General features: G+C 67.0%; 72 protein-coding genes and 3 pseudogenes (1 of these 75 running past the window's edge). 52 read left to right on the top strand and 23 right to left on the bottom strand.

Features of this window, described 5'->3' with window-relative positions; all coding sequences use genetic code 11:
- From HBE63_RS09095 to HBE63_RS09125, 7 genes are all read right to left on the bottom strand, one after another.
- Positions 1–588: the 5' end (the start) of an NAD(P)/FAD-dependent oxidoreductase gene (locus HBE63_RS09095; RefSeq protein WP_166904459.1), read on the bottom strand. It extends 972 nt beyond the left edge of the window; 588 of the gene's 1,560 nt are visible here — the first part of the coding sequence; its start codon is at positions 586–588; its stop codon lies off the left edge, out of view.
- On the bottom strand, positions 585–1,175 hold the full coding sequence (locus HBE63_RS09100; RefSeq protein WP_166904460.1) for a TetR/AcrR family transcriptional regulator: 591 nt from the start codon (positions 1,173–1,175) through the stop codon (positions 585–587). Before HBE63_RS09100 ends, HBE63_RS09095 begins: the two co-directional genes overlap by 4 nt.
- A gap of 32 nt (positions 1,176–1,207) precedes the next feature.
- Entirely contained in the window at positions 1,208–1,654 is a 447-nt protein-coding gene (locus HBE63_RS09105) for an SRPBCC family protein (protein WP_166904461.1), read from the bottom strand.
- On the bottom strand, positions 1,654–2,535 hold the full coding sequence (locus tag HBE63_RS09110; RefSeq protein WP_166909571.1) for an RNA polymerase sigma-70 factor: 882 nt from the start codon (positions 2,533–2,535) through the stop codon (positions 1,654–1,656). The genes HBE63_RS09105 and HBE63_RS09110 overlap by 1 nt, the downstream gene beginning before the upstream one ends.
- Before the next feature lie 82 nt (positions 2,536–2,617).
- Positions 2,618–3,142: a DinB family protein gene (locus tag HBE63_RS09115; protein ID WP_166904462.1), complete on the bottom strand. Its 525-nt coding sequence runs from the start codon at positions 3,140–3,142 to the stop codon at positions 2,618–2,620.
- Positions 3,143–3,162: 20 nt separating this feature from the next.
- Positions 3,163–4,797, bottom strand: coding sequence for a DUF885 domain-containing protein (locus HBE63_RS09120; RefSeq protein WP_166904463.1), 1,635 nt, complete (start codon positions 4,795–4,797; stop codon positions 3,163–3,165).
- Complete coding sequence (locus tag HBE63_RS09125) at positions 4,790–5,683, bottom strand: neutral zinc metallopeptidase (protein WP_166904464.1); 894 nt, start codon at positions 5,681–5,683, stop codon at positions 4,790–4,792. Before HBE63_RS09125 ends, HBE63_RS09120 begins: the two co-directional genes overlap by 8 nt.
- A 74-nt stretch (positions 5,684–5,757) precedes the next feature.
- Between HBE63_RS09125 and HBE63_RS09130 the strand changes: the two genes are divergently transcribed.
- A complete protein-coding gene (locus HBE63_RS09130) occupies positions 5,758–7,233 on the top strand; it encodes a carboxylesterase/lipase family protein (protein WP_166904465.1) in 1,476 nt (491 codons plus the stop codon).
- Here the strand turns inward: HBE63_RS09130 and HBE63_RS09135 are convergent.
- Positions 7,230–7,733 (bottom strand): SRPBCC family protein, encoded by a 504-nt coding sequence (locus HBE63_RS09135; protein ID WP_166904466.1) that lies wholly within the window; start codon positions 7,731–7,733, stop codon positions 7,230–7,232. The genes HBE63_RS09130 and HBE63_RS09135 overlap by 4 nt on opposite strands.
- Before the next feature lie 36 nt (positions 7,734–7,769).
- The gene (locus HBE63_RS09140; protein ID WP_166909572.1) at positions 7,770–8,666 is read right to left on the bottom strand and encodes an oxidoreductase; all 897 of its coding nucleotides are present in this window, start codon (positions 8,664–8,666) and stop codon (positions 7,770–7,772) included.
- Positions 8,667–8,772: 106 nt separating this feature from the next.
- On the opposite strand from HBE63_RS09140, the gene aspS reads away from it, so the two are divergent.
- Together aspS and HBE63_RS09150 are read left to right on the top strand one after the other, a co-directional pair.
- Entirely contained in the window at positions 8,773–10,596 is a 1,824-nt protein-coding gene (gene aspS, locus HBE63_RS09145; RefSeq protein ID WP_166904467.1) for an aspartate--tRNA ligase, read from the top strand.
- Between the two features lie 84 nt (positions 10,597–10,680).
- On the top strand, positions 10,681–11,142 hold the full coding sequence (locus HBE63_RS09150) for a nitroreductase family deazaflavin-dependent oxidoreductase (RefSeq protein ID WP_166904468.1): 462 nt from the start codon (positions 10,681–10,683) through the stop codon (positions 11,140–11,142).
- A 1,206-nt stretch (positions 11,143–12,348) separates the two neighbouring features.
- Here HBE63_RS09150 and HBE63_RS09155 read toward each other — a convergent pair.
- Positions 12,349–12,510, bottom strand: a pseudogene (locus HBE63_RS09155) (steroid 3-ketoacyl-CoA thiolase); the annotation flags it as partial.
- Positions 12,511–12,520: 10 nt separating this feature from the next.
- Here HBE63_RS09155 and HBE63_RS09160 point away from each other — a divergent pair.
- Positions 12,521–12,874 carry a hypothetical protein gene (locus tag HBE63_RS09160; RefSeq protein WP_166904469.1) on the top strand — a complete coding sequence of 118 codons (354 nt, stop codon included), beginning with the start codon at positions 12,521–12,523 and terminating at the stop codon, positions 12,872–12,874.
- Positions 12,875–13,122: 248 nt separating this feature from the next.
- Complete coding sequence (locus HBE63_RS09165; RefSeq protein WP_166904470.1) at positions 13,123–14,235, top strand: hypothetical protein; 1,113 nt, start codon at positions 13,123–13,125, stop codon at positions 14,233–14,235.
- 304 nt (positions 14,236–14,539) lie between these two features.
- Here HBE63_RS09165 and HBE63_RS09170 read toward each other — a convergent pair whose 3' ends face one another.
- A complete protein-coding gene (locus HBE63_RS09170) occupies positions 14,540–15,727 on the bottom strand; it encodes a thiolase family protein (protein ID WP_166909574.1) in 1,188 nt (395 codons plus the stop codon).
- A gap of 81 nt (positions 15,728–15,808) precedes the next feature.
- Between HBE63_RS09170 and HBE63_RS09175 the strand changes: the two genes are divergently transcribed.
- Entirely contained in the window at positions 15,809–16,297 is a 489-nt protein-coding gene (locus tag HBE63_RS09175; protein ID WP_243858578.1) for a helix-turn-helix domain-containing protein, read from the top strand.
- Positions 16,298–16,389: 92 nt separating this feature from the next.
- Positions 16,390–17,301 carry a DUF389 domain-containing protein gene (locus HBE63_RS09180; RefSeq protein WP_166904471.1) on the top strand — a complete coding sequence of 304 codons (912 nt, stop codon included), beginning with the start codon at positions 16,390–16,392 and terminating at the stop codon, positions 17,299–17,301.
- 13 nt (positions 17,302–17,314) lie between these two features.
- Here the strand turns inward: HBE63_RS09180 and HBE63_RS09185 are convergent, their stop codons facing one another.
- Complete coding sequence (locus tag HBE63_RS09185) at positions 17,315–17,998, bottom strand: GAP family protein (RefSeq protein WP_243858579.1); 684 nt, start codon at positions 17,996–17,998, stop codon at positions 17,315–17,317.
- Positions 17,999–18,155: 157 nt separating this feature from the next.
- On the opposite strand from HBE63_RS09185, the gene HBE63_RS09190 reads away from it, so the two are divergent.
- The 5 genes from HBE63_RS09190 to HBE63_RS09210 all read left to right on the top strand — a co-directional run bounded on the left by HBE63_RS09190 (position 18,156) and on the right by HBE63_RS09210 (position 25,093).
- A complete protein-coding gene (locus tag HBE63_RS09190) occupies positions 18,156–20,867 on the top strand; it encodes a circularly permuted type 2 ATP-grasp protein (RefSeq protein WP_166904472.1) in 2,712 nt (903 codons plus the stop codon).
- Positions 20,864–21,793 (top strand): transglutaminase family protein, encoded by a 930-nt coding sequence (locus HBE63_RS09195; RefSeq protein WP_166904473.1) that lies wholly within the window; start codon positions 20,864–20,866, stop codon positions 21,791–21,793. The genes HBE63_RS09190 and HBE63_RS09195 overlap by 4 nt, the downstream gene beginning before the upstream one ends.
- Positions 21,786–22,811 carry a putative zinc-binding metallopeptidase gene (locus HBE63_RS09200; RefSeq protein WP_166904474.1) on the top strand — a complete coding sequence of 342 codons (1,026 nt, stop codon included), beginning with the start codon at positions 21,786–21,788 and terminating at the stop codon, positions 22,809–22,811. Before HBE63_RS09195 ends, HBE63_RS09200 begins: the two co-directional genes overlap by 8 nt.
- Before the next feature lie 68 nt (positions 22,812–22,879).
- The gene (locus tag HBE63_RS09205; RefSeq protein WP_166904475.1) at positions 22,880–23,713 is read left to right on the top strand and encodes a DUF3097 domain-containing protein; all 834 of its coding nucleotides are present in this window, start codon (positions 22,880–22,882) and stop codon (positions 23,711–23,713) included.
- Positions 23,714–23,743: 30 nt separating this feature from the next.
- Entirely contained in the window at positions 23,744–25,093 is a 1,350-nt protein-coding gene (locus HBE63_RS09210) for a replication-associated recombination protein A (protein WP_166904476.1), read from the top strand.
- A gap of 60 nt (positions 25,094–25,153) precedes the next feature.
- Here HBE63_RS09210 and HBE63_RS09215 read toward each other — a convergent pair whose 3' ends face one another.
- Positions 25,154–25,462, bottom strand: coding sequence for a GlsB/YeaQ/YmgE family stress response membrane protein (locus HBE63_RS09215; RefSeq protein ID WP_166904477.1), 309 nt, complete (start codon positions 25,460–25,462; stop codon positions 25,154–25,156).
- Between the two features lie 88 nt (positions 25,463–25,550).
- A complete protein-coding gene (locus HBE63_RS09220) occupies positions 25,551–26,171 on the bottom strand; it encodes an antibiotic biosynthesis monooxygenase (RefSeq protein ID WP_166904478.1) in 621 nt (206 codons plus the stop codon).
- A 127-nt stretch (positions 26,172–26,298) separates the two neighbouring features.
- Here HBE63_RS09220 and HBE63_RS09225 point away from each other — a divergent pair, with 127 nt between their 5' ends.
- The 9 genes and pseudogenes from HBE63_RS09225 to aroB all read left to right on the top strand — a co-directional run bounded on the left by HBE63_RS09225 (position 26,299) and on the right by aroB (position 35,682).
- Positions 26,299–26,688: a secondary thiamine-phosphate synthase enzyme YjbQ gene (locus tag HBE63_RS09225; protein ID WP_208301425.1), complete on the top strand. Its 390-nt coding sequence runs from the start codon at positions 26,299–26,301 to the stop codon at positions 26,686–26,688.
- Positions 26,689–26,817: 129 nt separating this feature from the next.
- Complete coding sequence (alaS, locus tag HBE63_RS09230) at positions 26,818–29,508, top strand: alanine--tRNA ligase (RefSeq protein WP_166904480.1); 2,691 nt, start codon at positions 26,818–26,820, stop codon at positions 29,506–29,508.
- 4 nt (positions 29,509–29,512) lie between these two features.
- Positions 29,513–30,031: a Holliday junction resolvase RuvX gene (gene ruvX, locus HBE63_RS09235; RefSeq protein WP_166904481.1), complete on the top strand. Its 519-nt coding sequence runs from the start codon at positions 29,513–29,515 to the stop codon at positions 30,029–30,031.
- Positions 30,024–31,268: an endolytic transglycosylase MltG gene (gene mltG, locus HBE63_RS09240; protein WP_166904482.1), complete on the top strand. Its 1,245-nt coding sequence runs from the start codon at positions 30,024–30,026 to the stop codon at positions 31,266–31,268. The genes ruvX and mltG overlap by 8 nt, the downstream gene beginning before the upstream one ends.
- The gene (locus HBE63_RS09245) at positions 31,258–32,085 is read left to right on the top strand and encodes a shikimate dehydrogenase (protein WP_166904483.1); all 828 of its coding nucleotides are present in this window, start codon (positions 31,258–31,260) and stop codon (positions 32,083–32,085) included. The genes mltG and HBE63_RS09245 overlap by 11 nt, the downstream gene beginning before the upstream one ends.
- Before the next feature lie 146 nt (positions 32,086–32,231).
- Positions 32,232–32,657, top strand: coding sequence for an A24 family peptidase (locus tag HBE63_RS09250; RefSeq protein WP_166904484.1), 426 nt, complete (start codon positions 32,232–32,234; stop codon positions 32,655–32,657).
- A 49-nt stretch (positions 32,658–32,706) separates the two neighbouring features.
- Positions 32,707–33,906: a chorismate synthase gene (gene aroC, locus HBE63_RS09255; RefSeq protein WP_166909580.1), complete on the top strand. Its 1,200-nt coding sequence runs from the start codon at positions 32,707–32,709 to the stop codon at positions 33,904–33,906.
- Positions 33,906–34,412 (top strand): annotated as a pseudogene (locus HBE63_RS09260) (shikimate kinase); the annotation flags it as partial. The gene aroC and the pseudogene HBE63_RS09260, both read left to right, overlap by 1 nt.
- A gap of 190 nt (positions 34,413–34,602) precedes the next feature.
- The gene (aroB, locus tag HBE63_RS09265) at positions 34,603–35,682 is read left to right on the top strand and encodes a 3-dehydroquinate synthase (RefSeq protein WP_166904486.1); all 1,080 of its coding nucleotides are present in this window, start codon (positions 34,603–34,605) and stop codon (positions 35,680–35,682) included.
- Between the two features lie 54 nt (positions 35,683–35,736).
- Here the strand turns inward: aroB and HBE63_RS09270 are convergent, their stop codons facing one another.
- Positions 35,737–36,306, bottom strand: coding sequence for a B-4DMT family transporter (locus HBE63_RS09270; protein ID WP_166904487.1), 570 nt, complete (start codon positions 36,304–36,306; stop codon positions 35,737–35,739).
- A gap of 33 nt (positions 36,307–36,339) precedes the next feature.
- Between HBE63_RS09270 and HBE63_RS09275 the strand changes: the two genes are divergently transcribed.
- Genes HBE63_RS09275 through nusB form a run of 3 tightly spaced genes read left to right on the top strand, consistent with a single transcriptional unit; the run spans position 36,340 to position 38,504 of the window.
- Positions 36,340–37,425 carry an aminopeptidase P family protein gene (locus tag HBE63_RS09275; RefSeq protein WP_166904488.1) on the top strand — a complete coding sequence of 362 codons (1,086 nt, stop codon included), beginning with the start codon at positions 36,340–36,342 and terminating at the stop codon, positions 37,423–37,425.
- Positions 37,426–37,449: 24 nt separating this feature from the next.
- Positions 37,450–38,013 carry an elongation factor P gene (efp, locus tag HBE63_RS09280; protein WP_166904489.1) on the top strand — a complete coding sequence of 188 codons (564 nt, stop codon included), beginning with the start codon at positions 37,450–37,452 and terminating at the stop codon, positions 38,011–38,013.
- Between the two features lie 2 nt (positions 38,014–38,015).
- Positions 38,016–38,504 carry a transcription antitermination factor NusB gene (gene nusB / locus HBE63_RS09285; protein ID WP_166904490.1) on the top strand — a complete coding sequence of 163 codons (489 nt, stop codon included), beginning with the start codon at positions 38,016–38,018 and terminating at the stop codon, positions 38,502–38,504.
- A gap of 219 nt (positions 38,505–38,723) precedes the next feature.
- Here the strand turns inward: nusB and HBE63_RS09290 are convergent, their stop codons facing one another.
- Positions 38,724–40,211: an HNH endonuclease signature motif containing protein gene (locus tag HBE63_RS09290; RefSeq protein WP_166904491.1), complete on the bottom strand. Its 1,488-nt coding sequence runs from the start codon at positions 40,209–40,211 to the stop codon at positions 38,724–38,726.
- 268 nt (positions 40,212–40,479) lie between these two features.
- Between HBE63_RS09290 and HBE63_RS09295 the strand changes: the two genes are divergently transcribed.
- From HBE63_RS09295 to HBE63_RS09320, 6 genes are read left to right on the top strand one after another with little or no spacing between them, the layout of a single operon-like run.
- Positions 40,480–41,238 (top strand): GntR family transcriptional regulator, encoded by a 759-nt coding sequence (locus tag HBE63_RS09295; RefSeq protein WP_243858580.1) that lies wholly within the window; start codon positions 40,480–40,482, stop codon positions 41,236–41,238.
- A complete protein-coding gene (locus tag HBE63_RS09300; RefSeq protein ID WP_003880761.1) occupies positions 41,235–41,462 on the top strand; it encodes a ferredoxin family protein in 228 nt (75 codons plus the stop codon). The genes HBE63_RS09295 and HBE63_RS09300 overlap by 4 nt, the downstream gene beginning before the upstream one ends.
- 9 nt (positions 41,463–41,471) lie before the next feature.
- On the top strand, positions 41,472–42,902 hold the full coding sequence (locus HBE63_RS09305; RefSeq protein WP_166904492.1) for an ABC transporter substrate-binding protein: 1,431 nt from the start codon (positions 41,472–41,474) through the stop codon (positions 42,900–42,902).
- A gap of 56 nt (positions 42,903–42,958) precedes the next feature.
- Entirely contained in the window at positions 42,959–43,759 is an 801-nt protein-coding gene (locus HBE63_RS09310; protein WP_371815018.1) for an ABC transporter permease, read from the top strand.
- Complete coding sequence (locus HBE63_RS09315; RefSeq protein WP_166904494.1) at positions 43,756–44,505, top strand: ABC transporter ATP-binding protein; 750 nt, start codon at positions 43,756–43,758, stop codon at positions 44,503–44,505. Before HBE63_RS09310 ends, HBE63_RS09315 begins: the two co-directional genes overlap by 4 nt.
- Positions 44,502–47,189, top strand: a complete 2,688-nt coding sequence (locus tag HBE63_RS09320; protein WP_208301331.1) for a fumarate reductase/succinate dehydrogenase flavoprotein subunit — start codon at positions 44,502–44,504, stop codon at positions 47,187–47,189. The genes HBE63_RS09315 and HBE63_RS09320 overlap by 4 nt, the downstream gene beginning before the upstream one ends.
- A gap of 15 nt (positions 47,190–47,204) precedes the next feature.
- Here HBE63_RS09320 and HBE63_RS09325 read toward each other — a convergent pair whose 3' ends face one another.
- Positions 47,205–48,611: an aldehyde dehydrogenase family protein gene (locus tag HBE63_RS09325; protein WP_166904495.1), complete on the bottom strand. Its 1,407-nt coding sequence runs from the start codon at positions 48,609–48,611 to the stop codon at positions 47,205–47,207.
- A 197-nt stretch (positions 48,612–48,808) separates the two neighbouring features.
- Here HBE63_RS09325 and HBE63_RS09330 point away from each other — a divergent pair, with 197 nt between their 5' ends.
- Both HBE63_RS09330 and HBE63_RS09335 read left to right on the top strand, forming a co-directional pair.
- Positions 48,809–51,418, top strand: a complete 2,610-nt coding sequence (locus tag HBE63_RS09330; RefSeq protein ID WP_166904496.1) for a LuxR family transcriptional regulator — start codon at positions 48,809–48,811, stop codon at positions 51,416–51,418.
- A 54-nt stretch (positions 51,419–51,472) separates the two neighbouring features.
- Positions 51,473–51,676, top strand: a complete 204-nt coding sequence (locus tag HBE63_RS09335; protein WP_166904497.1) for a hypothetical protein — start codon at positions 51,473–51,475, stop codon at positions 51,674–51,676.
- Between the two features lie 27 nt (positions 51,677–51,703).
- Here HBE63_RS09335 and HBE63_RS09340 read toward each other — a convergent pair whose 3' ends face one another.
- Together HBE63_RS09340 and HBE63_RS09345 are read right to left on the bottom strand one after the other, a co-directional pair.
- Positions 51,704–52,906: a serine hydrolase gene (locus tag HBE63_RS09340; protein WP_166904498.1), complete on the bottom strand. Its 1,203-nt coding sequence runs from the start codon at positions 52,904–52,906 to the stop codon at positions 51,704–51,706.
- Between the two features lie 51 nt (positions 52,907–52,957).
- Positions 52,958–54,046: an AraC family transcriptional regulator gene (locus HBE63_RS09345; protein ID WP_166904499.1), complete on the bottom strand. Its 1,089-nt coding sequence runs from the start codon at positions 54,044–54,046 to the stop codon at positions 52,958–52,960.
- 188 nt (positions 54,047–54,234) lie between these two features.
- Here HBE63_RS09345 and HBE63_RS09350 point away from each other — a divergent pair, with 188 nt between their 5' ends.
- The 10 genes from HBE63_RS09350 to pyrF all read left to right on the top strand — a co-directional run bounded on the left by HBE63_RS09350 (position 54,235) and on the right by pyrF (position 67,048).
- Positions 54,235–55,362, top strand: a complete 1,128-nt coding sequence (locus HBE63_RS09350) for an NDMA-dependent alcohol dehydrogenase (RefSeq protein WP_166904500.1) — start codon at positions 54,235–54,237, stop codon at positions 55,360–55,362.
- A gap of 19 nt (positions 55,363–55,381) precedes the next feature.
- Positions 55,382–56,794 (top strand): aldehyde dehydrogenase family protein, encoded by a 1,413-nt coding sequence (locus HBE63_RS09355; RefSeq protein WP_166904501.1) that lies wholly within the window; start codon positions 55,382–55,384, stop codon positions 56,792–56,794.
- A 158-nt stretch (positions 56,795–56,952) separates the two neighbouring features.
- Positions 56,953–58,236: an MFS transporter gene (locus HBE63_RS09360; protein WP_208301426.1), complete on the top strand. Its 1,284-nt coding sequence runs from the start codon at positions 56,953–56,955 to the stop codon at positions 58,234–58,236.
- A 101-nt stretch (positions 58,237–58,337) separates the two neighbouring features.
- A complete protein-coding gene (pyrR, locus tag HBE63_RS09365; RefSeq protein ID WP_166904503.1) occupies positions 58,338–58,895 on the top strand; it encodes a bifunctional pyr operon transcriptional regulator/uracil phosphoribosyltransferase PyrR in 558 nt (185 codons plus the stop codon).
- Between the two features lie 28 nt (positions 58,896–58,923).
- On the top strand, positions 58,924–59,880 hold the full coding sequence (locus HBE63_RS09370) for an aspartate carbamoyltransferase catalytic subunit (RefSeq protein ID WP_090425519.1): 957 nt from the start codon (positions 58,924–58,926) through the stop codon (positions 59,878–59,880).
- On the top strand, positions 59,877–61,238 hold the full coding sequence (locus HBE63_RS09375) for a dihydroorotase (RefSeq protein ID WP_166904504.1): 1,362 nt from the start codon (positions 59,877–59,879) through the stop codon (positions 61,236–61,238). The genes HBE63_RS09370 and HBE63_RS09375 overlap by 4 nt, the downstream gene beginning before the upstream one ends.
- A complete protein-coding gene (locus HBE63_RS09380; protein ID WP_166904505.1) occupies positions 61,235–61,735 on the top strand; it encodes a transporter in 501 nt (166 codons plus the stop codon). Before HBE63_RS09375 ends, HBE63_RS09380 begins: the two co-directional genes overlap by 4 nt.
- Positions 61,732–62,865 carry a glutamine-hydrolyzing carbamoyl-phosphate synthase small subunit gene (gene carA, locus HBE63_RS09385; RefSeq protein ID WP_166904506.1) on the top strand — a complete coding sequence of 378 codons (1,134 nt, stop codon included), beginning with the start codon at positions 61,732–61,734 and terminating at the stop codon, positions 62,863–62,865. The genes HBE63_RS09380 and carA overlap by 4 nt, the downstream gene beginning before the upstream one ends.
- The gene (gene carB / locus HBE63_RS09390) at positions 62,865–66,218 is read left to right on the top strand and encodes a carbamoyl-phosphate synthase large subunit (protein ID WP_166904507.1); all 3,354 of its coding nucleotides are present in this window, start codon (positions 62,865–62,867) and stop codon (positions 66,216–66,218) included. The genes carA and carB overlap by 1 nt, the downstream gene beginning before the upstream one ends.
- A gap of 2 nt (positions 66,219–66,220) precedes the next feature.
- Positions 66,221–67,048 (top strand): orotidine-5'-phosphate decarboxylase, encoded by an 828-nt coding sequence (gene pyrF, locus HBE63_RS09395; RefSeq protein WP_166904508.1) that lies wholly within the window; start codon positions 66,221–66,223, stop codon positions 67,046–67,048.
- A 227-nt stretch (positions 67,049–67,275) separates the two neighbouring features.
- Here the strand turns inward: pyrF and HBE63_RS09400 are convergent, their stop codons facing one another.
- Positions 67,276–67,794, bottom strand: a complete 519-nt coding sequence (locus HBE63_RS09400) for a hypothetical protein (RefSeq protein WP_243858581.1) — start codon at positions 67,792–67,794, stop codon at positions 67,276–67,278.
- A 503-nt stretch (positions 67,795–68,297) separates the two neighbouring features.
- Here HBE63_RS09400 and mihF point away from each other — a divergent pair.
- The 5 genes from mihF to metK all read left to right on the top strand — a co-directional run bounded on the left by mihF (position 68,298) and on the right by metK (position 72,251).
- Positions 68,298–68,612 (top strand): integration host factor, actinobacterial type, encoded by a 315-nt coding sequence (gene mihF, locus HBE63_RS09405; RefSeq protein WP_003880790.1) that lies wholly within the window; start codon positions 68,298–68,300, stop codon positions 68,610–68,612.
- 11 nt (positions 68,613–68,623) lie between these two features.
- Positions 68,624–69,217: a guanylate kinase gene (gene gmk / locus HBE63_RS09410; protein ID WP_166904510.1), complete on the top strand. Its 594-nt coding sequence runs from the start codon at positions 68,624–68,626 to the stop codon at positions 69,215–69,217.
- A 94-nt stretch (positions 69,218–69,311) separates the two neighbouring features.
- A complete protein-coding gene (rpoZ, locus tag HBE63_RS09415; RefSeq protein ID WP_044518192.1) occupies positions 69,312–69,632 on the top strand; it encodes a DNA-directed RNA polymerase subunit omega in 321 nt (106 codons plus the stop codon).
- A 19-nt stretch (positions 69,633–69,651) separates the two neighbouring features.
- Positions 69,652–70,908 carry a bifunctional phosphopantothenoylcysteine decarboxylase/phosphopantothenate--cysteine ligase CoaBC gene (gene coaBC / locus HBE63_RS09420; RefSeq protein WP_166904511.1) on the top strand — a complete coding sequence of 419 codons (1,257 nt, stop codon included), beginning with the start codon at positions 69,652–69,654 and terminating at the stop codon, positions 70,906–70,908.
- Positions 70,909–71,051: 143 nt separating this feature from the next.
- Entirely contained in the window at positions 71,052–72,251 is a 1,200-nt protein-coding gene (metK, locus tag HBE63_RS09425) for a methionine adenosyltransferase (protein WP_166904512.1), read from the top strand.
- A gap of 95 nt (positions 72,252–72,346) precedes the next feature.
- Here the strand turns inward: metK and HBE63_RS09430 are convergent, their stop codons facing one another.
- A complete protein-coding gene (locus tag HBE63_RS09430) occupies positions 72,347–73,819 on the bottom strand; it encodes an NAD(P)/FAD-dependent oxidoreductase (protein WP_166904513.1) in 1,473 nt (490 codons plus the stop codon).
- Positions 73,819–73,914 (bottom strand): annotated as a pseudogene (locus HBE63_RS31350) (hypothetical protein); the annotation flags it as partial. The pseudogene HBE63_RS31350 and the gene HBE63_RS09430, both read right to left, overlap by 1 nt.
- A gap of 96 nt (positions 73,915–74,010) precedes the next feature.
- On the opposite strand from HBE63_RS31350, the gene HBE63_RS09435 reads away from it, so the two are divergent.
- Both HBE63_RS09435 and HBE63_RS09440 read left to right on the top strand, forming a co-directional pair.
- Positions 74,011–75,090: a catalase family peroxidase gene (locus HBE63_RS09435; protein ID WP_243858582.1), complete on the top strand. Its 1,080-nt coding sequence runs from the start codon at positions 74,011–74,013 to the stop codon at positions 75,088–75,090.
- On the top strand, positions 75,087–75,653 hold the full coding sequence (locus tag HBE63_RS09440; RefSeq protein ID WP_166904514.1) for a cytochrome b: 567 nt from the start codon (positions 75,087–75,089) through the stop codon (positions 75,651–75,653). Before HBE63_RS09435 ends, HBE63_RS09440 begins: the two co-directional genes overlap by 4 nt.
- 5 nt (positions 75,654–75,658) lie before the next feature.
- On the opposite strand, the gene HBE63_RS09445 is transcribed toward HBE63_RS09440, so the two are convergent.
- Positions 75,659–76,603, bottom strand: a complete 945-nt coding sequence (locus tag HBE63_RS09445; protein ID WP_166904515.1) for an alpha/beta hydrolase — start codon at positions 76,601–76,603, stop codon at positions 75,659–75,661.
- Between HBE63_RS09445 and HBE63_RS09450 the strand changes: the two genes are divergently transcribed.
- The 3 genes from HBE63_RS09450 to HBE63_RS09460 form a co-directional block, all read left to right on the top strand.
- On the top strand, positions 76,566–77,324 hold the full coding sequence (locus HBE63_RS09450; protein WP_208301332.1) for a lysoplasmalogenase: 759 nt from the start codon (positions 76,566–76,568) through the stop codon (positions 77,322–77,324). The two genes, HBE63_RS09445 and HBE63_RS09450, sit on opposite strands and share 38 nt — an antisense overlap.
- A complete protein-coding gene (locus tag HBE63_RS09455; RefSeq protein ID WP_166904516.1) occupies positions 77,321–79,321 on the top strand; it encodes a primosomal protein N' in 2,001 nt (666 codons plus the stop codon). The genes HBE63_RS09450 and HBE63_RS09455 overlap by 4 nt, the downstream gene beginning before the upstream one ends.
- Positions 79,322–79,368: 47 nt before the next feature.
- A partial coding sequence (locus HBE63_RS09460; protein WP_166909589.1) for a DUF2207 domain-containing protein occupies positions 79,369–81,122 on the top strand: 1,754 nt, incomplete at its 3' end.

Consider the following 81,122-nt stretch of genomic DNA (forward strand, 5'->3'; position numbering starts at 1 on the left):
GTCTGCCTCCGCGGACAGCGCGGCGGTGATCTGGACGCCGGAGGATCCGGTGCCGATGACCGCGATGCGCTTCCCTCTGGTGTCGTAGCTGTCGTCCCAGGCGTTGGGGCGCAGGATCGTTCCGGTGAAGTCCTCGACGCCGTCGATGTCGACGGTGTTCTTGGCATTGACGTATCCGCCCACTGAACTGACCACGAAACGTGCCGTCACCGGTGCCCCGTCGCGGATCTGCAGTCGCCACAGTCCGTGTTCGTCGTCCCACTGCTGGCGGATCACCTCGGAGTTGGGACGCAGGTGCTCGTAGAGTCCGAGGCCGGCCGCCGTGTCCTGCAGGTAGCGATGGATCTCCGGGCCGGGCGCGAAGAACCTGGTCCAGTTCGGGTTGGGGGCGAACGACAGCTGATACCACAGGGTGGGGATGTCGACGGCGAGGCCGGGGTAGTGGTTGTCGCGCCAGGTCCCGCCGAAGTCACCGCCGCGTTCGACGATGATGAAGTCGTGAATACCCTTCTGGCGCAACAGGTGTGCTACTGCAATACCGCCGGGTCCGGCGCCGATGATCGCCACCTCGTAGGCTGGTTCTGTCATTGCTGCCTTCCGGTCAGGCCGACGACGATGTGGTCGGCCACGAATCGCTTCACCGCACGCGGACTGTCGAGGTTCACGCCGATCGGTGGGAGGAGTTCGAAGCTCAGCAACAGGCGCACGATCCATTCGCTCGCCCGTGCCGGCGCAATGCCGGGCCCGACCTCGCCGCGCTCCTGGGCTGCGCGGACGAACGGTTTCCACAGGTCGATCGAGCGCCGCATCAGGTCATCGCCGGTGTTGCGCAGCAGTAGCACCAAAATGCTCTCGTTGATGCCGCGCGGTGCCACGGAGTCCGACTGCTGGCGGTGCGCGCAGATGACGACGGCGGCGGCGGCCACCTGATCGGTCAGGCTGTCGTGGCGACCGGCCTCGGCCGCGATGGTCTCGATGAACGCGCCGGCCAGGTGGTCCAGCGCGATTCTGATGGCGTTGTCCCGACTGCCCAGGGCGTTGTGGACGGTACCTCGGGATACTCCGGCGTGTTCGGCCACCGCGGTGAGGCTGAATTGTCTTGGGCCCAAACGCCTGAGCGTCGCAGCGGCGGCGGCGAGCAGTGCGGGTGGCACCACTCGCTCCGCGTCGCGCATTTGAACACATTAGCGAAATATGTTCAATCTGGTCAGCGTTTCGCCAGATCTTCCGCGGCGGCATCCAGCACGTCGTTGAAGACCTTGGTCAGCATCGGTCGGCCCACCCAACGGGTCAGGGCCCCGCCGATGAATGGGAACTTCACCTGGAACGTCGTGGTCCAGGTGACGCGGGTGCCGCCGTCCACCGTGGTGAAGCCGACTCGACCGTGGCGGTGTTCCGAGGGTGGGAAACTGCGTTCGACTGAATAGTCGAAGGAATGCGGCGCGTCGTAGGCGGTGATGCGTTCCCGGAACCAGCCGATCACCCAGACCAGGATCCGCACCGCTCCTTGTCCATAGGGGGCCTGCCGGCCGGGTTCGGCCAGCCGCTGTCGAAGCACCAACGGCGAGCGCGTGAAATTGGCTGCGTTGCTCATGAACTCGAACACCTCATCCTGCGGTGCTCCGATGATCCGTTCGACGGTGATGGTCTGCATCAGTCCTCCTGCTGTCTGGTAAGGGTGCGGGTTGCGGCGGCGTCGCGGAGCTTGTCGGGGTTGCGCATCGCATAGAGCGCGGAGACGAGGCCGTCGGTCACCTCGATGAGCAAGACCGAGTCAAGCGCCCCGTCGTGGCGGAACAAGACGGCCGGCATCGAGTTGTAGCTGCCGAACGAGATGTCGAGTCCGGCCATGCCGCCCTGGGCGAGTCCCGCCATGAACTGCGCGACGCGCTGCGGTCCGACGACTGGGCGACGCGCAGCTGACACCTGTCCGCCGCCGTCGGACAATGCCACGACCTCGGGGGCCATCACCGCGACGAGGCCGTCGATGTCCCCGGTGTGCGCGGCCCGCAGGAACTTCGTGACGGTGGTACGTGCCAGTTGTCTGTCCGGTGTGAAGCGTCGCCGCCGGGCCTGCACGTGTTCGCGTGCGCGGTGGGCGATCTGGCGCACCGCGGTGTCGGACTTACCCACCACGAGCGCAATCTCGGGATGGCTGTAACCGAACACCTCGTGCAGGACGAACACCACGCGCTCGTCGGGGCCGAGTGTCTCCAGGATCAGCAGCATTGCCATCGACACCGATTCGGCGAGGACGGCGTCCTCGCTCACGTCCGACGCGGTCTGGATCGGTTCGGGAAGCCAATTGCCGACGTAGTCCTCGCGTCGGCGCTTGCTGGTCCGCAGCGCATTGAGGGCCTGCCGCGTGACGACCTGCACGAGGTACGCGTGCGGATGCGTCACGTCGCCTGCCGTGATCCAGCGCAGGTAGCTTTCCTGCACCACATCTTCTGCGTCGGCGGCGCTCCCCAGAATCTCGTAAGCCAGCGTGAAGAGCAGCGGGCGGTGCCCGGCGAATATCTCGGTCGCGTTCAGTTGATCCCCCTATGCCCTTGGCGTCACACTCTCAGACACCGCTCGGCACCCGAACCGTGACAGCCTTCGGCTGTGAACCGCGTCACATGGTGGCGACGTCGTGCGCATGGTGGACGATGTCGTGCAGGTGATAGACCGCGATCGTGGCCACGGTGAATTCGCTGCCGTTGCTGCGCAACCCGCGGCGCGACCAGGCGTCGGCCGGCACCCGGTCATAGGTGTTGGCGACAACCCCGGCCGCCTCGAACAGCTCGGTTGCGACAGTCCCCGGATCCTGCGACCCGTAGTCGTCGGCGATCGCGGTGGCGTCCTGATCCCAGTTCGGGAACTGAGGATCGTCCTCGGTCAACATCAACTGCACCCGGTGCTCGAAGATGCGGTGCACATCGCGGACGTGGCAGCCGTACTCCAGGATCGACCATCGGTCCGGGCGGGTCCTGACATTGACCGCGGTGCCGTGCAGCCGGGGCACCCACAGTGCGGCATCGTCCCGGATGAGGCCGGCCACCGCATTGCTCCGCACCGTCGTCGGGTCGAACCCGCACTCGGTGCAGGCGTGGGACAGCACCCAGGTCCAGTCCTTGGTGTCGGGGTCGAGGGGTTCCATGTCGCCAGTGTGGTCGCCGGTCAGTCGGCCGACAACGCCGATCGGAGCACATCGAGCGGCAGCCCGCCCAGATCGAGTGCGCGGCTGTGGAACTCTCGCAACGACGATCCCCGGCGCAGGGTCTGGTCGCGGAGTTCGTGCCAGATCCGTTGACCGATGGCGTACGACGGCGCCTGGCCCGGCCAGCCCAGATAGCGATCCAATTCGAAGCGCAGGTTCTCCTCGGCCATCGCCGAGTGCGAGGTCAGGAAGTTCCATGCCCGTTCGGCATCCCAGACCTCACCGTCGGGTGCGGTCAGGCCGCAGTGCACGCCGATGTCGATCACCACACGGGCCGCGCGGAACCGTTGTGCATCAAGCATTCCCATGCGGTCACCGGCATCGTCGAGCCAGCCCAGCTCGGCCATCAACCGCTCGGCGTACAGGGCCCAGCCCTCACCGTGGCCCGAAACCCAGCAGCCCAGCCGGCGCCACCGGTTGAGCTGGTCGGCCAGGGCCACCGCGCGGCCGATCTGCAAATGATGACCGGGGACACCTTCGTGGAACACCGTGGTGGTTTCCTGCCAGGTGTGGAACCGCTCGACGTCGGGCGGAACCGACCACCACATGCGTCCGGGCCGCGACCAGTCCTCGGACGGCCCGGTGTAGTAGATGCCGCCGGTCTGGGTCGGCGCGATCCGGCACTCCAGGGTGCGAAGCGGTCCGTCGATGTCGAAGTGGGTGCCGGCCAGCGCGTCCACCACGCGATCGGAAAGCTCCTGCATCCAGGCCTGCAGCGCATCGGTACCGCTGATGACGTATCGCGGCTCCTCGTCGAGCCGGCGCAGCGTCTCGGCCACGGTGGCACCCGGATAGAGCTGCTGGGCGATCGATTCCTGCTCGGCCACAACGGCATCGAGCAGACCCAGCCCCCAGTCGTAGGCCTCGTCGAGATCGACCGACGTGCCCAGGAACAACCGTGACATGAGCCCGTAGGCGTCGCGCCCGCAGGCGTCGGATTGACGCGCACGCGGGGCGATCTCCTCACGCAGCACATCGCCCAACTGCCGGTAAGCATCGGCCGCGGCTTCGGTGCGCTGCCGTAGCTGCGCCTGAAGCCGCCGGTTTCCAGGTGCCGCGCCGGTAGCCATCTCGGCGAACAACTGGGCGATCTGCCGGGCCTGGGTGACGCCGCGGGTCACCTGACGCAGGGCCGGGGCATGACTGCCGTGGGCCGCCGCACGTAGCGCATCCGCGTAGCCCGCGGCACGTTCGGGCACCTTCGCCAATCTCGCGGCGATCAGCGCCCAATCGTCCTCGGTGTCGGTGGCCATCAGGTCGAATACGTCGCGCATGGTTTGCAGCGGCGATGCGATGACGTTGATCTCACCCAGGTCCAGGCCGGCATCGTGCACGTCGACGGCCGCGCCGAGGCGTTCGCGCAACGCGGCCACGGTGACCACATCGACCTCGTCGGCGGGCTCGATCCCGTCGAGCTCCCGCAAGGTCGCGCGGGCCGCTTCGGCGCGGGCGGCCACCCCCTGCGGGGAGTAGTCAGTCACCTCATCGTCGTGGCCGGTGATGCCCAGTTCTGTTGCGGCGCACGGATCCAGCCGTGCATAGGTGTCGAGGTAGCGCTCGGCTACCGCGTCGACGGCAGTGGCGGCCCTAGCCAAGGTTGTTCGCGGCGAAGGTGTCGCACTTGTTCGGATCACCGGTCTGGTAACCGATGGTGAACCACTTCTGCCGCTGCTCGGAGGAACCGTGGGTCCAGGCTTCCGGGTTGACCCGGCCGGTGGCCTGCTTCTGGATGCGATCATCGCCCACCGAGGAGGCCGCCGACAGGGCGTCGGTGATGTCCTTGTCGCTCAGTGGTTCCAGGAACGGCACGTCGGTACCCTCTTGCCGGGTGATCGACGCGTAATGCGCCCAGACACCGGCGTAGCAGTCGGCCTGCAGTTCGGTGCGGACGCCCGCGCCGGTGGCGCCCTCAGGGTCGCGCTGGGCCCGGCCTAGGACACCCAGCAGGTCCTGCACGTGGTGGCCGAACTCGTGAGCGACGACGTACTCCTGTGCGAGGGGGCCTCCGCTGGAACCGAACTGGTCGACGAGCACCTGGAAGAAGTCGGTGTCGAAGTACGCCGTCTTGTCCACGGGGCAGTAGAACGGGCCGACGTCACTGGTGGCCGGACCGCATCCGGTCTGAACCTGCCCCTTGAACAGTCGTACCTGCGGACGTTTGTATCCCTTGAGCAGCTGCTGCCACACGCCGTCGACCGAGTTGCCGGTGGCGACCACTCGGCATTCGACCTTGCTGTTGGCGTCGGCGCCGGTCTTGCACTGGCTCAGGTCGAAACCCTCGCCCCCGGCCCCGCTGGTGTCTATTTGCTGCTGCTGTTGAGGCATCACGGTGCCGGGGTCGACACCCAGGAACATCGCGAGCACCACGATCAACAGACCGCCGAGACCTCCGCCGATCGCGATGCCACGGCCGGGGCCGCGGCCACCGCCGGAACTGGAGGTGGTGCTCGTGTCGATCTGCATACCCTCGTTGAAGGTCATCCCGTCACTCCATCGCATTCGCTGGTAGGTGCGTGCTCAACAGCCCGTTAAGCTTTTCACACTACGATTCAGACGTGTCCGTCCTTGCGGAACATTCGACCATCGCCCACACCTCGCTGGGGCGGTTACGCGGCACCCGTGAAGGCGGGGTCAGCGTTTGGCGGGGTGTCGAGTACGCCCAGCAGCCCATCGGCGCATTGCGCTTCCTGGCGCCGCAGCCCGTGGTGCCCTGGTCCGGGGTCCGCGACGCCGTGGAGCACGGCCCCTTGCCGCCGCAAGGCCGTTCCTTCGTCGGGGGAGGCCGCGACGACCCCAAGGTCCGCGACGAGGCTTGCCTGACCGTCACCGTCTGGTCTCCGGATACGAGCGGGTCGCTGCCGGTGATGGTGTGGATCCCCGGCGGCGCCTTCGTCTACGGTGCCGGCCAGTTGCAGCTCTACAACGGCTCGCGGCTGGCGGAGAACGGCAACGTGGTGGTGGTGAACGTCACCTACCGGCTCGGCGTGTTCGGCGGATTCGAACTCGGTGACCTCGGCGAGGGATTCGACGACAACCTGTGTCTGCGAGACCAGATTGCCGCGCTGCAGTGGGTGCGCGACAACATCGCCGCATTCGGCGGCGATCCCGAGCAGGTGACGGTCTTCGGTGAATCAGCCGGTGCCACATCGGTATTGGCTCTGCTGGCCAGCCCCGCGGCCGACGGGCTGTTCGCCCGGGGCATCGCGCAGAGTCCGGCGTTGCCGCTGATCGCCGACCGGGAAGACCGGGCCCGTCAGTCGCGCCGCTTCATGCAACTGCTCGGGGTGGGGGCCGAGCAACTCAAAGTGCTGCCGCAGCGGCAGTTGCGCCGCGCCGCCGGGCAGCTGCAACTGGAAAGTGCACAGCAGACACCAACATTGGCCTACGGGCTGACCTACGGCGTCGATCTGCTGCCGTTGCACCCGGTCGCGGCGGCACACGCGGGTGCGGTGTCCGCGGTGCCGTTGATCATCGGCACGAACAGCCACGAGGCGTCGATGTTCGCCTGGGGCAAGCCGCCGATGTTGCCGACCACGTTGGCCGGCGTCGAGGACTATCTCCGCCGCCACGACCCGCAGGCCAGGGATCGGGTGCTGGCCGCCTATCCCGATTTCCCGCGCCGACGGGCACTGATCGCGTTCGGCTCCGACGTCATGTTCGGCGCACCGACCTGGGCGTTCGCCGACGCCTACAGCGCGCACGCGCCGACCCACGTGTACCGGTTCGACCACACCACCTGGACGCTCAAGATGCTGGGGTTGGGCGCCACGCACGGCAGCGAGATCGTGCACATCCAGCACAGCTACGGGTCGTATCTGGGACGCAAGCTGCACCCGTTGGGCCGCCGGGTGCAGCCGTCGGTCGGTCGGCGGATGCAACGTACCTGGCTCGATTTCGCCCGGGCCGAGGTTGCCGATTGGCCGGAGTACGACGTCGACCGGCGGCTGACCCGGGTGATCCGGTCCACGCGTGACGAGACCGTGGCCGATCCCGACGCGGTGCGACGCCGGGTGTGGGAAGGGCTCGGCTAGTTGCCGTAACGCTCGTCGGTGTACCGGCGCAGGTTGTGCAGGAACCGCTGGAACAGCCACGCCATCACCGGCTGGCCCATGGTCATCCCGAGTCGGCCGGCCAGTCCGCTGGGCTTCATGGCCATCACCCAGGTCAGGTGGCAACCGTCGGCCGTCTCCACCACGCGGTAGTCCTCGGCGAAGGCCGAGATCGCGTTCGAGGTGCTGGTGTTGAACCGGAAAGCCATGTGGGAGAAGGGTTCCCAGGCCAGGAATTCCTCCTCGCCGGTGATGTGCCCGCGCATCGTGACGGTGCGGGTGGTGCCGACCCCTCGGGGTTCGGGACTGGTCCACTCCACGTTGGTGATGACCGTCGCCCAGTGTGGCCAGCTGGTCTCGTCGCTGAGCACCTCGAACAACTGCTCGGGTGTAATGGCGAGGTCGACGGTGCTGACGAAGCGGAACGGCGCACGGTCGATGAAGTCCAACTCGACGCGTTCGCACGGGTAGGTCCGGGCCATGGGTAGACACCCTAGGGGAGAGTGTCTAGTGGTGGGTCAGCCCGGGCCGTCGCCGGCGGCCGCCAAGAGCGGGACCACGACATCGCTGATCGGGGTGGGCAGCGCATGTGCGGCCGCTTTGCGGGCGATGACGCCGTTGCGCACATCCCACTCCAGCGGACGGCCCGCCTGATGATCCGTCAGCATCGAGGTGGTCAGGTCTTCCGGTGCCGAGGCGAGCATGCCGACGATCTCGTCGACCACCTCTTCACCCAGATCCGCGCCGTCGGCCCGGGCCACCGCCAGGCATTCGGTCAGGTAGCGCCGGGCCAGTGCGGCCACGTCGTCACGGCGGAACATCCCTGCGCGCCGGTCGGCCAGCACCATGAACCCGACCACGGCATTGACCAGCAGCTTGCGCCAGGCGGCGCGGCGGAAATCGGGATCGTGTTCGACGGTGATCGCGGTGCCGCCCACCGCGTCGGCCACGACCGCCGCCGCCGGGGTGTCGGGCAGCACCAGCCTGGCCTCGCTGCGCAACCGCACCCAGCCGCCGGGCTGGGTCTCGGCCGAGATCCAGACTGCCGCGGGCACGACGTGGGCTTTGTCGGTGTGCCGGCTGACCGCGCTCACGCGCTCGACCTGTTCCACACCGTTCTGCAGCGCGCACACCACGGTCTTCTCGTCGCACAACCGGTCCAGCCAGACCGCGGCCTGGGCGTTCTGGGTGTCCTTGACCGCGAGAAACACCACCTCGAGCGGACCGTCGACGGTGGCCGGATCGGTGTGGACCGGCCCGGGCAACCGGATCGGTGCGCCGTCGTCGGGCCGGACCTCGATGCCGTCGCGCGGGGTGCGTCCGCACAGCAGGACTTGCCGGCCGGCGGCGTGCAACAGCGCCGCGACGGTCGACCCGATGGCGCCCGGACCGATGACCGCGGTGGGAGAGTTCAGTGCCGCTGGGTCTTCGCGCGAGTGCTCATCCACATCGCAAAGTTACCGCCGTAGACCGACTCTCTAGACTGGTCACTCGTCCCAACCTTCTTCATGAGGAGTTTTCGTGCTGCGCAGTCATGCCGCCGGTTCATTGCGGGCCACGGATGCCGGTCAAACGGTCACCCTGGCGGGATGGGTGGCGCGCCGCCGTGACCACGGCGGCGTGATCTTCATCGACCTGCGCGACGGGGCTGGTGGTGGGCAAGGCGATGGGCAGAGCGTGTCGCAGGTGGTGTTCCGCCAGGGGGATGTGCTCGCTGCCGCCCACCGGTTGCGCGCCGAGTTCTGCGTCGCTGTCACCGGTGTGGTCGAGGTGCGGCCGGAGGGCAACGAGAACCCCGACATCCCGACCGGCCAGATCGAGGTCAACGCGACGTCGCTGACGGTGCTGGGGGAGAGCGCCCCGTTGCCGTTCCAGCTCGACGAGACCGCAGGCGAGGAAGCCCGGCTCAAGTACCGCTACCTGGATTTGCGCCGCGAGGGCCCGGGCAACGCAATCCGCTTGCGCTCCAAGGTGAATGCCGCCGCACGCAACGTGCTGGCCGAGCACGACTTCGTCGAGATCGAGACGCCGACCCTGACCCGCTCGACCCCGGAGGGCGCCCGCGACTTCCTGGTGCCCGCGCGTCTGCAGCCCGGCTCGTTCTACGCGCTGCCGCAGAGCCCGCAGCTGTTCAAGCAGCTGCTCATGGTGGCCGGCATGGAGCGGTACTACCAGATCGCCCGGTGCTACCGCGACGAGGATTTCCGTGCCGACCGCCAGCCGGAGTTCACTCAGCTGGACATGGAGCTCAGCTTCGTCGACGCCGACGATGTCATCGCGCTCGCCGAGCAGGTTCTGAAGGCGGTCTGGTCGACGATCGGTTATGACGTGCCGCTGCCGCTGCCCCGGATCAGCTACGCCGACGCGATGCGCCGGTTCGGCTCCGACAAGCCCGACCTGCGGTTCGGTGTCGAACTCATCGAGTGCACGGAGTACTTCAAGGACACCCCGTTCCGGGTCTTCCAGGCGCCGTATGTGGGCGCTGTCGTCATGCCCGGTGGGGCGTCGCAGCCACGCCGCACCCTTGACGGCTGGCAGGAGTTCGCCAAGCAGCGGGGTCACAAGGGGCTGGCCTACGTGCTGGTCGCGGAGGACGGCACGCTGGGCGGTCCGGTGGCGAAGAACCTCACCGACGCCGAGCGGGACGGTCTGGCCGCCCACGTCGGCGCCAAGCCGGGTGACTGCGTGTTCTTCGCGGCAGGCCCGGTCAAGCCGGCGCGTTCGCTGCTGGGCGCCACCCGCATCGAGATCGCCAAGCGCCTCGACCTGATCGACCCCGCCGCCTGGGCGTTCACCTGGGTGGTGGACTTCCCGATGTTCGAGCCCGTTGACGAGGCGACGGCCTCGGGCGACGTCGCGGTGGGTTCGGGTGCCTGGACGGCGGTGCACCACGCCTTCACCGCGCCGAAGCCCGAATCGGAGGGCAGCTTCGACAGCGATCCCGGCAACGCGTTGTCCGATGCCTACGACATCGTCTGCAACGGCAACGAGATCGGCGGCGGCTCGATCCGTATCCACCGGCGCGACATCCAGGAGCGGGTGTTCGCGATGATGGGAATCGACCACGCCGAGGCCCAGGACAAGTTCGGATTCCTGTTGGACGCCTTCGCCTTCGGCGCTCCGCCGCACGGCGGCTTGGCCTTCGGCTGGGACCGCATCACCGCGCTGCTGGCCGGGGTCGACTCGATCCGCGAGGTGATCGCGTTCCCCAAGTCCGGCGGCGGCGTCGACCCGCTGACCGATGCCCCGGCGCCGATCACCGCGCAGCAGCGCAAGGAATCGGGGATCGACGCGAAGCCCGAGTCGAAGGCCAAGCCCGAGGACAAGCCGCAGGTGAAGGCCTAACACCTCTCGGCTCTCCGTGCGCGGTTCGCCACGGCGAAGTTTGAGTCTGGAATAGAAGGCCCTACCGGAGAAGCTGGAGAAGGCATGAGCGATATCGATCCGAACTTCGACAAGACCGAACTGGTCGCCGACGTGGCGGCCCTCGACAACTTCAACCGCAATGTCGTCGAGGAATTCCGGGCCAATGGCGGCAAGGTGGGCGGGCCCTTTGAGGGCGGCACGCTGCTGTTGCTGCACACCACAGGAGCCAAATCCGGTCAGCCCCGGCTGTCGCCGCTGGCCTATCTGGACATCGACGGCGCGATGCTGATCGTCGGTTCCTACGCGGGTGGGCCCAAGGACCCCGCGTGGGTGCACAACCTGCGGGCCAACCCGCGGGCCCGGATCGAGATCGGTGTCGAGGCCTATGACGTCGTCTCGCGCGAGTTGCCCGCCGACGAGCGGGACGCCGCCTACCCGAAGATCATCGAGCGTGCCCCGGTGTTCGCCGAGTACCAGTCGAAAACCACCCGGGCCATCCCGCTTTTCGAGCTGGTTCGCGCTTAACTGCACGTCAACTGTCACGCTGGAGTGGCAGTGGAAGTCGAGTGCCACTCCAGCCTGACAAACCGGCTACGGCCGCTCGATGATGGTGGCTTTGGCCATGCCACCGCCAACACATCGTCTGCAGGCCGTAGTGCCCGCCGAATGTAGGTTTGCGCGACGTTCCACACCAGGGCGGCCAGCGACACGCCCAGGCGAACCACGCAACAATGCCGCTGATCGTCGCGCCGTCTCACGGAACACTCACTTGCACGCCACGCCGAGAGTCGTGCCATAGCGCGTTCAGTCGCGGGGCTTTAGATACCGCACTGCCTTTTCCTTGGTCATGCCCCATTTTTCTTTCGGCTCGCCTTTGGCCATCGCCACCGCCCCCTCCTCGAACATCGAGAAGTCAATCCCCATCCAGATGTGCGGAATCCTGTATGGCGGTCTAGGTTCGCCGGGCTTGGTAAATACGTGTGACTTCGCTGCTGTTTCGGTTGGGTCGGCACTCAAGAATGTGACATGACAATGCGGACTAACGCCGTTGTCTACCTGCGCAACTCGTCGATTCAAGGAGGCCAATAAGTTCATGTGGTCTTCCGGCTTGCGCGGTCGTATGTGGGCCTGTTCCTTCAGGAAATCGACGTACCCATCCTTGATCACCCGGTCAGCTCCTGACCCGTTGCCAAATGCCCCTGGCTCCGTCACCGGAAACAATGCGAAGGCGAACTTCGGCTCAACTGTACCGTCCTTTAGCGTGTTGGTGAATCCGCCAAAGAAGCGTTGATCTCCCTGGGTCCCAAGGAGATTCAAGACGAATCCGTATTTCAACGGCGCAATGTCTCGATCGAGGCGATCCTTCAGCAGCTCCATTGCGTATCTGAAATCATCTTTAAGCCCGCCGCCGCGCAACGTCTGTCGCAGCCAGTCGCCAATCGGCGTCTGGTCCCGAAGCCGTGCGATGCCGGTAAACGCCATCAGCACGCGCAGCATGTTCTCTTGCGGCGGGAAATCCATCTGTAAAAACTTGACGGACTGATCGTCAACCGTCTTGCCGGTCCGAGCGTCCGTCAGGCGGTAGTCGGCCGAGAGGTAGATCCCCTCCGCTTTGCTCATCCCCAGGATCAGGGTCATAACAGCACGGTAGTCGCAAAGTTCCACACCTAGTACGCGAAGGACCGGGCTATGGAAGGCACCACCGCAGCCCGGTCCTTGGTCAATGGGTGACAAGCGTTCGATGATGGTGACGTTGGCCATGCCGCCGCCCTTACACATGGTCTGCAGGCCGTAGCGTCCGCCGCGCTGCTCGAGCGCATTGACCAGGGTGGTGATGATGCGCGCACCGCTGGCCCCCAGCGGGTGCCCGATCGCGATCGCCCCGACGTTGACAGCGTGCGATGTGAGTACCGGCATTCTCTACCGTGCAGCACAGCGCAATGAGCATGACGATCCCGTCGACGCTGACGGCAACTTGGTGCGAGTCGGCAGCGACGGCACCGAAGTGGGCGAGATCAACGGCCTGGTGATGGGTGGCCCATCGTGGCGACCAATCAACGACCGGGGCGACATCGTGAACACCACCGGCATGGTTGGCGTTCCTGTCACCGAACCTAACGAACCGCGCCATGGTGACCTACTCGTCATTGACGGAGTGAGGTTCAAAATTCAGGGACTGCCGCAGTGGCAGACACGCGGCCTGGTGGCCACGCCTCCCAGGTTCGACTGGTGGACGATCACCTCGACAGCCAACTAGAAACTTGCCGACCGAAGCGGACCCGGTCGGCAACCAAAACATCCACCGGAGTTTGCGATGGCTCAGGTGGTTGGCGGGACTAATCCACCCGCCGCACGGCCCCGACCTGTTTGAGGATCCAGGTGCGGGACCACGGGGACTATTCACCCCCACGCAGTGCGCCCGTCGTCGCGGTGCGCACCAACGGCCTCCCAGACTCACCTTCAAGATGGGGGGCCGTTGTCGTACGCAATACCTAATATGCCTCTATGAGTCAGATGGCCGAGGATGTCAGTGTCCCAACCTGGAGGGGTAGTGATCAGCCCACTGCTGATCTCCGAACCAATACGCAGCTCTTGCTAACAACGCTTACAGACGCTTTTCGTGGGGCCGCAGACTCCAAAGTCCCAAGTCGTATGCGCGGACAAGACATCGAGATGCTGGCTGATATATTCAATGTTGGACAATGCCGCGCTGTTAGTGATTTTACGAGTGAACTAAGTGAACTCCTCTTCAGCTCTCCACTGGAATTTCCCACTTTCAGTGCAGATGGCGGCGACGTCTACATGATCGAGTTTATGGAAAACTCGCTGCTAGAAGATTTCAATCGGGCAGTGTCCCATTTCTTCACCAAAGCGAGCGAGGGAAACCCACCACCAGAAGCTAATACCCTGACCCACTATCTGCAGACATGGAACGGCCAGCTCAATTCCACAATCCAGCTAGCCGCGCAGAAAGAACACAGAGCGTCGACTAACGCTGCCCTCTACCGCTGGGCCGGTAAGCTGCAGGAGTCCAGCAGCAGGTTCAGTCAGGCACTTGATCTCGCTCAAACAGCAGCTTTTGCGCGCGAGGCCGCTAACGAGGCGGCCCAGGCTAGAGATGCAGCCCGTCGTGCAGCATCCGAAACCGGCGCCTTGATAATGGGTGCCCACTTTTGGCAGATCGCGACCGACGATAGTAAAAAAGCGTGGTATTGGACTCTGGCGGCATTCGGATCGGTAGTTGCCGTGATCGGATCGAGCATCTGGATTGCTTCAAACCTAGATGTGTCGCGATGGAAAGAAACTGTCTTTCACCTTGTCGTGGTTCTACCGATAGTGGGCGCCGCGACGTACGCCTCAAAAATCGCTCGGCATCATCGACTCCTTGCCCGATGGGCCAAGACAGCGTCGGTCCAAATAAATTCTGTCGAGGCATTTTCAAAGCAGCTTTCCTCACCTGAGAACCGTGACAAACTGATTCTTGAAGTGGGTCGGAGCATCTTCTCGACCCCGACGTACGGCGATGATACCAAGGGTGATCAGTTGTCGGCGGTGCCAGTCGAAATACTCGATGCGCTGAAGGAAATTGCACAGAAGCTCCCCAGCCGACCCGTCTGATTCCCCGCGCGAAAACCGTCCTTTCCTCCTCGTCACATCAGCAGTCCTCGAAGATCGGGGCCGCTGTCGCATCTGCGGCCATTCGTCCAGGAGCTGATCAACGCCGCACATCGATGGCACTCCGCCCAGCCCGCGAAGCGATTCACGGATGACGGCCAGAAGTCGAAGTTCACTGTCGATGGTGTCGAGATCTCGCACCAGTCGAACGTAAGCCGGGGCGGCAAATACTGAGCGCACCAGTTTTGGATACCGTGACCTGAAACGTCCCAGCCCTCACACGACGGGGCTGGGACGTTTTGTGGCGCTAGTCCAGCCGCTCGATGATGGCGGCGTTGGCCATGCCGCCGCCCTCACACATCGTCTGCAGGCCGTAACGTCCGCCGCGCCCCTCGAGGGCATTGACCAGGGTGGTCATGATGCGGGCCCCGCTGGCGCCCAGCGGATGCCCGATCGCGATCGCGCCACCGTTGACGTTCGTCTTGCCCAGATCGGCACCGGTGTCGGCCGCCCAGGCCAGCACCACCGGCGCGAACGCCTCGTTGACCTCGAACAGGTCGATGTCCGCCAGCGTCAAACCCGCACGCGCCAAGACCTTCTCGGTGGCCGGGATGACACCGGTCAGCATGTAGAGCGGGTCCGATCCGACCACCGTGGTGGTGTGGATCCGAGCCAGCGGCTTGAGCCCGAGTTTCCGTGCCGTGGCACCGCTGGTGATCATCACCGCCGCGCTGCCGTCGGACAGCGGTGACGAGTTACCCGGGGTGATCTCCCAGTTGATCTGGGGGAACCGTGCGGCGTAGGCCTCGTTGTAGAACGCCGGCTTCAACCCGGACAGGGTCTCGACCGTCGTCCCCGGCCGGATGATCTCGTCGGTGCTCAACCCGGCGATCGGGGCTAGTTCGGCCTCGAACAATCCGTCCTTGGTGGCCCGGGCCGCTTTCTCGTGGCTGCCCGCGGAGAACTCGTCGAGCTGGGCGCGGGAGAATCCCCATTTCGCTGCGATCAACTCGGCGCTGATCCCTTGCGGCACAAGACCTTCGGAGTAGCGCTCGGCGAAGGCCACGCCGAACGGGTCGCTGCCCGGCAATACCGAGGTACCCATCGGCACCCGCGACATGGACTCCACGCCGGCGGCGATCACGATGTCGTAGGCGCCGGCCAGCACGCCTTGGGCGGCGAAGCTGATCGCTTGCTGGCTGCTGCCGCACTGGCGGTCGACGGTGGTCCCGGGAACGGTTTCCGGGAAGCCCGCGCCCAGCAGGGCGTTACGGGCGATGTTGACGGCCTGATCGCCGACCTGGGTGACGGCTCCGGCGATGACGTCCTCGACCAGTACCGGGTCGACGCCGGTGCGGGTGATCAGCTCCCGCAGGCTGTGGGCCAGCAGATCCGCCGGCAGGACGCCGTGCAGCGCGCCGTTGGCTTTGCCTTTGCCGATCGGGGTCCGGACCGCTCCGACGATGACTGCGTCCCGGTCTGCATATCCGGTCATCTTGGCCTCCTGATGCTCCACGCTGAGTATTGTGTTAAGTACCTAGGTATAGCACCTGGGTATAGTTAGAACAACTCAGAGATGGGGTTTGATTCCGTGGGAATGCTGCAGGGCAAGCTGGCCGACCGTGACACCTGGTCTGCGGTGGGGCACTGCCCGATCGAGAGGACGATGGCGTTCGCGGGCACCAAGTCGGCGATGCTGATCATGCGCGAGGCCTTCTACGGCACCACCAGGTTCGACGACTTCGCTCGCCGGGTCGGGATCACCAAGGCGGCGACCTCGGCGCGGCTGTCCGACCTGGTGGCCGCCGGGCTGCTGGCCAAGCGGCCCTATCGCGAGCCCGGTCAGCGGGAACGCGACGAGTACGTCCTCACCGAATCCGGAACGGATTTCATGCCGGTGGTGTGGGCCATGTTCGAGTGGGGCCGCAAACATCTCGGCGACACCGGACTGCGGCTGGCCCACGACGGATGCGGGGCACTGGCCGGAGTCGAAATCCGGTGTGAGCAAGGACACCCCGTGCCGGCCGACGAACTCGTCGTCCGCTTCGAGCGTCCGACGTCGTGACGGTAGGCACACGTGCGCTGGAGATCCTGGCGCGCAGGCCGGCGCATCCGCTGTGGGTCTTCTGGTGGGATTGAGAACGCTACTCTCGGCCCGTGCTGCACTTACGCGTCGTCGCGCCCACCGATCTGCGAGAGCCGATCCTGAACGTCCTCGACCGGGACCCGGGCGTCACCAATGTCGTGGTGCACGCCGGGGATGCGAGAGATCCGGCCGGAGACGAGATCACGGCCATCGTGGTCCGGGAGGCGGCCAACGATGTGGTGGAGCGCCTTAAATCCCTTGATGTGCCGCACTCGGGGGCCATCACCCTTGAGCCACTCGACACCGTCCTGTCCGCAGCGGCCTTTCATGCCGAGGACGCCACCGAGGGAGACGGTGCCGATGCGGTGATCTGGGACGAGTTGGTGTCGCGTACCCGCGAGGAGTCCAGCCTCAACGCGACATATCTGATGTTCCTGTGCATCGCGTGCCTGCTCGCCGCGATCGGCGTCATCACCGACTCCGCGGTCACCGTTGTCGGCGCGATGGTCGTCGGACCCGAGTTCGGGCCGCTGGCGGCGCTGGCGGTCGCGCTGGTGCAGCAGCGGATGTCGCTGGCCCGCCGGGCGGGAGTGGCGTTGCTGGTCGGCTTCCCCGTCGCAATGGCCGTCACCGCCCTCGCCACATTGGGCTTCGAAGCCCTGGGGTGGGTGTCGCTGACCAGCTTCCGCAACCTCCAGGAGGTGGATTTCATCTTCCAGGTGGGCCCCTTCTCGTTGGTGGTGGCTCTGCTCGCCGGCGCGGCCGGGATGTTGTCGCTCGTGTCGGCGAAATCCGCGGCACTCGTGGGTGTCTTCATCTCGGTGACGACGGTTCCTGCGGCCGGTTTCGCGGTGGTCGCCGCGACGGTCGGCGAATGGGACATCGCGGCCCGGTCGGTGCTGCAGTTGGGCGTGAACCTGATGGGCATCACGATGGCGGGTGTCGTGATGCTCGCGCTCTACCGCAGATTCGCGACCCGCTGACGCGAGGGCGCCGTCATAGGTGACTGATGCCCGTGGCGAGGAAGTACAGGCCGACGGCACCGGCGATCACGGCCACCACGAGGCGATGGTGGATGCCCATCCACTCGTAGATCCGCTCGACGCCGGACCTGGTGGCGGCCGGCGCGACCCAGAAACTGATGATCGGAATGATCGCCGCGAGGAAACCGACCAGATTGAACACGACCATCGCGGCCATCTGCTCGGTCACCACGGCGCCCGATGTCAGGGCGGCGGCCATCGCGGCCAGGTAGTACGGGGTGGGGAAACCGTTGATCAGGCCCAGCAGTCCGGCTGCCCACGGCGCCTCGCCGCGCAACGCGGCCTGCATGCCGGCCGGCAGTTTCGACAGGCCCGGAACCGAGTCGTCCGTGGCTGCGGCCGGCGCCGCCCGTCGCGCGCGCACCCGCGTGACCAGGCGTTCGAGGACACCCGTGACGGACAGTACGGCGATCGCCAGCGCCACGACACCGATGCCGATCTCCAGGCTCGGAGGCATGGTGCGCCCGCCGTCGCCGCTGACGTTCTTGAACACGAACACCACCGCGGCGCCCACCGCGACATTGGCGGTGAAGGCGAACAGGAAGAAGGGGAGCAGCAACCGTACCGGCCGTGACCGCGACAGCATGAAGGCAACGACCCCGATTCTGAGCGGATCGACCGCCGCCACAACGGCCATCACCAGCACGGTGCTCCACATCGCCGGCGGCCACATCCCTTCGCCTCGGTTACCTCAACGCTGAATTCAACCAGCGCCGGGCGAATCCGGCCGAATCCGCTGATCTGGGTGCGCCAGCAAGCCCGGATCATCGTCGGGTGCGTACCGTTCTTCACTGATGGTTCTACGTGCGAACGGCTCACCGGAGTCCGCTCAGGCCACCGGTGTTGCCCTGGACACCGGTGGGCGTGGCGACGTCGACGGTATGGACGTCGACGGTGTGCTGGCCGCCTACCGCCGGTCCCGGGCCCAGCGTGCGTTGTTCGAAGTTCGGGACGACGGTTTCGGCGCCGGCTACGACGAGTTGGTCGACGCCTTGGGCAATGTTCGGCCGGCCTGGCGCGAGCTGGCCGCGGGCGTCGGCGAGCGTGGCCGTGACGGCCTGGACCGGCTGCGTGCCGTGGTGCGCGGCCTCGTCGACAACGACGGCATCACCTACATCCAGATGGATCGCCACGGGGACGTGGTCACCGACGATGACGGCACCGCGGTGCCGGGCCCCTGGCATCTTGACGCCCTGCCGCTGGTGCTCTCCGCTACGGACTGGGACTGCCTGGAATCAGGTCTGGTGCAGCGGTCCCGGCTGCTCGATGCGGTGCTGACCGATCTGTACGGCGCCCGCCGCTCGATCACCAGCGGGGTGCTGCCGGCCCGATTGTTGTTCGCCCACCCCGGCTACCTGCGGGCCGCGCGCGGCATCGTGGTGCCCGGACGTCATCAGCTGTTTCTCCATGGCTGCGACGTCAGCCGCGGCGACGACGGCGCGTTCACGGTGAATGCGGACTGGACACAGGCACCCTCGGGTGCCGGCTACGCCTTGGCCGATCGCCGGGTCATCGTGCACGCGGCCCCCGACCTGTATGAGCGGGTCGGCCCGCGCCCCTCCTCGCCGTGGGCTCAGGCCTTGCGACTGGCGCTGCTCGACGCGGCTCCCGAGGCCGCCGAAGAGCCGATGGTCGTGGTGCTCAGCCCCGGGATCCATTCCGAGACTGCCTTCGACCAGGCCTACCTGGCCGGGGTGCTCGGCTTCCCTTTGGTGGAGAGTGCGGATCTGGTGGTCCGGGACGGCACGTTGTGGATGCGGTCGCTGGGCACTCTCAAACGCGTCGACGTGGTGTTGCGCCGGATCGACGCCGACTATGTGGATCCGCTGGATCTGCGCCCCGATTCCCGGCTCGGCGTGGCCGGTCTGGTCGAGGCGTTGCGTCGCGGTTCGGTGACGGTGGTCAACACCTTGGGCAGCGGAATTCTGGAAAGCCCCGGTCTGGCACGGTTTCTGCCGCAGCTGGCCGAGCTGTTGCTCGACGAGAAACCCCAACTGCCGACCGCGCCGATGTACTGGGGCGGGATCGACATCGAGCGCTCCCATCTGCTCACCAAGCTGTCGTCGTTGTTGATCCGGCCGGTGAGCGGAGGCGCCACGATCGTGGGGCCGACACTGGCGACCACCGACCGCGAGGACCTGGCCGCGCGCATCGAAGCCGATCCCGCGCAGTGGGTGGGGCAGGAACTGCCCCAGTTCTCCACCGCACCAACCAATTACCGGTCCACGGGAATGTCGGCGGGCAACGTCGGTATGCGGCTGTTCACCGTGGCCCAGCGCGGCGGGTACGCGCCGATGATCGGTGGACTGGGCTACGTCGTCGCTCCCGGAAATTCTGCCTATCGAATGAACACCCTTGCCGCCAAGGATGTTTGGGTTAACAGTCCGCAACGCGTCACGGCCGAGCGCATCCCGACGGTCTCGGTCGAGCTGGTCTCCGCGGGCGCGGTACCCAGCCCGACCCGGGCGGTCAGCTCGCCGCGGGTGCTGGCCGACCTGTTCTGGATGGGCCGGTACGCCGAACGTGCCGAGGGCATGGCGCGGCTGCTCACCGTCACCCGGGAGCGCTACCACGAATACCGCTACCGCCGGGAACTCGAAGAGAGTCAGTGTGTTCCGGTGCTGCTGGCAGCGATCGGCGCGATCACCGGCACCGACACCGGAGACGCCGCCGATGCCCACGAGATGATCGCGATCGCCCCGACCACGTTGTGGTCGGCCACCGCTGACCGGCATCGGCCGGGATCGCTTGCCCAATCGGTGGAACGGCTCGGGCTGGCCGCCCGGGCGGTCCGTGACCAGATGTCCAACGACACCTGGATGGTGCTGGCCGGTGTCGAACGTGCGGTGATCCGACCATCGGCTGTCCCACCCCAGTCGCCCAATGTCGCAGAGGCCTACCTCGCCACCGCGCACAGCCAGACCCTGGCCGGAATGTTGGCGTTGTCCGGGGTGTCCGCGGAATCGATGGTGCAGGACGTCGGCTGGACCGTGATGGATCTCGGCAAGCGCATCGAGCGCGGGATGGCGCTGACCGCGCTGCTGCGAGCCACCTTGACGACGGTGCGCAGTGCGTCGGCCGAACGCGCGGTGGCCGAGTCGACCCTGGTGGTCTGTGAATCTTCGGTGATCTACCGGCGGCGCAACCCGGGGCAGATCAGCGTCGCCGCGATCGCCGAACTGCTGTTGTTCGACGCCGAGAACCCCAGATCGCTGATCTACCAGTTGGAGCGCATCCGTTCGGACCTCAAGCCCCTGCCCGGAGCATCGGGCTCGTCGCGCCCGGAACGCCTGATCGACGAACTGGCCACCCGGTTGCGTCGTCTCGACCCGGCAGATCTCGAGGAGGTCGCCGCAGACGGGGCCCGAGCCGAACTCGCCGGCCTACTCGACGGTGTGCATGCCGGCCTGCGCGATCTCTCGGGTGTCATCACCGCGGCGCACCTGTCACTGCCCGGCGGGATGCAACCGCTGTGGGGGCCCGACGAGCGGCGGGTAATGCCATGACCGGGCCCAGCGAGTCGGCGGGAACCCGCTGTTACGAGATCACCCACCGCACCGTCTATCGCTATTCCGACGATGTCACCAGCTCTTACGGGCGCGGTTTTCTCACGCCGCGTGACCTGCCGTGGCAGCGGTGCCTGTCCCACCGCCTGGTGATCGACCCGGAGGCGGCCGACAGTTCCACCAGCCGTGACGCTTACGGCAACATCAGTTCGTATTTTCATGTCACCGACCGCCACCGCACCCTGAGCGTCACCGGCCAATCCGTGGTAGAGGTGGATCCCTTTGCGCCTGAACATTATTCGGGCGCATCAGCCAAGGCCCCCTGGGAGTTGGCCCGCCCGATCGGCGGCGATGGTGCGCTGGCCGCGGAGTTCACCCTCGACCTCTCACCGCCGGAGATCACTGGCGCGGTGCGCGAGTACGCCGCACCCAGTTTCGTGCCCGGACGGCCGCTGATCGAGGTGCTTCGTGAACTGACATCGAGGATCTACTCCGACTTCACCTACCGGTCGGGTTCGACGACCGTGTCCACCCAGGTGGCCGAGGTGCTGGCCGCGCGCGAGGGAGTCTGTCAGGATTTCGCCCGGCTGGCCATCGCCTGCCTGCGGGCCAACGGTCTGGCGGCAAGCTATGTCTCGGGTTACCTGGCCACCGATCCGCCGCCCGGTAAGGAACGCATGATCGGGGTGGACGCCACGCACGCCTGGGCATCCGTCTGGACGCCGCAGAACCTCTGGATGGGAATGGATCCCACCAACGATCAGATGGTCGACGAGCGTTACATCGTGGCCGGATTCGGCCGCGATTACGCCGACATCCCCCCGCTCCGCGGCATCATCTACACGGATTCTCTCAGCAGCGTGATCGAGGTGTCCGTCGACGTGGCGCCGTGCCCGCCGGACCGAGGACGGTTGCTGCATGCGTGATTTCAACTGTCCCAACTGTGGACAACGTCTGGCATTCGAGAACAGCCTGTGCCTGTCGTGCCGCAGCGCGCTCGGGTTCTCGCTCGGTGACATGGCGCTGCTGGTGATCACCGATTCCGACCAGAGCGGCCACGCCGGCGCCGTCGATGAGAATCAGTACCGACTGTGCGCGAATCTGCATCTGGCCGAATGTAATTGGCTGGTACGCATCGGTGATGATCCGTTGTGCGCGTCGTGCACGCTCACCAGGACCCGTCCCGCCGATACCGATACCGCGGCGTTGGCATCGTTCGCCGACGCCGAGCAGGCCAAGCGCCGGCTGATCGCCGAACTGCACGAGCTGAAGCTGCCGATCGTCGGCCGCGACGAGGACCCTCGGTTCGGGCTGGCTTTCGACCTGCTCTCCAGCGGGTTCGAGCAGGTGTTCACCGGCCATCACAACGGTGTCATCACCCTGGACCTGGCCGAGGGTGACGATGTACACCGCGAGCAGCTACGGATCGCGATGGACGAGCCGTACCGCACGCTGCTGGGCCACTTCCGCCACGAGATCGGTCACCACTACTTCTATCGGCTGATTGCGCCGTCGGCGGACTACCGCGCCCGGTTCACCCAACTGTTCGGGGACGCCGACGCCGATTATCAGGCCGCGTTGGACCGCCACTACGCACAGGGTCCCCCGTCCGGGTGGGAGGACGACTTCGTCTCGTCCTACGCGACCATGCACGCCGCCGAGGACTGGGCCGAGACCTTCGCGCACTATCTGCACATCCGCGACACCCTGGACACCGCCGCGGCTTTCGGGTTCGCCCCCGCCGGAGCGGCGTTCGGACGACGCTTTCTGGGGCCCGCCGGGTTCGACACGATCATCGAGATGTGGCTGCCGCTCGCGTGGTCGCTGAACATGGTGAACCGGTCGATGGGACACGACGACCTGTACCCGTTCGTGTTGGCGCCCGCGGTGTTGGAGAAGATGCGGTTCGTGCACGCAGTCGTCGACGAGGTCACTGCGGGCTGAGTTAACAGCACCATCACGATGGTATGTCGCAACCCCGCGATCGCCGCAGGCGTTTCTAGGATCGCGGCGTGACTGATCGCTACGGCTCCGACATCCTGTCCCGAAACCCGCACACGCCCAAGCTGACTCGATCGACCGAACAGCCTGCGGAGAAGGGCCTGGTCGTCGAGGACGCCCAGAGTGGTTACGTGGGCGCGGTGGTGCGGATCGAGGGTGGCCGCGTCGAGCTCGAGGACCGCCGCGGCAAGGTGCGGACTTTCCCGATGGGCCCGGGCTTTTTGATCGACGGCAAGCCGGTGAGCCTCGTGGTGCCCAAGCGGGCCGCGGCACCGGCCCGCACGGCGTCAGGATCGGTCGCGGTACCCAGGGCCAAGGCGCGGGTTGCGCTGGCCAGCCGGATCTACGTCGAGGGCCGCCATGACGCCGAGCTCGTCGAGCAGGTCTGGGGCGCTGATCTGCGCATCGAAGGCGTCGTCGTCGAATATCTGGGCGGCGTCGATGACCTGGCCGACATCGTCGCGGAGTTCGCACCCGGACCGGGCCGTCGGTTGGGCGTGCTGGTCGATCACCTGGTCACCGGGTCCAAGGAGGCGCGCATCGCCGAGGCGGTGCGGCGCGGCCCCGGCGGTGAGCACACGCTGGTGGTCGGACACCCGTTCGTCGACATCTGGCAGTCGGTCAAACCGGCCCGGCTCGGGATGAAGGCGTGGCCGACCATCCCGCGCAGTGTGGAGTGGAAGCACGGTATCTGCGACGCGCTGGGCTGGCCGCACCAGGACCAGGCCGACATCGCCCGGGCCTGGCAGCGGATCCGCGGCCAGGTACGCGACTGGAACGACCTGGAGCCCGCGCTGATCGGCCGGGTCGAGGAACTCATCGATTTCGTGACCGCACCGGCGTAGACAGTCATGTCAGCGTGGTAAGCAGAAGACGTGTCCGACAGCTTGTTCGACGTGCCCGGTGAGCCCGCACCCGCGGGTCCCGGTGCGCCGGCCCCCGCTTCGGCGCCGCTGGCGGTGCGGATGCGCCCCGCCGGCCTCGACGAGGTCGTCGGCCAGACCCATCTTCTGCAGGCCGGTTCGCCCTTGCGCCGCCTGGTGGAGGGATCCGGCGCGGCGTCGGTGATCCTCTACGGCCCACCCGGCACCGGCAAGACCACCCTAGCTTCGCTCATCTCGCAGGCCACCGGCCGCCGGTTCGAGGCGCTCTCGGCGCTGAGCGCCGGCGTCAAGGAGGTCCGCGCGGTGTTGGAAAAGGCGCGCATTGCGCTCGTTCATCACGGCGAACAGACCGTGCTGTTCATCGACGAGGTGCACCGTTTCTCCAAGACCCAGCAGGATGCGCTGCTGGCGGCGGTGGAGAACCGGGTCGTGCTGTTGGTGGCGGCCACCACGGAGAACCCGTCGTTCTCGGTGGTCGCGCCGTTGCTGTCGCGCTCGTTGATCCTGCAGCTCCAGCCGCTGACCGCGCCGGACGTCGAGACCGTGCTGCGCCGCGCGATCACCGACCCGCGGGGTCTGGGTGGTGCGGTCGAGGTCACCGACGAGGCCGTCGAGCTCATGGTGCAGCTCTCCGCCGGCGATGCGCGGCGGGCACTCACCGCGTTGGAGGTGGCCGGTGAAACAGCCGGAGCGCCCGGTGGCGTTGTTTCCGTCGAGACCATCGAGCAGTCGTTGGACAAGGCCGCGGTGCGGTACGACCGTGACGGTGATCAGCACTACGACGTCGTCAGCGCCTTCATCAAATCGGTGCGCGGATCCGACGTCGATGCGGCGTTGCACTACCTGGCCCGGATGCTGGTGGCGGGGGAGGACCCACGCTTCGTGGCGCGCCGGCTGATGATCCTGGCCAGCGAGGACATCGGGATGGCCGATCCCACCGCGCTGCAGACCGCGGTCGCCGCCGCCCAGACCGTGCAGCTGATCGGCATGCCCGAGGCGCAGCTGACCTTGGCGCACGCGACCGTGCACCTGGCCACCGCGCCAAAGTCCAATGCGGTCACCACGGCGCTCGGTGCGGCGATGAACGACATCCGGGCCGGCAAGGCCGGATTGGTGCCTCCGCATCTGCGGGACGGTCATTATTCGGGGGCACAGAAACTCGGCAACGCCGTGGGCTACAAATACGCCCATGACCATCCTGATGGTGTTGTGCCGCAACAGTATCCACCAGATGAACTGGTGGGGACGGACTACTACCAGCCGACCGGACGCGGATTCGAACGCGAACTCGTGACCCGGGTCGACAAGCTGCGCGCCATCATTCGCCGCGCGCGGCGCTGAGCAACGAAAACCACGGTCCCAGTTGAATGTTCAACCGGGACCGTGGTTCGGGTCAGATGGTCAGCGAAGCAGGCCGGACCGTCGCGTTCCCAGGATGCCGGTCTTCCGGCGTCCCATGAGTGCCGAGATCAGGGCCACACCGAGGGCGGCGACGATGACCTGCACGAGTAGTTCGAGCCAGTCGACGCCGTTGGTCGCGGTCGGGATGCCCATGGTGCGGGCCAGTGCGGTACCGATGAACGCGGAGACGATACCGACCAGGATCGTCACCAGAATGCCGATAGGTTGTCTGCCGGGGACGATCAAGCGGCCTATCACGCCGACGACAATGCCGATCAAGATCGCGCTGATGATGCCGGTGACGGTCATTTCTCCTCCAGGGCTCGTTGGGCACGACGAGAGATACCCAACCCCGCACCGGTGTAAACGGGATCGTCAATTCCGATCGGTGTGCGCCTCAGGCCATCTCGGGTACACGCAGGTGAGCGAGCACGAGTTCGAACTCGCCGACATCGATCTGATCGGCGCTCAGGTCGCGCAGTCGGGCCGTGCGCAACGCCCTGGCCTGATCGCGGTTGTGGTCCATCGCGTCGGCACTGTCGAACGTGGCCGAGGACACCGCCCGACCCGATCCGCGGTCGAGCATCAGGCTGGCGCTGCAGAAGCCCTCGAGGTCTTCCATCGCAGGCAAGACCGAGCTCCGGTAGAAGTCCACGGCCCGGTCGAACAGTTCGGGGCGGGTTCGCAGCCATGTCGCCCGCACACAGGCGCCGGGCCCGGAGTACTGCTCGCGGTGAACCACCGCGATCTCCCATTCGTCGACCGTGGCGGTGCCGGCGAATATCTCCACCACTCGATGGCGCATCGGCGCTATCGCGGCGGCGCTGGCATGCATGGCCTCTTCGGACCGCCACGCCGTCGTGAGGACACACTCTCCTGATTCCCGGTCCACCATCAGAGATAGGCCGACGCAGCCGTCGATGTCGTCGAGGGCCGGCATGACCTCATCGCGGACATGGGCGATGCCGGCGTCGATGGCCTGGGTGCGCGCCGCGATCATGGTTGAACGTGCGAACACGATCCACCCCTTCCTGCCAGGGCGGCGCTCCGGTGGCGCCACCGGTTCCACTCCCACCCTCCTCCGGTACGCCGCAGGTGGCAATGGGCCCGCGGGCGCCTCGTAGGCTGGGCGGATGGACACCGACGTGCTCGACGTGGACACCTCGCGGCGCCGCATCGTCGATCTCACCGACGCGGTGCGGCAGTTCTGCGGGGCCCATCGTGACGGCCTGTGCAATGTGTTCGTCCCGCACGCGACCGCCGGTGTGGCCATCATCGAGACCGGTGCCGGCTCCGACGACGACCTGCTCGATACCCTGGAACGGTTGTTGCCGCGCGATGACCGCTACCGGCACAGCCACGGTTCGTTCGGCCATGGCGCCGATCACGTGCTACCTGCGCTGGTCTCGCCATCGGTGACATTGCCGGTACAGTCTGGCCGTCCGCTGCTGGGGACCTGGCAGAGCGTGGTGCTGGTCGATCTGAACCGCGACAACCCGCAGCGGTCGGTGCGCCTGAGCTTTCTGGGGGCGTGACCGGCGGGCTCAGCGGCGTGCGCCTCGTCGCCTTTTCGGGGTGAACGCGCAGAACGGTAATGTAAAGCGGTCTAACTGGTGGTTGCCTGCGCAACCCCAGCCACCCACGAACACGAGGACACGAGCAACGTGCAGACACACGAGATCAGGAAGCGCTTCCTCGATCATTTCGTGAAGGCGGGCCACACCGAGGTGCCCAGTGCCTCGGTGATCCTCGACGACCCCAACCTGTTGTTCGTCAACGCCGGCATGGTGCAGTTCGTGCCTTACTTCCTCGGTGCCCGCACACCGCCCTGGGACCGCGCCACCAGCGTGCAGAAGTGCATCCGGACCCCTGACATCGACGAGGTGGGCATCACCACCCGGCACAACACCTTCTTCCAGATGGCCGGCAACTTCTCGTTCGGCGACTACTTCAAGAAGGGTGCCATCGAGCTGGCCTGGACCCTGCTGACCAACCCGGTCAGCGAGGGCGGCTACGGATTCGACCCGGAAAGGCTGTGGGCAACGGTCTATCTGGACGACGACGAGGCGATCCGCCTGTGGCAGGAAGTCGCCGGGCTGCCGCTCGAGCGCATCCAGCGTCGCGGCATGGCCGACAACTACTGGTCGATGGGCATCCCCGGGCCGTGCGGACCGTGCTCGGAGATCTACTACGACCGCGGCCCCGAATACGGCATCGAGGGCGGGCCCGAGGCCAATGAGGACCGCTACATCGAGATCTGGAATCTCGTGTTCATGCAGAACGAGCGCGGGGAGGGCACCTCGAAGAACGACTTCGAGATCCTCGGGCCGCTGCCGCGCAAGAACATCGACACCGGCATGGGCGTCGAGCGCATCGCCTGCCTGTTGCAGGACGTGGACAACGTCTACGAGACCGACCTGGTGCGTCCGGTGATCGATCTGGTCGCCGGGATCGCCCCTCGCGGTTACGGCGCGGGCAGCCACGAGGACGATGTCCGCTACCGCATCATCGGTGATCACAGTCGCACCGCGGCGATCATCATCGGCGACGGTGTCAGCCCCGGCAATGAAGGCCGCGGCTACGTGCTGCGGCGGTTGCTGCGCCGCATCATCCGCGCCGCCAAGCTGCTGGGTGTCGAGGAGCCGATCATGAGCCGGCTGATGACCACCGTGCGCGACGAGATGGGCCCGTCCTACCCGGAACTGGTCACCGACTTCGAGCGGATCCACCGAATCGCGGTGGCCGAGGAGACCGCGTTCAACCGCACCTTGGTCGCGGGTTCGAAGCTGTTCGACGACGCCGCCTCGGCGACGCGCACCGCCGGAAAGTCCACGCTGTCCGGCAACGACGCATTTACCTTGCACGACACCTACGGTTTCCCGATCGACCTCACCCTGGAGATGGCGGCCGAGGCCGGCCTCTCGGTCGACGAGCCGGGCTTCCGGACGTTGATGGCCGAGCAGCGTCAGCGCGCCAAGGCCGACGCCGCCGCGCGCAAGCAGGCCCACACCGATCTGTCCGCGTACCGCGAGCTGGTCGACGCCGGGCCCACCGAGTTCACCGGCTTCGACGAATTGTCCACCGAGGCACGAATTCTCGGAATCTTCGTCGACGGCAAGCGGGTGCCGGTGGTGACCCACGAGGATGTGGACGCCGAGCGCGTCGAACTGATCCTGGACCGCACCCCGTTCTACGCCGAGGCCGGCGGCCAGATCGCCGACGAAGGCACGATTTCCGGCACTGGCGCCTCCGGAACATCCAGGGCGGCCGTCACCGATGTGCAAAAGATCGCCAAAACCCTGTGGGCACACCGCATCAACGTGGAGTCCGGAGAGTTCGTCGAGGGCGACACCGTCACCGCCGCAGTCGATGCGAAGTGGCGTCACGGTGCCACACAGGGACACTCCGGCACCCACATGGTGCACGCCGCGTTGCGACAGGTACTGGGCCCCAGCGCCGTTCAGGCAGGTTCACTGAACCGTCCCGGCTACCTCCGGTTCGACTTCAACTGGCAAGGGGCTCTGACTGAATCCCAGAGCTCCGAAATCCAAGAGGTCGCCAACGAAGCGGTGGCAGCCGACTACCAGGTGAACACCTTCGTCACCGCCTTGGACAAGGCCAAGGCGATGGGCGCGATGGCGATGTTCGGCGAGAACTATCCCGACCAGGTGCGGGTGGTCGAGATCGGCGGCCCCTTCTCACTGGAACTCTGCGGTGGTACGCACGTGCACAATTCGGCCCAGATCGGCCCGGTCACCATCCTCGGCGAATCCTCGGTCGGTTCTGGTGTGCGCCGGGTCGAGGCCTACGTCGGGCTGGAGTCCTTCCGCCATCTGGCCAAGGAACGCGCCCTGATGGCAGGACTGGCCTCGTCGCTCAAGGTGCCCTCCGAAGAGGTGCCCGCCCGGGTGGCGAACCTGGTGGAACGACTCAAGGCGGCCGAGAAGGAACTGGACAAGGCCCGGTTGGCCAACGCCCGGGCCGCCGCCGCCAATGCGGCCGCGGGTGCGGAGACCATCGGCAAGGTCCGGGTGGTCGCACAACGCATGGCCGGCGGCATGTCGGCCGGTGATCTGCGCAGCCTCGTCGGCGACATCAAGGGCAAGCTCGGTTCCGACCCGGGGGTGGTCGCGCTGATCGCCGACGGCGAGGACGACTCGGTGCCGTTCGTGGTGGCGGTCAATCCGGCCGCGCAGGATCTGGGTCTGCGCGCCAACGAACTCGTCAAGCAGTTCGGCGCGGCGGTCAACGGCCGCGGGGGCGGCAAGGCGGACATGGCACAAGGTTCCGGTAAGGGGGCGGCGGGTATCGACGCGGCGTTGGCCGCGCTGCGCGCCGAGATCGGCCGAGGCTAGCCTCGTGTCCGACACCGTCGACGACCGGCTACCGGACCGCCCAGGGGACGATGACCCCGGACGGGGTCGGCGTATCGGCATCGACGTCGGAACCGTTCGGATCGGTGTGGCCAGTTGCGATCCCGACGGGATCCTGGCCACCCCGGTCGAGACCGTTCAGCGGGACAAGCGGGACAGGTCGGGCAGACACCTGCGCAGACTGGTGACTTTGATCGGCGAGTACGACGCCGTCGAGGTCGTCGTCGGACTGCCACGCACACTCGCCGACCGGGCCGGGTCCTCCGCCGTCGACGCCATCGAACTGGCGGATCTGCTGGCCCGCCGGATCGCCCCGATACCGGTGCGGTTGGCCGATGAGCGGCTCACTACTGTGTCGGCGCAGCGATCGTTGCGCGAAGCGGGGGTCCGGGCAAAGGGACAGAAGGCGATGATCGACCAAGCCGCTGCGGTTGGCATTCTGCAGAGCTGGCTGGAGCAGCGGCGTGCGGCTCTGGCTGCGCGCGGAGAGGGCATGGATGGCTGAGAAGTGGGGCGCCGACAAGGCCAAGCCCGAGGTGGTTGGACCACCGCGCCGCGGGCTGAGCAAGGCCGAGCGGGCCCGCAAAGCCCGCAATGACCGGAAGCGACGCGTCACCAGGGGCTTCTCTCTCACAGCGCTCATCGTGGTGGTGATCGGCGCGGTTTTCCTGGGCTCCAGGCTGTGGCACGGCATGTCCGGATCCGCCAGCGACTACGCCGGGGACGGTGTCGCCGATGTCGTCATCCAGGTCCACGACGGCGATTCCACGACGGCGATCGCCAAGACCCTGCAGGACCAGAAGGTGGTCGCCACGATCAAGGCCTTCGTCGACGCGGCCCACAAGAACGACGCGATCTCGGCGATTCAACCCGGGTTCTACAAGCTGCGCACCGAGATCCCGGCGGCCAACGCCGTTGAGCGCCTGGCTGATCCGGAGAGCCGGGTGGGCAAGCTGACCATCCCGGAGGGTCGTCAGCTCGATGACACCGCGGATGTCAGGACCAAGGCCATCACCGAAGGCATCTTCACGCTGATCTCGCAGGCCTCCTGCGTCGAACTCGACGGCGCGAAGCGCTGCGTACCGGTCGATGAGCTACGGGCGGCCGCGCAGACGGCGCCCGCCGCCGCCTTGGCGGTACCCGACTGGGCCGCGGGTCCGGTTGCGGCGATGCCCAACGATCACCGGCGGCTGGAGGGGCTGATCGCGCCCGGCACCTGGAATGTCGACCCGGCCGGGAAGCCGCAGGACATCCTGTCCACCCTGATCGCCGGCAGCGCCACCGTGTACACCCAGAGCGGTCTGCTCGACACTGCCGCCGCAATGCAGATGTCGCCGTATCAGATCCTCACGGTCGGATCCCTGGTGCAACGCGAGGCCAAGCCGCAGGACTTCGACAAGGTCGCCCGGGTGATCTACAACCGGCTGGCCGAACACCGCAAGCTGGAGTTCGACTCGACCGTGAACTATCCGCTGGACCGCCAGGAAGTGGCGACCACCGATGACGACCGGGCCAAGACCACCCCGTGGAATACCTATATGAGTCAAGGGCTTCCGCAGACCCCGATCTGCTCGCCGGGCACTGACGCCCTGGCCGCGGCCGAGCATCCGGCGGCAGGGGACTGGTTGTACTTCGTGACCATCGATCTGCAGGGCACCACGTTGTTCACCCGTGACTACGACCAGCACCTGGCCAACATCGAACAGGCGCAGCACAACGGTGTCCTCGACAGTGCCAGATAGGCGGCCCGCCGCCGTGCCCGACAGCACCCGGAAAGCTGCGGTCCTCGGCTCGCCGATCACCCATTCGCGTTCGCCGCAGCTGCATCTGGCGGCCTACCGGGCGTTGGGGCTGCCGTCGTGGACCTACGAGCGCATCGAGTGCAGCGCCGAACAACTGCCGGGCCTCGTCGGCGCCCTGGGCACGGAATGGGTCGGCCTGTCGATCACCATGCCCGGCAAGTTCGCCGCACTGGAATTCGCCGATCAGCGCACCGAACGCGCTGAATTGGTGGGTTCGGCCAACACCCTGGTCCGGATGTCCACGGGTGGTTGGCGCGCCGACAACACCGATATCGACGGGGTAACCGGAGCGCTCGGCACGGCCGGCGAAACGGCGCTGGTCATCGGGTCCGGCGGTACGGCCCCGGCCGCTGTGGTCGCCCTGGCCGAACTCGGCGTACAGCGGATCACCATCGTGGCGCGCGACGAGGGCAAGGCCTCGCGGCTGGTGGAGTTGGCCGGCCGGTGTGGGGCACAGAGCAGCTGGTGCGACATCGGCAGTGCGGCACTGACCGACGCGGTGGCGACCGCGGATGCGGCCGTCAGCACCATCCCGGCTGAGGCGGCCGCCGCCTACGCGGCCACACTCGCGACGGTGCCGCGCGTGCTCGACGCCATCTACGACCCGTGGCCCACCCCGCTGGCCCAGGCTGTCGAGGCCGCAGGCGGCGAGGTGGTCAACGGACTGCAGATGCTGCTGAACCAGGCCTTCGCTCAGGTGGAACAGTTCACCGGGATGCCCGCTCCCAAAGAGGCGATGAGAGACGCGCTGCGCTGAGCCCGCGCCGATCCTCGTGCCGATTTCTACAACAAGGTTGTGGAATCGGGGGTGGCGACCTTGGTGTAGAAATCGACGAATCTCCGGGGCCGGTCAGCCCACAAGAGGTGCCAATGACCACCGTCGGTGGCCATTAGCCTCGGTGGATGGTGGTGGGGGTTACCGTCATCGCGGTCGCCTGGCTGACGGCGCTGAGTGGATACGACATCTGGCAGCGTCGGCTGCCGAATTGGCTGACCTTGCCCGGGGCTGTGCTGACCCTGATTGTGGCGGTGCTGTCGGGATACGGGGTCGCCGCCATTGTCGGGGCGGGCGGGCTGAGCGCGCCGTATCTGGTGGTCCATCTGCTGGCTCCGCGGGCCATGGGCGGCGGCGACGTCAAACTCGCGGTCGGGTTGGGCGCGATGACCGGTGCGTTCGGTGTCGATGTGTGGCTGCTGGCGGCGCTGTGCGCACCGTTGCTGACCGCGATACTGGCGCTCGGTGCGGCCGTGCGCGGTATCCGGACCGTGCCGCACGGACCGTCGATGTGTGCGGCCAGTGCCGCTGCGGTTGCCTTGGTTCTGGCCTGACCGACCACGGATTTCGGGAGGCAAACCCCGACGTGGGAGAATGACAGCCGTGTTGCGATGGACCACAGCTGGTGAATCCCACGGCCGCGCCCTGGTGGCCATGCTCGAAGGGATGGTTGCCGGCGTGCCCATCACCTCCGAGGAGATCGGGGCACAGCTCAAGCGTCGTCGCCTCGGCTACGGCCGGGGCGCCCGGATGAAGTTCGAACAGGACCAGGTCACCATGCTGGCCGGGGTGCGTCACGGCACCACCCTGGGCGGGCCGATCGCCATCGAGATCGGCAACACCGAATGGCCCAAATGGGAGACCGTGATGTCTCCGGACCCGGTCGATCCAGGTGACCTCGACGTGGCGCGCAATGCCCCGCTGACCCGTCCGCGCCCGGGGCATGCCGACTACGCGGGCATGCTCAAGTACGGCTTCGACGACGCGCGTCCGGTGCTGGAACGTGCCAGTGCCCGCGAGACCGCTGCGCGCGTGGCGGCCGGCACCGTGGCTCGCGCCTTCCTGCGGGCAGCGCTTGGTGTCGAGGTGGTCTCGCACGTCATCTCCATCGGCGCGTCAAAGCCATATGACGGGCCGCCGCCGCAGTTCTCCGACCTGGAGGCGATCGATGCGAGCCCCGTCCGAGCGTTCGACGAAGCTGCTGAAACGTCAATGATCGCCGAGATCGAGGACGCCAAGAAGGACGGCGACACCCTCGGCGGTGTCGTCGAGGTCGTCGTCGCGGGTCTGCCGATCGGGTTGGGCTCGTTCACCAGTGGGGACAACCGTCTCGACAGCCAACTGGCCGCCGCCGTCATGGGCATCCAGGCGATCAAGGGCGTGGAGATCGGCGACGGCTTCGAGACCGCGCGACGGCGAGGCAGCGTCGCCCACGACGAGATGTACCCCGGCCCCGACGGGGTCTTGCGCTCGACCAACCGGGCCGGAGGTCTGGAAGGTGGCATGACCAACGGCCAGGCGCTGCGGGTCCGGGCCGCGATGAAGCCGATCTCGACCGTCCCTCGGGCCCTGGCCACCGTCGACATGGCCACCGGCGAAGAAGCCGTCGCCATTCACCAGCGTTCCGACGTGTGTGCGGTGCCGGCCGCCGGTGTGGTGGTGGAGACAATGGTCGCCCTCGTGGTGGCCCGCGCCGTGCTGGAGAAGTTCGGTGGGGACTCACTGGCCGAGACCCGCGCCAACATCGACGCCTACCTGCGGGCCGTCGCCGAGCGCGAGCCGGCGGCGCAGGCACTGGGCTGATGGCCCCCAAGGCGGTACTGATCGGCCTGCCGGGTTCGGGCAAGTCGACCATCGGCCGCCGGCTTGCGAAGGCGCTGAACCTCACGATGCTCGACACCGACGCCGCGATCGAAGAGACCACCGGCCGCACGATCGCCGACATCTTCGCCGGTGACGGCGAGGCAGAGTTCCGCCGTATCGAAGAAGAGGTCATCCGCTCGGCGCTGGCCAGCCACGACGGCGTGCTGTCGCTGGGCGGCGGCGCGGTCACCACCCCTGGAGTGCGTGCCGCACTGGCCGGTCACACCGTTGTATACCTGGAGATCAGCGCCGCCGAGGGGGTGCGCCGAACGGGTGGTTCCACGGTCCGGCCACTACTGGCCGGGCCTGACCGGGCCGAGAAGTTCCGTGCCCTGATGTCCGAACGGGTGCCGCTGTACCGTCGGGTCGCGACCATGCGGATCAACACCAACCGGCGCAATCCCGGCGCGGTGGTGCGCACCATCGTCACGCGGCTGGAAGACCCCCCGGCTCAGAAACAGGAGCAACAGCCGCGGACAGCCAAACGGCGCCGGCGCCGCCCGCCGTGGCGGCGTGGTCCGGCATCCGGATCCTCGTCCGGTTCCGAGGCCACCGGCGCCAAGCCCACATCCGGCACTGAATCGAAAGCCATACCCACCCCAGCGGCCCTGGCCGCTCGCAACGCGGAGCGACATGATGACTAACCCGGTAATCGTCGAGGTACTGGTGGACCGGCCCTACCCGGTCATCATCGGAAGCGGCCTGCTCGGCGAGCTGGGAAACACGCTCGAGGGCCGTCACAAGGTGGCGATCTTGAATCAGCCGGTGCTGACCCAGACTGCAGAAGCTATCCGGCAACACTTGGCCGACAAGGGAATTGAAGCCCACCGCATCGAGATTCCGGATGCTGAGGCGGGCAAGGAGCTGCCCGTCGTCGGCTTCATCTGGGAAGTGCTGGGGCGCATCGGTATTGGCCGCAAGGATGCGGTCGTCAGCCTGGGCGGGGGAGCGGCCACCGATGTCGCGGGCTTTGCTGCGGCCACCTGGTTGCGTGGCGTCGACATCGTGCACGTACCCACCACCCTGCTGGGCATGGTGGATGCGGCGGTGGGCGGCAAGACGGGGATCAATACCGATGCCGGCAAGAACCTCGTCGGTGCCTTCCATCAGCCGGCCGCGGTGCTGGTCGACCTTGCAACCCTGGAAACCTTGCCGCGCAACGAGATCGTCGCCGGGATGGCCGAGATCGTAAAGGCCGGCTTCATCGCCGACCCGGTCATCCTCGACCTGATCGAGGCCGATCCGGAGGCGGCGCTGGATCCCACCGGAACAGTGCTTCCCGAACTCATCCGTCGCGCGATCGCAGTCAAGGCGGAGGTGGTTGCTGCCGACGAACGAGAGTCGCAGTTGCGAGAGATCCTCAACTACGGCCACACCCTCGCGCACGCCATCGAGCGCCGCGAGCGCTACAAGTGGCGCCACGGCGCCGCGGTGTCGGTGGGGTTGGTGTTCGCGGCCGAATTGGGCCGGCTGGCCGGACGTCTCGACGACAAGACCGCTGAGCGGCACCGCTCCGTGCTGACCGCGCTCGGGTTGCCGGTCACCTACGACGGTGACGCCCTGCCCCAGTTGATGGATTACATGGCAGGCGACAAGAAGAACCGCTCGGGGGTACTGCGGTTCGTCGTGCTCGACGGACTGGCCAAGCCAGGCCGGTTGGAAGGCCCGGACCCCTCACTGTTGGCGGCCGCATACGCAGAAGTGGCGCGGGCCTGATCGCCCGCGCCACCTGCGCCTGAATTCTCCTCTGCCCGTGCGGGCAGGGGCTTGCTACTGCTTGGGCTGCTCGGGGTACTCGATGGTCTGAGTGGTGTCGTCGGCGGTCTCGGCGGCGCCGTTGGCGCTCACGGCGGCGAACACATCGGTGTCGGCGCGGTCGTCCGCGGCCAGGCCGTGGTGGCGTTGGCGGGGCTGCGGGGGAGCCTTGCGGTCCACCAGCCAGCGGCCCACGGTCACGCCGCCGACGCCGAGCAGGAACACCAGCAGCGCGGTGAACGCCGCGAAGGTGGTGATCTCGTTCAGCAGCGCATCGGTGTAGAGGCTCTTGTAGAAGACCCCGATGAACCACGCCACCGCGCCGCTGACGACGCCGGCGAACAAGCCGGCGACCAGCCAGGTCATCGCCATGTCGGCACGACGATCCGGATCCGGATTGGCACGTGCGTCAGACTGGCCGTCGATCAGACCCCAGATCAGCACGCCGATTCCGAACAACGTGACCAGCCCCAGACTGAACCAGGTGGCATTACCCGGCGAGGCATTGATCAGTGCTCCTTGCAATAAGCGCACGATGACCATCGCTGTTGCGAACACCACTCCGCGCAGTAACCACTTGCTCATGGGGGCACACTGTAGCGAGTAGCGTCAACGACCGTGACTATTTCCCAGCGCAGGGACCGGCTGCGGCGTCGACTGGCCGACTTGGGTCTGGACGCGATGTTGGTAACTGACCTGGTCAACGTGCGTTATCTGTCCGGATTCACGGGTTCGAACGCGGCCCTGCTGATCCTCGCCGAAGATGTCGTGCCGGTGCTGGCCACTGATGGGCGCTACCGCACGCAGGCCGCGCAGCAGTCGCCCGACGCCGAGGTGGTCATCGAGCGGGCCTGCGGGTCGCACCTCGCCGGGCGCGCCGCCCGAGCCGGCGCCCTGCGATTGGGTTTCGAGAGCCACGTGGTGACGGTGGACGCCTACACGGCCCTGAAGAAGGCGGCCGGCGACTCGGTCGAGTGGGTACGCGCGGCCGGCACGGTGGAGGCCCTGCGGGAGGTCAAGGACGCCGGTGAGATCGCGATGCTGCGGTTGGCGTGTGAGGCCGGCGACGCCGCGCTCACCGAGCTGTTGGAACGCGGCGGTCTGCGGCCCGGCCGCACCGAACGGGAGGTCCGCAACGAGCTCGAAGCCCTGATGCTCGATCACGGCGCAGACGGGCCGTCCTTCGAGACGATCGTGGCGACGGGCGCGAATTCCGCCATCCCGCACCATCGGCCGACGGATGCGGTGCTGGCCACAGGGGACTTCGTCAAGATCGACTTCGGTGCCCTGGTGGCCGGCTACCACTCCGACATGACGCGCACGTTCGTGCTGGGCCCGGCGGCCCAGTGGCAGCGCGACGTTTATGAGCTGGTCGCCGCCGCACAGCAGGCCGGGCGCGACGCGCTGGCCCCCGGCGTTTCACTGAGCGCGGTGGACGCGGCATCGCGCCAGGTCATCGCCGATGCCGGCTACGGCGACAACTTCGGTCACGGCCTCGGTCATGGTGTCGGACTGCAGATCCACGAAGCGCCGGGAATCAATGCCGCTGCCGCCGGTACACTGCTTGCTGGCTCTGCGGTCACCGTTGAGCCTGGTGTCTACTTGCCCGATCGCGGCGGTGTCCGGATCGAGGACACCCTGGTCGTCGGAGAGGCGATACCCGACCTGCTTACCCGGTTCTCCAAGGAACTGGCCATTTTGTGACAAAAGCTTAGGAGCTGCACCCTCATGGCATCGACTGCCGACTTCAAGAACGGGCTTGTCCTGCAGATCGACGGACAGCTGTGGCAGATCGTCGAATTCCAGCACGTCAAGCCGGGTAAGGGCCCGGCCTTCGTGCGGACGAAGCTGAAGAACGTGGTGTCCGGCAAGGTCGTCGACAAGACCTACAACGCGGGTGTGAAGGTGGAGACCGCCACCGTGGACCGGCGCGACGCCACCTACCTGTACCGCGACGGCAACGACTTCGTCTTCATGGATTCCGAGGACTTCAATCAGCACCCGCTGTCCGAGGCACTCGTCGGCCGCTTGGCCGACTTCCTGCTGGAGAGCCTGCCGGTCCAGATCGCCTTCCACGAGTCCGCCCCGCTGTACCTTGAACTGCCGGTGTCGGTCGAGCTGCTCGTCAGCCACACCGAGCCAGGCCTACAGGGCGATCGCTCCAGCGCCGGCACCAAGCCCGCCACCATGGAGACCGGCGCCGAGATCCAGGTCCCGCTGTTCATCAACACCGGCGACAAGCTCAAGGTCGACACCCGTGATGGCAGCTACCTCGGCCGCGTGAATGGCTGACCATGCCTGACCGCCGCGGTGACCGGGGCCGTCACCAGGCCCGCAAGCGTGCCGTCGATCTACTGTTCGAAGCCGAAGCCCGCGGGCTGACGGCGGAGGCGGTGGCCGATGGCCGCGCCGCGCTGGCCGAGGATCAGCCCGACGTCACGCCGCTCAATCCCTACACGGTGTCGGTGGCGCGCGGCGTCACCGAGCACGCCGCCCACGTCGACGATCTCATCTCGGCGCACCTGCAGGGTTGGACGCTGGAACGACTGCCCGCCGTGGACCGGGCCATCCTGCGGGTGGCGGTCTGGGAATTGCTCCATGCCGAGGACGTCCCCGAGCCGGTGGCAGTCGATGAAGCCGTCGAGCTTGCCAAAGAGTTGTCCACCGATGAATCGCCCGGGTTCGTCAACGGTGTGCTGGGCCAGGTGATGTTGGTGACCCCGCAGATCCGGGCCGCCGCCGCGGCTGTGCAAGGCGCGACCCCGGACAACTCCGAACAGTAGATAGCTGTCCCGAACGTCGGGCTCACCGGTGTATTCGGTGCCACGAGGACGGCCTGAGATTCGGGTCTCCGTCGCCGCGTACACCGGAAACCCCACTCGAGTGCGGCAATGACGCTGAAGGTTAAGGCCGGGCTGGCGGTACGTGTCGATTCCGCCCTGGTGGAACTCGATCACGTTGTACGCCTGCGTAGTTGAGTTGCATCGGACCTGTTCGTTGGGTCAACAGGCTTCCGGGGGAACGAGTAGTTCCTCGGGGTGGAAGTGGTGGTTGATGGTGTCTTGGCCGGTGTCCATCAGGGGCGGGGGATGCCAGTGGATGCGGCCGGTGTCTGGATCGACACTGGTGGTCCAGCCCAGTCCGACGAGGTGGTTGTCAGGACCGCAGCTCAGGGCGAGGGCGGGGGCGTCGGTGCGTCCGCCGTGTTGCCAGTCGGCTTCGGCGTGGTGCGCCTCGCAGTAGTCTGCCGGTGCGGTGCAACCCGGGCGGGTACATCCGCGGTCTCGGTTGTAGAGCAGGAGCCGTTGCGCTTTGGTGGCCAACCGTTTGGTGCGGGCCATGTACAGGGGCTCTGCGGTGTGGTGGTCGTAGACGATGAGGTAGTGGAAACTGTGCGATGCCAGCCGGATGAGGTCTGTCATCGGCATCCGGATGCCCGCCCCGGTGACGGCGATACCGGCTCCGGCTTCCAGTTCGGCCAGGGTGGTGGAGACGACCACGGTGACCGGGAGGCCGCCGTGCTGGCCAAGTCGTTTGGACATCAGTAGTTCGCGCAGCGCGGCTTTGAGTGCGTCATGGTTGCGTTGCGCCTGGGTTCGCGTGTCGCGGTCGGCGGCGGCCTGCTGCTGTTGCTGAGCTTGCTGGTCTGGCGATGTGGCGGTGGTGCGGGCAGCAGCCGCCTCGGCCTCAACGTCAGCGGCTTCGGCGTCTGGGGCGTCGGGAATGTCCAGTGGGCTGGGTGTCGGGTTGTGGACCGGTTGTGGGTCACTTGGGTTGTTGATGCCCGGTGCGCCCCACACGCCGGTGACCGTGGTGAGATATGACGCCGCCTCGGGATCGAGCCAGCCTTCGACATGTACCAACCCGTCGGCGTCCTGTTTGCCGATACACAGCCCACGCAGGTGTGCTGCGACATCGGGACTGTCGCCGTCCTGGTTCAGCAGGTACAGGAGTTTGTCGGCAGCGGCCTTGAGGGTTTCGGGAGTGTCGTGGGTCGCTGCGGCCACCAGGTCCGACTCGATCTGGGCGAGTTCGGCTGGGCCGACGTACTTTTCCGCTTCCACCACCGTGCGGCGGATGATCGTGATGTGTTCGGTGTTGATCGATCCTGACCGCAGCGCTTCCGCGCATGCGGGCAGCATCGGCTCCAACGCCTCGCCGGTGAGGCCATATCGCGGCCCGAGGTCTGCGGCCGCGGCCACTCTGCGCGACGCTTCCTTGCGGCTGATGCGCATCCGGGTGGCAAGGACGTCAGTCCATGACTTTCCACCGATCTCCCGTGGACTGGTCCGGGCCATCAGCGCCGACTGGATGCGGTGATCGACCGTCGCCTGCGCTCGGGCCTGTCGCTCGCGCTCGGACTGGATAGCCAGTAACTCCGCGGTGTCGAACCCGGTGAAATCAACGTTGACGAGCGTCGTGGTCGCTGCCAGGTGGTCGGCCAGCGCGGTCTGTACCGCGCCCCGGCTCTGCGTCAACCCGACCTTCATGTTTCGAACACTAGTGCGATTGACTGACAAGAATCCGCTCTTTGGGACCGATGTGGCCAATGTGGCCGAAGTTTTTTTGAGCCGGCCCAAACGACGTTTCAATCATCGCGATTTGTAAATTCTTGTCACGGCCGAGGTGGCGCAATGCGCGCTCGAGGGAGGGTTTCGCCAGGTACCGCACGTCAGTGGGCGGCGCAATCAGTTAACCTGCGCAAACGACAGATTCGCCGCACTGCGACACCCCTGAATCGCCGCTTACCGTGAGTTCGTGTCGTCGCAGCCCGAAGCCCATCCCGTATCGCTGCCGAGCCGTCGTGCGCGCGCCGATCAGGCCCGCCAGGTGGCCGACGTGCTGCGCCACCAGATCTACGAAGGCACGTATGACGGCGCGCTCCCGGCCGAGGCGGAGTTGGCCGCCGAATTCTTCGTCTCCCGCAACACCGTCCGTGAAGCACTCGCGGTCCTCAAGACCGAGGGTTTGATCGACCGCGGGACCAAGGTGGGCACGCACGTGGCGGCCCGCAAGTACGATCACGGCCTCGACGCGCTGGTGGGTCTGAAAGAGACCTTCAAGGACTACGGCGACGTACGTAACGAAGTCCGTGCCGTGCAGCGACTCTCGGCCCCGCCGGCGGTGGCCCGAAAGCTGGGACTCGAGCCGGGAACTCAAGTGGTCTTCATCGAGCGCCTGCGCTACCTCGCCGATCTACCGCTGTCGCTGGATCTGACCTACCTGGCTCCCGAAATCGGTGAGCAGGTGATCGGCCATCCGCTGGAGAGCAACGATATCTTCGCGCTCATCGAACGGGTCAGCGGGCGCCGTCTGGGTGGGGCGAGCCTTGCCCTGGAGGCGATTTCGGCCGACCCGCATTCCGCGGCGACATTGCAGGTGCCGGCCGGATCGGCGCTGCTGATGGCCGAACGGCTGACCATCCTGGATGATGGCACGCCCGTCGATCTGGAGTACATCAGGATGCGTGGTGACCGAATCGCCATGCGCGGCAACCTTATTAGGAGAGACGTATGACGCTGGTCAATCAACGCGCCGATGTCCCGGTGACCATCGACGAGTCCCTGTGTATCGAGGGTTGCACATTGTGCGTGGACGTCTGCCCGCTTGATTCACTGGCCATCAATCCCGAGAACGGCAAGGCCTTCATGCACGTCGACGAGTGCTGGTACTGCGGGCCCTGCGCGGCCCGCTGTCCCACCGGCGCCGTCACCGTCAACATGCCCTATCTCATCCGCTAGAGGACCCCAGTGAAAACAGCCCTGATCGCCCTGACCACCGGCCTGACCCTCGCCGCGGCCGGATGTTCTCTCGATTCGGCGACGAAATCCTCCGACACTGTCGATGTCGTCGTCGGCTACCAGTCCAAGACCATCAACACCGTCACCGCCGGAACCTTGTTGCGCGCCCAGGGGTACCTGGAACGCCGCCTGGCCGACATCACCACCCGCACCGGCACCAAATACAACGTGACGTGGCAGGACTACGACACCGGCGCCCCGATCACCGCACAGATGGTCGCCGAGAAGATCGACATCGGTTCCATGGGCGACTACCCGATGCTCATCAACGGATCCAAGACGCAGGCCAACGAACGCGCCAAGACCGAAATCGTGTCGGTCACCGGGTACAACCCGAAGGGCGCGCTGAACATGGTTGTGGTGGCACCGGATTCGCCGGCCAAGTCATTGACCGATCTGGCCGGTAAGAAGGTCTCGGCCAGCGTCGGATCGGCCGGCCACGGCATGCTGGTGCAAGCGCTCGGCAAGGCCGGTGTCGACGCCAAGACCGGTGTAGAGGTGCTCAACCAGCAGCCGCAGGTCGGCGCGTCGTCGCTGGAATCGGGTCAGATTCAGGCACTTTCACAGTTTGTCGCGTGGCCGGGGCTGTTGGTCCAGCAGGGCAAGGCCAAGCTGCTTTACGACGGGGCCGAGCTGAACTATCCGACCTTGCACGGCGTGGTGGTGCGCCGGGCATATGCGGCCGACCATCCGGAGGTCCTCGACGCCTTTCTTCAGGCCCAACTGGATGCCACCGACTTTCTCAACACCAAGCCGTTGGAGGCGGCCCGCCTCGTAGCCGAGGGCAGTGGGCTGCCACAGGAGGTTGTGTACCTGTACAACGGGCCGGGCGGCACCTCGTTCGACACCACGCTCAAACCGTCGCTGGTCGACGCGCTCAAGGGCGATGTGCCGTACCTGAAGTCGATCGACAACTTCGCCGATCTCGATGTGCCCGGTTTCGTGCAGGACGGGCCGCTGCGGGCGGCGTTCTCCGCGCGCGGCCAGGACTACGACAAGGCACTGAACTCGAAAGCCAACCCGTCGGGGCTGAGCGGTACCGACCCGGTCTGCCATAGCGCCGTCGACAATCCGGCCACCGCGGGCGAACTCTGGCTGGACGGATCGGACACCACCACGGCGGCGGCGACGCCGGTCTGCCTGCTCAAGGCGATCCGGCAGGCTGAAGGCGAGGGCAAGAAGGTCCGCGCCGCCTACGTCGCCGATGCCGAACTGGGTACCCGGTGGTTCGCCGAGAAGTCGGTGTGGGTGCGTCTGCCCGGATCGGACGCTGAAGGCTACCTACCGTTCGGAACCGAGGCCGGCGCCGAGCGCTACACCACGGCGCACCCCGGCGCGACGATCGTCGACTACCGGCAAGCGCTGGCAGGTGCGGTGTGACCACCACCGACGCCGCTCCGGCTGCGGTCAGCGACCTGCCGGCCGCGCCGGAGGGGGTGCGTACACGTCCCGCGACTTCGGTCTGGCGGCACCGCCTGGTGCGTCTGGCCTCGGTGGTCAGCGCGATTGTTTTGTGGCAGCTCTTGACCTCCAACGACGTGCGGTTAGGTCTGCGGTTCGACACTCTGCCCACTGTCACCGAAATCACTGCGGCCCTGGTGAACCGGCTGGGCACCCCGGAGTACTGGCTGGACCTCGGCCAGTCGCTGATCCGGATTCTCACCGGGTTCGGTATCGCCGCGGTGGTCGGGGTGATCACCGGAATCCTGCTGGGACGCACCGCGTGGTTCGCCGACATCTTCGGCCCGCTGACCGAACTGGCGCGGCCGATCCCGGCGATCGCCATCGTGCCGGTGGCGATCCTGCTGTTCCCCAGCGATGAGGCGGGAATCGTGTTCATCACGTTCCTGGCGGCGTACTTCCCGATCATGGTCAGCGTCCGGCATGCGGTGCGTGCCCTACCGACCATCTGGGAGGACTCGGTCCGCACCCTGGGCGGTGGTCGCCTCGACGTACTCCGTCAGGTGGTACTGCCGGGCATCCTGCCGGGGCTGTTCGGCGGCCTCTCGGTCGGAATGGGGGTGGCCTGGATCTGCGTGATCTCGGCCGAGATGATCTCGGGCCGCCTGGGCGTGGGCTACCGCACCTGGCAGGCCTACACGGTGCTGAACTATCCCGACGTGTTCGTCGGCATCATCACGATCGGTGTGCTCGGTTTCCTCACCGCCGCGGCGGTCGAGCTGATCGGTCGCCGGGCGACCAGGTGGCTGCCGCGTGGCGGGGAGGCGACGCGATGAGCGCAACATTGGCCGGCACGGGAATGCGGCTGGAACTCGATCGAATCCGGCTGTCCTACACCGGCACTCCGGTGATCGAGGACCTGAGCCTCACCGTGCAGCCCGGCGAGATCCTCGTGCTCACCGGTCCGTCGGGCTGCGGTAAGTCCACGCTGCTGCGCGCGTTGACCGGACTACTGCGGCCAGACGGCGGCCGGGTGCTGGCCGACGGCGATCCCGTCACCACCACCTCACGCGACCGCGGCATGGTGTTCCAGGACAGCGCGCTGCTGCCGTGGCGCACGGTGCGGTCCAATATCGAACTGGCCCTGCAGTTGCGGGGAGAACCGAAAGCCGGTCGTCGGGAGCGGGCCGATCGCTGGATCGCCGAAGTCGGTCTGTCCGGATTCGCCGACTTCCTGCCGAAGAGCCTCTCCGGAGGTATGCGGCAGCGGGTCCAGCTCGCCCGCGGGCTGGCCGGTGCACCCCGTGCGGTCATGATGGACGAGCCGTTCGCCGCGCTGGACACGCAGACCCGGGCGGCCATGCAGCGGCTGCTGATCGACACCTGGAAGGCCCATCCGACGACAATCGTGTTCGTCACCCACGACGTCGACGAGGCGCTCACACTGGGTGACCGTGTTGCCGTGCTCGGCCGCGCCGGGCAACCGTTACGCGCGCTCATCGAGGTGGGCCAGCCCCGAACCGACCATCCCGAACGATCCGCGCTGCGCGCCGAGATCATTGCCGCCCTGGAGCAACCGTGACTGAACTGACCGAGATCCCCGACGTAGACGACGCGATCCGGATCGACTGCGACGTGCTGGTGATCGGCGGCGGCACCGCGGGCACCATGGCGGCGCTGACCGCCGCCGAGAACGGTGCCCAGGTGCTGCTTTTGGAGAAAGCCCATGTTCGGCACTCCGGAGCGCTGGCCATGGGCATGGACGGCGTCAACAACGCCGTCATCCCCGGCAAGGCCGAACCCGAGGACTACGTCGCCGAGATCACGCGCGCCAACGACGGAATCGTCAACCAGCGCACCGTCTATCAGACCGCCACCCGTGGATTCGCCATGGTGCAGCGGCTGGAGCGGTACGGGGTCAAATTCGAGAAGGACGAGCACGGTGAGTACGCCGTACGGCGCGTGCACCGATCGGGCTCCTATGTGCTGCCGATGCCCGAGGGTAAGGACGTCAAGAAGGCGCTGTACCGGGTGCTGCGGCAACGGTCCATGCGCGAGAAGATCCGGATCGAGAACCGGTTGATGCCGGTACGCGTGCTCACTGATCAGGGCCGCGCGGTCGGTGCGGCCGCATTCAACACCCGTACAGGCGAATTCGTCACTGTGGCGGCGAAGGCCGTGATCCTGTCCACCGGGGCGTGCGGTCGCCTCGGGCTACCCGCGTCCGGGTATCTGTACGGCACCTACGAGAACCCGACGAACGCCGGCGACGGGTACGCCATGGCCTACCATGCCGGCGCCGAACTCTCCGGAATCGAGTGCTTCCAGGTCAATCCGCTGATCAAGGACTACAACGGCCCGGCGTGCGCGTATGTGGCCAACCCGTTCGGCGGTTATCAGGTCAATGCGCTGGGGGAGCGGTTCGTCGACTCCGACTACTGGTCGGGTCAGATGATGGCCGAGGTCAAGGAGGAGATCGAATCGGCCCGCGGACCGATCTACCTGAAGGTCAGCCACCTGCCCGATGAAACACTGTCCACGCTGGAGAACATCCTGCACACCACGGAACGGCCCACCCGGGGAACGTTCCACGCCAACCGGGGGCACGACTACCGCACCCACGATATCGAGATGCACATCTCCGAGATCGGTTTGTGCTCAGGGCATTCCGCGTCGGGCGTGTGGGTGGACGAGCATGCCCGCACCACGGTGCCCGGCCTCTACGCGGCCGGCGACCTGGCGTGTGTACCGCATAACTACATGATCGGGGCCTTCGTCTACGGCGACCTCGCCGGTGAGCATGCCGCCACGACGCTGACGGAAGTGGCTGCACCGGTTGAGCTTCCCGCCGATCAGGTGGCGCAGGCGCACGAGCTGATCTACCGCCCGCTGCGGCACCCGAACGGCCCGCCGCAGCCGCAGGTCGAGTTCAAGCTGCGCCGGTTCGTCAACGACTATGTGGCGCCGCCGAAGACCGCCACCAAGCTTTCGATCGCGGTACAGACCTTCGAGCGCATGGCCGTCGAGGTCGAGGGTATCGGGGCGCGTACCCCGCACGAGTTGATGCGTGCCGCCGAGGTGTCCTTCATCCGTGATTGCGCGGAGATGGCGGCCCGGTCCTCGTTGACCCGGACCGAATCCCGTTGGGGCCTCTACCACGAGCGCGCCGATCTGCCACAGCGGGACGATCAGGAGTGGCGCTACCACCTCAACCTCTACAAGGACGCCGATGGTGCCATGCAGTTCGTGAAGCGGCCCGTGGCACCGTATTTCGTCGCGGTGCCCGAGCTGGACCACCTGACTTCGCAGGATCCCGTGACAAGAGTCGAACAACCCCACCTGCACGGCGGCCGGGCTCCGGCAGCCGAGCACTCCCGGGTCCGCCCGACCTCATCCGTGCAGCCGCCGTCACCTCGCATCGTCGCGGTGCTGGCGTTGGAGGAGCCCACACTGGAGGATCTGAACACCTACCTGACCGACCGCGACGCCGGCGTGCGCCGTACCGCGGTGGCCACCCTCGTCGAGCATCTGCCCGACGGATACCAGCCCGCGCTGGTGGCCGCCCTGGCCGACGACGACGCCGAGGTACGGCGAGAAACCGCCGATGCGGTTCGCGAACTCGTCGAGGTCCTGCCCGACCCGGCTGCTTTCGTCGACCGCTTGGACTCCTCCGACCCGGTGGTCCGCGCGGCCACGGTGTACCTGTCGAGTTCCCGGCGCGTCGGCAGCGCCCAGGCGTACCGGGCCGCGTCGACCGACGTCGATCACCGGGTTCGGATCGAGGCGGTCCGAGCGCTGGTGTCGGTCGACGACCACGCCGGGGTCGCAGTGGCCACCACCGATGAGAACCGGGAGGTGCGGATCGCCGCGGTGGGCGGCCTGGCGACGCTGCGGGCCGGCGCCGACACGGTGCGGGTGGCGTTGGACGATCCCGATCCGCTGGTGCGGGCGGCGGCGCTGGCGTCCCTCGGCGCGGTCGGATGCACCGACGACGACGTGGTCAGCGTCGAGAAGGCGTTCACCGAATCGGCCTGGCAGATCCGCCAGGGCGCGGCGCGGGCGCTGGCCGGGGCGCTGCCCGAGGTGGCCGTCCCGACCTTGTCACGGGCGCTCGAGGATCAGCACCTCGATGTCCGCAAGGCCGCGGTGCTGAGCCTGAGTCGGTGGGCCGATTCGGAGACGGCGGCGCGTCAGGCGCTGACCGTGGCGCTGGACGACAGTGACGCCGATGTGCGCGCCTACGCGCGGCAGGCGCTAGCTGGTTGAGCGGCACCGCCGCTGTCAGAGTCCGATGTAGACCGACTTGGTATTGAAGTAGGCCTCGAGTCCCTTCTTGCCCCGCTCACCGCCCCAGCCCGACTGCTTGTGGCCACAGATCGGCATAGAGGGATCCGCCGCCAACGCGGAGTTCACCCAGATCTGGCCGCCCCGAAGGGAATTCGCAACGCGGTGGGCGCGGCTGAGGTTCTCGGTCCAGATCGCGCCGGCCAAGCCGTACTCGGTGTCGTTGGCGGCGGAGATTGCCTCTTCTTCTTCGTCGAACGGGATCACCGACCCGACTGGCCCGAAGATCTCCTCCTTGATCAGCCGCATGTCGGGGGTGGTGTTGGTGATGATGGTGGCCTCGTAGAAGTAGCCTTTGCGATCCATCGGCTTGCCACCGGTGATCACCTCGGCGCCGCCGGCCACGCCGTCGTTGACGATGCCCTCCACACGGCTCCGCTGCTTCTCACTGATCAACGGTCCCAACACCGAGGTGGGATCCTCGTAGCCGCCCATCGGCAGCATCTGGGCGAACGCGGCCAGACCTTCGACCACCCGGTCGTAGATCTTGCGCTGCACATAGATACGGGATGTGCAGGAACAGTTCTGGCCGGAACCGGCAAGCAACCCCATGCCGGCGCCCATGATCGCCTTGTCGAGATTCGCATCGTCGAACATGATCAGCGGCGACTTGCCACCGAGTTCCAACGTCAGCCGCTTGAGGTTGCCTGCAGCGGCCTTGACGATCAGTCGCCCCACCTCCGTTGACCCGGTGAACGCGATCTTGTCTACGTCCGAGTGCGCGGTGAGCGCCGCGCCGGTGGTCTCGCCGTACCCGGTGATGACATTGAGCACACCGTCGGGCAATCCTGCCTCGCGGAAGATCTCTTCGAGCTTCAGCGCGGACAGCGGGGTTTCCTCAGCCGGCTTGAGGACTGCGCTACATCCCGCAGCGAGGGCTGGGGCGACCTTGAGCATGGCGACGAAAAACGGTCCGTTCCAAGGGATGATGAGACCCACGACGCCGACCGGCTCGAGCTGGGTGAAAGTGTGATATTCCTCGAAGTGGCCGAGCAGGCCATCGGAGATGAGATTGGCCGACTCGCCGTGGATCTTGCCAACCCAACCTGCGTAGTAGATCAGCATTTCATTGGCGACCTTGATGATCTGCTGCGCAGCCATTGCGTTCATACCGTTGTCCCGCGCCTCGATCTCCGCGAGTTCCTCGGTGCGCGCCTTGATGATCTCCGCGGCGCGGAAAAGTACGTCGGCCCGGTGGGCCGCGGGCAGCTTGCGCCACACCCCTGATTCGAAGGTCTCTCGTGCCCGGGCCACCGCGGCATCGACTGCGGCCTGATCCGAATCGGGGACCTCCGCGATCTGCTCCTCGTTGGAGGGGTTGAACACCGGGATGGAGCTGCTCACTTGATCCGTCCTTTCGCCGAGTCGCTCTGCGGGGCAGACCTGGCACGTCGATTGCGAAAACTGTCGGTCTGCGCGCGAGGCCGCGGACAAACCACCGCGAGCTTATGCGCGTAAGCAGAAAGCGTAAAGAGGTTTCTACGACATCGAAGTTCGTCGTTACCGCTGCTAACGACCGGGCGGCGGCTTAATCTCGATGCGTGCGACTCGCCTGGCCGCTGACGGGGCGGTTGGAGGAGACCCGGCTGATCGACGCCGCGCTGGACTCCGCCGAACTGTCCGGGATCGTGATCTATGGCGCTGCCGGGGTCGGCAAGAGCCGTATTGCCCGTGAAGCGCTCTCGACCGTGGGCGCCAATGGCCATGAGACCCGTTGGGCGGTAGGGACATCGGCCGCCCGGGCGCTGCCATTGGGGACGTTCGCACGGTGGGTGGGAACCTCGGACGCCGACAGTGTGGCGCTGGTCGGCCGGGTGATCGACGGTCTCACCGGGTCATCCGACGGCCGGCCGATACTGGTGTGCGTCGATGACGCGCACCTGCTCGACGGGTTGTCGGGTTTCGTGTTGCAGCAGATCGTGCAGCGCGGTGCAGCCAAGCTCCTGCTGACCGTGCGGACAGGTGCACCAGTGCCCGCCGAGGTTCTGACCGCTTGCGAGCGTGGCCGGTTCGAGCGGTTGGACCTGCAACCCTTGTCCCGCGACGAGTCAGCCCAATTGCTGACCGCCGCGCTCGGGGGCCCGATCGACGGGGAAGCAGCGCACCGGTTGTGGCGGCTGACTCGCGGCAACGTGCTCTACCTGCGCAACATCGTCGAACAAGAAGTCACCCAGGGGCGGCTCGCTTGCGAGGATGGGTGCTGGCGGTGGACCGGAGATCCGGTGATACCGCCCGGGCTGGTCGAATTGATCGAAGCACGCATCGGTGCACTACCACCGTCGGTCAGCAAGGTCGTCGATGTGCTGGCAGTGGCCGAGCCGATCCAGCTGGATCGACTGATCGCGATCACCGACGCCGATTCGGTGGCTGCGGCCGAGACACGTGGTCTGATCACCATCGATTCCACCGAGCGGGAGGTCAGGGTCGCCCATCCGCTGTACTCCGAGGTGAGGCGCAACCGGGTGCCAGGTTCCCGGTTGCGCCGACTGCGCGGGCTGGTGGCCACCGCGCTCGGTGACCGGGATGACCACGACTCCATGCGGGTGGTGGTACGGCGGGCCACGCTGATGCTCGATTCGGATCTGCCGCTCGATCCCGACTTGTTGACCCGGGCCGCACAGGGTGCGGTGTGGCTTTCCGATCTGTCACTGGCCGACCGGTTGGCCCAGGGGGCGATCGAGGCCGGCGGCGGTGCAGAGGCGAATTTCATTCGGGCCCATGCTTTGTCGTGGCTGAGCCGGGGTGAGGAATCGGACGCGGTGCTCGACGCCATCGAGACCGCCGACCTCACCGACGACGGACGGGCCCGGCTGGCCTTCCTGCGGGCGTCCAACATGTTGTGGGCCCTGGCCGACCCGGCCGGCGCCAAGCGGCATGTCGATGATGCGGCGGCGGGCATCCCGGCGTCCGCCCGTGGCTGTACCGACGCGTTCTACACGGTGTACTGGGCCGCGATGGGTGATCCGGAACAGGCCTGGGCCGCATTCAGCCGGCTGGACCTGGAAGCGCTGCCTGCCATCGTGGGCGCGGTGACCGCGTGGGCCGTGGCGGCGTCATGCGGCGACGCGGGCCGCACCGACGAGGCCGTGGCAGCCGCCCAAGTCGGCTACCGCATCACGGACGGCTCCTTCGATGCGGCCCACACGCGGTTCGTCATCGCCGACGCACATATCGGTGCGCTGTTGCTGGCCGGGCGGATCCGCGAGGCACGCGAGGAGGCCGAGCGGCTCAGCCGGCAGGCCGCCGACCTGCCCGGCGCGGCACAGCTGTTCGGCATGGCGCTAATGGGTCGCACCGCGGCGTGGGCCGGACAGCTCGGCGACGCGGCGGAACTGCTGGATCCGGCGGTCGAAATGATGCGGGCAGCGGGGGAGACGAACGGATTCGGCTATCGCTTTCACCTGCCCAGGGCCACTGCACTGGCGATCAGCGGTTTGTCCGATGACCATTCGCTGGTCGAACTCGACGAATGTCGGCATCCCAGTTGGCACTACCTCGCCTACGAGCACGCCCTGGTGCGGGCCTGGGTCGCTGCGACCCAGGGGGCGATATCGGAGGCCGTCGACATCGCGCTCGATGCCGCCGACACCGCCGGGGCCAACCGTCAATTCGCGGCCGAGGTGTTGTGCCTGCAGACCGCGGCACAGTTCGGCGATCATTCCGGCACCCGGCGGCTCGACGCGTTGACCGGTCTCGTGGAGGGGCCGCGAGTCGGTGCCGCTGCTGCGCTGTGCCGGGCCCTGGCCCACGACGACGGTGACGGGTTGGCAGAGGCATCAACAGAATTCGAGGGGCTCGGCGATCTGGTGGCAGCGGCCGACGCGGCCGGTCGTGCGGCGGTGGCGTATCGACGCAAGGACATGCGCGGGTCGGCCCTGGCAGCGGCGACGCGGGCCACCGCACTGGCCGAAGCATGCGGTGGAGCGGCCACACCGGCGTTGCTCACCGCTGCCGAACGTCTGCCCTTGACGGACCGGGAACGCGAGATCGCGATGCTGATCGGCGCTGGGTTGTCCAGCCGGGCGATTGCCGACCGGCTACACCTTTCGGTCCGCACCGTCGAGGGGCACATCTACCGCGCGATGGCGAAAACCGCGGTGTCAACCAGGGCCGAGCTGATCGCGCTGCTGCCCCGACGGCACCGCCGCTGATTCGGGTACCGGGGTACTCACTCTGGTCGGGCGAAACCGTCGCATCCTGGATCGATGGCCGACGAGGGCGACTTGCATGAACGGGCGCTGCGGCAGCTGCCGTTGCCGTACTCGCTGGCATTGCGGTTGCGCGACGCCGGCGTGGCACGTGAGTTGGTGTGCGAGTACCTCAGTGTCGAGGAATCCGCGCTCGATGGCATCTACCGGATCGCTGAAGCCAAAATGGCCGCGGCACTGCAGTCAACTGCGAAATCCTGAACCGCTGGTGCTGTCTCGACCAGAGGACTACAAATCCAGCGCCTGATACGTGCGACGCACGAATCGGGGTTGTGCCATCTGAAGTTTCGCCGTCGAGGTGTTGCCGCTGACGGCGGCCGCATCCACCGAGAGATTCGGATGGTTCTGGATCAGGTAGATCAGGATCAGATCTGCCGACGGATCGGCCTGCCACCAGGTGCCGTAGGCGCCGGGCCAACTGAAAGTGCCCAATCCACCCGGGCCGAACAACTGGCGTGACTTCGCCGGATCGGTCACCACCGACAGGTTGAGGCCGAAGCCCCGGCCCACCCAGAACGGTGCCCCGAGGAACTGGTACTGCTTCTGTTCGGGGGTGAGCCGGTCGGTACGCATCACCCGTACCGATTCCTCGGACAGCACGCGCACCCCGTCGACCGTCCCGCCGGCCAACAACATCCTGGCGAACTTCAAATAGTCGTCGGCGGTGGAGAACAACCCTGCTCCGCCCGTGCAGAACGGGGGATCGGTGATCGGCGCCGGCCCCATCACATCGTGGTTCAAGGTGTTGTCGGCGGTCAGCTGGTACATCGTCGCCGCCCGTCGCCGGCCGGCCGCGTCGACCGAGAACCCGGTGTCGACCATGCCCAGCGGCGCGAAGACCCGTTCAGACAGCACCTGGGCCAGCGGCTTGCCCTCGATCCGGGACAGCGCGATCCCGAGCACGTCGGTGGAGTGGCTGTAGGTGAGGCGTTCACCCGGCTGATGGGCCAACGGCAGCTTGGCCACCTCGCCCAGCCAGCGGTCCTGGTCCTGGCGCAGCGACAGCTTGCCGTAGGCCGATGCCAGCGGGCCCAGGACCGAGAACACATAGGCCAGGCCGCTGCGATGGGTCATCAGGTCGTCGAACGTGATGGGCCGCCGCGCAGGCTCGGTGAGGTCCAGAGGGCCGCGCGTCTCGCGCAGCACACGCATGCCGGCCAGTTCGGGCAGCCATTTCGTGACCGGCTCGTTCAGCGCGAACTTGCCCTCCTCCACCAGCGTCATCGCCGCGGCCACCGTGACGGGCTTCGTCATGGAGGCGATCCGGAAGATGGTGTCGGGCTGCATCGGCAGCCCCGCGTCCACGTCGCGGTGGCCCAGGGCATTGACCTGGAGGATCCGGCCCGCCTGCCACACCAGAGTCACCGCACCGGCGAGCAGACCGGCGTCGATGGCCTCACGGATGGACGATTGATTGCCGTCGAGGTTCACCCGCGCCAGCCTATCCAGCGGCGCCGACGCCATCCGCGCTGCCTCCGTGCGTCACCGGCGACGCCAGCGCCGGCGCGCCCTGACCACGCTCGACCAGTCCTGGTACCCGAGCCGGCGGGCGATCTCGTAATGCGGGATCAAGCGGTCACGTAGGAGATTGTCAGCGACGCTCCTGCGCACCTCGTCCAAAACTGCCCGATAGGTGGTGCCCTCCCGCTCGAGGTGCCGGCGCAATGTCCGCGACGCGTAGTGCAGGTGCAGCGCGACGTCGTCCAGCGTGAGGTCGAGAGACGACTGGTCGAGTAGATGTGCGCGCACCTGCGCGGCGACACCGGTTCGGTGTAACCGCTCGGCGCGGATACGGTCGCAGTGGGCGACCATGAGCCGGGTCGTGTGCGCGTTTGCCATCGGCGGCGCCAGGTCGAGATATCCGGCGTCGTAGACGATCTCGTTACGGGCGCATCCGAATGACACCGGAACCCGGAAGTAATCCCGGTAGACATCCGGGTCGCCCGTCACCAGATCCGCCGGGAAGGCGAATCTGATCTCGCGCAACGGGACCGCGTCGACGTCGGGGAATGTGTCGTGCTGAATCTGCATGACCGCGGTCAGATCACGTTCGATGACGAACCTCCGGATACCCTCGGGCATGTCACCGGCATCGAAGGCCAGGACGTAGTGGTCATCGTCGATGCGGGCCGTCATGGTCGAGAAGGCGAAAGTCAGCATCGCGTAGTACAAGCCTCGGTGGACCGTGTCCCGCACGCTGGCCGACGCGGCCAGGAGATAGCCCAGATAGCCGTACGCGGTCAAGTGGTAGCGGCTGCCCAGTTCCACCCCCGAACCTGGATTGTCGGCCGAAACAGCGGCCAGGTTGCGGATCACCGCCAGTTCCTGGCTGGCCTCGACGACGGTGTCTGCGTCATCCAACGCGGTGACGTCCAGGTGCGAGCCGGCCAGCGCCGACTCGGCCGGGAACCCGCGCTGTGCCGCCCACTCGCACATGATCGCGACCGAAACAGCTGTGCGCGGGTGGTCCCAGGGGTCCGTCATGGCCGCTATGACCCGGTTGGTCGACTGCAGGGCCGGGGAGCCGGGGAGGGCGTCCTGATCTGCGGGTTCAGTGGCGACAGAGGTCATGCCGGCCAGTTTTGCCGACCCGCGAGACCCGGTCAACGGGCTCAGAATCCGCCAAAATGGCCGGAAATGTCGAGTTGTGGCCGGGGCGGCCCTGTCCTTGGACGAGCCACCGCTCTACGGTTCGGGATAGTGATTCACATCTCAGTCCGTCTGAGATTGTGTCCGGCGGCACGCAAAGAGGGGCTCTGGTGAAAGTAAAGGCTGCTGTCGTCGAGGAGGTCGGCGCACCCTGGACGATCTGCGAGGTTGACCTGGGAGACCCGGTCGCCGGGGAGGTTCAGGTGAAATTGGCTGCGTCGGGCCTGTGCCATTCGGACGCGCACGTTGTCGCCGGCAGCAGTCCGGTGCCGTTCATGCCGGTTCTCGGTGGGCATGAGGGCGCCGGTGTCATCACCAAGGTCGGCCCCGGTGTCACCGGGCTGGAACAAGGCGATCACGTGGTACTCGCCTTCATACCGGCATGCGGCACTTGTCCGTCGTGCGCGAGCGGTCTGCAGAACCTGTGCGACGAGGGAGCCGGGCTGCTGACCGGGCAGGCTGTCTCGGACAAGAGTTACCGGGTGACCCGCGATGGCCGGCCGGTCATCCAGATGTGCCTGCTCGGCACCTTCGCGCCGTACGTCACGGTGAGCCAGACCTCGGTCGTCAAGATCGAGAAGGACGTGCCATTGGAGGTGGCCGCGCTGCTGGGCTGCGGTGTCTCGACCGGTTGGGGCTCGGCAACCGAGATCGGTGACACCCGTCCGGGCGACACCGCCGTGGTGATGGGCATCGGCGGCGTCGGGATCAACGCAGTGCAGGGCGCGCGGTTCGCGGGTGCCCGGTTCGTCGTCGCGATCGACCCGGTCGACTTCAAACGAAAGAAGGCGCTCGAATTCGGCGCCACCCACACATTCGCCTCGGTGGCGGACGCCGCTGCCGAGCTGCCCGACCTCACCTGGGGAGCGATGGCCCAGGTCTCGATCATCACCGTCGGTGAGATCAAAGGCGAACACATCCAGCAGGCGCTCAGCCTCACGGGTAAGGGCGGACAGGTAATCGTCACGGGCATGGGCGATTTCACCCAGTCGACCGTCGACCTCAACCTGTTCGAGCTGACCCTGCTGCAGAAGCGGGTCCAAGGCGCGGTGTTCGGCGGTGTCGGGCCCCGCACCCAGATCCCCAGGCTGCTCGCTCTCTACCGCTCGGGCAATCTCAAGCTCGACGAGCTGGTCACCACCCGCTACCGCCTGGAAGACATCAATCAGGGCTACCGGGACATGTTCGACGGCAAGAACCTTCGCGGTCTCGTCGTCTACTCCGACGCCGACTACTGAACCGACCCAAGGGGCACTGATGCAGATCCAGGACCGCAACTACATCGACGGCAAGTGGGCAGTCTCGAGTGGTACCACCCGCATACCCGTCATCAACCCGGCAAACGACGAGGTGATCGCCGAGGTCGTGGCGGGCACCAATGCAGATGTCGACGCGGCCGTCGCCGCCGCCCGGGCCGCATTTCCGGCGTGGTCGGCAACGCCGGTGGGCGAGCGGGCCGATTACCTCACCGCGATCGCCGGCAAGTTGGCCGAACGGTCCGAGGACGTGGCACGCACCATCTCCTCCGAGATGGGTTGCCCCATCACGATTTCGCGGGCCATCCAGCTAGGGCTGCCGCTCAACAGTTTCGCCGAGGCCGCCAACGTCGTGCGCGCGTACGGGTTCGAGAGCGAGTACCGGGGATCGACGATCGTGCGGGAGCCGTTCGGCGTACTGGGTGCGATCACGCCCTGGAACTACCCCCTGCACCAGATCGCGCTGAAGGTCGCCTACGGATTGGCCGCGGGAAACGCCGTGGTCGTCAAACCCAGCGAGGTGACGCCGCTGTGCGCGCTCGCGCTGACCGAGATCATCGACGAGATCGGCCTGCCCCCAGGCGTGTTCAACCTGGTGTTCGGCACCGGGGCGGATGTCGGTGAGGCGATCGCCGGGCATGACGACGTCGACATCGTCAGCTTCACCGGGTCGACGCGGGCCGGCCGGCGCGTACAGGAAGTCGCCGCACGCACCGTCAAGCGCGTGTCGCTGGAGCTCGGGGGCAAGAGCCCCAACATCATTCTCGATGACGCCGACCTGAAATCGGTCGTGCCCGCATCGGTCAAGACGATGATGCTCAACTCCGGGCAGACCTGCTCGGCGTTGACCCGCATGATCGTCCCACGCGACAGGCTGGCCGAGGTGGAGGCGCTCGCGAAGGCAACTGCCGATGCACTGCCGGTGGGCGATCCGAGCGACGAGGGGACCGCACTGGGCCCGCTGTCGTCCCGGGCGCAGCAGGAACGGGTGCTCGGCCACATCCGCACAGCGATGGCCGAAGGCGCACGCCTCGTCACCGGCGGGGAGTCCGCAACCGACGCGTCCGGTGCCTTCGTACGGCCGACCGTTTTCTCCGATGTCACCGAGGACATGACGATCCACCGGGAAGAGGTTTTCGGCCCGGTCCTCGCGATCGAGGCCTACGACTCCGAGGACGACGCGGTACGGATCGCGAACGCAACGGATTACGGCCTGGCCGGTGCGGTCTGGTCTGCCTCACCGCAGCGTGCCGAGAGCATCGCGCGCCGGATCCGCGCCGGCCAGGTGCAGATCAATGCGGGCGCCTTCAACGCCAATGCCCCGTTCGGCGGGTACAAGCAGTCGGGCAACGGGCGCGAGGCCGGTGTCTACGGGCTCGAGGAATTCCTCGAGATCAAGTCGATTCAGCGGTGACCTGACCGGCCGGGTTGTCACGGATTCGAGATGGCCTGACCCTGCGGGTGGGTGATACTTCTCGGGCGAACAGCGCGCGGCGTGAGAAGAGGCAGATGACCCAGCAGGACCAGATCGACGGTGAACCGAGCTCCGTCGCGACTCCGGAGGCCAACCCCATGAAGCGGGTGGCGTTCGCCAGTTTCGTCGGCACCGCGATCGAGTTCTACGACTTCTACATCTACGGCACCGCTGCCGCCCTGATCTTTCCCCACGTGTTCTTCCCGAACATGGGGCCGACGATGGCGACGATCTCCTCGTTGGGGACCTTCGCGGTCGCCTTCCTGTCCCGCCCGATCGGTGCCGCGGTGTTCGGCCATTTCGGAGATCGATTGGGCCGCAAGAAAACTCTGATCGCGACGCTGCTGATCATGGGTCTGTCGACCGTCTGCGTCGGTTTGGTGCCCAGCGCAGCGACCATCGGCGTCGCCGCGCCGATCATCCTGCTGGCGCTGCGACTGCTGCAGGGCTTCGCGGTAGGCGGGGAATGGGCGGGTTCGGCGCTGCTGAGCGCCGAGTACGCGCCCGTCGGCAAGCGCGGCAGGTACGGGATGTTCACGCAGCTCGGTGCCGGCGCCGGGCTGGCCGTGAGCAACCTGGTGGTCTTCGTGGTCAGTGTGACCATCGGCGAGAAGAGCGCGGTCTTCCTGGACTGGGGCTGGCGGCTGCCGTTCCTGTTCAGCGCGGTGCTGCTGATCGTGGCGCTCTATGTGCGGTTGAGCATCGACGAGACGCCGGTCTTCGCCCGGGAGCAGGTGGCCGGTGGCGTGCCCAAGGCGCCGCTGCGCGAACTGTTCCGGACCCAGACCCGACAGGTTGCGCTCGCGGCGGGCTGCATGGTCGGCATCTTCACCATGAGCTTTCTGGGCGGCACCTACCTGATGAGTTACGCCAGCACCCGCATCGGACACCCGCGCAGCCTGATCCTCGGTGTCGGTGTGCTGGCCGGCGTCGCGCTGATGATCTTCTCGGCGATCTCGGCGCTGCTGTGCGACCGGTACGGTCGGCGGCGCGTCATTCTCGCCGGCTTCGGGCTCGCCCTGCCATGGGCGTTCGTGGTGATGCCGCTGATCGACTCCGGTTCACCGGTGGGCTTCGCCGTGGCGATCGCCGGGATCTTCTGCATCTTCGGGATCTCCTACGGGCCGATCGCCTCGTTCCTGCCTGAGATCTTCGCCACCCGCTACCGCTACACCGGCGCCGGCCTCGCGTTCAATCTGGCCGGCATCGTGGGTGGGGCGATTCCGCCGTTGGTCGCCGGAGTTCTGGTGGCCACGCTGGGTAGCTGGGCTGTTGGAGCGATGATGGCGGCGTTCGTCGTCGTCAGCATCGTCTCGACCGTGCTGTTGCCCGAGACAAAGGGAACCGAATTGGACGCCGTCATGAGTGACTCTGCGAGGTGACCGTGGCGGGCCGCAGATGTGCGGCCTGCTAAGCTGCCCTGCAGTTCGACGTCCTTTAACGATCCGTCCCGAGAGGCGGAGAAGGAGGTCAGGGTCACCTTATGGGCTCTTCAAGTGCCGACCGGGAATTGTTGTCTGCGGCGGACGTCGGCCGCACCGTTTCCCGGATCGCCCATCAGATCATCGAAAAGACCGCTCTCGACGATCCCGCCGAACGTGAGCGGGTCGTTCTCCTGGGTATCCCCACGCGCGGTGTGACACTCGCCAGGCGCTTGGCCGCCAAGATCAACGAGTTCGCCGATGTGGCGTTGCCGGTGGGTGCGTTGGATATCACGCTCTACCGCGATGACCTCAACTTCAAGCCGCCGCGACCGCTGGCGGCAACGTCGATCCCGGCCGGCGGCATCGATGACGCCGTGGTCATCCTCGTCGACGACGTCCTGTACTCCGGTCGCTCGGTGCGCTCGGCGCTGGATGCGTTGCGCGACATCGGCCGTCCGCGGGTGGTGCAGCTGGCGGTGCTGGTCGACCGCGGTCATCGGGAGCTGCCGGTGCGGGCCGATTACGTCGGCAAGAACGTGCCGACCTCGCGCACCGAGAGTGTCCACGTGCTGCTGTCCGAGGATGACGACCGTGACGGGGTGGTGATTTCGAAATGACGAACGCTTGCGTGAGGAATCGACCGCTATGACGACACGTCATCTCCTGTCGGCGCAGGACCTCACCCGGGATGACGCGACGGCGATCCTCGACGACGCCGACCGCTTCCGCGAGGCGCTGCTGGGCCGCGAGGTCAAGAAGCTGCCGACGTTGCGCGGCCGCACCGTCATCACGATGTTCTACGAGAACTCCACCCGTACCCGGGTCTCGTTCGAGGTCGCAGGCAAGTGGATGAGCGCCGACGTGATCAACGTCAGCTCGTCGGGATCCTCGGTGGCCAAAGGGGAGTCGCTGCGCGATACCGCATTGACCCTGCGCGCCGCCGGCGCCGACGCCCTGATCATCCGCCACCCCGCCTCGGGCGCCGCGCAACAGCTCGCGGAGTGGACCGCCGAGGACGGGGGCGGGGGGCCCAGCGTGATCAACGCCGGCGACGGCACCCATGAGCATCCGACCCAGGCCCTGCTCGACGCCTTGACCATCCGCCAGCGGCTGGGCTCGATCGAGGGCAGGCGCGTGGTGATCGTCGGCGACGTGCTGCACAGCCGCGTGGCCCGGTCGAACGTATCCCTGCTGGCCACCCTGGGTGCCGAGGTGGTGCTGGTGGCGCCACCGACGCTGCTGCCGGTCGGGGTGTCCGGCTGGCCGGTCACGGTGTCGCACGACCTCGACGCCGAACTGCCCGCTGCCGATGCGGTGTTGATGCTGCGGGTCCAGGCCGAGCGGATGAACGGTGCGTTCTTCCCGTCCGCGCGTGAGTACTCGGTGCGCTACGGGTTGTCGGAGAAGCGTCAGGCCATGCTGCCCGGCAACGCCGTGGTGCTGCACCCCGGCCCGATGCTGCGCGGTATGGAGATCGCGTTCCCGGTTGCCGATTCTTCGCAATCGGCTGTTCTGCAACAGGTTTCAAATGGTGTCCATGTGCGGATGGCGGTGCTGTTCCATCTGCTGGTGGGTGCGGATCGAGAGGCGATCAGCGTATGACGAGACACATCGCAGACTCGAATCCGCCGGTGCTCATCCGCGGTGTCCGCCTCTACGGTGAGGGCGACGCGCTCGACGTGTTGGTCGCCGACGGGCAGCTCGTGGAAATTGGACCGGGGATCGGTTCCGATGCACCCAAGGGTGCCGAGGTGGTCGAAGCCGCCGGCCAGCTGCTGTTGCCGGGCTTCGTCGACCTGCACACCCATCTGCGCGAGCCGGGTCGCGAGTACGCCGAGGACATCGAAACCGGTTCGGCGGCAGCAGCTCTCGGTGGGTACACCGCGGTGTTCGCGATGGCCAACACTGATCCGGTCGCCGATTCCGCGGTGGTCACCGACCACGTGTGGAATCGCGGCCAGCAGGTGGGCCTGGTCGACGTGCACCCAGTCGGTGCGGTCACCGTCGGTCTCAAGGGCAAGCAGCTCACCGAGATGGGCCTGATGGCCGACGGTGTCGGTCAGGTACGGATGTTCTCCGACGATGGTCTGTGCGTCGATGATCCGCTGGTGATGCGGCGGGCGCTCGAATACGCCACCGGTCTCGGAGTGCTCATCGCCCAGCACGCCGAAGAGCCGCGGCTGACCGTCGGTGCGGTCGCCCATGAAGGGCCCAACGCCGCCCGGCTGGGCCTGGCCGGGTGGCCACGCTCGGCCGAAGAGTCGATCGTGGCCCGTGACGCGATCCTGGCCCGCGATGCCGGTGCTCGGGTGCACATCTGCCACGCGTCCACCGCGGGCACTGTGGAATTGCTGAAATGGGCCAAGGCGCAGGGTATTTCGATCACCGCCGAGGTCACCCCGCACCACCTGCTGCTCGACGACGGTCGGCTGGCCAGCTACGACGGACGCAACCGCGTCAACCCGCCGTTGCGGGAGGACAGCGATGCCGAGGCACTGCGCCAGGCGCTGGCCGACGGGGTGATCGACTGCGTCGCCACCGATCACGCGCCGCATGCCGAGCACGAGAAGTGCTGTGAATTCTCGGTCGCCCGTCCGGGCATGCTCGGCCTGCAGACCGCTCTGTCGGTGGTGGCCGAGACCATGGTGCGGCCCGGCCTGCTGACCTGGCGCGGCGTGGCCAAGGTGATGAGCGAGGCCCCCGCGGCCATCGTCGGGCTGCCCGATCAGGGCCGGCCGCTGGAAGTGGGCGAGCCTGCCAACCTCACGGTGATCGATCCCGATGCGACCTGGACGGTCGAAGGCGACGGGCTGGCCAGCCGGTCGGACAACACGCCCTTCGAATCGATGACGCTGCCCGCGACGGTGACCGCCACATTGCTGCGGGGCAAGATCACCGCACTCGACGGGAAGTGTCCTTCAGCGGGCAGAGGCGCGACGACCCGGGGATCGGCGCCGTGAACACTCCCACGCTGATCGCGTCGCTGATCCTGGCCGGCCTGCTGGCCGTGCTGATCGCGTTCCTGATCCGCCAGATGATGCGCGGCTGGTTGCATCGCGCACAGCGCCAGGCTGAACTGATCGGCACCCTGCCGCCCCTGCCCGAGACCGTCAGCGCATCGATCATTCCGCCGATGAAGGGCATGTACGTCGGCAGCACCGTGGTGCCGCATTGGAACGACAAGGTGGCCGCCGGCAGCCTTGGCTTTCGGGCCAAGGCCGTGCTGACCCGCTACCCCGAGGGAATCATGTTGCAGCGCAGCGGGGCCGGCCCGGTCTGGATCCCCGCCGAGTCGGTCACCGCTATCAGGACCGAGCGTGGAATCGCAGGCAAGGCACTGACTTACGACGGAATCCTGGCCATCAGGTGGCGGCTGCCTTCGGGCACCGAGATCGATACCGGGTTCCGCGCCGACAATCGCGCAGAGTACGACCGCTGGCTGGAGGAAGAGGCATGACGAACAATCGAAATGACAGGGCGGTCCTGGTACTCGAGGACGGGCGCGTCTTCACGGGTACGACCTTCGGAGCAGTCGGGCAGACCCTCGGGGAAGCGGTGTTCTCCACCGGCATGTCGGGCTACCAGGAAACGCTCACCGATCCCAGCTATCACGGCCAGATCGTGGTCGCCACCGCACCGCAGATCGGCAACACCGGGTGGAACTCCGAGGACGGCGAGAGCCGCGACGACAGAATCTGGGTGGCCGGTTACGCCGTGCGTGATCCCTCGCCGCGAGCATCGAACTGGCGCGCCAGTGGGACGCTCGACGACGAGTTGATCCGCCAGGGCATCGTGGGCATCGCGGGGATCGACACCCGGGCGGTGGTGCGCCACCTGCGCACCCGCGGTTCGATGAAGGCCGGGTTGTTTTCGGGATCGGCCTTGGCAGGGACCGACGAGCTGGTGGCTCGCGTGCTGGACCAGCCCTCGATGCTGGGCGCGGATCTGGCGGGGCAGGTCAGCACGCAGAGTTCCTACGTTGTGGAACCGGAAGGCGGCCACAGGTTTACGGTCGCGGCAGTCGACCTGGGTATCAAGACCAACACGCCGCGCAACTTCGCGCGGCGCGGGATTCGCAGCCACGTGCTGCCGTCATCGGTGAACTTCGATCAGATCGCCGACCTCAAGCCGGACGGGGTGTTCCTGTCCAACGGCCCCGGTGATCCGGCCACCGCCGACCACATCGTCGCGGTGACCCGTGAGGTGCTCGGCGCCGGAATCCCGTTGTTCGGCATCTGCTTCGGCAACCAGATCCTGGGCCGCGCCCTGGGCCGGTCCACCTACAAGATGGTGTTCGGCCACCGCGGTATCAACATCCCGGTCATCGACCACATCACCGGGCGGGTGGCGATCACCGCCCAGAACCACGGGTTCGCGCTGGAGGGTGAGGCGGGGGAGAAATTCGACACCCCCTTCGGCACTGGCGAGGTCAGCCATACCTGCGCCAACGACGGTGTGGTGGAAGGCATCCGGCTGGCTGATGGCCGGGCGTTCTCGGTCCAGTACCACCCGGAAGCCGCGGCCGGCCCGCATGACGCGGAATACCTGTTCGACCAGTTCGTCGACCTGATGGCAGGAGAGAAGTAATGCCACGTCGCTCTGACCTCAACCACGTGCTGGTGATCGGGTCCGGCCCGATCGTCATCGGCCAGGCCTGCGAGTTCGACTACTCGGGCACCCAGGCCTGCCGGGTGCTGCGTGCCGAGGGCATCCAGGTCACCCTGATCAACTCGAACCCGGCCACGATCATGACCGACCCGGAGTACGCCGACCACACCTACGTCGAGCCGATCACACCGGAGTTCGTCGAGAAGGTGCTGGCGCAGCAGGCCGAGCGGGGCAACAAGATCGACGCCGTGCTGGCCACCCTGGGCGGACAGACCGCGCTGAACACCGCCGTCGGCCTCCACGACCTTGGCATCCTGGAGCGCTACGGGGTCGAGATGATCGGCGCCGATTTCGACGCCATCCAGCGCGGTGAGGACCGGCAGAAGTTCAAGGACATCGTCGCCAAGGTCGGTGGCGAGTCCGCGAAGTCGCGAGTCTGCTTCACGATGGACGAGGTCCGTGAGACGGTCGGCGAACTGGGCCTGCCCGTTGTGGTGCGTCCGTCCTTCACCATGGGCGGCCTGGGCTCGGGCATGGCCTACTCGGCCGAGGACGTCGAGCGGATGGCTGGTGAGGGCCTGGCCGCCTCGCCGACCGCGAACGTGCTCATCGAGGAATCGATCTACGGCTGGAAGGAATTCGAGCTCGAGCTGATGCGCGACCACCGCGACAACGTGGTGGTGGTCTGCTCGATCGAGAACTTCGACCCGATGGGTGTGCACACCGGGGACTCGGTGACCGTTGCCCCGGCGATGACGCTGACCGACCGCGAGTACCAGATCATGCGCGATCTCGGCATCGCCATCCTGCGCGAAGTGGGTGTGGACACGGGTGGCTGCAACATCCAGTTCGCGATCAACCCGCGTGACGGCCGCCTCATCGTCATCGAGATGAACCCGCGGGTATCGCGGTCCTCGGCATTGGCGTCGAAAGCGACGGGCTTCCCGATCGCCAAGATCGCGGCCAAGCTGGCCATCGGCTACACCCTCGACGAGATCATCAACGACATCACCAAAGAGACCCCGGCCTGTTTCGAGCCCACGCTGGATTATGTGGTGGTCAAAGCGCCGCGGTTCGCTTTCGAGAAGTTCCCCGGCGCCGACGCCACGCTGACCACCACGATGAAGTCGGTCGGCGAGGCGATGTCGTTGGGCCGCAACTTCATCGAGGCGCTCGGCAAGGTGATGCGGTCGCTGGAGACCAGCCGGGCCGGGTTCTGGACCGGTCCGGACCCCGAACTGACGGTCGAGCAACTGTTGACCGGCCTGCGCACCGCGGTGGACGGCAGGCTCTATGACATCGAGCACGCGCTGCGTCTGGGCGCCAGCGTCGAGCAGGTGGCCGAGGCCTCCGGTGTCGACCCGTGGTTCATCGAGCAGATCGCCGGTCTGGTGGCGCTGCGGGTCGAGCTGCTGGAAGCGCCCGTCCTTGATGCCGAGCTGCTCCGGCGGGCCAAGCACAACGGGCTGTCGGATCGCCAGATCGCCGCGCTGCGACCGGAACTGGCCGGCGAGTCGGGTGTGCGTGCGTTGCGCCGCCGCCTCGGTATCCACCCGGTGTACAAGACCGTGGACACCTGCGCGGCCGAGTTCGACGCCAAGACGCCGTACCACTACAGCAGCTACGAGCTCGACCCTGCCGCCGAGACCGAAGTCGCCCCGCAGACCGAGAAGCCCAAGGTGCTGATCCTGGGTTCGGGGCCGAACCGGATCGGCCAGGGCATCGAGTTCGACTACAGCTGTGTGCATGCCGCGACCACGTTGAGTGCGGTCGGCTTCGAGACGGTGATGGTGAACTGCAACCCCGAGACGGTGTCCACCGACTACGACACCGCCGACCGGTTGTACTTCGAGCCGCTGACGTTCGAGGACGTGCTGGAGGTCTACTACGCCGAGGACACCTCGGGCAAGGGTGAGGACGGAGCCGGTCCCGGCGTCGTCGGCGTGATCGTTCAGCTCGGTGGGCAGACACCGCTGGGCCTGGCCAAGCGCCTCGAAGAGGCCGGGGTCCCGATCGTGGGCACTGGGCCCGACGCCATCGACCTGGCCGAGGACCGTGGGCTTTTCGGCGAGGTTCTGGTCAACGCGGGCCTGCCGGCCCCGCGGTTCGGCACCGCCACCAGCTTCGAGCAGGCCCGGCGGATCGCCTCCGACATCGGCTACCCCGTGCTGGTCCGACCCTCCTACGTCCTGGGCGGACGCGGCATGGAGATCGTCTACGACGAGACGACCCTGGAGGGCTACATCGCCCGTGCCACCCAGCTGTCCCCGGAACACCCGGTGCTGGTCGACCGGTTCCTCGAGGATGCGATCGAGATCGATGTCGACGCGCTGTGCGACGGCAGCGAGGTGTACATCGGCGGCATCATGGAGCACATCGAGGAGGCCGGTATCCACTCCGGCGACTCGGCGTGCGCGCTGCCCCCGGTGACGTTGGGCCGCAGCGACATCGAAGCGGTACGCCGCGCGACCGAGGCCATCGCCCACGGCATCGGCGTGGTCGGACTGCTCAACGTCCAGTACGCGCTCAAGGACGACGTGCTCTACGTGTTGGAGGCCAACCCGCGGGCCAGCCGTACTGTGCCGTTCGTTTCCAAGGCCACCGCGGTGCCTCTGGCCAAGGCTTGTGCCCGGGTGATGTTGGGCGCCACCATCGCCGAGTTGCGTGCGGAGGGAATGCTGAACGAGACCGGCGACGGGGCCAACATTGCCCGCAACGCGCCGGTTGCGGTCAAGGAAGCCGTGCTGCCGTTCCACCGATTCCGCCGGGCCGACGGTGCCCAGGTCGACTCACTGCTGGGACCGGAGATGAAGTCCACCGGTGAGGTCATGGGTATCGACCACGACTTCGGTACCGCGTTCGCCAAGAGCCAGACGGCGGCCTATGGGTCGCTGCCGACCTCGGGCACGGTCTTCGTGTCGGTGGCCAACCGCGACAAGCGTTCGCTGGTGTTCCCGGTCAAGCGGCTGGCTGATCTCGGATTCCGGGTGCTGGCTACCGAGGGCACCGCGGAGATGTTGCGCCGCAACGGTATTCCCTGCGACGAGGTGCGCAAGCACTCAGAGCGGCCCAGTGGAACCGGCGACCTGCCGTCCTCGGTCGACGCCATCAAGGCCGGCGAGGTCGACATGGTGATCAACACGCCGTACGGAAATTCCGGTCCGCGCGTCGACGGTTACGAGATCCGTTCGGCCGCAGTGTCGATGAACATCCCGTGCGTGACGACGGTGCAGGGCGCCTCGGCCGCGGTGCAAGGCATCGAGGCGGCTATCCGCGGCGACATCGGCGTGATGTCACTGCAGGAACTGCACAGCGCGCTGGAATCGCGCTGACCATGGACGCTTTCGGGCAACGGCTGGCCGACGCGGTGTCGGAGCGGGGGCCCCTGTGCCCCGGCATCGACCCGCATCCCGAACTGCTGCGGGCATGGGATCTGTCCACCGACGCCGACGGTCTGGCGGCGTTCAGTGACATCTGCGTGACGGCGTTCGCCGGATTCGCGATGGTCAAGCCGCAGGTGGCGTTCTTCGAGGCCTACGGCTCAGCGGGTTTCGCGGTGCTGGAACGCACGATGGCGGCGCTGCGCGAGGCCGGGGTGCTGGTGCTGGCCGACGCCAAGCGGGGGGATATCGGCTCGACGATGGCCGCCTATGCAACGGCATGGGCCGGTGACTCACCGTTGGCGGCCGACGCGGTGACCGCATCGCCGTATCTGGGTTTCGGGTCGTTGCAGCCATTGCTGGACACCGCAGCGGCCCACGGCCGCGGGGTGTTCGTGCTGGCCGCCACCTCCAATCCTGAGGGGCCCAGCGTGCAGCGGGCCATGGCCGGGTCGCGGACCGTCGCCCAGTCCGTCGTCGACGATGTGGCCAGCGTAAATCGGCTCGCTGCGAATCGGACCGCAGCTCACTTCACTGGATCGGTGGGTGTGGTGGTCGGGGCGACGGTCACCGACCTGCCGGATCTCAGCGCGCTGGGTGGGCCGGTGTTGGTGCCCGGTGTCGGCGCCCAGGGTGGGCGTGCCGACGCGCTGGGCGGGTTCGGGGGCGCCCAATTGGTGCTGCCCGCGGTGTCGCGTGAGGTGCTGCGGGCGGGCCCTGTGGTGGCCGATCTGCGTGCGGCGGCCGAACGCCTGCGCGACGCGGTCGCCTACCTCGCCTGAGGGCGTATCCGGCCCATCGTGCGGCCGCAAGTCAAAGTGAAAACGAAAAGGGCGATCCGCCGTGGCGGACCGCCCTCTTCGTGATGTTGGCGCGCGGTTTTCCACGCCTTGGTAGTGCTCGTCGCGCTAGCGCGACCTAGGTGTAGAAACCGGTGAGCCGGTCGAGAAGTGATTGAGCGCAATCAATTTGGTTCAAGGCGCTGCCAGATACGGTGCGGCGCACCGGGTCACAGCGGAATCCAGACTCCGAAGAACCAGAATCCCCATCCGTTGAAGTCCGGATTGAAGAGGGGGCTCACCCACCTGCCGTTGTAATTGAACGGCTGGTGGTCGAACCTGCCCTGGTCCATCCCGCGCCAGGACAGATCGGGCGGTGGCGCGCCCCAGTGCCCGCCGCGGTCATCGGGTCCGCCATGGTCGCCTGGCCAGCCAGGTCCGCCAGGTCCTCGGTCACCGGGTCCACCTGGTCCACCGGGGCCACCGGGGCCGCGGTCACCGGGTCCGCCGGGGCCGCGGTCACCAGGTCCGCCAGGTCCGCCGGGTCCTCGGTCACCGGGTCCGCCAGGTCCACCTGGGCCGTGGTCGCCCGGCCCTCCTGGTCCACCGGGTCCGCCGGGGCCCTGGCAATTGCCGAAGCCGCACGGCGGTCCGGGTTGGGCAACCGCTACGCCCGCTCCGGCCGCCAAAGTGGCGGTTCCGAGCGCTATGGCGAGGGCAGAAGCGCAGGTCAAGCGCTTGATGTTCATGTCCAGCTTCCCTTCGGGGGTAATGGATACCCGACCTGGGCAAGGCTATTTAGCCAAGCTGTGTAATCGCTATGCGGCAACTGGGCAAGGGTTAGGCACCGTGTGCACGCGTCGTCGTTTGACGTGCGCGTCACCGGTTCCGACACGCCCGACACGCCGTGACCAGCGAAAACTTTTTTTACCCGCCGGTAATCGCAGGTTCGGGGGCCGTTGCCGCGAGTATCGGGCGCCTTCGGCATTAGCTGCCGGTTCCTCGAAAACCATTGACTTGCAGGAATATCCGGCCCGGCGGCCTGTCCGCGTCGGTGCTGGGCGGCGGTTTCGGGGGAAAACCGGGGGTCGCCGGAGTGCACTACACGCTGGGCTTTTAGCGCCGTAACCAGGGGGTGGGGTTAGCGTTTGTCAGCCTGCGTGGGTACGGTCGTCGTCGCTGGCTGGTTTGCACTCCAGCCGTACAAAACAAGTGATGGCCGAAGAGAAATCGCCAGGAGACGGAGGAAACCGTGGCCCTTCCCCAGTTGACCGACGAACAGCGCGCGGCAGCGTTGGAGAAGGCTGCTGCCGCACGTCGAGCGCGAGCCGAGCTCAAGGATCGGCTCAAGCGTGGCGGCACCAACCTCAAGCAGGTGCTCACCGACGCCGAGACCGATGAGGTCTTGGGCAAGATGAAGGTTTCCGCGCTGCTCGAAGCCCTGCCCAAGGTGGGCAAGGTCAAGGCACAGGAGATCATGACCGAGCTGGAGATCGCTCCGACCCGCCGTCTGCGCGGCCTCGGTGATCGTCAGCGCAAGGCCCTCCTGGAGAAGTTCGACCAGTAGAGGTTCCCGCATTGAGCGCTGGTAGGGGGGTCGGACAACACACAGCGACGGCTCCGGTCGTCGTGTTGTCCGGCCCCTCCGCCGTCGGGAAGTCCACCGTGGTCCGTTGTCTGCGGGAGCGGCTTCCCGACCTGTATTTCTCCGTCTCGGTCACGACCAGGGCACCGCGGCCGGGCGAAGTCGACGGAGTCGACTACACATTCGTGTCCAAAGAACGCTTCCAGCAGCTGATCGATGACGGTGAGCTGCTCGAATGGGCCGACATCCACAGCGGATTGCACCGCTCCGGGACGCCGGCCCAGCCGGTTCGGGACGCCACCCGGGCCGGGCGCCCGGTGCTGATCGAGGTCGATCTGGCCGGGGCGCACGCCGTCAAGCAGGCCATGCCGGAAGTGGTATCGGTGTTCCTGGCACCGCCGAGTTGGGACGAACTGGTCAACCGGCTGTCCGGCCGGGGGACCGAGACGCCCGAGGTCATGGCCAGGCGCTTGGAGACCGCGCGGGCCGAAATGGCTGCCAAATCTGACTTTGACCAGGTCGTGGTGAACCGCCAGTTGGATTCTGCATGCGCTGAATTGGTATCCTTGCTGGTGGACAGTCGGTGACTCATCGTGGCGGGGCCGACGCGATCGGATCCGCACGCCACCAGCACGCTGTTCGCAACATGCATTTTCGCCATAACCGCCAGGAGACTTTTTAGTGAGCACCCCGCACGCCGATGCGCAGCTGGCCGCTGCGGACGACATCGATTCGTCTGCTGCCAGCGCCTACGACACGCCGCTGGGCATCACCAACCCGCCCATCGACGAGTTGTTGGACCGCGCATCGAGCAAGTACGCGCTGGTGATCTACGCCGCCAAGCGCGCGCGTCAGATCAACGATTACTACAACCAGCTGGGCGACGGCATTCTTGAGTACGTCGGCCCCCTGGTCGAGCCCGGTCTGCAGGAGAAGCCGCTGTCCATCGCGATGCGGGAGATCCACGAGGACCTGCTCGAGCACACCGAGGGCGGCGAGTAGCCAGGCCAGGGCCGGGCACGTGAGCGCGCGTAAGCGAGTCGTCGTCGGTGTGGCCGGCGGCATTGCCGCCTACAAGGCGTGCACCCTGGTCCGTCAACTCACCGAGGCCGGCCACTCGGTGCGCGTGCTGCCCACCGAGTCGGCTCTCCGCTTCGTCGGGGCCGCCACGTTCGAAGCCCTCTCGGGCAATCCGGTGCACACCGGCGTCTTTACCGACGTCCACGAGGTACCGCACGTCCGTATCGGCCAGGAGGCCGATCTCGTCGTCGTCGCACCCGCCACCGCCGATCTGTTGGCGCGAGCCGTGGCCGGCCGCGCCGACGACCTGCTGACCGCCACGCTTCTCACGGCACGATGTCCGGTGCTGTTCGCCCCGGCCATGCACACCGAGATGTGGTTCCACCCGGCCACCGTCGACAACGTCGCCACGCTGCGCCGTCGGGGTGCAGTGGTGCTGGAACCCGCGTCGGGACGGCTCACCGGAGCTGACAGCGGCGCGGGGCGGCTACCTGAGGCCGAAGAGATCGCAACTTTCGCGCAGCTGTTGCTGGAGCGGGGCTTGGAATCCCCGGCCCTTCCGTACGACCTGGCCGGGGTCAAGGCCCTGGTGACTGCCGGCGGTACACGTGAGCCCATCGATCCGGTGCGCTTCATCGGCAACCGCAGCTCCGGCAAGCAGGGATACGCGGTGGCCCGCGTCCTGGCCCAGCGGGGCGCCGACGTGACCCTTGTCGCCGGCAACACCGCCGGTCTGGTCGACCCGGCCGGCGTCGACGTCGTGCATATCGGTTCAGCCGCGCAGTTGCGTGATGCGGTATCCAAGTACGCCCCGGAGGCCAACGTCCTGGTGATGGCCGCGGCTGTCGCGGACTTCCGGCCTGCGCAGGTGGCAACCAGCAAGATCAAGAAGGGCAGCGCCTCCGAGCCCAATTCCATCGACCTCGTCCGTAACGACGATGTGCTCGCCGGAGCGGTGCGCTCCCGGACCGAGGGGCAGTTGCCCAACATGCGGGCCATCGTCGGCTTCGCCGCCGAGACCGGCGATGCCAATGGCGACGTGCTGTTCCACGCCAGGGCCAAACTCCGGCGCAAGGGATGTGACCTGCTGGTGGTGAACGCGGTGGGGGAGAACCGTGCGTTCGAGGTGGACAGCAACGACGGTTGGTTACTGAGCGCCGACGGCGCCGAGACCGCATTGGAACACGGTTCGAAGACTCTGATGGCCACCCGTATCGTGGACGCAATCGGGGCGTTCCTGGGCACGCACGACGGGTGACGCGACGTACGCATCAATGTGCGGATAAGGGTTGCGCATCGGCGTCCCACGCGCTTGGGTGCAACAGGACATAGATATCATTCGTCTAACTAAGTAGTTTTGAGACTGAAACCTTTTCAGATCGGCAAGGAAGGAAGCAGACCGTGAGCCAAGGTCGCCTGTTTACCAGTGAGTCGGTAACCGAAGGACACCCCGACAAGATCTGTGATGCGATCAGCGACTCGGTGCTCGACGCGCTGCTGGAGCAGGATCCCAAGTCGCGGGTCGCGGTGGAGACGCTGGTCACCACCGGCCAGGTGCACGTCGCCGGCGAGGTCACCACCTCCGCCTACGCCGACATCCCGAAGATCGTGCGTGACCGCATCCTGGAGATCGGCTACGACTCGTCGACCAAGGGATTCGACGGCGCCTCGTGCGGTGTGAACATCGCCATCGGCGCGCAGTCGCCCGATATCGCCCAAGGCGTCGACACCGCGCATGAGGCCCGCGTCGAAGGCGCCGGTGATCCGCTGGATGCCCAGGGCGCCGGTGATCAGGGCCTGATGTTCGGCTACGCCATCGGTGACACACCGGAACTGATGCCGCTGCCGATCGCGCTGGCGCACCGGTTGGCGCGGCGCCTCACCGAGGTCCGCAAAAACGGTGTCGTCGACTACCTGCGCCCGGACGGCAAGACGCAGGTCACCATCGCCTACGACGGCCGGACGCCGGTGCGGCTCGACACCGTGGTTCTCTCCACCCAGCACGCCGACGGGATCGACCTGGACGGCACCCTGACCCCGGACATCCGGGAGAAGGTCGTCAACACCGTGCTGGCCGATCTCAACCACGAGACCCTGGACACCTCCGATTTCCGTCTGCTGGTCAACCCGACCGGCAAGTTCGTGCTCGGTGGCCCGATGGGTGACGCCGGTCTGACCGGCCGCAAGATCATTGTCGACACCTACGGCGGCTGGGCCCGCCACGGCGGCGGTGCCTTCTCCGGCAAGGATCCGTCAAAGGTGGACCGTTCCGCCGCGTACGCGATGCGCTGGGTGGCCAAGAACGTCGTCGCCGCCGGTCTGGCCGAGCGCGTCGAGGTTCAGGTCGCCTACGCGATCGGCAAGGCGGCCCCGGTCGGCCTGTTCGTGGAGACCTTCGGCACCGAGACCGTCGATCCGGCCCGCATCGAGAAGGCCATCAGCAGCGTGTTCGATCTGCGCCCCGGCGCGATCATTCGCGACCTGGACCTGCTGCGGCCGATCTACGCCCAGACGGCGGCCTACGGCCACTTCGGGCGCACCGACATCGAGCTGCCCTGGGAGCAGCTCAACAAGGTCGAGGACCTGAAGGCCTCGGTCTAGCTTTTTCTGCCGAGCAGACGCAAAACCCCCCATTTCCACGCGAAATTGGGGGGTTTTCGCTGGGGGCCCCTCCCGCTTGCGGGGGACTGCTCGCGCTATGAGGTGAACGCGTAGTCGTCGAGATCGAAGCTGCGGCTGCGCCAGTACGCCTCGACGGTGGTGGCGGGCCGCAGCGGCACGTCGCCGTTGCGGTCGAAGTAGTAGCTGTTGGCCTGTGAGCAGCTGTCCTGCCAGAAGATCTGGCGGTGACGCTTGCGCATCATCTCGGCGAAGTACCGGTCGTTGGCCTCCTGCCGCACTTCGACGCGACGGGCGGCCCGGCGGTCGGCCTGTGCGATACAGCGCACCAGATGGCGGGTTTGCGCCTCGATCAACGCGAAGTACGACGATCCGACGTAGCCGTACGGGCCCATGACGGAGAAGAAGTTCGCGAAGCCGGGAACGCTCACCCCTTCGTAGGCCTGCATCCGGTGCTGCGTCCAGAAATCGCTCAGCGACTGCCCGCCCGATCCCACGATCTCGAAAGGCAGCGCGTCCACATCCATCACTTTGAAGCCGGTGGCCAAGATGAGCACGTCGACGTCGTGGCTTTCCCCGTCGGTGGTGGCGACCCCGGAGCCGGTGATCTTGTCGATCGGTTCGGTGACCAACCGCACGTTGTCGCGGTTGAAGGTGGCCAGATAGGTGTTGTGGAAGCCGGGTCGTTTACATCCCACCGCGTACCGCGGTGTGAGCTTGTCGCGCACCTCGGGATCCCGCACCTGTTGGCGTAGATAGGCCCGCCCGGCCGCGCCCGCCCGCTTGGCGAACGGGTTGATCGTGAAGTACTGCGCCGCCAGCGGGAAGGTGAACTCCACGTACGCCTGGCTGATCAGCCGGTGCAGGGTCCGGCCGCCGGGCAGCCGCATCACCCTGCGGGCGATCGGTGGGATCTGCACGTCGACCTTAGGGAAGCACCAGATGGGTGTGCGCTGAAAAACGGTGAGCTGCTGGACCTTCGGTGCGATTTCGGGAATGACCTGAACCGCCGAGGCGCCGGTGCCGATGATCGCGACCCGCTTGCCCGTCAGGTCCTGGGTGTGATCCCACCGGGCGGTGTGCACGGTGGTCCCGGCGAAGGAGTCGACGCCGTCGATGTCCGGCAGTTTCGGGATGGTCAGCACCCCGCTGGCGTTGACCAGAAATCGTGCGGTGAGCGTGTCGCCGCAATCCAGTTCGAGCCGCCACAGGTTCTCGTCGTCGTCGAAGACCGCGCGGGAGACGGTCGAGTTGAACCGGATCCGGGGCCGCAGGCCGTACTTGTCGACGCAGTTGTCGGCGTAGGCGCGCAACTCTTTTCCGGGCGCGTAGGTGCGCGACCAGTCCCGCGACTGCTCGAAGGAGAACTGATAGGAGAACGACGGGATGTCCACGGCCACGCCGGGATAGGTGTTCCAGAACCAGGTGCCGCCGGCCCCGTCACCGGCCTCCAGGATGAGGTAGTCGGGCAGACCGGCCTTGTCCAGCGCGATGGCCGTGCCGATGCCGGAGAATCCGGCGCCGACGATGAGGGTGTGAAAGTCGGGCATCAGGCCACCTCTCGGCTGCGTCCGATCATGTGGACGCCGTGTGTGGGTCGCAATGTCAACGTAGCCTCCAACTCCACCGAGTGGCCACCACCCAGTGCCTTCTCACAGACACGCTGACCGAATGAACCGCGCCGAGCCGCGCAGCGTTTCACACTAGGCCGAGGCCTGATGTGGAAAGGAGCACCACCACGATGGAATCCGATGATGTTCCGGAGCTGAACCGCAGGAGGACGCTGCTCGGTTTGGCCGCGGTCGGCGGAGTAGTCGCCGTCGGGGTGGGCGGCCTGGCCGAGGCGGCGGCCTGGCTGCGGCCCGACGCGTTGACGCCGGCCCGGTTCGCCGACCGCTTTGAGCAGATATCCGGCCGTCACGACGGATTCCGTCGCAACCACGCCAAGGGGCTGGCCGCGACAGGAACGTTCACCAGCACCGGTGCGGGCGCCCAGGTGAGCAGGGCCGCAGTGTTCAGACCCGGCACTGTGCCCGTCGTGGGCCGGTTCTCGTTGTCCGGCGGGCTGCCCGATCAACCCGACAAACCCGACACCGTCAGGGGACTTGGTCTGATGTTCCGACTCCCCGACGGCGAACAGTGGCGCACCGCGATGGTCAATATTCCGGTGTTCCCGGACAGCACGCCGCAGGGTTTCTTTGACCGCATGCTGGCCTCGCGTCCCGTACCAGCGACTGGCAAGCCGGACCCGGAGGCGATGGCCGCGTTCCTGGCCGGCCATCCGGAAACCGCGGCGGCGATGAAGATCATCAAGCAGAGCCCGCCGAGCGCAGGGTTTACCGACGATACGTACCGCGGCCTCAATGCCTTTCGCGCCACCAACGCTCAGGGTGAGACAACGGCGATCCGTTGGGCGGCGGTGCCGCTGGCGTCGGGCAAGCCTGCTGGGCAGACACACGGCAACGAGGAGAACGTTCTCTTCGACACGCTCATCGACGCGATCACCGCCGGTCCGGTCAGCTGGAAGTTGATCCTCACTCTGGCCGATCCCACCGATCCCACTCACGACGCGACGCTTCCGTGGCCGGAGGACCGCAAGACCATCGACGCCGGCACCATCACCATCGACGCCGTCCAGACCGAGGCCCCCGGCAATGCCCGCGACATCAACTTCGACCCACTCGTGCTGCCCGACGGCTTGGCGGTATCGGACGATCCGCTGCCGAGCGCGCGATCCGCCGTCTACGCCCGCTCGTTCAACCGGCGGGCCCGAGAACCGAAGTCGCCCAGCGCAGTCGTCGTTCCCGGGGGTGCGCAATGACCACTGAAACCGCGCCGCCGATCACGAAGTTCAACCTGGCGGCCAGGCTGCTGCACTGGTCGATGGCGGTCATGGTGATCGCGCAGTTCTTCATCGGCGTCACCATGATCGCGGCGCTCAGTTACTATCCGCTGCTGCTGGCGATTCACCGGCCGCTGGGCATAGCGATCCTGGTGTTCGCGATCGTGCGACTGGTCAACCGGCTCACCCGGCGACTGCCCCCGTTCCTGGCGACGATGGGCCCGCTGGAACGTGGCATCGCCAGTTACTCCGAATACTTGCTGTACGCACTGCTTTTGGTGCAGCCACTGATCGGGTGGGCCATGTTGTCGGCGGCACGGTCGCCGGTCGTGTTGGTCGGGGCGCTGCACCTTCCGGCGATCGCCCCGCACAACATCACCCTTTACGCGGCGTTGCGCACCGCCCATACCGTGGCGGCTTATCTCCTGTTCGCGACGTTCACCGCACATATCTGCGCGGTGCTGTTCCACGTCGTGGCGCTACGCGACGGGATAATCCGTCGAATGTCGTTGTGGCCCAGGGGGAAACGAACCGAGGACTAGAGGCGTCAGCCGTGCAGCGCCGCCCGCAGCGCGGCCATCGCCCGGTCGAATGATTCGGTGGCTGTCGGGACTACACCGACATAGCCGAGGTAACCGTGCACCAAGGTCTCGGCATTGTCCAGCTGTACCGGAACGCCTGCGGCAGCGAGCAATTCGGCGTAACGGATGCCATCATCGCGCAACGGGTCGTGCCCGGCAACGGCGACGTAGGCCGGCGCGAGGCCCGACAGGTCCGCTGCGCGGGCCGGCACCAGCGTGGCCGGCGGATCGGACAGATCCACATGCCCGGCATACCAACGGGAAAACCCTGCGACGGCGTCGAGACCCAGGATCGGCGCCTCGGCGTTCTCGGTGAACGACGGCAGGCTGGTGTCCCAGGTGGTGGCCGGGTACCACAGCAGCTGAAAGCGCAGGGGAGTGTCGGCGTCACGCGCCAGCAGCGCCACGACGGCGCTGAGGTTGCCACCCGCCGAATCCCCGGCCACGGCCATCCGGTCGGCGTCGACACCGAGTTCTGCTGCGTTGGCGGCCACCCACTGCGTCGCCGCCCATACATCGTCGACCGCGGCGGGGTAGGGATGCTCGGGGGCCAGCCGATATTCCACCGACACCACGACGGCGTCGGCGGCCACCGCGTGCTGGCGGGCGGTGCCGTCGTAACTGTCCAAGTCACCCAGTGCCCAGCCGCCGCCGTGGATGAACACCACAACCGGAAGTGTCGTGCCGTCGGCGGTCGGTGGCCGGTACACCCGAACCCGGACCGGGCCGGCCGGGCCGGGAACCTCTCGGTCCTCGGTCTTCACGTCGGGATGGACCGGCAGCCGCGGTATCTCGCTGAACTGGCGGCGGGCTTCCTCGACACCGATGTCGGTCGACAGTTGGAACGGCACCGCCTCCAGTACCTTCTGCAGGATGGCATCGACAGCTGGTAACGCGTCAGCAACGGACATTCCGCAACCGTACGCACACCGCGTCACGGTGCGGTTGTGGGTATTGGCCGTGGTCGTCGCGGCGGGCTACGGGGTGTTCCTGATCGTCACCGCGATGCGGTTGCCGACGGGTGCCGACCTGACCGGTCAATTCACCCTCCAACCTGCGGTGAAGGCGCTGGCGGCGATCCTGCTGGCCGCGGCGGCGTGCGCTCATCCGATCGTGCGGGAACGGCGCTGGCTGGTGGGTGCGCTGGTGTTCTCGGCACTCGGCGACTTCCTGCTCGCGATCCCGTGGTGGGAGCCGTCGTTCGTGCTGGGGTTGGCCGCCTTCCTGGTAGCGCACCTGTGCTTTCTCTGCGTGTTGGTGCCGCTGGCGCGGCGTTCGACCCCGCGGCTGATCGCGGTCGCAATCACGGTCCTGGCGTGTCTGGCGCTGCTGACCTGGTTCTGGCCTCGGCTCGTCGAACAGGGAATGGCTGTGCCGGTGGTCGCCTACATCGCAGTGCTCGGAGCCATGGTGTCCACCGCGTTGCTGGCCCGGCTGCCCACACCGTGGACTGCGCTCGGTGGGGTGTGTTTCGCGGCGTCGGACGCAATGATCGGCATCAGCCAGTTCGTGCGTGGTGACCAACTGCTCGCCGTCCCGATCTGGTGGGGCTACGCGGCGTCACTGGTGCTGATCACCGCCGGCCTCTTCTTCGGGCGCTCGACACAACCTCCTGCTAAACCTGCACAGTGACCATCACCCGCCGCGCCGCAGATCATGAACCCATCGCGCGGGTGCTTCCCCTGCTCACCGTTCCGCACCTGGACCGGGAGTTCGACTATCTGGTGTCGGAGGAACAGTCCGACGACGCCCAGCCCGGTGTGCGGGTCCGGGTGCGGTTCAACGGCAGGCTGGTTGACGCATACCTCCTGGAGCGACGGTCCGACACCGACCACACCGGCAAGCTCGGCTGGCTCGATCGCGTCGTCTCGCCTGAGCCGGTGCTCACCCCCGAGGTCCGGAGACTCGTCGACGCCGTCGCCGCGCGCTACGCCGGGACCCGGGCGGACGTACTGCGCCTGGCGGTACCACCGCGCCACGCCAGGGTCGAGAAGCAGACCCCGGAGGAGCCGGAACCGGCCGCGGTCGTCCCCGTGGACACCAGTGCCTGGGTCCGCTATGGCCGGGGTGAACAGTTCCTGACCGCAGTCGGTGAGGGCCGTGCGGCGCGGGCGGTGTGGCAGGCACTGCCCGGGGAGAACTGGGCACAGCGGTTGGCTGAAGCTGCTGCCGTTGCGGTGAATGCGGGGCTGGGCGTGGTGGCAGTGGTGCCCGATCAGCGCGATGTCGACGCGCTGTATGCCGCGGCGACCGAACGGGTGGCCGAGTCACGCGTGGTGGCGTTGTCGGCGGGGCTGGGCCCGTCGGCCCGGTACCGCCGCTGGCTGGCGGCGCTGCGGGGACAGGCCCAGGTGGTGATCGGCACCCGCAGCGCAGTGTTCGCGCCGGTGGCCAACCTCGGACTGGTCCTGGTGTGGGACGACGGCGACGACAACCTCGCCGAGCCGCGCGCGCCCTATCCGCACGCCCGCGAGGTCGCCATGCTGCGCGCCCACCAGCTGCGCTGCGCCGCGATCATCGGCGGCTACGCGCGGACCGCCGAGGCGCAGGCGCTGGTGCGGACGAACTGGGCCCACGACGTGGTGGCCCCCCGGCCGGTCGTCCGGGCCGCCGCACCGCGAGTGGTCGCCTTGGAAGACAGCGGGTACGCCCAGGAACGCGATCCGGCCGCCCACACCGCGCGGCTGCCGTCCATGGCGCTGCAAGCGGCCCGCTCGGCGTTGCAGGCGCAGCGCCCGGTGCTGATCCAGGTTCCCCGTCGCGGGTACATACCGGCGTTGGCCTGTGCGCGGTGCCGCGCGGTGACCCGCTGCCGGCACTGCACCGGACCGCTGGCCCTCCCGGACCGGGGCACTGCTGCCGCGGAATGCCGGTGGTGCGGTCGCGCCGAGCCCGCATTGCGTTGTGCGCGTTGCGGTTCGGATGCGGTGCGGGCGGTCGTGGTGGGGGCCCGACGGACCGCGGAAGAGTTGGGGCGGGCCTTTGCCGGTACCTCGGTGATCACCTCGGGCGGCGACGCGATGGTCGGTGCGGTGGGGGAAGGGCCGGCCCTGGTGGTCTGTACGCCCGGCGCGGAGCCGATCGCCGAAGGCGGTTACGGCGCAGCCCTGCTGCTCGACGCGTGGGCTCTGCTGGGCCGGCAGGATCTGCGTGCCGCCGAGGACACGATGCGCCGCTGGATGGCCGCGGCGGCCCTGGTGCGGCCGCGCACCGAAGGCGGCGTGGTGGCCGTGGTCGCCGAGTCGGCGATCGCCACCGTGCAGGCGCTGATCCGGTGGGATCCGGTCGCACATGCCGACGCCGAACTCGACGGCCGCGGTGAGGTGGGACTGCCGCCTGCGGTGCACATGGCCGCCATCGATGGGACCACCGCGGCGGTCGAGGCATTGCTCGATACCGCCCAGTTGCCCGATGTCGCGGAAACCCTCGGGCCGGTGGAACTGCCGCCCGGCGCGCGTCGTCCACCCGGGCTGGGGTCCGACGCCGAGGTGAGCCGGATGCTGGTCCGGGTACCGCGTGACGCGGGTTTGGAGTTGGCGGCGGCCCTGCGCCGGGCGACCGCGGTGCTCAGTGCGCGCAAGGATCAGCAACCATGTCGTATCCAAATCGACCCGCTGCACATAGGGTAAGGCGGACATTCACCCGGTACCGGTGAGTGACGAACCAGGAGGCTGCCATGCGCCGGGTGTGGTCGTGGTTGTTTACCTTGGCGCTCATTGCCTTTGGCCTGCTCTGGCCTCTGGTGTTCACCGGCGGGTCAGCATCGGGTCCCGGTGTGGGCCAGGCCGATCCGGTGGTGATCACCGACTACCGCGGCGATTTCACCGTCGGCGCAGACGGCCGGATGACCGCCGTGGAGACCATCACCGGCAATTTCCCGAGCGGCCGGCACGGGATCTTCCGCTACTGGGACATAGCCAACCAGAACAATTCCCGCCTCCGGCAGGTGCCCGAGATCACGGCGATCACGATGGACGGCGCGCCGGCGCCCTACCAACTGTTGTGGGAGACCGGTAAACGGTTCCGGGTGGCCAAGATCGGCGACCCCGGCTCCACTCTGGACTGGGGCAGCCACGTGTTCGAGATCCGGTACACGATCGACGGCGTTCTCGATCCGGGCACCGTCGGTGTCGACCGTCAGTTTGCCGCGAACACCGGCAGCCCCGATGCCCAGTCGGCCTTCTACTGGAACGTCGTCGCGCCGGCCTGGAACAACACGATCGAACGGGCCGACATCTCCGTCACCCTGCCGGCCGAGGTGATCGGGGCCGGTTGCAGCGTCGGATTCGGGGTCGGCAGTGCCTGTACGGATCTGCGCGCCGAAGGCAACACCGTGCGGCTGACGGCGACCGACCTGGAGCCGCACACGCCGGTGACGCTGCGCGCCGGCGTCGACGTGGCGACACCGCCTCAGACGACCCTGCCGTGGCCGTACACGTGGGACAGGATCCTCGGCCGGTCGGTGACCGGGTTGGTCTGGATCGCGCTGCTGACCGTCGGCATGGGACTGCTCGCGTACTTCTGGTCGCGGACCACCGTCGAACCGGCACCGGGATTTCCGGTGCAGTACGAGCCCCCGAAAGGGCTCGGGCCCGTACAGACCGAGTACATCCGCACCGAGAACGTTCCGAAGAACGGGCTCAGTGCGACTTTGTTTCACCTCGCTGAGCGGGGACTAGTGGAGCTGCGGCAGGTCAGCGACGAGCACTGGAAAATCAAAGGCCTCGCCAAGCCGGCCGAGTGGGCCGATGTCGATCCGGTCGGCATCGACGTGGGTGCGGCCCTCAAGGTGATGTCGCCGGGCGCCGAGTTCGCCGCCAAGAACACCGCTGCGGCCGGCAAGAAGCTGTCCAAGGCCAAAGCTGACATGGCGGTTGCGGTGCGCAAGTGGGCGTTCGACGACGGCCTCATGGTCAAGCGGCGTAGGGAATGGTGGATCCTCGTCGCCAATGTGGCGGCGTTCTTCGCGGCGTTGGCGTGTTTCTGGCTGTGGTTCGGAATCCCGATCACGTTGTGGGGGCTGCCCTTCGCGGCGTTCTTCGTGTTCTCGGTAGGTTCCTGGGCCGGCGGTGTCGGTACCCGTCGTACTGCTACCGGTCGGGAACTGTGGTCGCGGGCAGAGGGATTCCACCGTCTGCTTTCCACCGATTCGGCCGAGTCCAGGTTCGACTTCGCCGCACGCAAAGACCTCTACCTGGCCTACATCCCGTTCGCGGTGGCCGGTGGCGCCGCGGCGCTGTGGGCCAAGAAGTATCAAGACACCATGGGTGCTGCTGCACCCCAACCAAATTGGTACAACTCGTCGTCATCGTCGTCGGACGACAGCCACGGTTTCACCGGTGGAACCGGCGGCGCGGACTTCGACAGTTTCGAATCGGCACTATCGTCATCGATCGGGGTGTACACGGCCTCGCAGTCGTCATCCTCTTC

Source organism: Mycobacterium sp. DL440 (assembly GCF_011745145.1).
Taxonomy (GTDB): Bacteria; Actinomycetota; Actinomycetes; order Mycobacteriales; family Mycobacteriaceae; genus Mycobacterium.

Excerpts from the sequence above, each read along its gene's own strand:
- HBE63_RS09100 (WP_166904460.1), bottom strand. The coding sequence starts at position 1,175 with ATGCGCGACGCGGAGCGAGTGGTGCCACCCGCACTGCTCGCCGCCGCC.
- HBE63_RS09105 (WP_166904461.1), bottom strand. The coding sequence starts at position 1,654 with ATGCAGACCATCACCGTCGAACGGATCATCGGAGCACCGCAGGATGAG.
- HBE63_RS09115 (WP_166904462.1), bottom strand. The coding sequence starts at position 3,142 with ATGGAACCCCTCGACCCCGACACCAAGGACTGGACCTGGGTGCTGTCC.
- HBE63_RS09125 (WP_166904464.1), bottom strand. The coding sequence starts at position 5,683 with ATGACCTTCAACGAGGGTATGCAGATCGACACGAGCACCACCTCCAGT.
- HBE63_RS09135 (WP_166904466.1), bottom strand. The coding sequence starts at position 7,733 with ATGGCCCGGACCTACCCGTGCGAACGCGTCGAGTTGGACTTCATCGAC.
- HBE63_RS09150 (WP_166904468.1), top strand. The coding sequence starts at position 10,681 with ATGAGCGATATCGATCCGAACTTCGACAAGACCGAACTGGTCGCCGAC.
- HBE63_RS09165 (WP_166904470.1), top strand. The coding sequence starts at position 13,123 with ATGAGTCAGATGGCCGAGGATGTCAGTGTCCCAACCTGGAGGGGTAGT.
- HBE63_RS09170 (WP_166909574.1), bottom strand. The coding sequence starts at position 15,727 with ATGACCGGATATGCAGACCGGGACGCAGTCATCGTCGGAGCGGTCCGG.
- HBE63_RS09175 (WP_243858578.1), top strand. The coding sequence starts at position 15,809 with ATGGGGTTTGATTCCGTGGGAATGCTGCAGGGCAAGCTGGCCGACCGT.
- HBE63_RS09185 (WP_243858579.1), bottom strand. The coding sequence starts at position 17,998 with ATGGCCGTTGTGGCGGCGGTCGATCCGCTCAGAATCGGGGTCGTTGCC.
- HBE63_RS09190 (WP_166904472.1), top strand. The coding sequence starts at position 18,156 with ATGGTTCTACGTGCGAACGGCTCACCGGAGTCCGCTCAGGCCACCGGT.
- HBE63_RS09195 (WP_166904473.1), top strand. The coding sequence starts at position 20,864 with ATGACCGGGCCCAGCGAGTCGGCGGGAACCCGCTGTTACGAGATCACC.
- HBE63_RS09200 (WP_166904474.1), top strand. The coding sequence starts at position 21,786 with ATGCGTGATTTCAACTGTCCCAACTGTGGACAACGTCTGGCATTCGAG.
- HBE63_RS09215 (WP_166904477.1), bottom strand. The coding sequence starts at position 25,462 with ATGACCGTCACCGGCATCATCAGCGCGATCTTGATCGGCATTGTCGTC.
- mltG (WP_166904482.1), top strand. The coding sequence starts at position 30,024 with ATGGCTGAGAAGTGGGGCGCCGACAAGGCCAAGCCCGAGGTGGTTGGA.
- HBE63_RS09250 (WP_166904484.1), top strand. The coding sequence starts at position 32,232 with ATGGTGGTGGGGGTTACCGTCATCGCGGTCGCCTGGCTGACGGCGCTG.
- aroB (WP_166904486.1), top strand. The coding sequence starts at position 34,603 with ATGACTAACCCGGTAATCGTCGAGGTACTGGTGGACCGGCCCTACCCG.
- HBE63_RS09270 (WP_166904487.1), bottom strand. The coding sequence starts at position 36,306 with ATGAGCAAGTGGTTACTGCGCGGAGTGGTGTTCGCAACAGCGATGGTC.
- efp (WP_166904489.1), top strand. The coding sequence starts at position 37,450 with ATGGCATCGACTGCCGACTTCAAGAACGGGCTTGTCCTGCAGATCGAC.
- nusB (WP_166904490.1), top strand. The coding sequence starts at position 38,016 with ATGCCTGACCGCCGCGGTGACCGGGGCCGTCACCAGGCCCGCAAGCGT.
- HBE63_RS09290 (WP_166904491.1), bottom strand. The coding sequence starts at position 40,211 with ATGAAGGTCGGGTTGACGCAGAGCCGGGGCGCGGTACAGACCGCGCTG.
- HBE63_RS09300 (WP_003880761.1), top strand. The coding sequence starts at position 41,235 with ATGACGCTGGTCAATCAACGCGCCGATGTCCCGGTGACCATCGACGAG.
- HBE63_RS09315 (WP_166904494.1), top strand. The coding sequence starts at position 43,756 with ATGAGCGCAACATTGGCCGGCACGGGAATGCGGCTGGAACTCGATCGA.
- HBE63_RS09335 (WP_166904497.1), top strand. The coding sequence starts at position 51,473 with ATGGCCGACGAGGGCGACTTGCATGAACGGGCGCTGCGGCAGCTGCCG.
- HBE63_RS09345 (WP_166904499.1), bottom strand. The coding sequence starts at position 54,046 with ATGACCTCTGTCGCCACTGAACCCGCAGATCAGGACGCCCTCCCCGGC.
- HBE63_RS09355 (WP_166904501.1), top strand. The coding sequence starts at position 55,382 with ATGCAGATCCAGGACCGCAACTACATCGACGGCAAGTGGGCAGTCTCG.
- HBE63_RS09360 (WP_208301426.1), top strand. The coding sequence starts at position 56,953 with ATGAAGCGGGTGGCGTTCGCCAGTTTCGTCGGCACCGCGATCGAGTTC.
- pyrR (WP_166904503.1), top strand. The coding sequence starts at position 58,338 with ATGGGCTCTTCAAGTGCCGACCGGGAATTGTTGTCTGCGGCGGACGTC.
- HBE63_RS09370 (WP_090425519.1), top strand. The coding sequence starts at position 58,924 with ATGACGACACGTCATCTCCTGTCGGCGCAGGACCTCACCCGGGATGAC.
- HBE63_RS09375 (WP_166904504.1), top strand. The coding sequence starts at position 59,877 with ATGACGAGACACATCGCAGACTCGAATCCGCCGGTGCTCATCCGCGGT.
- carA (WP_166904506.1), top strand. The coding sequence starts at position 61,732 with ATGACGAACAATCGAAATGACAGGGCGGTCCTGGTACTCGAGGACGGG.
- carB (WP_166904507.1), top strand. The coding sequence starts at position 62,865 with ATGCCACGTCGCTCTGACCTCAACCACGTGCTGGTGATCGGGTCCGGC.
- pyrF (WP_166904508.1), top strand. The coding sequence starts at position 66,221 with ATGGACGCTTTCGGGCAACGGCTGGCCGACGCGGTGTCGGAGCGGGGG.
- HBE63_RS09400 (WP_243858581.1), bottom strand. The coding sequence starts at position 67,794 with ATGAACATCAAGCGCTTGACCTGCGCTTCTGCCCTCGCCATAGCGCTC.
- HBE63_RS09430 (WP_166904513.1), bottom strand. The coding sequence starts at position 73,819 with ATGCCCGACTTTCACACCCTCATCGTCGGCGCCGGATTCTCCGGCATC.
- HBE63_RS09435 (WP_243858582.1), top strand. The coding sequence starts at position 74,011 with ATGGAATCCGATGATGTTCCGGAGCTGAACCGCAGGAGGACGCTGCTC.
- HBE63_RS09440 (WP_166904514.1), top strand. The coding sequence starts at position 75,087 with ATGACCACTGAAACCGCGCCGCCGATCACGAAGTTCAACCTGGCGGCC.
- HBE63_RS09450 (WP_208301332.1), top strand. The coding sequence starts at position 76,566 with ATGGCATCGACAGCTGGTAACGCGTCAGCAACGGACATTCCGCAACCG.
- HBE63_RS09445 (WP_166904515.1), bottom strand. The coding sequence starts at position 76,603 with ATGTCCGTTGCTGACGCGTTACCAGCTGTCGATGCCATCCTGCAGAAG.